This window comes from Pseudomonas iridis (assembly GCF_017980685.1).
GTDB classification, from domain to species: domain Bacteria; phylum Pseudomonadota; class Gammaproteobacteria; order Pseudomonadales; family Pseudomonadaceae; genus Aquipseudomonas; species Aquipseudomonas iridis.
Genome location: NZ_JACXXO010000002.1, coordinates 341,841 through 457,183, shown reverse-complemented (window position 1 = coordinate 457,183; position 115,343 = coordinate 341,841). Strand labels below are relative to the sequence as shown.

Annotated in this window: 86 protein-coding genes, 3 pseudogenes and 1 riboswitch (2 of these 90 cut by a window edge); of the genes and pseudogenes, 26 read left to right on the top strand and 63 right to left on the bottom strand. The window is 59.4% G+C overall.

Translation table 11 applies throughout. The features are described from left to right. The 11 genes from IEQ42_RS06940 to IEQ42_RS06890 all read right to left on the bottom strand — a co-directional run. Positions 1-850: the 5' portion of an adenylosuccinate synthase gene (locus tag IEQ42_RS06940; RefSeq protein WP_210703011.1), read on the bottom strand. The gene continues 440 nt to the left of window position 1, outside the view; the window shows 850 of its 1,290 coding nt (coding positions 1-850); the start codon lies at positions 848-850; its stop codon lies beyond the left edge, outside the window. A gap of 54 nt (positions 851-904) precedes the next feature. Then, positions 905-2,092 carry an ATP phosphoribosyltransferase regulatory subunit gene (locus IEQ42_RS06935; protein ID WP_150594042.1) on the bottom strand — a complete coding sequence of 396 codons (1,188 nt, stop codon included), beginning with the start codon at positions 2,090-2,092 and terminating at the stop codon, positions 905-907. Positions 2,093-2,404: 312 nt separating this feature from the next. Then, on the bottom strand, positions 2,405-3,274 hold the full coding sequence (hflC, locus tag IEQ42_RS06930; protein WP_210703010.1) for a protease modulator HflC: 870 nt from the start codon (positions 3,272-3,274) through the stop codon (positions 2,405-2,407). Next, the gene (gene hflK, locus IEQ42_RS06925; RefSeq protein ID WP_210703009.1) at positions 3,274-4,443 is read right to left on the bottom strand and encodes an FtsH protease activity modulator HflK; all 1,170 of its coding nucleotides are present in this window, start codon (positions 4,441-4,443) and stop codon (positions 3,274-3,276) included. The genes hflC and hflK overlap by 1 nt, the downstream gene beginning before the upstream one ends. Positions 4,444-4,539: 96 nt before the next feature. Next, on the bottom strand, positions 4,540-5,841 hold the full coding sequence (gene hflX / locus IEQ42_RS06920) for a ribosome rescue GTPase HflX (RefSeq protein ID WP_042557387.1): 1,302 nt from the start codon (positions 5,839-5,841) through the stop codon (positions 4,540-4,542). A gap of 12 nt (positions 5,842-5,853) precedes the next feature. Continuing rightward, a complete protein-coding gene (gene hfq / locus IEQ42_RS06915) occupies positions 5,854-6,114 on the bottom strand; it encodes an RNA chaperone Hfq (RefSeq protein WP_007902656.1) in 261 nt (86 codons plus the stop codon). A gap of 94 nt (positions 6,115-6,208) precedes the next feature. Continuing rightward, a complete protein-coding gene (miaA, locus tag IEQ42_RS06910; protein WP_210703008.1) occupies positions 6,209-7,180 on the bottom strand; it encodes a tRNA (adenosine(37)-N6)-dimethylallyltransferase MiaA in 972 nt (323 codons plus the stop codon). Continuing rightward, positions 7,180-9,090, bottom strand: a complete 1,911-nt coding sequence (gene mutL, locus IEQ42_RS06905; RefSeq protein ID WP_210703007.1) for a DNA mismatch repair endonuclease MutL — start codon at positions 9,088-9,090, stop codon at positions 7,180-7,182. The genes miaA and mutL overlap by 1 nt, the downstream gene beginning before the upstream one ends. Next, positions 9,087-10,517, bottom strand: a complete 1,431-nt coding sequence (locus tag IEQ42_RS06900; RefSeq protein WP_274611318.1) for an N-acetylmuramoyl-L-alanine amidase — start codon at positions 10,515-10,517, stop codon at positions 9,087-9,089. The genes mutL and IEQ42_RS06900 overlap by 4 nt, the downstream gene beginning before the upstream one ends. Further along, entirely contained in the window at positions 10,518-10,988 is a 471-nt protein-coding gene (gene tsaE / locus IEQ42_RS06895) for a tRNA (adenosine(37)-N6)-threonylcarbamoyltransferase complex ATPase subunit type 1 TsaE (protein WP_042557383.1), read from the bottom strand. Continuing rightward, positions 10,976-12,475 carry an NAD(P)H-hydrate dehydratase gene (locus IEQ42_RS06890; protein ID WP_210703006.1) on the bottom strand — a complete coding sequence of 500 codons (1,500 nt, stop codon included), beginning with the start codon at positions 12,473-12,475 and terminating at the stop codon, positions 10,976-10,978. Before IEQ42_RS06890 ends, tsaE begins: the two co-directional genes overlap by 13 nt. A gap of 63 nt (positions 12,476-12,538) precedes the next feature. Between IEQ42_RS06890 and queG the strand changes: the two genes are divergently transcribed. Further along, positions 12,539-13,600 (top strand): tRNA epoxyqueuosine(34) reductase QueG, encoded by a 1,062-nt coding sequence (gene queG / locus IEQ42_RS06885; protein WP_210703005.1) that lies wholly within the window; start codon positions 12,539-12,541, stop codon positions 13,598-13,600. A gap of 64 nt (positions 13,601-13,664) precedes the next feature. On the opposite strand, the gene IEQ42_RS06880 is transcribed toward queG, so the two are convergent. The 6 genes from IEQ42_RS06880 to orn form a co-directional block, all read right to left on the bottom strand. Beyond that, positions 13,665-18,494: an RHS repeat domain-containing protein gene (locus IEQ42_RS06880; RefSeq protein WP_228731950.1), complete on the bottom strand. Its 4,830-nt coding sequence runs from the start codon at positions 18,492-18,494 to the stop codon at positions 13,665-13,667. Positions 18,495-18,592: 98 nt separating this feature from the next. Then, positions 18,593-19,534 (bottom strand): hypothetical protein, encoded by a 942-nt coding sequence (locus tag IEQ42_RS06875; protein ID WP_210703004.1) that lies wholly within the window; start codon positions 19,532-19,534, stop codon positions 18,593-18,595. A gap of 358 nt (positions 19,535-19,892) precedes the next feature. Beyond that, entirely contained in the window at positions 19,893-22,286 is a 2,394-nt protein-coding gene (locus tag IEQ42_RS06870) for a leucine-rich repeat domain-containing protein (protein ID WP_210703003.1), read from the bottom strand. Positions 22,287-22,475: 189 nt separating this feature from the next. Beyond that, a complete protein-coding gene (locus tag IEQ42_RS06865) occupies positions 22,476-23,498 on the bottom strand; it encodes a hypothetical protein (RefSeq protein WP_210703002.1) in 1,023 nt (340 codons plus the stop codon). A 184-nt stretch (positions 23,499-23,682) separates the two neighbouring features. Next, positions 23,683-24,294, bottom strand: coding sequence for a trimeric intracellular cation channel family protein (locus IEQ42_RS06860; RefSeq protein ID WP_042557376.1), 612 nt, complete (start codon positions 24,292-24,294; stop codon positions 23,683-23,685). 82 nt (positions 24,295-24,376) lie between these two features. Beyond that, a complete protein-coding gene (gene orn / locus IEQ42_RS06855; protein WP_042557375.1) occupies positions 24,377-24,919 on the bottom strand; it encodes an oligoribonuclease in 543 nt (180 codons plus the stop codon). Positions 24,920-25,026: 107 nt separating this feature from the next. On the opposite strand from orn, the gene rsgA reads away from it, so the two are divergent. The 4 genes and pseudogenes from rsgA to IEQ42_RS06835 all read left to right on the top strand — a co-directional run bounded on the left by rsgA (position 25,027) and on the right by IEQ42_RS06835 (position 27,859). Then, a complete protein-coding gene (rsgA, locus tag IEQ42_RS06850) occupies positions 25,027-26,058 on the top strand; it encodes a small ribosomal subunit biogenesis GTPase RsgA (RefSeq protein WP_042557374.1) in 1,032 nt (343 codons plus the stop codon). 211 nt (positions 26,059-26,269) lie between these two features. After that, complete coding sequence (locus tag IEQ42_RS06845) at positions 26,270-26,413, top strand: hypothetical protein (protein WP_210703001.1); 144 nt, start codon at positions 26,270-26,272, stop codon at positions 26,411-26,413. Between the two features lie 2 nt (positions 26,414-26,415). Further along, a pseudogene (locus tag IEQ42_RS06840) lies at positions 26,416-27,374 on the top strand (caspase family protein). After that, complete coding sequence (locus tag IEQ42_RS06835) at positions 27,374-27,859, top strand: toll/interleukin-1 receptor domain-containing protein (protein ID WP_210703000.1); 486 nt, start codon at positions 27,374-27,376, stop codon at positions 27,857-27,859. The pseudogene IEQ42_RS06840 and the gene IEQ42_RS06835 overlap by 1 nt, the downstream one beginning before the upstream one ends. Before the next feature lie 261 nt (positions 27,860-28,120). Here IEQ42_RS06835 and motB read toward each other — a convergent pair whose 3' ends face one another. Beyond that, complete coding sequence (motB, locus tag IEQ42_RS06830; RefSeq protein WP_210702999.1) at positions 28,121-29,188, bottom strand: flagellar motor protein MotB; 1,068 nt, start codon at positions 29,186-29,188, stop codon at positions 28,121-28,123. A 3-nt stretch (positions 29,189-29,191) separates the two neighbouring features. Further along, positions 29,192-30,043, bottom strand: coding sequence for a flagellar motor stator protein MotA (gene motA / locus IEQ42_RS06825; protein ID WP_042557368.1), 852 nt, complete (start codon positions 30,041-30,043; stop codon positions 29,192-29,194). A 166-nt stretch (positions 30,044-30,209) separates the two neighbouring features. On the opposite strand from motA, the gene IEQ42_RS06820 reads away from it, so the two are divergent. The 4 genes from IEQ42_RS06820 to IEQ42_RS06805 all read left to right on the top strand — a co-directional run bounded on the left by IEQ42_RS06820 (position 30,210) and on the right by IEQ42_RS06805 (position 35,400). After that, positions 30,210-31,748, top strand: coding sequence for an HDOD domain-containing protein (locus IEQ42_RS06820; RefSeq protein ID WP_210702998.1), 1,539 nt, complete (start codon positions 30,210-30,212; stop codon positions 31,746-31,748). 42 nt (positions 31,749-31,790) lie between these two features. Then, positions 31,791-32,606 (top strand): rhodanese-like domain-containing protein, encoded by an 816-nt coding sequence (gene rhdA, locus IEQ42_RS06815; protein WP_210702997.1) that lies wholly within the window; start codon positions 31,791-31,793, stop codon positions 32,604-32,606. 18 nt (positions 32,607-32,624) lie between these two features. After that, a complete protein-coding gene (gene asd, locus IEQ42_RS06810; RefSeq protein ID WP_210702996.1) occupies positions 32,625-33,485 on the top strand; it encodes an archaetidylserine decarboxylase in 861 nt (286 codons plus the stop codon). Positions 33,486-33,648: 163 nt separating this feature from the next. Beyond that, positions 33,649-35,400, top strand: a complete 1,752-nt coding sequence (locus IEQ42_RS06805) for a molecular chaperone (protein WP_210702995.1) — start codon at positions 33,649-33,651, stop codon at positions 35,398-35,400. Positions 35,401-35,529: 129 nt separating this feature from the next. Here IEQ42_RS06805 and serB read toward each other — a convergent pair whose 3' ends face one another. Next, positions 35,530-36,744 carry a phosphoserine phosphatase SerB gene (gene serB, locus IEQ42_RS06800; RefSeq protein WP_150594019.1) on the bottom strand — a complete coding sequence of 405 codons (1,215 nt, stop codon included), beginning with the start codon at positions 36,742-36,744 and terminating at the stop codon, positions 35,530-35,532. 134 nt (positions 36,745-36,878) lie between these two features. Between serB and IEQ42_RS06795 the strand changes: the two genes are divergently transcribed. Next, complete coding sequence (locus IEQ42_RS06795; protein WP_210702994.1) at positions 36,879-38,390, top strand: AhpA/YtjB family protein; 1,512 nt, start codon at positions 36,879-36,881, stop codon at positions 38,388-38,390. Between the two features lie 354 nt (positions 38,391-38,744). On the opposite strand, the gene IEQ42_RS06790 is transcribed toward IEQ42_RS06795, so the two are convergent. From IEQ42_RS06790 to IEQ42_RS06750, 9 genes are all read right to left on the bottom strand, one after another. Next, positions 38,745-39,458, bottom strand: a complete 714-nt coding sequence (locus tag IEQ42_RS06790) for a PqiC family protein (RefSeq protein ID WP_210702993.1) — start codon at positions 39,456-39,458, stop codon at positions 38,745-38,747. A gap of 176 nt (positions 39,459-39,634) precedes the next feature. Further along, complete coding sequence (gene parC / locus IEQ42_RS06785) at positions 39,635-41,899, bottom strand: DNA topoisomerase IV subunit A (protein WP_210702992.1); 2,265 nt, start codon at positions 41,897-41,899, stop codon at positions 39,635-39,637. 7 nt (positions 41,900-41,906) lie between these two features. After that, the gene (locus IEQ42_RS06780) at positions 41,907-42,431 is read right to left on the bottom strand and encodes a retropepsin-like aspartic protease family protein (RefSeq protein WP_210702991.1); all 525 of its coding nucleotides are present in this window, start codon (positions 42,429-42,431) and stop codon (positions 41,907-41,909) included. Continuing rightward, positions 42,428-43,417 carry an esterase-like activity of phytase family protein gene (locus IEQ42_RS06775; protein ID WP_210702990.1) on the bottom strand — a complete coding sequence of 330 codons (990 nt, stop codon included), beginning with the start codon at positions 43,415-43,417 and terminating at the stop codon, positions 42,428-42,430. Before IEQ42_RS06775 ends, IEQ42_RS06780 begins: the two co-directional genes overlap by 4 nt. After that, positions 43,417-45,321, bottom strand: coding sequence for a DNA topoisomerase IV subunit B (gene parE / locus IEQ42_RS06770; protein WP_150602659.1), 1,905 nt, complete (start codon positions 45,319-45,321; stop codon positions 43,417-43,419). Before parE ends, IEQ42_RS06775 begins: the two co-directional genes overlap by 1 nt. 41 nt (positions 45,322-45,362) lie before the next feature. Further along, the gene (locus tag IEQ42_RS06765; RefSeq protein WP_210702989.1) at positions 45,363-45,971 is read right to left on the bottom strand and encodes a YqiA/YcfP family alpha/beta fold hydrolase; all 609 of its coding nucleotides are present in this window, start codon (positions 45,969-45,971) and stop codon (positions 45,363-45,365) included. Between the two features lie 288 nt (positions 45,972-46,259). Continuing rightward, entirely contained in the window at positions 46,260-47,075 is an 816-nt protein-coding gene (cpdA, locus tag IEQ42_RS06760; protein WP_210702988.1) for a 3',5'-cyclic-AMP phosphodiesterase, read from the bottom strand. Between the two features lie 98 nt (positions 47,076-47,173). Continuing rightward, a complete protein-coding gene (locus tag IEQ42_RS06755; protein ID WP_042557354.1) occupies positions 47,174-47,626 on the bottom strand; it encodes a DUF1249 domain-containing protein in 453 nt (150 codons plus the stop codon). Continuing rightward, on the bottom strand, positions 47,617-48,234 hold the full coding sequence (locus IEQ42_RS06750; protein WP_115145950.1) for an NUDIX domain-containing protein: 618 nt from the start codon (positions 48,232-48,234) through the stop codon (positions 47,617-47,619). Before IEQ42_RS06750 ends, IEQ42_RS06755 begins: the two co-directional genes overlap by 10 nt. A gap of 228 nt (positions 48,235-48,462) precedes the next feature. Between IEQ42_RS06750 and IEQ42_RS06745 the strand changes: the two genes are divergently transcribed. Next, the gene (locus tag IEQ42_RS06745; protein ID WP_210702987.1) at positions 48,463-49,209 is read left to right on the top strand and encodes an RsiV family protein; all 747 of its coding nucleotides are present in this window, start codon (positions 48,463-48,465) and stop codon (positions 49,207-49,209) included. Here IEQ42_RS06745 and cytX read toward each other — a convergent pair. Beyond that, positions 49,178-50,470, bottom strand: coding sequence for a putative hydroxymethylpyrimidine transporter CytX (gene cytX, locus IEQ42_RS06740; RefSeq protein ID WP_210702986.1), 1,293 nt, complete (start codon positions 50,468-50,470; stop codon positions 49,178-49,180). The two genes, IEQ42_RS06745 and cytX, sit on opposite strands and share 32 nt — an antisense overlap. A 139-nt stretch (positions 50,471-50,609) precedes the next feature. Continuing rightward, complete coding sequence (thiC, locus tag IEQ42_RS06735) at positions 50,610-52,499, bottom strand: phosphomethylpyrimidine synthase ThiC (protein ID WP_042557350.1); 1,890 nt, start codon at positions 52,497-52,499, stop codon at positions 50,610-50,612. Between the two features lie 146 nt (positions 52,500-52,645). After that, positions 52,646-52,751, bottom strand: a riboswitch (TPP riboswitch). Positions 52,752-52,947: 196 nt separating this feature from the next. Here thiC and IEQ42_RS06730 point away from each other — a divergent pair. Continuing rightward, on the top strand, positions 52,948-54,381 hold the full coding sequence (locus IEQ42_RS06730) for a TolC family outer membrane protein (protein WP_210702985.1): 1,434 nt from the start codon (positions 52,948-52,950) through the stop codon (positions 54,379-54,381). An 84-nt stretch (positions 54,382-54,465) separates the two neighbouring features. Here the strand turns inward: IEQ42_RS06730 and waaA are convergent, their stop codons facing one another. Together waaA and IEQ42_RS06720 are read right to left on the bottom strand one after the other, a co-directional pair. Further along, positions 54,466-55,740 (bottom strand): lipid IV(A) 3-deoxy-D-manno-octulosonic acid transferase, encoded by a 1,275-nt coding sequence (gene waaA / locus IEQ42_RS06725; protein WP_210702984.1) that lies wholly within the window; start codon positions 55,738-55,740, stop codon positions 54,466-54,468. Between the two features lie 11 nt (positions 55,741-55,751). Then, on the bottom strand, positions 55,752-56,654 hold the full coding sequence (locus IEQ42_RS06720) for a LysR family transcriptional regulator (protein ID WP_210702983.1): 903 nt from the start codon (positions 56,652-56,654) through the stop codon (positions 55,752-55,754). A 102-nt stretch (positions 56,655-56,756) separates the two neighbouring features. On the opposite strand from IEQ42_RS06720, the gene IEQ42_RS06715 reads away from it, so the two are divergent. The 4 genes from IEQ42_RS06715 to IEQ42_RS06700 all read left to right on the top strand — a co-directional run bounded on the left by IEQ42_RS06715 (position 56,757) and on the right by IEQ42_RS06700 (position 60,243). After that, entirely contained in the window at positions 56,757-57,089 is a 333-nt protein-coding gene (locus IEQ42_RS06715; protein ID WP_210702982.1) for a DMT family transporter, read from the top strand. Positions 57,090-57,264: 175 nt separating this feature from the next. Further along, a complete protein-coding gene (locus tag IEQ42_RS06710) occupies positions 57,265-58,440 on the top strand; it encodes an NAD(P)/FAD-dependent oxidoreductase (protein WP_042557344.1) in 1,176 nt (391 codons plus the stop codon). After that, entirely contained in the window at positions 58,437-59,249 is an 813-nt protein-coding gene (locus IEQ42_RS06705; RefSeq protein ID WP_210702981.1) for an aldo/keto reductase, read from the top strand. Before IEQ42_RS06710 ends, IEQ42_RS06705 begins: the two co-directional genes overlap by 4 nt. A gap of 31 nt (positions 59,250-59,280) precedes the next feature. After that, positions 59,281-60,243 carry a metal ABC transporter ATPase gene (locus IEQ42_RS06700; protein ID WP_150687570.1) on the top strand — a complete coding sequence of 321 codons (963 nt, stop codon included), beginning with the start codon at positions 59,281-59,283 and terminating at the stop codon, positions 60,241-60,243. 7 nt (positions 60,244-60,250) lie between these two features. Here the strand turns inward: IEQ42_RS06700 and IEQ42_RS06695 are convergent, their stop codons facing one another. The 5 genes from IEQ42_RS06695 to msbA form a co-directional block, all read right to left on the bottom strand. Then, positions 60,251-61,051: a hypothetical protein gene (locus tag IEQ42_RS06695; RefSeq protein WP_210702980.1), complete on the bottom strand. Its 801-nt coding sequence runs from the start codon at positions 61,049-61,051 to the stop codon at positions 60,251-60,253. A 49-nt stretch (positions 61,052-61,100) separates the two neighbouring features. Next, on the bottom strand, positions 61,101-61,787 hold the full coding sequence (locus IEQ42_RS06690; RefSeq protein ID WP_210702979.1) for a hypothetical protein: 687 nt from the start codon (positions 61,785-61,787) through the stop codon (positions 61,101-61,103). Then, positions 61,788-62,762: a glycosyltransferase family protein gene (locus IEQ42_RS06685; RefSeq protein ID WP_210702978.1), complete on the bottom strand. Its 975-nt coding sequence runs from the start codon at positions 62,760-62,762 to the stop codon at positions 61,788-61,790. A gap of 130 nt (positions 62,763-62,892) precedes the next feature. After that, the gene (gene hldE / locus IEQ42_RS06680; RefSeq protein WP_210702977.1) at positions 62,893-64,314 is read right to left on the bottom strand and encodes a bifunctional D-glycero-beta-D-manno-heptose-7-phosphate kinase/D-glycero-beta-D-manno-heptose 1-phosphate adenylyltransferase HldE; all 1,422 of its coding nucleotides are present in this window, start codon (positions 64,312-64,314) and stop codon (positions 62,893-62,895) included. A 241-nt stretch (positions 64,315-64,555) separates the two neighbouring features. After that, the gene (msbA, locus tag IEQ42_RS06675) at positions 64,556-66,358 is read right to left on the bottom strand and encodes a lipid A export permease/ATP-binding protein MsbA (protein ID WP_210702976.1); all 1,803 of its coding nucleotides are present in this window, start codon (positions 66,356-66,358) and stop codon (positions 64,556-64,558) included. Between the two features lie 154 nt (positions 66,359-66,512). Here msbA and IEQ42_RS06670 point away from each other — a divergent pair, with 154 nt between their 5' ends. Then, positions 66,513-68,378: a bifunctional O-antigen ligase/aminoglycoside phosphotransferase family protein gene (locus IEQ42_RS06670; protein WP_210702975.1), complete on the top strand. Its 1,866-nt coding sequence runs from the start codon at positions 66,513-66,515 to the stop codon at positions 68,376-68,378. 58 nt (positions 68,379-68,436) lie between these two features. On the opposite strand, the gene IEQ42_RS06665 is transcribed toward IEQ42_RS06670, so the two are convergent. The 16 genes from IEQ42_RS06665 to IEQ42_RS06590 form a co-directional block, all read right to left on the bottom strand. After that, positions 68,437-69,321 carry a glycosyltransferase gene (locus IEQ42_RS06665; protein WP_210702974.1) on the bottom strand — a complete coding sequence of 295 codons (885 nt, stop codon included), beginning with the start codon at positions 69,319-69,321 and terminating at the stop codon, positions 68,437-68,439. After that, complete coding sequence (locus tag IEQ42_RS06660; RefSeq protein WP_210702973.1) at positions 69,318-70,457, bottom strand: glycosyltransferase; 1,140 nt, start codon at positions 70,455-70,457, stop codon at positions 69,318-69,320. The genes IEQ42_RS06665 and IEQ42_RS06660 overlap by 4 nt, the downstream gene beginning before the upstream one ends. Then, positions 70,399-71,337, bottom strand: a complete 939-nt coding sequence (locus tag IEQ42_RS06655) for a DUF6625 family protein (protein WP_210702972.1) — start codon at positions 71,335-71,337, stop codon at positions 70,399-70,401. The genes IEQ42_RS06660 and IEQ42_RS06655 overlap by 59 nt, the downstream gene beginning before the upstream one ends. 59 nt (positions 71,338-71,396) lie before the next feature. Then, a complete protein-coding gene (locus tag IEQ42_RS06650; RefSeq protein WP_210703098.1) occupies positions 71,397-72,821 on the bottom strand; it encodes a PIG-L family deacetylase in 1,425 nt (474 codons plus the stop codon). Positions 72,822-72,829: 8 nt separating this feature from the next. Continuing rightward, positions 72,830-73,726 carry a GNAT family N-acetyltransferase gene (locus tag IEQ42_RS06645; RefSeq protein ID WP_210702971.1) on the bottom strand — a complete coding sequence of 299 codons (897 nt, stop codon included), beginning with the start codon at positions 73,724-73,726 and terminating at the stop codon, positions 72,830-72,832. Further along, positions 73,726-74,856, bottom strand: a complete 1,131-nt coding sequence (locus tag IEQ42_RS06640) for a glycosyltransferase (RefSeq protein ID WP_210702970.1) — start codon at positions 74,854-74,856, stop codon at positions 73,726-73,728. Before IEQ42_RS06640 ends, IEQ42_RS06645 begins: the two co-directional genes overlap by 1 nt. Then, entirely contained in the window at positions 74,840-76,597 is a 1,758-nt protein-coding gene (locus IEQ42_RS06635; RefSeq protein ID WP_210702969.1) for a carbamoyltransferase family protein, read from the bottom strand. The genes IEQ42_RS06640 and IEQ42_RS06635 overlap by 17 nt, the downstream gene beginning before the upstream one ends. A gap of 346 nt (positions 76,598-76,943) precedes the next feature. Continuing rightward, positions 76,944-78,395, bottom strand: coding sequence for a lipopolysaccharide kinase InaA family protein (locus IEQ42_RS06630; protein WP_210702968.1), 1,452 nt, complete (start codon positions 78,393-78,395; stop codon positions 76,944-76,946). Then, a complete protein-coding gene (locus IEQ42_RS06625) occupies positions 78,395-79,147 on the bottom strand; it encodes a lipopolysaccharide kinase InaA family protein (protein ID WP_210702967.1) in 753 nt (250 codons plus the stop codon). Before IEQ42_RS06625 ends, IEQ42_RS06630 begins: the two co-directional genes overlap by 1 nt. Further along, entirely contained in the window at positions 79,144-79,878 is a 735-nt protein-coding gene (locus tag IEQ42_RS06620) for a lipopolysaccharide kinase InaA family protein (RefSeq protein ID WP_210702966.1), read from the bottom strand. The genes IEQ42_RS06625 and IEQ42_RS06620 overlap by 4 nt, the downstream gene beginning before the upstream one ends. Beyond that, positions 79,878-80,684 (bottom strand): lipopolysaccharide core heptose(I) kinase RfaP, encoded by an 807-nt coding sequence (gene rfaP, locus IEQ42_RS06615; protein WP_210702965.1) that lies wholly within the window; start codon positions 80,682-80,684, stop codon positions 79,878-79,880. The genes IEQ42_RS06620 and rfaP overlap by 1 nt, the downstream gene beginning before the upstream one ends. Next, a complete protein-coding gene (locus IEQ42_RS06610) occupies positions 80,685-81,806 on the bottom strand; it encodes a glycosyltransferase family 4 protein (protein ID WP_210702964.1) in 1,122 nt (373 codons plus the stop codon). Further along, on the bottom strand, positions 81,806-82,867 hold the full coding sequence (gene waaC / locus IEQ42_RS06605) for a lipopolysaccharide heptosyltransferase I (protein WP_210624116.1): 1,062 nt from the start codon (positions 82,865-82,867) through the stop codon (positions 81,806-81,808). Before waaC ends, IEQ42_RS06610 begins: the two co-directional genes overlap by 1 nt. A gap of 1 nt (position 82,868) precedes the next feature. Then, positions 82,869-83,903, bottom strand: a complete 1,035-nt coding sequence (gene waaF / locus IEQ42_RS06600) for a lipopolysaccharide heptosyltransferase II (protein ID WP_210702963.1) — start codon at positions 83,901-83,903, stop codon at positions 82,869-82,871. Positions 83,904-84,500: 597 nt separating this feature from the next. Continuing rightward, positions 84,501-87,440 (bottom strand): bifunctional [glutamate--ammonia ligase]-adenylyl-L-tyrosine phosphorylase/[glutamate--ammonia-ligase] adenylyltransferase, encoded by a 2,940-nt coding sequence (gene glnE / locus IEQ42_RS06595; protein ID WP_210702962.1) that lies wholly within the window; start codon positions 87,438-87,440, stop codon positions 84,501-84,503. Next, positions 87,437-87,634 carry a hypothetical protein gene (locus IEQ42_RS06590; protein WP_210702961.1) on the bottom strand — a complete coding sequence of 66 codons (198 nt, stop codon included), beginning with the start codon at positions 87,632-87,634 and terminating at the stop codon, positions 87,437-87,439. The genes glnE and IEQ42_RS06590 overlap by 4 nt, the downstream gene beginning before the upstream one ends. A gap of 190 nt (positions 87,635-87,824) precedes the next feature. Here IEQ42_RS06590 and aceE point away from each other — a divergent pair, with 190 nt between their 5' ends. From aceE to msrA, 5 genes are all read left to right on the top strand, one after another. Next, positions 87,825-90,470 carry a pyruvate dehydrogenase (acetyl-transferring), homodimeric type gene (gene aceE / locus IEQ42_RS06585; RefSeq protein ID WP_210702960.1) on the top strand — a complete coding sequence of 882 codons (2,646 nt, stop codon included), beginning with the start codon at positions 87,825-87,827 and terminating at the stop codon, positions 90,468-90,470. A gap of 11 nt (positions 90,471-90,481) precedes the next feature. Further along, positions 90,482-92,443 (top strand): dihydrolipoyllysine-residue acetyltransferase, encoded by a 1,962-nt coding sequence (gene aceF / locus IEQ42_RS06580; protein ID WP_210702959.1) that lies wholly within the window; start codon positions 90,482-90,484, stop codon positions 92,441-92,443. Positions 92,444-92,717: 274 nt separating this feature from the next. Continuing rightward, entirely contained in the window at positions 92,718-94,112 is a 1,395-nt protein-coding gene (locus IEQ42_RS06575; protein WP_210702958.1) for an alkaline phosphatase D family protein, read from the top strand. A gap of 254 nt (positions 94,113-94,366) precedes the next feature. Further along, entirely contained in the window at positions 94,367-97,063 is a 2,697-nt protein-coding gene (locus IEQ42_RS06570) for a putative bifunctional diguanylate cyclase/phosphodiesterase (RefSeq protein WP_210702957.1), read from the top strand. 182 nt (positions 97,064-97,245) lie between these two features. Next, positions 97,246-97,911: a peptide-methionine (S)-S-oxide reductase MsrA gene (gene msrA, locus IEQ42_RS06565; protein ID WP_210702956.1), complete on the top strand. Its 666-nt coding sequence runs from the start codon at positions 97,246-97,248 to the stop codon at positions 97,909-97,911. Between the two features lie 127 nt (positions 97,912-98,038). On the opposite strand, the gene IEQ42_RS06560 is transcribed toward msrA, so the two are convergent. The 5 genes from IEQ42_RS06560 to putP form a co-directional block, all read right to left on the bottom strand. Further along, positions 98,039-98,878 carry a 23S rRNA (adenine(2030)-N(6))-methyltransferase RlmJ gene (locus tag IEQ42_RS06560; protein WP_150593982.1) on the bottom strand — a complete coding sequence of 280 codons (840 nt, stop codon included), beginning with the start codon at positions 98,876-98,878 and terminating at the stop codon, positions 98,039-98,041. 284 nt (positions 98,879-99,162) lie between these two features. After that, positions 99,163-99,480 carry a hypothetical protein gene (locus IEQ42_RS06555; RefSeq protein ID WP_210702955.1) on the bottom strand — a complete coding sequence of 106 codons (318 nt, stop codon included), beginning with the start codon at positions 99,478-99,480 and terminating at the stop codon, positions 99,163-99,165. Positions 99,481-99,812: 332 nt separating this feature from the next. Then, positions 99,813-100,520, bottom strand: a complete 708-nt coding sequence (locus tag IEQ42_RS06550; RefSeq protein WP_210702954.1) for a DUF4123 domain-containing protein — start codon at positions 100,518-100,520, stop codon at positions 99,813-99,815. Further along, positions 100,510-102,525 carry a type VI secretion system Vgr family protein gene (locus IEQ42_RS06545; RefSeq protein WP_210702953.1) on the bottom strand — a complete coding sequence of 672 codons (2,016 nt, stop codon included), beginning with the start codon at positions 102,523-102,525 and terminating at the stop codon, positions 100,510-100,512. The genes IEQ42_RS06550 and IEQ42_RS06545 overlap by 11 nt, the downstream gene beginning before the upstream one ends. A 352-nt stretch (positions 102,526-102,877) precedes the next feature. Then, a complete protein-coding gene (gene putP / locus IEQ42_RS06540) occupies positions 102,878-104,362 on the bottom strand; it encodes a sodium/proline symporter PutP (protein WP_210702952.1) in 1,485 nt (494 codons plus the stop codon). A gap of 456 nt (positions 104,363-104,818) precedes the next feature. On the opposite strand from putP, the gene putA reads away from it, so the two are divergent. Next, positions 104,819-108,772 (top strand): trifunctional transcriptional regulator/proline dehydrogenase/L-glutamate gamma-semialdehyde dehydrogenase, encoded by a 3,954-nt coding sequence (gene putA, locus IEQ42_RS06535; RefSeq protein ID WP_210702951.1) that lies wholly within the window; start codon positions 104,819-104,821, stop codon positions 108,770-108,772. 257 nt (positions 108,773-109,029) lie between these two features. Then, positions 109,030-110,832 carry an acyl-CoA dehydrogenase gene (locus IEQ42_RS06530; RefSeq protein ID WP_210702950.1) on the top strand — a complete coding sequence of 601 codons (1,803 nt, stop codon included), beginning with the start codon at positions 109,030-109,032 and terminating at the stop codon, positions 110,830-110,832. A gap of 141 nt (positions 110,833-110,973) precedes the next feature. Here IEQ42_RS06530 and IEQ42_RS27660 read toward each other — a convergent pair whose 3' ends face one another. The 4 genes and pseudogenes from IEQ42_RS27660 to IEQ42_RS06515 form a co-directional block, all read right to left on the bottom strand. After that, positions 110,974-111,705 carry a methyl-accepting chemotaxis protein gene (locus IEQ42_RS27660; RefSeq protein ID WP_414704677.1) on the bottom strand — a complete coding sequence of 244 codons (732 nt, stop codon included), beginning with the start codon at positions 111,703-111,705 and terminating at the stop codon, positions 110,974-110,976. 132 nt (positions 111,706-111,837) lie between these two features. Beyond that, a pseudogene (locus IEQ42_RS27655) lies at positions 111,838-112,866 on the bottom strand (HAMP domain-containing protein); the annotation flags it as partial. 144 nt (positions 112,867-113,010) lie between these two features. Then, positions 113,011-113,313: a cell division protein ZapA gene (locus tag IEQ42_RS06520; RefSeq protein ID WP_210702948.1), complete on the bottom strand. Its 303-nt coding sequence runs from the start codon at positions 113,311-113,313 to the stop codon at positions 113,011-113,013. Further along, a complete protein-coding gene (locus tag IEQ42_RS06515) occupies positions 113,310-113,540 on the bottom strand; it encodes a hypothetical protein (RefSeq protein ID WP_042557307.1) in 231 nt (76 codons plus the stop codon). Before IEQ42_RS06515 ends, IEQ42_RS06520 begins: the two co-directional genes overlap by 4 nt. A gap of 276 nt (positions 113,541-113,816) precedes the next feature. On the opposite strand from IEQ42_RS06515, the pseudogene IEQ42_RS27650 reads away from it, so the two are divergent. Both IEQ42_RS27650 and IEQ42_RS27645 read left to right on the top strand, forming a co-directional pair. Further along, a pseudogene (locus tag IEQ42_RS27650) lies at positions 113,817-114,539 on the top strand (MCP four helix bundle domain-containing protein); the annotation flags it as partial. Between the two features lie 30 nt (positions 114,540-114,569). Next, positions 114,570-115,343, top strand: the 5' portion of a protein-coding gene (locus IEQ42_RS27645; protein WP_371042268.1) for a methyl-accepting chemotaxis protein. It continues 99 nt past the right edge of the window; 774 of the gene's 873 nt are visible here — the first part of the coding sequence; it begins with the start codon at positions 114,570-114,572; its stop codon lies beyond the right edge, outside the window.

Here is a 115,343-nt window from a genome sequence, read left to right as displayed (position 1 = left end):
ACAGCTCAGTCGGGAACGGGCCCGAACCTACGCGAGTGGTGTAAGCCTTGGTGATGCCCAGGATGTAGTCCAGGAACATCGGGCCAACGCCCGAACCGGTCGCCACGCCACCCGCGGTGGTGTTGGAGCTGGTCACGTACGGATAGGTACCGTGGTCGATGTCGAGCAACGAACCCTGGGCGCCTTCGAACATGATGTCTTTGCCGGCGCGACGCAGGTCGTGCAGCTCGGCCGTCACGTCTAGCATCAGCGGCTTGAGCAGTTCTGCGTATTCCTTGCACTCGGCCAGGGTTTTTTCGAACTCGATGGCAGGCTCTTTGTAGTAACCAACCAGCATGAAGTTGTGGTAATCCACCAATTCACGCAGCTTGTCTTCAAAGCGCGGCATGTTGAGCAGGTCGCCAACACGCAGGCCACGACGGGCAACCTTGTCTTCATAAGCCGGGCCAATGCCGCGACCGGTAGTACCGATCTTCAGCTCGCCACGAGCCTTTTCACGAGCCTGGTCCAGCGCTACGTGGAAGGACAGGATCAGCGGGCAGGACGGACTGATACGCAGGCGCTCGCGCACCGGTACGCCTTTCTCTTCCAGCTTGGTGATCTCGCGCAGCAGGGCGTCAGGTGCAACCACTACGCCGTTGCCGATCAGGCACTGCACGCCTTCGCGCAGCACGCCCGACGGAATCAGGTGCAAGACAGTTTTTTCGCCGTCGATCACCAAGGTGTGACCAGCGTTGTGGCCACCCTGGTAGCGCACTACGGCGGCAGCATGTTCGGTCAGCAGATCAACGATCTTGCCTTTGCCCTCATCACCCCATTGGGTGCCCAGGACTACGACATTCTTACCCATAACACTTGTCCTCATTCGCGCAAACTTGGTGCCGGCGATGGCCGGCAGGAAAACTCAAGAAGCCAGTGGCGATACTTGCCAAAGCCCGTTCTGCTGAATCAATTGCCGGTCGCAGTCCGCATCACGGGCGGCGGCCAAAGGTTGCCCAGGCAATGCCTGAACGACACGCTGACCCTCACTGCGCAACTGACAAACCTGCTGCCAGAGTGCTGCATCCGTACTGTCAGGCATCCAGATACCGCCAGACGGTAACTCGATCTCAGCACGCCCCAGGGTCACCAGGGTTTTCAAATCGGTGGAAAAGCCAGTCGCCGGACGGGCGCGACCGAAGTCGGCGCCGATGTCGTCGTAACGGCCGCCCTGAGCGATGGACTGGCCAACGCCCGGTACGAACACCGCGAACACCACACCGGTGTGGTAGTGATAACCGCGCAACTCGCCCAGATCAAAGTACAGCGGCAGCTCCGGGAAGCGAGCCGACAGGCGCTCGGCTATCGCCAGCAAATCTTCCAGTGCTTCCAGCACCGGCGCCGGCGCATTGGCCAGACGCTCGCGGGCAGCGCTCAACACTTCACGGCCGCCGCACAAGTCAACCAGCGCACGGAGCATGCCGGACAGGTCGGCCGGCAAGCCTTCGGTCAAGGTAATGACCTCGTCGATGGCCTTGCGTTGCAACGCGTCGAACAACTGCTGTTCGACTTCGCCGGACAAACCGGCGGCGCGCGCCAGACCACGGTAGATACCAACGTGACCGAGGTCCATGTGCACGTCCGGCACATCGGCCAGTTGCAGCATGGCCAGCATCAGGCTGATTACCTCAACGTCGCTGCTCGGACTGGCATCGCCGTACAACTCGGCACCCAACTGGATCGGACTGCGCGACGACGACAATGCACGCGGCTGGGCGTGCAATACGCTGCCGGCGTAGCACAGACGGCTCGGACCCTCGCGACGCAGGGTGTGCGCATCGATGCGCGCCACTTGCGGCGTGATGTCGGCACGGAAACCCATCTGCCGCCCCGACTGCGGGTCGATGACCTTGAAGGTACGCAGATCGAGGTCCGAGCCTGCACCGGTCAGCAGGGATTCCAGGTACTCGATATGGGGAGTCACGACAAACTCGTAACCCCAGCTCTGGAACAGATCCAACACCTGACGACGCGCGACTTCAATGCGCGCCGCTTCTGGTGGCAGTACTTCTTCGATGCCATCTGGCAGCAGCCAGCGGTCTACCGTTGCCATTACGCCATTCCCCTTTGATCCGGGCGGCCAGCACTAGGCGAGCCTTGAGTGAAGCAGAAAATGACCGGTCCGTTCAAAACGCACGCGCATGAACGACGCAGCGAAAGGCCTTTAACCGGCTTCGCCCATCACTTTCCTCGAAAAACTGTCGAGCCATTCAACCCGATGTTCTGCAGTAAAAACAGCAATCAAACGTGCAGACGCAAAAAAGCCGGGAATTTCCCGGCTGCCGCATCATACACACGTTTTCCCAAAGGATCACCCCGCCCGAGGTTTTAGCCGCCGGGCGGAATGATTCAGGTCAACGCCGTATCAAGGCTTGGACTTTTCCAGGTAGCGGAAAAAGTCACTGCTTGGGTCGAGGACCAAGACGTCGGATTTGTTCGCGAAGCTTTCACGGTAGGCGCGCAGGCTACGGTAGAAACCGTAGAACTCCTGATCCTGACCGTAGGCCTTGGAGTAGATCGCAGCGGCCTCGGCATCACCATCACCGCGAATCTCTTGAGATTCACGATAGGCTTCAGCCAGCAGTACGCGGCGTTGACGATCGGCGTCGGCACGGATGCCTTCAGCCAACTCGTTACCCTTGGCGCGGTGCTCGCGAGCTTCACGCTCACGCTCGGTGCTCATACGCTCGAACACACTGCGGTTCACTTCTTTCGGCAGATCGATGGCCTTGACCCGGACATCGACGACTTCGATACCCAGCTCTTTCTCTGCCATCTTGTTCAGCGACGCGGTGATGTCAGCCATCAGCGCATCACGCTCGCCCGACACGACTTCGTGCAGGGTGCGCTTACCGAACTGGTCACGCAGACCGGATTCCAGTCGACGGGAAAGACGCTCGTCGGCAATCTGCTTGAGGCCGGAAGTCGCGGTGTAGAAGCGCTCGGCATCTTTCACGCGCCACTTGGCGTAGGCATCGACCATCACGGCTTTCTTTTCCAGAGTCAGGAAGCGCTGCGTCGGCGCATCCAGCGTCAGCAGGCGGGCGTCGAACTTGCGCACCTGGTTGACGTAAGGCACTTTCACATGCAGACCCGGCTGGACATCGGCCTGAACCACACGACCGAACTGCAGCATCACCGCACGCTCGGTCTGAGCCACGATGTAGAAGCAGTTCCAGCCCACCAGTACGACAACGACGCCAACGATCAGGGCGATCAGCGATTTATTGCTCATCAGCGGGTCTCCCTTGTGCGCGTCTGCGGCACGTCAGTGACATGCGGCGTGGCGTCCGTGTTGCTGCTGGCGGCGGCCGCACCGGTTACCGGTGCGTTGCCCGAACTGTTCTGGATCATTTTGTCCAACGGCAGGTAAAGCAGATTGCTCTGGCCGTCCTTGTTGCCGGTCACGAGTACCTTGCTGGTGTTACTGAAGACTTCCTGCATGGTGTCTAGGTACAGACGCTGACGGGTGACTTCAGGCGCCTTGCGATACTCGGCGACCAGTTTGGTGAAGCGATCCGCCTCACCCTTGGCGCGCGAGACCGTTTCGTCGCGGTAACCATTGGCATCCTCGAGGATACGCTGGGCCTGACCACGAGCTTCCGGCACCACGCCGTTGGCGTAGGTTTCTGCCTGGTTACGCGAACGCTGCTCGTCTTCACGGGCGCGGATCACGTCGTCAAAGGCTTCCTGTACTTCACGCGGTGCAGCAGCGCTCTGTACGTTGACCTGAGTAACGGTGATACCGGTGCGATAGGTATCGAGGAAACGCTGGAGACGTTCCTTGATTTCGCTGGCCATCAGTTCACGACCTTCGGTCAGCACCTGATCCATCGCGGTGGAACCCACCACATGACGCAGCGCACTTTCGGTCGCGTGCTGCAGGCTGATTTCCGGCTGGTCGACGTTCAGTACGAAGTCCTGCAGGTTGCTGATCTTGTACTGCACGGTCAGCGGCACTTCGACGATGTTCTCGTCTTCGGTCAGCATCTGGCCCTGCTTGGAGTAGGCACGCTCACGCGTGACGTTCTCCATGTACTTTTTATCGATCGGCGGGAAGTAGATATTCAGACCCGGGCCGACGGTTTCGTAGTATTTGCCGAAGCGCAGCACTACGGCTTGCTCCTGCTCGTCCACCACGTAAACCGCGCTGTACAGCCAGACAGCCGCCAGCACAACGAGGGCGATACCGATCAGACCGCCGAAACCACCGCCGCTCTTGCTCGAACCACCGCCGTCATCACCACGTTTCTTGCCACCACCGAACAATCCGTTCAGGCTTTCCTGCAGCTTTCGGAAGGCCTCGTCGAGATCTGGTGGCCCCTTGCGGTCGCCGTTATTGCGGCGCTTGCCACCCCAAGGATCCTGATTATTCGAGTTGCCACCCGGCTCATTCCAAGCCATAGCGCTCTCCATCTGATAAAGCAAAGACGCACCCACGGCGCGCCGACCAATGCTACAGAATGCCTGACGTTGCGGCACAACCGCTTTGTCAGGCTTTTATTGCAAAGTGTGTTGCTCGATGAATTCCATCGGCTGCAATCCTTCGCGGCTTACCAGTCGATTCAACTCGACCCGGGGCAAACGAACGGCCAGCAGGCTGATGCCTTCTTCGTCGTGCTCTTCTTTTTGCACCGCACCGAGTTCGAAAAACTGCGCACGCAGTCGAGCGAATTGTTGCGGCAAGCGCAATGTACCCACGAACAAATCACCGCCCAGCAACTCGGAAATGGCTTGTTCAAGTAATTCCAGACCACTGCCATCACGCGCCGACAACCAGACCCGTTGCGGTTTGCCATCGGCATCGCGCTGGATTTGCGGCTCAACGCCTTCAAGCAAATCGAGTTTGTTATAGACCTCGAGGATCGGCAAGTCCTGGGCGCCAATCTCGCCCAACACCACCATCACCTGCTCGATCTGCAACATGCGATCCGGTTCGGCCGCGTCGATAACGTGCAACAGCAGGTCAGAGTTGCTCGACTCTTCGAGCGTAGACCGAAAAGCCTCGACCAGCTTGTGTGGCAAGTGACGAATGAAGCCTACCGTGTCGGCCAGGACAATCGGCCCCAGGTCGTCCAGTTCCAGACGGCGCAAGGTCGGGTCCAGCGTGGCGAACAATTGATCAGCCGCGTACACGTCGGATTTCGTCACGTTGTTGAAGAGCGTGGATTTACCGGCGTTGGTATAGCCCACCAGAGACACGGTCGGAATATCCGCACGCGAACGGCCGCGCCGCGACTGCTCGCGCTGGCTGCGCACTTTTTCCAGGCGGCCCTTGATCTGTCGCAGGCGAACCCGCAACAGACGACGGTCGGTTTCAAGCTGGGTTTCACCCGGACCGCGCATGCCGATCCCGCCACCCTGACGCTCAAGGTGAGTCCAGCCACGAACCAGCCGCGTGCTCATGTGGTCAAGCTGGGCCAGTTCGACCTGAAGCTTGCCTTCATGGGTACGGGCGCGCTGAGCGAAAATATCGAGAATCAGACCGGTACGGTCGATCACGCGACACTCGAAAACACGTTCGAGGTTACGTTCCTGACTGGGCGTGAGGATGTGATTGAAAATCACCAGATCGGCCTTCTCGGCATGGACCAGGTCGCGCAGTTCCTCGACCTTGCCGCTGCCGATCAGGAATTTGGCAGTTGGCCGATGACGCGGTACGTTAAAAAACGCAACGGTCTCGGCGCCTGCCGAATTAGCCAGTTCCTGAAACTCCTGCGGATCTTCGCGCGCCTCAGGGTCCTGTCCATCCAAGTGAACGAGGATTACTCGCTCACCACCACCGTGGCGCTCAAAGAACAAAGGAGACTCCTATCAGGCGTTACCTGGCTCAGCGTCACCTGCTTCGGATTCGGTTGCGCTAGGCAGACGAATTGGACGAACCGGCACGACTGTCGAGATAGCGTGTTTGTAAACCATTTGGCTGACGGTGTTTTTCAGCAGAATCACGAACTGGTCGAACGACTCGATCGTGCCTTGCAGTTTGATACCGTTGACCAGGTAGATGGAAACCCCAACTTTCTCTTTACGTAAAGTATTCAGGTAAGGGTCTTGTAGCGAATGCCCTTTTGACATGTGCCGCACTCCTTTAAGGATTCAATAATAAAAATAGGTAATTCAGATGGCTTTGGCCGTCACACCCCCAAGGATAGACGGCAATTGCAAGGACTCAGCTCAATATGGAGATGGTCCCTAAGTATTTCAAGGCGCGTGGCAGATTGTCGCAATCAAGACTGTCCAGCCAATGTAAATCTTCCCAGCTGCGTAGCCAGGTGAACTGGCGCTTGGCCAATTGGCGCGTGGCGATGATGCCGCGCTCCTGCATGTCAGCCAATGTCAGTTTGCCATCCAGGTAGTCCCAGACTTGGCGGTAGCCTACCGCACGTATAGACGGCAACCCCGAATGCAGGTCACTTCTTTTACGCAGGGCTACGACCTCGTCGATGAATCCCTGTTCCAACATAATTGTGAATCTTTGTTTAATGCGCTCGTGCAGCACCTGACGATTCGCCGGGGCAATGGCCAAGTTCGCGACAGTATAGGGCAATTGTTGCAGTCCCGAAGCGGCTGCTTCAGTACTTTGCGCAGATTGTTGCTCACGCAGCGCAGTCATGCTCTGACCACTGACCCGATAGACTTCCAGCGCGCGACTCAAGCGTTGTGGATCGTTCGGATGAATCCGCGCAGCGGACACCGGATCAATCACCGCCAATTGATCGTGCAGGGCCTGCCAGCCAAGGCGTGCAGCCTCTTCTTCGATCTGCGCGCGCACCTCGGGATCAGCTGCTGGCATATCCGCAAGACCTTCGACCAAAGCCTTGTAATAGAGCATCGTGCCGCCCACCAGCAGCGGAATTTTTCCGCGCGCGGTGATTTCGGCCATGGCTTGCAAGGCGTCGCGACGAAAATCCGCAGCCGAATAGGCTTCAACCGGATCGAGAATATCGATCAGACGGTGAGGATATTCGGCGAGAAGCTCTTTTGAGGGCTTGGCGGTGCCGATGTCCATGCCGCGATAGACCAGCGCCGAATCGACACTGATCAGCTCGCACGGCAACACTTTGGTCAGCTCGATGGCCAGATCGGTCTTGCCCGCAGCGGTCGGGCCCATCAGGAAAATCGCTGGAGGAAGCTGGCTCATCAACGACCGCGCAAAAACAGTTTGTCCAGATCGTCCAGGCCCAATTGGGTCCAGGTCGGTCGGCCATGGTTGCATTGACCACTGCGCTCGGTGTTTTCCATGTCACGCAGCAGACCGTTCATTTCCGGCAGGGCCAGACGCCGGTTGGCGCGGATTGCGCCGTGGCAGGCCATGGTGCCGAGCAGTTCGTTCAGGTGTGCCTGAATCCGGTCGCTGGTGCCGTACTCCATCAGGTCCGACAGCACGTCGCCAACCAAACGGTTGGCTTCAGCTTGCTTGAGCAGTGCTGGAATCTGGCGAATCGCCAATGTTTCAGGGCCCAGACGCTGCAATTCAAAGCCCAGTCGCTGGAACCACGCGGCATGTTCCTCGGCGCAATCGGCCTCACGCTGACTGACCGCCAGCGATTCCGGCACCAGCAACGGCTGGCCGCTGAGGCCTTCGCTGGCCATGGCGATCTTCAGGCGCTCATACATGATCCGCTCGTGGGCAGCATGCATGTCGACCAGCACCAGGCCTTGGGCGTTCTCGGACAGAATGTAGATGCCTTTCAACTGCGCCAATGCGTAGCCGAGCGGCGGAATGTCTTCCTGACCAGCCGGCAATGCGTTGGCATTGGCTTCTGGCAAGGGCGCAAAAAACTCGCGATAGGCGGCCTGAGCCTCAGCGACCGGGGGCACAGCGGATTGCGGACGCGGCGTGTATTGATACTGATAAGCGCCGCCAGCGCTGGTGCCCGACGACGTGTTGAACGCCGGTTGTGCCTGCGGTTGCTCCAGCAGCGCATTGGCCGCCAGACGCATTTCGCCCTGCGGCCCGAACTCACCGGCATCAAGCCCTGTCGGGCGGACCACGGCAGTGCTGACCGAACCGGCTAGCTGATCTTCCGGACGCACATCGCCCAGCGCCCGGTGCAGCGTGCCGTAAAGGAAATCATGCACCATGCGCCCGTCACGGAAGCGCACTTCGTGTTTGGTCGGGTGAACGTTAACGTCCACAGCAGCCGGATCAACCTCGAAAAACAGCGCAAACGTCGGGTGGCGACCGTTGAACAGAACATCGCGATAAGCCTGGCGCACCGCGTGCGCCACCAGTTTGTCGCGCACCGCGCGGCCGTTTACAAAGAAATACTGCAAGTCCGCCTGACTGCGGTTGAAGGTCGGCAAACCGACCCAGCCCCACAGGTGCAAGCCATTGCGTTCGATCTCGATCGGCAGCGCCTGTTCAAGAAAACCCGAGCCGCAGATCGCCGCCACACGCCGGGCACGGGCCGCATCATCGTGGGCCTCGTGCAGGCTGAGGATGGTCTTGCCGTTGTGGCGCAGATGGAAAGCCACGTCGAAACGCGCCAGTGCCAGCCGCTTGATCACCTCTTGCAGGTGATCGAATTCGGTTTTTTCGGTCTTGAGGAATTTGCGTCGTGCCGGCGTATTGAAGAACAAGTCGCGCACTTCCACCGAAGTGCCCACCGGATGCGCGGCCGGCTGAACGCGAGGCGCCATGTCTCGACCTTCGGTCTCGACCTGCCAGGCCTGATCGGCATCACGGGTGCGCGAAGTCAGGGTCAGGCGCGCCACGGAGCTGATCGAGGCCAGGGCTTCACCGCGGAAGCCCAGGCTCATCACCTGCTCCAGATCTTCCAGATTGCGAATCTTGCTGGTGGCGTGCCGGGCCAGCGCCAGTGGCAGGTCATCGGCAGAAATGCCGCTGCCATCGTCGCGCACCCGCAGCAGCTTGACGCCGCCCTGCTCGACATCGACATCAATGCGCTTGGCACCGGAGTCGAGGCTGTTTTCCAGCAACTCCTTGATCACCGACGCCGGGCGCTCGACCACCTCGCCGGCAGCGATCTGGTTCGCCAGCCGTGGGCTGAGCAGCTCGATGCGGGCCATGTTCAGGACCTGAGTCATTCTTTGGACGCCAGTTCGGTGCCAGGAATGGTCAGGTGCTGGCCTGCTTTCAGGTCATCGCTTTTCAGGTTGTTGGCGCTGCGCAGCGCCGCCGGCGAGACCTGATAACGCACGGCGATCATCGCCAGGGTTTCGCCCGGATTGACTCGATGATCACGCGGGCCCTGGGCAATCTTGCCGGAATCACGCAGCCAGGCAATGTAGCTACCCGGTGGAGGATTCTGCTGGAAGAACTGGCGCACGCCGCTGCTGATCGAACGCGCCAGCGCTTGCTGGTGGCTCGACGCCGAGAGCTTGTTCGCTTCTTTGGCGTTGGAGATAAACCCGGTTTCGACCAGGATCGACGGAATGTCCGGCGACTTCAGCACCATGAACCCGGCTTGCTCCACGCGCTGTTTGTGCAGCGGCGTAACCCGGCCGATGTTGGTCAGGACTTTCTGCCCGACGTTGAGGCTGGAGGTCAACGACGCCGTCATCGACAGGTCAAGCAGCACGCCCGCGAGCATGCGGTCCTTGTCGTCGAGGCTGACGTTGCCCGCACCGCCGATCAGGTCGGAACGGTTTTCACTGTCGGCCAGCCAGCGAGCGGTCTCGGATGTCGCACCGCGATCAGACAGGGCAAACACCGAAGCACCGAAGGCCGCCGCGGATGGCGCGGCATCGGCGTGGATCGAGACGAACAGGTCGGCGCCCTTCTTGCGGGCAATTTCGGTACGCCCGCGCAACGGAATGAAGTAGTCACCGGTACGGGTCAGTTCGGCGCGGAAGCCTTTAATGCCATTGATCTGACGCTGCAATTCACGGGCGATCTGCAACACCACGTCTTTCTCACGCTGCCCGCGCGAGCCGGACGCACCCGGGTCCTCGCCACCGTGGCCGGCGTCAATCACCACAATAATGTCGCGCTTGCCGGCCGGGGCTGGCGAGAGCTTGATGGTCGGTTCGGCCGGGGTGACCGGCACGGCCGGCACCGTCGCCACCCGCGGCGCAGGTGCAGGCGGCGGAGCGGCATCGGCCGGGTTGTCGAACAGATCGACCACCAGACGGTTGCCGTATTGCGCGTTCGGCGCCAGCGAGAAGCTCTTCGGGGTGACGGCTTTTTTCAGGTCGATGACCACCCGCAGGTCGGACGGCGTGCGCTGGGCCGAGCGAATCGCGGTGATCGGCGTGTTCGCGGTCTGCACATTCAATGGCGCTCCGAGGGAGGCGCCATTGACGTCGATCACCAGTCTATCCGGTGAAGTCAGGGTGAAAACGCTGTGCTGCACCGGACCGCTCAGGTCGAAGACCAGTCGCGTGTTATCCGGCGCCCGCCACAGGCGCACGCTGTTGACCTTTGAATCAGCCACAGCGGTGACGGTTACTGCCATCAACATCAGTCCTGCGGCAGCCACCAACGCGCGAAAGCGCATACCTAACCCCATCATCTAATTGGTTTCCAATGCCAAAGCGGCACACCAGGCCTCGCCACGCGAGCCCTGGGACAAAATATTCAGCGAACGCCCGCTGTCTTGCGGGCTAATGGTAATGGTCAGGTCAGGCTTTGGCAAAAAGCCTGCACCTTTATCGGGCCACTCGATCAGGCAGAGGGCGTCGTCGTCGAAGTAGTCGCGGATCCCGAGAAACTCCAGTTCCTCCGGATCAACCAGGCGATACAGGTCGAAATGGAAGGCGCGGATGTCACCGATTTCGTAGGGCTCGACCAATGTGAAGGTCGGACTTTTTACCGCTCCGACATGGCCCAGCCCGCGAATGATCCCCCGCGACAGCGTGGTTTTGCCCATGCCGAGGTTGCCAACAAGAAAAATCAGGCCGTGGCCCTGGGTCACGCGGGCGATCCGTGTGCCAAAGTCGCTCATGGCCTGTTCATCGGCCAGGTACAGGGTTACTTCAGACACGGTGCATGCTCCTCCAACAACTGACGAATGGCTGGAATCAGATCACTGGCCGCCAGCCCACGGCCGAATTTTCCTTGGTGCATCCCGGCATTGGCGTGCAGCCAGACCGCTAGGCACGCGGCATCGAAGCCATCCATGCCTTGTGCCAGCAGCGCGCCGGTCAAACCGGCCAGCACATCGCCGAGCCCGGCGGTGGCCATGGCCGGATGGCCCTGATGACACAACGCCAGACGCCCATCGGGATGGGCGATGAGGCTACCGGCGCCTTTGAGCACCACAACCGCTGTATATTTTTTGCTCAACGCCAACGCAGCAGCAGGACGATCGGCCTGCACCTGCGCGGTGCTGATCCCCAGCAACCGAGCAGCCTCACCCGGATGCGGCGTGATCACGCAATCCCTGGGCAAGCTGACAAACCCTTCGGCCAGCAGGTTCAATGCATCGGCGTCCCACACCTGTGGCAATGGCGCATTGGCCGCCGCCGACACCAGCGCCCGCCCCCAGCCAGCCTGCCCCAGCCCCGGCCCGACCACCAGCACGGAAACCTTTTCCAGCAGGCCCATCAATTGATTGGCCGAGGAAACACCCAGAGCCATGGCTTCCGGAATGCGGGTCAATGCCGCTGGCACATGTTCCGGGCGAGTCGCCAGCGAAACCATGCCGGCACCGCTGCGCAAAGCACTTTCGGTGCTGAGCAGGATCGCCCCGCCAAAACCGTGATCGCCGCCGATCAGCAGCACATGCCCGAAGCGGCCTTTGTGGGAACCGGGTAGACGTGGCGCCAGCCTTGGAAGATTAGCCGCGTGCAGGCGCCGGGCATTGACGGGAATGTCACCACAGGTTTCGGCCGTCGCCTGCAAATCATTAAACACCAGCTCGCCGATATGGTCCGCCGCATCACCGGTGAACAGGCCGACTTTCAAGGCGATGAAGGTGACGGTGAGGTCGGCGCAAACGGCAGTACCCAGCGCATGCCCGGTGTCGGCGGACAGTCCGGAAGGAATATCGACTGCCGTTACCGGCAGGCCGCTGGCGTTGATCGCCGCGATGGCCGTGCGATAAGGCTCGCGTACGTCACCGGTCAGGCCGGTGCCGAGCAAGGCATCGACAATGACCCCGCGCAATTCTTTTTGACCGGCCCAGCCCAGCACACTGACGCCCTCGGCGAGCGCTTCGGCATGCGCCTGCGCGGCATCACCTTGCAGGCGCTGCGCATCGCCGACCGCCAGCACGCGCACCCGCCAACCCGCCCGATGCGCCATTGCGGCGAGCAAATAGCCGTCGCCCGCATTGTTGCCGTGGCCGGCAAGCACAGTCATTTCATCGGCTGCCGGCCATTGCCGCACCAGTGCCCGCCAGGCCGCATGCGCGGCGCGCTGCATCAATTCGAAGCCCGGCGTGCCCGCGGCAATCAGCCGTGCGTCGATCTCGCGCACCTGTGCGGCGCCATACAGCGCGTCGGGTAATTCATCTTTCGTGTGCGGCATGCGTCTTCGGGCTCCGATGTCTGGCAGAATTATACGCACCTCAGCTCCGGTTTCTCTCGCCTCATGTCCGCCATCACCACAGACCTGCCCGCCCTGGCCCAATCGATCAAGGATTGGGGCCGGGAGTTGGGCTTTCAGCAAGTCGGCATCAGCGGCCTCGATCTGGCCGAGCATGAGCAGCACCTGCAGCGCTGGCTCGAGGCCGGCTACCACGGCGAAATGGATTACATGGGGGCCCACGGCAGCAAGCGTTCGCATCCCGAAGAGCTGGTGCCTGGCACTTTGCGCGTGGTTTCCCTGCGCATGGACTACTTGCCGGGCGACACCGAAATGGCCAAACGACTGGCCGAACCGGAAAAAGCTTACGTGTCGCGTTATGCCTTGGGCCGCGATTACCACAAATTGATCCGTAAACGTGTTCAACAATTGGCCGACAGGATTCAAGCCGAGATCGGTCCGTTCGGTTTCCGCGCCTTCGTCGACAGCGCACCGGTACTGGAAAAAGCAATCGCCGAACAGGCTGGGCTGGGCTGGATCGGCAAAAACACGCTGGTGTTGAATCGCAAGGCGGGCAGCTATTTCTTCTTGAGCGAACTGTTTGTTGATCTGCCGCTGCCAGTGGATGAGCCGCACAGTACCGAACACTGCGGGCGCTGCACTGCATGCCTCGATATCTGCCCGACCAATGCTTTCGTCGGCCCGTATGTGCTGGATGCGCGACGCTGCATTTCGTATCTGACCATAGAACTGAAAACCGCCATCCCCGAAGAGCTGCGTCCACTGATCGGCAACCGGGTGTTCGGCTGTGACGATTGCCAGATAGTCTGCCCGTGGAACCGCTTCGCGCGACCCTCGACGGAAAGCGATTTCAAGCCACGGCACAACTTGGACAACGCCGGGCTGGCCGAGCTGTTTTTGTGGGATGAAGAGAAGTTCTTGAGCAGCACCGAGGGCTCGCCATTGCGCCGAGCCGGGTATGAGCGCTGGTTGCGCAATCTGGCAGTGGGGTTAGGCAATGCGCCCTCAACGATTGCGGTGCTGGAAGCGTTGAAGGCGCGACGGGATTATCCCTCGGCGTTGGTCAGGGAACACGTCGAATGGGCGTTGAAGCAACATTCGTCATAAAGGGTATTCCCCCGCATTCGAACGCCGCGCAAACCCAATCGGTTTACTCGTCTGAGACCAGCCATTACCTGGCGACATGCGCCGATCCCCAAGCGGGCTCGTGCGCCCCTAACTGCATAATGCGAACCTGTTTTTTCTGGCCATTCACCAGATAAAACAACCGATGCTCTTGGCTTAAACGCGTATGCACATGGGAAAATCCTTCGTGCAAGCTGTTTGGATAGAAGAATTTGTAATTGGGATAAGGGTCCTGCTTGCTTCCAGGATAAGCTCGGGCAGCTTCACTGGGGCTGATATTGCCTTCAACTGCCGTTTTGAATTCAGCATATTTAGCCCTGGAACCCGCACCAATTTTACCCGGCGGCAGGTAGTCGTGATTCTGGAATTCCTCAATCAATGTCCAGTTTGCTGGCGGCTCGGGCGGCGCGGCACTAGCCCCGGCCTTACCTGATTTGCCACCGTGCTTTCTGCCGCCAAAGGTCGCATATTCCTTTTCCACGATTCTGACCGGCGGTTCGTCGGCCAATTTCACGAGATAGGGACGAGGCCTCAGGCTTTGCGCTATAGCCTGTCGGACAGCAAGGGCCCCTGCGGCAGCAGACGCAATGCCGAGCCCCAGACTTACCCAGCCAAGTATCGCCCCGACCTGGGACTGTGGCGCCAGTTCATTGGCCAACTCACCGCCTATGGCAGCCGCTCCGGAGGCGATGCCCAACCCCATGGCCAGCACGGCCAGTGGCGAGGCTGCACCCAACGTAACGATACTGGCGACTATCCCGATAAAACCCAGCGCAATCCCTGCAATTGACTGCCAGGAGATATGGCCCGTGGGGTCAACTCGATTGACCGGATCGCCCAGGCAATAGGCGTAGGCATTCAATCCCCCCGCGCCAAACGGGCTCATGCTGTCAGGTCCGGTAAAACGCATCAGGGTCGGGCTGTAGGCGCGGTAGCCGTTGCCCAGCAAATACAGACCTGTAACGGTATCCAGTTGCTCGCCATTGAAGGCCGCCAGACTGAACTGCCCGACGTCAGCCGGGCGATGCCCGTAGGGACAATAAGCGCTGTCGTCCCATTGCTCGCCATGCAACCGGGTCAACACACTTTGCTGTTGATCCGTGCCGAAGATCCGGCTACCCGCATCCGCACCGAGTTGCTGCTGGCCCAATACAAACCCGCCATCACGCACCACACTGAGCGCGTCATTACCGCAAATTTCGCTACTCACGCTAGCGTTGTGATAGTAGCGCTGCACATCCAGCTTCCGCGGTTGCGACAACTCAACGATTCGATCAAAACCGTCGTAGTGATGGCCACGCACCACCTCCCCTCGCTCATTGGTCAACCGGATAAGACGTCCAAACGCGTCATACGCCAGGGTGCGCGCGTGGTCGTCCTTGATCATTCGGCCGTCGGCGTCGTACTCCAGCGTAACCGGCGCCGGATAATCGGCATGTGAATGGGTTACCCCAACGAGCTGCGCCGGATCGATTTTGCTGTAACTGAAGGTCGTTACGTTAACGCCTTGGGGAAAAGTGGTTTCCAGCGTGAGGATGTTGTCCAGCGCGTCGAAGGTAAAGGTTTGCCGGATGATGTCTTTGCCGTAAGGATCTCGGGGTCGCTGGCTGCCGTCGCAGTTGTACTGAGTGAGGCGGCCGCGCACGTCGTAAGCGAATCGCTCATCGCGCAGCACGAAAGCGCCGCGCTTCAGGACTTTCTGCGACAGCTTGCCAACCACCGTGTAGGTGGAGGTCAGCGTCTGGGTGACCAAACCATTGGCCTCAAAGCTTCGGGTGGCCTCGCGCCCGAGGTCATCGTAGGTCAGGCGCGTCGTCAGGAGCTTCCTGGAGGAGGTATCGCGAGTTTCAATGCGTTCCAGCAAAGCGGTTTTCTTGTCATAGAAAAAATCAGCCTGCACCGCCCCCTGCTTGAACGAGACTCTGCGCCCCCACGTGTCGTACTCGGTCTTGTGCTTTACACCCAGCACGTCCACGTACGTCAGGGGACGACCGGCGAAAGTATAGGTATGGGAGACGGTCTGGCGCAGATCGCCGAATTGCGTGGTTTGCGATTTGAGACGCCCGGAGGGAAAGTACTCAAAATGACTCTCGCGGCCCTGTTCGATACAACTTTGCGGTTTCCCGTTGAGGACATCGTAGGTGAATCGAGTGATCAATCCGTCGTCTTCGGCCTCGATCAGCTCGTCACCCTCAATGAGCGATCCGCGAGCGATGACAGCCTTGCGTTCAGTCAATAATCCACCCAAGGCTGGCTCATGAACGAACTCGGTCCGCTGGCCTGAGGCGTCGGTGTGCGATTTGGGCAGACTGCGGCCGGCCTCGTAACTGGCGAACGACTTGCGCCCTCCCACGGACATCTCTGTCACACGGTTCAAACCATCGAACGCCTGCTGCCCCAACAGCACGCCCGCCACTTTGATGTCCACCGGCAACTCATCGGTGCTGTGGGCTGCAAACGTGGTTTCAACTGCATGTCCGTCTGGCAAAACAGTGCGCACCAAGCGGTCGAACACGTCGTATTCGAAAGAAGTCTTGTTGCCGGCCGGATCGGTCTGGCTGAGGGTTCGGCCCAACCCGTCATAGGTATAAACGGTTTTACCCAGGCTTTGCTCTTTCAGATCGAATACCTCGACGCTGTCTGGCTTGCCGAAAGCATTGACGACAGTGATCGTTTTGCCCATGCCCTGCTGCCAGCTCTTCTGCTTGCGGCTGACGGGATCAAATTCACTGTGTTCGATTCGCCCGTCGCCATGGCGGGTCTCTTTGGTCTGGCCCCAATCGTCGTAGAAAAAATCCGATTTGACCTCGCGCGCAACGCCATCCCACCAGTCGCTGTGCTCCACCGTCACGGGTCGTCCAGTGTTGTCATGGACGCAGGTATAAACAGTGCGCATAGGGCAGTCGCCCTGCGGGTCCGGGTTATCGCAGTCCTTTTCCTGAATTTTGACGATGCGCCCCAGTGCGTCGTAAGTGGCCTCTTGCATGCCCCCGGACGAGTCATGGGTGATCAGTGTCGCCGGCTCGCGGCCCTCGGCAGTCTCATAGCGCCACTGGGTAAAGGAGGCGTAAGCCGTGCCGGGCGCCAGTGTCTTGCGTATCCGCCGGCCAAGCTTGTCGTATTCATACTCGATGACTGCGTCGTCGGCATCGCGCTCGGACACCGTCAACCCACTCAGGGTCGAAAGCTTTTGTTCGCTGGAACTGGTGGTGCCGTCAAACCCGTGAACGGTTTTCTTCAACGACAGTGTGGTCTCCTCAAGCTCATACGAATATTCGATGCGGGTCGTTGTGGCATTGCGCGTAACACTCTGCTGTTGCAAAACGCCGTGCAGAATCGGGTCCTTGGGCGAGCTCAAATAGGTAAGGTCAACCTTTGAACGCAGAATCTCGACACCGTCAACCAACTCCAGAAAACTCTCCTGAACGGGCAGGACACTGGCCAGCGTCGAGCCTTCGAGGGCGGGGTGCAACGCATAGCGATAGCGGGTAATGGTCGAGGCGCCACCGCCTGCCGCTGGTACCACGGTTTTCTGCTTGAGGAAACGGATAAACCCCAGAGGGTCTTTTGGGCAACCTTCTGAATCGCTGGCCGGGTAGTACTCGAACTGCGTACTCACGCCGCTGGCGTCCACCTGACTGAGCAGATTGCCGGCGGCATCGAACTCGGTGGTGGTGGTTTCCGTGCGTTTCTGCCCGGTTACGCTGTTCGCGAAACCTCGGGTCTGAGACTTGGGCATGCGAAATTGCGCCGGCTGCTCAGTGAAAGGCTTGCCGACTTCACAGTGATAATCGGTAGTAACCGAAGCTACCGACTCACCACATGTGGTCACTTCAGAGACCAACAGATGAAACTTGTTGTAGGTGCGCCTGGTGTGGGTATGAGTCTTCACCCCCACAATCAAACTTTCCACGCAACTGTACTGATAGCTCTTGGGTGCACGGTACAGAGGGTCACCGTCATCGGCCGGATCGGACGGCACGCCATGCCCCAGATAATTCCAGTCCGAATACGTGTAGGTCTTGCTAACCTTCGGCTGCCCTTGCTTGACGAAAACTTCATGGGCAATCACGTAGGGCAGGCTTTGCGTCGCTCCTGAGGCAGGAAGCAGGTGTCCGACCCTTTTGTAGCGAATGTTTTCCACGGCACCGAGTGGTGATTCCACGCGTTTCAGGTACCTGATGCCATCAATCTCTTCGTACTGCAGATCCCAACCTCTGCCAACCGGTAAACCGATTGCAGTGACGTGGTCGTTCTTGAACGTCATCGTGAATTCAGCGCTAGATGGCGTGTCGGGATGCTGGGTCAGCGTCAGCCGGCCAGCGGTACGGCTGACTTTAAGCAATGTTCTTTTTGCATCGCTGATTTCCACGAGCATGGGTTGCTCGTTGAACGTCGCGTATTTCAAGGAAATGCTCGTTCCGTTCGCGGCGATGACCCTCGTGGGCACGGCAATATGGGTGGCGCCGTAAACCTCAAGCTCTTCGCGCCGGCCATCCTTGTAACGAACTTCATAACGCCCGACAGCGACTTTCAGTACCTTGGCGCTCTCAAGTTTCATTTCCTTGAACTGCAGAGCATCGCCTGTTTCAACGGCCTTATAGCGCTCACCATTGTTGAGCGTCATGACTTTGCTACGCAAATCATAACGACTGGTGGGCAACGACCATCCCGTGCCATAACCGGCGTTGTGAGTGTTGAGTGGGTTGAAGCTCAAGGCAAGATTGAATGAAGGGCCATTGAGGTCTCCGGAACGAATAACCCCAAGTGTCAGGGCGCAGGTATAAATGCCTGTGCGGGGATCAACACCACCGGCAACAAAACCTCCAAAATTGAATGCATTCGAATGCACTGAATCCTGAGTTTTAGTACTCATGAATAACATCCTGTAAGTTGCAGAAACGAATAGACACGCAAGAGTTCCGACTACTGCACCGAAAACACCATGAGTAGCGAAACTCTTGAAACCCTGCTTCAACCAAGCGAGTACGAGCGGTTCGCAATATCAGGATTGATCCGAACATTGTGCGCGGTACCGTATTCATCCAACACCAGCAACTCCAGCGTTTCCTTATTCTCTGGCTTGCGAGGATGCTCTTCCGTTACATGACTGAGGATCGATATTATTCCGGGATCCTGCTCCATGGTGCGAAGGCCGGTTGACGTGCGCGTCACCACCTGCGCGCCATAAATCGGCGCTATATAACCGGTATAACTTCTCGGGCCGACCGAAACGTTTATGGCATTGCCAGAGGAAAAGAACTCGACCGCATAGTCCGCGTCATATTTCACTTGCAGGCTGGACCAATCGAGCAGATTGATTTGTCGACCTTCGGCATATAAAGCGAGACTATATTGTTCAAACTTTTCAAAAAGACTGGGCGTATCCCTAACCCTGTTTTTCTTGAGAGTGAAACTGGTGCGTGGATAACGTTTAGGCGCAATCGCTTCAAGCGTCACACTGCTGTCGTAACCATTGCGCCCATTGCTCCGATACTTCTTTCCATCCAGGGTCAGTTCAGCGGCAATCTGGAGTGCGCCCGGACGGCTGCAAGTGACCCAAAACTCGAAAACCTGAACACTGTCTGCAGGCGCGGAAATCCGATTGCTGGTGGCAGGCACCAATGGCGTCACGCGCGCGGCGCCACCCGCCATGTCGTGTGCATAGCGGTTTTCCTGCAAATCGACATGCCAATCGCCGCCCAACGGCGCAGAGGTGTCATAGCTGATCAGCTTGAGCGTCTCCAGCGCCGGATGGCCATGCAGCGAGACTTCTTCGGCCTGCGAGTTTTCTCCCGTCACCAGCACCAGCACACGAACTTGCATACGGCCATTGGCATACAGTGTCTTATGGCGAACGGCAGAAGAGTAAAACTTCACTTCAAGGCGCTGGATACTCAGATTTTCTTCAAACATATAAATTTCTTCCTGAAAGGCAAATTGAAAACATGCTCTTGGGCGATAAAGCTGGAGTATTGACACACACACGCCAGACAAAAAGAAGTCACGCTTTATATCCGCATGTAATGTCGCAAAAAGAAACACCCGACAGTGCAAACCAGGAGACTTACATTCGCTTGATATCGCACACCTGCAATCAAGCAACCACGACCATTCAGAAAACGATCAAACTTTGCAATAAAAAAACTTTGCCACACATTAAAAAGCCCACCTTCATACCATTGTTCGAGAACGAGGCAGAGAGTGGGCCAGACTGATATTGGCTACAACTGGAATAAAGCGTTACTGCATTAACAACTACCAGACAATGTCGTCAGTCGCTCGACGATTCAATCCCGGTATCAGGAGAGTCGAAAAAATCAAAAACTTCATTCGCCACAGGCTCTCGCACCCTGATTACAACCTGTCTGTCCATACTGGCGTCCTGAACATATTGACCTATACCCATCAACGCGACGTCGCCGAGTGGATTGTCAATCAGGTTGATATCCAGATTTTGTGTATCGGGAAGTTCGAAAAACTCCTCTCTGATATTAACGATATTATTGTCGTGCAAATCAAGCACCCTCAAGCTTGCCAGTTGTTCTATCCCAGAAGGAATCTGCGTCAGCCCGGTATCACTCAGGTACAACTCGCCCAATTGGTGCATAAATCCCACATGTGGCGCGACACCCAACGGATTTTCGTCAAGCCTCAACAGAGTCAGTGTCTCGATTCTTGATAGCCCCTCGGCATCGAAGTCCGACAGTTGCAGTGAGCAATCCTGCAAGACCAGATGGCGCAGGTCGCGCATCTGAAAAATGCCTGGAGCGAACGTCTCCATCCGCACCCTTTGGAGGATCAGGTAGCGCAGATTGGGAAAGCTGTCGAGCAATTTGCCGAGCTTGACGCTCGGGTTGCGTGCCTCCAGCACCAACTCTGTCACATGCTCGAATCTTGCGGATGTGTGCGGCAACTCACCGGCGAAGTCGATGAACGAAGAAAAACTTTCGCCTTGAGCGTCATGGGGTGTTATCAATTTTTTCTGCCAGAGAGCTTGCAGATTTTTACTGAAGCCCTGTCGCAACTGTAGTTGATGGGCAAGTGCCGCAGGGCTCCATACCTTCCCCTCAGTGTGATGTGAAGGGACGATCGCGCTCCAGGCGCTTAACTCCTGCCGCAACGCTGCGAACTCTTTTTCCAACCGGATCAAAACCCCGGACGGATCGCTGCGCAGATGCTCATTGATAAATCGCGCTACATCCTCGTCAGAGAGCTCCGGATACAGATCACGGACGCGTTTTTCAACAGACCTGCTCGGCACGGGATTTTCATCGGCTCCGCCCCGCAGATACCCCGCCTGCCGATATTGCGCAGCTGCAGCTTCGATGGCCGATGGCAACGGTTCCAGTCCGAGCACTTCGCTCACGGTCTGCCGCGATGGTAACGGCTGGGCACGGACCCATCGCTGCAATGTCGGGCCAGCGCCTCCAGGCATGCCCAGCGCCTTGCGCTGCGCGGGCAGCAGCAACAAGCAGACCGCCGAATACAGATCATGCAACGCCTGGGTTGATTGGCCGTCGGCGCGTTGCACCAAATACCCTGCGTCCTGTCGAATCAGCACGTGACGAACCGGCGACCGGCCGTCACCGATCGCGCTCAAGACCTCCCCGTCCAGCACGCCCTGACGCATCTCGATTCGAATCTGTCGCGGCCAATCTGCGAGACTGCCGATCATATAAAGCGCCAAGCGGTCACTGTCCAAATTGGACACCGCATTCAAGTAAAGCCCTTCGCCAGCCCTGGCCAGACGAACCTCTCGCAGGGCCACCAACGTCTCTGCCGCCACTCGCGGTGGCAGGCGCGGCTGATTGTGCATATGCAGACGCTCGGCGGCAGTCGTATTGCGCCATATCGCCTGGGCCACAGTTTTAGGCAAATCAGGAAAAATTCGTCGCATCTGCAAGGTATTTTCATCACAGTCGACTTCGAATGCCCGCTCATGCGCCTTAAAGACTGCGGCGCGATCCTCTTTTGGCCAGCGCGCCATTTTCTGATCGAGGCTGAATCGCCTGAGGGTGTCCTGGAGCAGTGCGGGGGGATGAATATCAGCGTCGGTATGGCGCGCCAGCGTTCCCTCCAGGCCACTCACTGCAAGGATGCGTGCAAGCGTGATGTCGGAGAATTCGTCGATGGCATAACCCATACGGTGAAACAGGTCCGCCATATGCTCATGCGCGGAGTTGCTGCTCTCGACCGGATACCAGAGTTTGCCCTCGCTATCCGGTTTGAGTAGCGGACCGGTAGGCTCGCGCTCTCGGGTGACGGTAGCGCGGAACAGACCACTGTCGGCGTCCTTGACCACTTGCACATAATGCTCTTCATCTACAGCGACATATTGGCGTTGCTTGAGCACCCGAATGCCTTGCTCATTGGCCTCGCCCATATTTCTCGAAACGGGTATCCAGTAGTTCGACAAGGCGCTGATCGCGACACTCCCACCCGGGTGACTGATCGGGATGGCGGGCGGCATCAGGCTCGGGATAACGCTGATGACTTCCACCGATTCTGCCGTGTGCGGTCGGGGGGAAGGCTGCAGTGGATCCGGTGGACGGGACACCGAAGACGACGGGAGATTACCCCCTACCGGCCGATGAAAGCCGTCAGTGTTGATATCGGGGATTTTGTTTGGCGCAGGTTTGATTTTTTTTGGTGGTTTGCCAGCCATGAGTTCTCATCCTTGAGATGTGTGGTTGCGCAGACTCCGCATGGTTACGGAGACCGCGCATGACATAAAGACAATCACGCAGTATTGCGAATATTGACGATTGACCCGACCAGCTTACCGGCCTGTTCAATATGAAGCGGTATATATCTTTACCACAGTGTCAGGGATACAAATTTTGAACGGCCAACCTTACCCGCGCTCCAGACCAAAAGTGCGCGCGACAAAGTCCGTGCGAATCGCCAGTTTATGTTCCGTACCGTGTTGATCAATGGCGCGAAACTGGAATACATCGCCTTTTTTGTAGGCACGGTCCAAACTCGAATATTCAGACAGTGCCTGCACCACCGTGAGTTCTCCATCACGATCATTGACCCTCACGGAATAAAACTTCTTATCTCGCTTAATTGCATCAGCGGAAAACGTGAACACAATAGGATCACCGTTGAATGGCAATCCGATGCTCAAGCTGCGCTCTCTTGGACGAGCCAGAACACCTGTGAGAAAATTAGTCACGTAGGCATTGAGCTTATTGGCCGTGGCGAACATAGGATCGGTATCGGCGGGGACATCGGCAATCCAGTCGACAAGCTTGATCTGCTGTCCTTGTGGATACAACCCGAGGTAGTAGTTCCAGATTCGATTGCCCGGCTCTTCATTGCCGCGACGCGTCGCCTGCCAGCGGAACTGGTCAATGGCGTAAGCCAATGGTTGTTGTGCTTCCAGGGTTACGCTGCTGTCGTGGACACTGGCCAGCGTCGTCCCGTTGGTACGAATCGTCTGCCCGGCCAGGGTAAGCCGTGCGGCAATCTGGGTCGTGCCGGCAACGGAGCAGGAGACCCAGAAAGTACGGACTTGCGGATGGAGTATGTCCTCGTCTGTCTCGTCGTCGGGAATCGAGGTGGTCATGGCCGAAGATTGCGCTTCAAGGGTATAGGGCCCTTGCTCGATACTGGCGGACCAGCCATCCCGTAACCTCCTGCCCGTACCATAATGAATAAGTTCGATGCTATTCATTACGTCAGCCGGTACATGCACCGTATTCCCGTTGATATCAGCGGCGGCAACAAGCACTTGCACTTTAACTTGCATGCGACCATTACCGAACAGCGACTTGCTTCGCGTGACCTCACCGGCATCAAATTTGACTTTGAAACTGATGATAGAGTCGGCGACTCCCAGATGGCTTTGTGTTACTTCCATGTTTTCACTCATAATGCAAATCCTTTGACGTTGTATTTACTTGGCAGATAGACCTTGAGCAAGCTATCGACCAAATAAATAACACGACCGTCAAAACAACAGCAAAGCGAAAAATGTAAGAAGCCTATATACACTTGTAAGCCATTAACAAAACGCTGACCATCGAATCAGCACAAGTTACTGACTGCGAGGACTATCAATGCTCGTCGTTATAGACAAATTTTGGCATTTCCCAATGAAAACGAATTGCCAACAGACGTAACAGGAATCCGCCGAATAAAGTTATCAGGATCGCCTGCTCGCTCGGAAGATTCAGAAACAGGCAGAACATGTAACACCATGCCGCCGCAAAAGAGACGCTGGCGTAAAGTTCGCGCCGGAAGATCAGCGGGATGTCGTTACAGAAGATATCGCGCAGGATGCCGCCGAATACCCCGGTGATCACGCCGCTGACCGAAGCCACCAACATGCCGTGGCCCATTTCCAGCGCGGTCATGCAGCCGATCAGGGTGAAGGCCACCAGGCCGACAGCATCGAGCACCAGAAACAGCGAGCGCAGGTGGCGCATCCAGCGTGCGGTAAACACCGTGAACATTGCGGCGAGCGAGGTCAGCACCAGATATTCCGGATGTTTGACCCACGTCAGCGGGTAATGCCCGAGCAGCACATCACGCACCGAACCACCGCCCAACGCCGTGACACAGGCGATCAGCACCACACCAAACCAGTCCATGCCACGACGACCGGCAGACAGTGCGCCGGTCATGGCTTCAGCGGTGATGGCGACGAGGTAGAGCATTAGCAACATGGTGGCGATCCTTGCAGGAAGGCGCGCAGTCTACTCACTTCGCCATGGCACCAAAAGAGGGCAGCAGCGCAGTCCTCCGATGTCAGAACTTGATGAAATGCTCGCGGTAGTGCTGCAGCTCGGCGATCGACTCGCGGATGTCGTCGAGCGCCAGGTGCGTGCCGCCCTTCTTGAAGCTGTCGCGTACGTCCGGCGCCCAGCGGGCCGCCAGTTCCTTGAGCGTCGAGACGTCGAGGTTGCGATAGTGGAAGTAGCTTTCCAGCGCCTTCATATGGGTATAAAGGAAGCGACGATCCTGGCAGATGCTGTTGCCGCAAATCGGCGACTTGCCCTTCGGCACCCACTTTTCGAGGAAGGCGATGGTTTCGGCTTCGGCTTCGGCCATGCTGACGCGGCTTTCACGTACGCGCTGGGTCAGGCCGGAGTTGCCGTGGGTGCGGGTGTTCCACTCGTCCATGCGCGAGAGGACTTCGTCGCTGTGGTGGATGGCGATGACCGGGCCTTCGGCCAGGGTGTTGAGGTCGCTGTCAGTGACGATAGTGGCCATTTCGATGATGACGTCGTTTTCCGGATCCAGACCGGTCATTTCCAGGTCGATCCAGATCAAGTTCTGCGGGTTCTGCATATTCGGGCTCCTAGGCAATGCTGCGCAGTTTAGCTTAGGCCGGTGGCCGGGCGTGCTAAACTCGCGGCCGTTTTACCTAATCGCTGCATTCTTCAGACGGAACACCCATGGCCAAACGCCAACTCAATCGACGTCAAAACTGGCGCATCGAAAAAATTCAGGGCGAGCGCGCCGCACGCGCCGCCAAACGCGAGTCCTCGGCTGTCGAGGCCCTTGAAGGTGGCGACCTGGGCCCGGAACAGACCGGTCTGGTGATCGCGCACTTCGGTGTGCAGGTCGAAGTCGAGGCCAAGGACGGCGAACTCGCCGGCCAGGTGTTCCGTTGCCACCTGCGCGCCAACCTGCCGGCGCTGGTGACCGGCGACACCGTCGTCTGGCGTGCCGGCAACCAGGGCATCGGTGTGATCGTCGCGCAATTGCCGCGCACCACCGAGTTGTGCCGCCCGGACAGCCGTGGCCAGCTCAAACCGGTCGCCGCCAACGTTGACATGATCGTCATCGTTTTCGCCCCGCTGCCCGAGCCGCATGCCAACCTGATCGACCGTTACCTGGTCGCGGCCGAACACGCCGGCATCCGTCCGCTGTTGCTGCTGAACAAATTCGACCTGATCGACGAGCAGAACGCTCCGGCGCTGAACGCGCTGTTGGCGGTTTATCGCACGCTCGGTTATCCGGTGCTGGAAGTTTCGGCGCACCACGGCAACGGCATGGAACAACTGCAACAGCAGCTCGATGGGCGCATCAGCGTCTTCGTCGGCCAGTCCGGCGTCGGCAAGTCGTCGCTGGTCAACAGCCTGCTGCCGGAGGTTGAAACCCGCGTCGGGCCGCTGTCCGAACTCTCCGGCCAGGGCACGCACACGACGACCACCGCGCGTCTGTTCCACTTCCCCGGCGGTGGTGAACTGATCGACTCCCCGGGCATCCGCGAATTCGGCCTCGGCCACGTCAGCCGCGCCGACGTTGAAGCCGGCTTCATCGAGTTCAACGATTTGCTCGGGACCTGCCGCTTCCGCGATTGCAAACATGATCGCGAACCGGGTTGCGCACTGCTCAAGGCATTGGAAGATGGCCGCGTGCAGCAGCAACGGATGAACAGCTATCGCTCGATCATCGCCAGTCTGCCTGAAAGCGGCTATTAAACAGCCAAGCCGGCAGCGCCTGTCTCAGGTGCTGCCGGTTGTCGGACCCGCCCTTACAATCCCCCTGTTTTTTAAACATCAGAATTTTCTGTAAGGCCTGCACACGCCTGTTTGCAGGACATTTCTCTTTTGCCGCGCACATCTTGTAGGCATCTCCCAGATGCCTACATTCAGTTCCTCGTCCGCACTTTCGCGACCTCCGAGGAACCCCATGCAAACCTACCATTTGTTCATCAGTCACTCGTGGAACTACTCCCATGCCCACGACAACCTGGTACGCAACGCCGCACAGGCCGAGTGCGCGTGGAACACCAACAGCATTGTCAGCGCGATTCGTCTGCATACGGCGGTGTAATCATGCGCAAGGGACTGTTTATCGGGATCAACGACTACAAACATATTCCGCGCTTGAGCGGGTGCAGCAATGACGCCATGGCCATGGCGTCCGTACTGAAAACCGACGCAAATGGCGACCCCAACTTCAAGAACGTGGTGCTGACATCCGCCGAGGATCACTTGAGCAGGGAGAAACTCGAAGACCAGATTCGCGAACTGTTTTCCGGCGACTGTAACGTCGCGCTGCTGTACTTCGCCGGGCATGGCGGCTTCGACAATGACAATGATGAAGGCATGCTGTTGCCGCAGAACTACCGAAACGCCAAGGACGGCATCCGCATCAGCGACATCCTCAACTGGGCAACCAAAGCCACGAGGATCAAGAACAAGGTGATCATCCTCGACTGCTGCCAAAGCGGCGCGGCCGGCGAGGCGCGCGCGTTGCGCAGTGAAAGCAGCGTGGTCGGCGAAGGCATGACCATCCTGACCGCGTGCAAAAAGGAAGAGTCGGCCATGGAAGGCGCGCAACACGGTGTGTTCACCGGCTGCTGTTGCAGGCGCTGCATGGCGGCGCAGCCAACATCCTCGGCAAGATCACTCCCGGCAGCCTCTATTCCTTCGTCGACAATGCGCTCGACGCCTGGGAACAGCGCCCGGTGTTCAAGACCAACGTGTCGCAATTCATTTCCCTGCGTGAAGTCTCGCCGCTGATCCCCAAGGAAATCCTGCGCAAACTCCCCGAATGGTTTACCGAAGCCGAGTCGGTTTTCCCGCTCGATCCCAGCTACGAACCCACCGAAGCCACTTTCAATCCGGACCACGGCGAAGTCTTCGCCCAACTGCAAAAGTGCAACCGCCACAGCCTGATCGAACCGATGGACGCCGAGCATATGTATTACGCGGCCATCCACTCGACCGGCTGCCGCCTCACCGCCCTTGGCGCCTATTACCGCGAACTCGCCCTCAAAGGACACTTCTGATGCCAGTCTTCATCAGCTACCGCCACATGGATCGCGCCTACGCGATGGCCATCAACAACCGCCTGATCAGGGCCAACATCAAGACTTACCTTGACGTGCTGGACCTGGAATCGCAGACCACCGATGACATCACCGGGGTCATTACGCGCAACATCACCGAATGCACGCACTTGCTCGCGGTGGTTTCGGAAAAAACCGCGTTGTCGTGGTGGGTGCCGTTTGAAATCGGCGAAGCGACCATCAGCAACCGGCGGATCTGTTCCTTCAGGACCGGGCCAGCGGAGTTGCCGCTGTATCTGGACAAATGGCCGAAGCTGAACACGGAAAGTGATCTGGATTTCTTTATTGATGCGTATCGTGAGGAGGTGTCGAACAAGCGGTCGATGTCACTGGAGTCGATAAGTGAATCCGTGAAGGGCAGCTACAAACGCGATGCCGACATGTTCCACGAACAATTGAAGAACCGGATTCGGCGCGGGTTCTGAAACATCGTCACCCTTGATGCCCCTCACCCTAACCCTCTCCCGGAGGGAGAGGGGACTGACCGAGGTGGATGTTCGAGTTACGCCGACGTGAAAAACCGAGTCGAACTCAGGTTTTGAACCGTATGGAGATCGGCTCCCTTTCCCCCTCGCCCCCTGGGGGGAGAGGGCTGGGGTGAGGGGGAAAGATCCAACGAACACAGCGAAGCACAAGCCGACCACAGACACAAAAAAGCCGCGATCATCTCGCGGCTTTTTTGTGAATCACTGCTTCGGCGCAGGGGCCGGTGCAGTGGCTGGTGGCGCGGTCGGCGCACTCCCCGGCTCAGCCGGTTTGGGCGCGGCGTCGTCGAACAGGTTCAGCCGTTCGCGCAGCTCGTGCGCGGGCACCGGTTGCTGATCCGCTGGCAAGGCGTTCGGGTCGACCGGGGTTTCCGGCGCGGCATCGTTCTGACCTTGTTCGCCCGGCTTCGCAGCGTCGGGGCCTTGCGCACCTTCGATGGCCGCCTGAGCCTTTTTGGTCAGCACCACGATGTCGATGCGACGATTGATCGGGTTGAACGGTTTTTCCTTGTCGAACAACGCCGACGAGGCGTAACCGACCACCCGCGCCACTTGCGTGTCCGGATAACTGCCCGCGATCAGCGCACGCCGTGCAGCGTTGGCTCGGTTGGCTGAAAGCTCCCAGTTGCCGTAGTCGCCGCTGCCGATATACGGCTTGGCGTCGGTGTGGCCGCTGATGCTGATCTTGTTCGGCACCGCTTTGATGGTGTCGGCCATGGCCAGCAGGATGTCTTCGAAATAAGGTTTCAGGCGCGCGGAACCCGAGTCGAACATCGGCCGGTTCTCGGCGTCCATGATCTGGATGCGCAAGCCGTTCGGCGTGATCTCGAAAAGGATCTGGTCCTTGAATTTTTGCAGTTGCGGGTTCTCGTCGACCTTGTTCTGCAACTCTTGCAGCAACAGTTCCAGGCGTTCCTTCTCGACCATTTCGGCCATGCCTTCGACTTGTTCGGTGTCGACGGTGACCTTGTCCGGTTGCGGCTGGGACTTCACCTCGGGGTTGAGGGTGTTTTCCGGCGCCAGCGTCGGCGTACCGCCCAGATCGATGATGTACGGCGTGCCGCTTTCGGAGAAGCCGACCGGATCCTTGAAGTAACCGGCGATGGCGATCTTCTGCTCCGGGGTTGCGGTAGACAGCAGCCACAACACCAGGAAGAACGCCATCATCGCCGTGGCGAAGTCGGCGAAGGCGATTTTCCACGCCCCGCCGTGATGCCCGCCGGCTATGCGCTTGACGCGCTTGATGATAATCGGCTGATTATTTTCCATGACTTAGCGACCGCGAACCGCTTGTTCGAGCTCGGCAAAGCTTGGACGGTGGGCCGGGTACAGAACCTTGCGACCGAACTCGACCGCCAGCGATGGCGGCATGCCGGAAGCCGAAGCCACCAGCGAGGCCTTGATGGCTTCGTAAACGTTCAGTTCTTCCTTGGCATCGTGGGCCAGGGAATGCGCCAACGGACCAAAGAAACCGTACGCCGCCAGAATACCGAAGAAGGTACCCACCAGTGCCGCACCGACGTGCAGGCCGATGGATTTCTGATCGCCGTCACCCAGGGAGGCCATGGTCACCACGATACCGAGTACCGCCGCAACGATACCGAAACCCGGCATGGCGTCGGCAATGCCGTTCACCGCGTGAGATGGGTGTTCAAGGTCTTCCTTCAGGCTGTACAACTCCATGTCGAACAGGCCTTCCAGCTCGTGCGGAGCCATGTTGCCGGAGGACATGATGCGCAGGTAGTCGCAGATAAACGCGGTCATGCGTTCATCTTTAAGCACCGCCGGGTACTTGGCGAAGATCGGGCTCGCGGCGGCATCTTCGATGTCGCCCTCGATGGCCATCATGCCTTCGCGGCGGCTCTTGTTGAGGATCTCGTAGATCAGCCCCAGCACTTCCAGATAGAACGTGTGGGTGAAACGCGAACTGAACATGCTCAGGGATTTTTTGAGCACGTGCATCGTCATATAGCTGGGGTTGGCCTGGAGGAAAGCGCCCAGTGCCGCACCGCCGATGATCAACACCTCGAAAGGCTGGATCAGGGCCGCGATCTTGCCGTGGGAAAGCACGTATCCGCCGAGCACGCTCGCGAATACGACGATGATGCCGATAATTTTAGCCATAGGTAGAAAGTACTTATTTAAGTCGGGTTCAAGGTCATATTCGGAAGTTAAAAAATCTCTTCTTCTACTTATCGGCAAAACTGCGCCAGACTATAGCCAGTTCAGGCGAAAAGCCAATTTAGCCCATGCCGGGCGCGTCTACAGTCAGTGAAGATCTTGTCCAGACATGGCTAATGAAACGAACGTCCCACACGCAAAACCGACCACCCTCGACGGCTGGGTCAAGCTGCTCGACAGCGTCCTGCTGCCCGTACCGCAGGAGGCGCACGACAAGGTCTGCCGCGCGATCCGCGACAATCGCAGCTCGCTTCGTGACATTGCCGACCTGATGCAGGACAGCCCGGCGCTGGCCTTGAGCATCATCCGTGAGGCCAATCGTCACACCCACGGCAACATGGCCACGCCGGCAGAAAATCTGGAAGTGGCGATCAATCGACTCGGCCTCACCCGCACCGAAGAATTGCTCTCGCGCCTGCCCGCCGTACCGCAGATGCAGATCCCCAAGGCCCTGCGCCAACTGCAAATGATCAGCCAGCACGCCACGCAACAGGCCAACGGTTTTTTTGCCAGTCGCCTGGCGCGGCTGTGGCAGGACATTCATTGGGGCAGTCTGCTGTTCCTTTCGCCGCTGTGGCCGCTGGCGCTGACTCATCCGCAATTGCTTGAAGAGTGGGAGCTGCGCGTTATCCACAAGGGCGAATCGGCGCGCACTGTCGAGAAGCAATTGTTTGGTGTGCGTCTGCTGAAAATCGCTGAAGCGTTGGTCGCTGCCTGGCATCTGCCGATCTGGGTGCAACAGGGCTATAAATTGTTGCTCAGCGAGCAACGCGAACTGGTCAAAGTGCTGCGCATCGCCCGCGACAGCGAGCATCCGCTGCGCCAGCAAAACCGTCTGGACGATGATCCGACTCTGCGCCGCTGGCTCAATCAGCCGGCCAATACCGTGTTGCTGGCCAACGGCCTGGCGCTGTCGGCGCAGCAGGCGTGGGACAGCCCGCACAGCGAGCGCTGGCAGTACCTGGCCAGCCTTTATCTGCAGATTTCGATGGACGAGGTGCAACAACAGCTGCACCAGCAAGCCGCCAACAGTGCGCGCCAGCATGCGATGCCTGACCTGTGGCACCCGGCGGTTTCGTTGCTGTGGCCGTGGGGCACGCGTCGCTTGCCCGCTGGCATGCTGCCTGCTGCGGCGCCCAGTTCCGATGATTTGACTCAGTGGCGCCGGCAATGCGCCGAACTGTTGGCCGAGCCGAGTCGTTTCACCAATGCCATGAGCCTGACCGTCGCCGCGCGCGATGCGCTGGTGGCCAGCGGCATGCGGCGGGTGATGATCCTGATGGCTGATCGCACGCAGTCCAACCTGCGCGTGCACCAAACCATTGGCCTGCCGAAAGAAGCTGGCGCGCTGAATTTTGTCGTCAGCCAGAGCAAAGTCCTGCAACGGTTGCTCGCGCAGCAGGCACAGGTGCGGATCAATCCAGAGAACAACGCGCAATTCTCCGCGCTGTTGCCGCCGGGCCTGCGCACGCTGTTTCGTGGCGAGCATCTGTTCCTGCGTTCACTGGTCAATAACGGCCGGGTAATCATGATTGTCGTCGCCGATCAGGGCGGCGGGCCGTTCGCCGACATCACCGTGCAAGCTTTTGGAAAAACCGCGCAGTGCATCGAAAAAGCGCTGCACAGCTTTAGCAGCCGTGGCCGATGAGGCTGCGCTACAATCCCCCCCTTTGTGCTCTGGAGACCTCACATGTCTGACTTCTCTGGCTTGCCGCTCGTTATCGAACCGAGCGACCTGCTCCCTCGTCTCGATGCCAGCGAACTCATCCTGGTGGACCTGACCAGTCCCGCCCGCTATGCCGAAGGTCATCTGCCCGGCGCACGCTTTGTCGATCCGAAACGCACCCAGCTCGGCCACCCGCCGGCGCCGGGGCTGCTGCCGGGGAAAGCCGATCTGGAAGCGCTGTTCGGTGAGCTGGGCCACCGCAAGGACGCGGTCTACGTGGTCTATGACGACGAGGGCGGTGGCTGGGCCGGGCGCTTCATCTGGATGCTCGACGTGATCGGACACGACAAGTACCACTATATTGATGGCGGACTGCCGGCTTGGCTGGCGGAAGGTTCGCCAATGTCGATCCAGGTGCCACCCGCCGTCGGTGGCCCGGTCGCACTGACCCTGCATGACGAACCGACCGCCACTCGCGAATACCTGCAAAGCCGCCTCGGCGCTGCCGATCTGGCGATCTGGGATGCACGCGGGCCGCTGGAGTATTCCGGCGAGAAGGTTTTGGCTGCCAAGGCAGGCCATATTCCCGGCGCGGTCAATTTCGAGTGGACTGCCGGCATGGACAAGGCGCGGCAGTTGCGCATTCGCACTGACATGCCGCAGATCCTCGAAGACCTGGGGATCACCAAGGACAAAGAAATCATTACCCACTGCCAGACCCATCACCGGTCGGGCTTCACCTATCTGGTGGCCAAGTCCCTCGGTTATCCGCGGGTCAAAGGCTACGCCGGTTCCTGGGGCGAATGGGGCAACCACCCTGACACGCCAGTCGAGATTTAAGGTTTTTAAGGACAACTAATGAAAGAGCGTCTGTTTATCCTCAGCCAATACCTGCTGCCTCATCACCTGCTGTCGCGCCTGGCCGGCTGCATTGCCGAGTGCCGCGTGCGCTGGTTCAAAAATGCTTTCACCACCTGGTTCGCCAAGCGCTATCAAGTCGATATGTCGCAGGCGCTGGTTGAAGACGTGACCGCTTACGAGCACTTCAACGCCTTCTTCACCCGTGCCCTGAAAGACGGCGCGCGGCCGCTGGATGAAACCCCGGGCGCGGTCCTCAGCCCGGCCGACGGTGCGGTCAGCCAACTCGGCCCGATCGAACACGGTCGCGTGTTCCAGGCCAAGGGCCACAGCTTCAGCGTGCTGGAACTGCTCGGCGGTGACGCGGCCAATGCCGCGCCGTTCATGGGCGGCGACTTCGCCACCATTTACCTGTCGCCGAAGGACTACCACCGCGTGCACATGCCGCTGGCCGGCACCCTGCGCGAAATGGTTTATATCCCCGGCCGGATCTTCTCGGTCAACCAGACCACCGCCGAAAACGTCCCGGAGCTGTTCGCCCGCAACGAGCGTGTGGCGTGCATTTTCGACACCGAGCGCGGGCCGATGGCCGTTGTGCTCGTGGGCGCGATGATCGTTGCTTCGATCGAAACCGTCTGGGCCGGTCTGGTCACGCCGCCGAAGCGCGAGCTGAAAACCTTCCGCTACGACGAAGCCGCCCGTGCGCCGATTCATCTGGAAAAAGGCGCAGAACTGGGTCGATTCAAGCTTGGTTCTACCGCGATCGTGCTGTTCGGCCCTGATCAAGTGAAGTGGACTGAAGCACTGGTTGCCGGTTCGCCAGTACAGATGGGCCAGGGTCTGGCACTGCCGAAAGCCTGATCCGACGAAACACGCCGATCCCCTGTAGGAGCTGCCGAAGGCTCGGGCCGCGTTCGGACGATCTTTTGATTTTGTTTTTACAAGCAAGATCAAAAGATCGCAGCCTTCAGCAGCTCCTACAGTTTGAAGGCCAGCACCTTCATTTGCTGCTATGGTTTTTGGCATGAGCCAGACCATTTCCCCCCAGCTACGCGCCACTACCCCGACGCAAACGCGCCTGTCGTTTTGCGAAGCCACTACGCGTGATCTCAAGCGCTGGATCGCTGGCCTGCCCAAGGCCAACATCGGCGAAACGGCCCGTCAGTTGTACCAAGGCCTCGGCGAACTCAACCAATTGCTGACCCCCAGCGACAATCGCCTGCAACTGCTGGAGCTGCTGCGGCCCGAGGTGTATTTCGTCTGCCAGCATCTGGAGCGGCACTTTCTGCATCAGGCGATCATGCTCGACGAGCGTTCACGCAAGGTCAGCAACCTGTGTCAGGCACTGCAAAGTCATCTGGCCATGGGCTACAAGCAGATCGTCCTGCGCATCGCGCCGAAATACAGCAAGGACCGTGCGGCATTGGTCAGCCTGGCCCTGCAACGGGCGACCCATTCACTCAAAGGACAACTGGTGCGCGCGACGCAGTTATACAGTTCGCCGCCGGAGCATCTGTGGTTCGAGCTGCATCAGCTGTATCGCACCGCGTGTGCGTTGCAGCTGCAACAACGGCGCGTACACGATGATCTCGCCAGCCTGACAACCGAACTGAGCGTCGAACAGACTTACATTGCCACTTTGCTATTGGGCAGTGCCCGCTGCAATCAACTGCGCCAGAACCAGATCGCGCGGCTCGCGGAAGTCCTGGAGTCGTGGAGCGCGCTGCTCAAGCTCCACCCCGGCAGCCCCGACGATGGCTTGTTTGCGGTCAGCGCAGAAATCGACGCCGGTCCGCGCTATCGCAATATGTTCCGCAGCGAGCAAAAGGCCGGACTGCTCGGCTTTGATCCTCAGCTATTGGTGAATGCCATCGAAGCGCAACTGCTGCGCCAGGACACCTCGACGCCGTTGCCCGTCCCGGCGGGGCTCAGTTTCGACACCCTGCAACATTTGCACGCGACCTGGGGTCAGTCGGCCGAGCGCAGTTTTCAGCGCACCGCGGGTCAGGGCAGCCTGACCGTCTGCGTCGGCATGAGCGCCCTGCACTTCTTCCTGGGTGGCGAGCGTACGTTCAGCGATCTGCTGAAACATCCTGGCACCCGTGCAGCAAACTTCAGCAGCGTCGTCGCCAAGGGTGAAAAGGACAGTTGGAGCCAAGCGTTCGACGCCGCGCCGCAGAGCAAGGCTGACGCGTTTTTACCCTACGAAGAAATCCAGTACGACCGTCTGCTCGAGGACGAGAACAGCACCGACAGCAAGACGCACTACCCGACTTATGCGTTGCCGGTGATCAATCACAGCCCCGGCGGGTATTGCCTGGGCTGGCCGCAAGAAGCGCCCGCCGAATTACAGGCCGGGGAAATGCTCGGGATTCAGGACAGCGTGAGTCTTGGCTGGAGTATTGCGGTGATTCGCTGGATTCGTCAGGTGCGCGGCAGCGGTACGCAGATGGGCATCGAACTGGTGGCGCCGCATGCCGAACCGTGCGGCCTGCAACTGGTGCGCTCGCGGGACGATCACAGCCAATACTTACGTGGATTGCTGTTGCCGCAGATCAGCGCGATCGATCTGCCTGCAACGTTGCTGGCACCACGCTTGCCGTTTCAGGAAGGCAGCAAAGTGCTGATCAACACCCATGGCGAGGAACACTGCGCCGGGCTGGACCGACGGGTGGCGAGTACGCACAGCTTCAATCAGTTTGCTTATCGCTCGCTGGAGCCTGCGCAAAATGGCGGGAGCGAGGAGGATTTTGATTCATTGTGGAAGTCGCTTTAGGTATTCGACGATAAATCGGCGGTGCAGCCTTCGCGAGCAGGCTCGCTCCCACAGGAAATTTGTGAACGACACAGATCCAATGTGGGAGCGAGCCTGCTCGCGAAGGGGCCCGCTCAGGTTATCGAGAACTCACAGCTGTCCGTCGCGATCGCGCAAGCCCAGCAGGTACAGGACACCGTCCAGCCCAAGCGTGGAGATCGCCTGTTTCGCCGACTGTTTGACCAGCGGCTTGGCGCGGAACGCCACACCCAACCCGGCAATTGCCAGCATCGGCAGATCATTCGCGCCGTCGCCGACCGCAATGGTCTGCTCCAGACGCAGACCTTCCTTATGCGCCAACTCTTTCAGCAGATCAGCCTTGCGCTGCGCATCGACAATCGGCTCGATCGCCACGCCGGTGCACTTGCCGTCGACCACTTCCAGTTCGTTGGCGAACACGTAATCAATGCCGAGTTTGGCCTGCAGTTGCTTGGCAAAGTAGGTGAAGCCGCCAGACAGGATGGCGGTCTTGTAGCCCAGACGCTTGAGTTCGGCGAACAGGGTTTCGGCACCTTCGGTCAGGCGCAGCGAAGCACCGATCGAATCGAGCACACTGACGTCGAGGCCTTTGAGCAAAGCCAGACGCTCCTTGAAACTGGCACGGAAATCCAGTTCGCCAGCCATCGCGCGCTCGGTGATCTGCGAAACCTGTTCGCCAACGCCGGCCGCCTTGGCCAGTTCGTCGATGACTTCGGCTTCGATCAGCGTCGAGTCCATGTCGAATACCGCCAGACGGCGGTTGCGACGGAACAGCGAATCTTCCTGGAAAGCGATGTCGACGTTCAATTCGTGCGCGACACTGAGAAACTCGGCACGCAACGCCTGCGGATCGGCCGCTTCGCCACGCACGGAGAACTCGATGCAGCCCTTTCCCTTGTCAGCCGGGGTGTCCAGCGGCATGCGACCCGACAGACGGTCAATGTGATCGATGTTCAGGCCGTATTTGGCCGTGATCGAACTGACAGCCTGCAATTGGCCGGCCGTCACTTTGCGGGTCAACAGGGTGACGATGTGGCGTTTCTTGCCCTGATTGCCCACCCATTGCTGGTAATCCTCTTCGGATACCGGAGTGAAGCGCACCTGCTGGTCGAGCTCGTAGCCCTTGAACAGGATGTCCTTGAGCACGGATTTGCCTTGCTCGGAGTCGGGAATTTCAACCAGGATGCCGAACGACAGGGTGTCGTGGATCACCGCCTGACCGATGTCGAGAATGTTCACGCCACCTTGGGCCAGAACACCCGTAATGGCCGCCGTCAGACCAGGACGGTCGACTCCCGTGATGTTAATCAGGACGATTTCGCGCAACGCGCACCCCCGCAACTGGAAAAAAACCGCATTCTACCCACTTTCAGTGACCATCGGGCACAGCGAGCGCTTTGCCGGTCTAGGGCCTGTCGCTATACTGCGCGTCAACTTCACGGACAAAAGAGCCGAGCTCAGTGAACCGGCCTACGCCAGTCAAAACCGATAACTTCTTCCTGCTGATCTTCCGTGCACTGCGCCACCGCCGTGTACCGATTGCATTGCGCATTGCCAGCCATAACGTGATCCTGGTCGCTCTGGCCCTGGTGATCTATGCCGGCGTGATGGGTTTGCAATTCAAGCAGGCCATGCACGAGCAGGCCGATGCGCTGGGCGAAAGCCTGACCACGCAGACCGCCACCTCCGCCACGGAGCTGTTGGTGTCCAACGACATCCTCAGCCTTAACGTGCTGCTCAATAACCTGACCAAGAACAAACTGGTGGCCCACGCGGCTATCTATAGCGTGGATAACCGCATCCTCGCCGAATCCGGCCAGCGCCCCAAGCACAGCCTGTTAGGCGAAGCCGAGGGCATGTACGAGAGCAAGATCACTTTCCAGGACGTGACGGCAGGGCAACTGCGCATCAGCCTGGATATGGATCAGTTCCAGCAGCCAATGACCATCAGCTTGCAGAGCATGGGCATTCTCAGTGCAATTCTGTTGGCGCTGTCGCTGGCCTTGAGCCTGCGCATGGGTCGTTATCTGTCCACACCGTTGCTGCAATTACGCGTCTGGCTACGCCGGATCGACGAGCACACTCCGGGCATAGAGCGCCAGGATGAAATTGGCGATCTGGCGCGGCAACTGCACGCCAATTACGCGCCGGAACCTGCGCCCGAGCCAGAGCCGGAACCTGAATTCGAGGACGAGGAAGACGAGCCGGAGTTCGAAGTACGCAACCTGCGCGACCCGAGCTTTGACGAAACCCGCCCGTTGGCCGCGCAGAAACCTGCTCCGCGCCATGTGGTCAGCACCGTCGAAGACGATGATGACGATGACGCGTTCGCCGACCTGCGCGACGAGTCTTTGACTGCCGTCGCGCAACCGGCCGTGCGCAAAGCAACGCCGAACGTACCGCAACACACGGCAGTGCTGGCGGTGCAATTGGGCTCGCAAGAGCAACTGCGCCGTTTGCCTCGGGCACGTCTGGAAGAATTGCAGGCGCGCTACCGCGACTGTCTGGATCAAGCCGCTTCGTTGTACCAGGGCGAAATCGAAACCCTGAACGACGGCAGCACGCTGATGCTGTTCCACACCGAAGACAGCGGCGACGACTACCTGACCAACGCGATTTGCTGCGGCGAGTTGCTGCGCGCACTGGGTCATCAGTTGCAAATCGAAGTCGCCGACAGCGGCATCACGCTGCAATTGCAGCTGGGCCTGACCCTTGGCGATGAGTTGTTCGGTTTGAGTCAGATCGATCTGCTGCTGACTGATTCGGCGCAGGATGCCCTGGCCCTGTCGCAACACAGCCGCAACCTGCTGCTGGTCGAGCGCAAGATCAGTGATGACGCGCTGATCCGTCAGCGTGCGCGGATCCGGCCGATAGCCAGCCCTGAGGGCGCTTGCTGTGTCGAGCGGTTGATGGAGCCTTATCCATCGATGCTGGAGCGGCAACTGGCGCGGATGCATGAGCGTCGCGCTTAAGCCCTGGCCCTGATACGCAAAAGCCCGTAGACGAGTGATTGTCTGCGGGCTTTTTGTTGCCCTATAAAAGCCCCTCACCCTAACCCTCTCCCAGAGGGAGAGGGGACTGATTGGGGGATGCTCGACATAACCACCGACCTGAACGTACCGCACCGAATCCACTATCGACCCTGACTTCGCTTGTCAGATCAATAATCGGCGGGGTCTTTCAGGTCGACGCATGGCGAAAGACACCTCGGTCAGTCCCCTCTCCCTCCGGGAGAGGGTTAGGGTGAGGGGCTTTTGATCTTCTACAGAACCCCAGACACAACAAAGCCCGCACAAGGGCGGGCTTTGTCTTGACTCGATCCAGCCTTAGAAGCGAAACACTTCCATGTCTGTACGAATCGGCGATGCCATCGGGATCTTCGGCTGCTTCTCGGCTTCGTCCGCCCGCGCTGCCGGTTTCTGCGCCGCTTTACGCGGTACGTCTGCCACAGGAGGCTGATTGGCCAATGGCTTGAGCGCTACCGACAGTTGCTCGGCCAGACGTTGCAACAGAATGCCTTGCGCCTTTACCTGCGACGCCGTGCTGCCCGCATGCAACTCTTGCAGATGAACGATGCGGTTATCGCGCACCTTGCCGCGACGGTCGATCAAGCGCCATTGCGCATCGAGAATCGCCGGTTGTTTCGCACCGGAGTCCAGACGCGTGATGGTCAGCAACACCTGCACGTCCGGGGTGAACCCGCCAGTGGCCGGTGCCAGCACGACACGCTGGCTGTCCAGATGACCGGCAACCTGACGCATCAGCAACTGATCAATATCCGACGAAAGGCTGCCAGCCCAACGACCGTCGGTCGCTGCTTGCAGACTGCCATCCGGTTGACGTTGCAGCAGGGTTTCACGTTGCAGGTAATCAGCTACGACTACCGGGCCCAACAAAACCGCCATGCCCGAGCTTTGCGCAGGCTGAACCGGACTTCCGCTGTCCAGTTGATAGAGCGACACCGGCTGGTGAACGCTGCAACCCGCCAGGCCAAGAACGCCGGCGAGTAACAAAATAATTGGAAGGCGCAGCGCAGTCATCATCCCGTCCAGGTGGCCGCCACAAAGCTGACCACAGTGAAAATACTCAATAAATATGAAGAACGCTCGGCCACGCCGGCGCTTGAAAGGCCATATCATCCGTGAATATGCGTTCCGACTCCAGCGCCAAAGCGTCGATCTACGCGTTAAATCGTAGATCGAGCTCTCTAGGACGCCTAATTGAGGTTTTCGACGAGCAGCGCATCCACTCGCTGGAAGCCACGCGGAAGCTTGTTACCGCGACGCCCACGCTCACCTTTGTAGTGTTCGAGATCATCGGCCTTCAGCGACAACGTGCGTTTCCCGGCCTGCAACACCAAGGTGGAGCCTTCCGGAATGACGGCGATGTCCGTTACATATTCTTCGCGACTGGCGACACGTTCACCGGGAATACCGATGATCTTGTTGCCTTTGCCCTTACCTAATTGTGGCAGATCGCTGATTTTGAAGATCAGCAGGCGACCCTCGGTCGTGACCGAGGCCAGCCAGTTGTTCTCACGATCAGCCACCGGACGCGGCGCGATGACCTTGGCGTTGTTCGGCAGGCTCAACAGGGCTTTACCGGCCTTGTTCTTGGCTTGCAGGTCTTCACCTTTGACCACGAAACCATACCCGGCGTCGGAGGCGATCACGTACAGCGCATCGTCTTCGGGCATCAGCACGCATTCAAACGTCGCACCCGGTGGCGGTGTCAGACGACCGGTCAACGGCTCGCCCTGGCCGCGAGCCGACGGCAAGGTGTGTGCCGCGACCGAATAGCTGCGGCCGGTGGAGTCAATCACCACGGCAGACTGGTTGGAACGCCCCGCCGCCGAGATCTTGAAGCCGTCGCCAGCCTTGTACGACAGGCCGGTGGCGTCGATATCGTGACCCTTGGCAGAACGGATCCAGCCTTTTTCCGAGAGCACGACGGTGACTTTCTCGTTTGGCAGCAGATCGTGTTCGGTCAACGCTTTGGCTTCGGCGCGCTCGACGATTGGCGAGCGGCGGTCGTCGCCATAGGTCTCTGCATCCTTGATCAGCTCGGTGCGCACCAGTTTCTTCAGCTTGGCTTCGCTGCCCAGCAGGGCTTGCAGCTTGGCTTGTTCCTTGAGCAGTTCGTCCTGCTCATCGCGCAGCTTCATCTCTTCCAGTCGCGCCAATTGACGCAGACGCGTGTCGAGAATGTAGTCAGCCTGGATTTCGCTGAGGGCGAAACGCTCGATCAGCTTGGCTTTCGGGTGTTCCTCGGTACGGATGATGTGGATCACTTCATCCAGGTTGAGGTAGGCAATCAACAAACCGTCCAACAGGTGCAGACGACGCTCGACCTTGTCGAGGCGGAATTGCAGGCGGCGACGCACGGTCTGCACGCGAAATTCCAGCCATTCGACCAGCAATGCGCGCAGGTTTTTCAGCTGCGGCTTGCCATCCAGACCGATGATGTTGACGTTGACCCGGTAGGTCGACTCCAGCTCGGTGCTGGCAAACAGATGCTGCATCAGCGCGTCGTGATCGACGCGGCTGTTGACCGGAATGATCACGATGCGGCACGGGTTTTCGTGGTCGGATTCGTCACGCAGGTCAGCAATCTGCGGCGCTTTCGACGGTTTGGCCTGCATCAGCCCGGCGATCTGCTCCAGCACTTTGGCCCCGGAGACTTGATGCGGCAGCGCGGTGACGATGATGTCGCCGTCCTCGACGTGGTACACGGCGCGCATGCGCACCGAGCCCTTGCCGGTTTCGTACATTTTCAGCAGGTCGGCGCGCGGCGTGATGATTTCCGCTTCGGTCGGATAATCCGGGCCCTGAATGTGTTCGCAGAGCTGTTCGACCGTGGCTTTTGGCTCATCGAGCAAGCGCACGCACGCGGTCGCGACTTCGCGCAGGTTGTGCGGCGGTACGTCGGTGGCCATGCCCACGGCGATACCGGTGGTGCCGTTGAGCAGAATGTTTGGCAGGCGCGCCGGCAACACCAGCGGCTCCTGCAGGGTGCCGTCGAAGTTCGGGCCCCAGTCCGCGGTGCCCTGGCCCAGTTCGCTGAGCAGCACTTCGGAATATCGCGACAGACGTGCTTCGGTGTAACGCATGGCCGCGAAGGACTTGGGATCATCCGGCGCACCCCAGTTGCCCTGACCGTCGACCAGCGTGTAGCGATAGCTGAACGGCTGGGCCATCAGCACCATCGCTTCGTAGCACGCCGAGTCACCGTGCGGGTGGAACTTGCCGAGCACGTCGCCGACGGTACGCGCCGATTTCTTGTGCTTGGAATCGGCGTCCAGCCCCAACTCGCTCATCGCGTAGATGATCCGCCGCTGCACCGGTTTCAGGCCGTCGCCGATATGCGGCAGGGCACGGTCCATGATCACGTACATGGAGTAGTTGAGGTAGGCACTTTCGGTGAAGTCAGCCAGCGAGCGGCGTTCAACACCGTCCAGGCTAAGATCAAGGGGATTGCTCATGCAGGCCTCATCGGTTCGTTGTCTGGCGCAGCAGCATGGTGCCACCGCGCTGAGTAAATTCAAGTTTGTTCAGGGCGCTCATGCCGAGCAGCACCTGATCACCATGCAACCCCGGCGCCACCAGTGCGCGGACATCCCGCAACACGATGTCGCCCAGTTGCAGGCGAGCGATTTTTGTACGATAGCCATGGCTCAGGCCATTGGCCGTGCTCAGGGTCACACCGAAACCTTCTTCCAGCTTCAAACGCCTGGCCAGATCCGCCGGGATCGCGACATCGGTCGCGCCGGTGTCGAGCATGAACTCCACCGGTTCGCCGTTGATCTGACCGCTGGCGACAAAATGCCCTTGGGCATTGCTCGCCAGTTTCACTTCGATAAATCCTGCGCCCTGCTCCGAACTCACGACGACGTTCGGATTCTGCTGGCGTTGTTCCCACTGGCCAAAAAACCGCGTGGCCAGAAACAGCGCTGCGCACCAGGCCAGAATCATCAGCACCCGACCGGCGCGCTTGCCCGGCGGTTGCTGGCTCATGGCTTGGCGCTCCAGCCACCTTGCGGCGCTGCGAAGCGCCAGACAATCGGGCGGTTCTCGCCATCGGCACGCGGGCCGAAATTATTGTCGACGCCAATCCACGCACCGTCGGCATCGACGATCAACGCTTCTTCCAGCCCATAGTCCTGTGAATAGCGGCGATTTTCCTGCAACAGTTCGGCGGCGTACGACCAGCAGCGCTCGACCTTGGCCGTCAGCGGGTCGCGACGGCAAATCTCAAAGGCGTTGCGCTCGAGGGTGAACAGCTTGCCGTTGAAAAATGACAGGTCGGAAAAATCCCGGTCGACCGCTTTGGCTTTGGGAAACTGCGCCGGCTGCATTTCCTTGCCGCCTTCGCTCAGCAGCACACAGCGACCGTCGCAGTCCCACACCGTCTGCTGGCGCTTGATCAACAGCAAGCCACGGCTTTGGCGCTCGGCAGCCAACCACATCTGATCCCCCGCCGGATTGATCGCCAGACCTTCGAATATCGCGTTGAATTTCTGCAACATGCCCTTTGCTCGCGCTTCGCGAACCACAATCGGCGAGATCTTCAGCCAGTTCGCCGGGCCGCTGACAGGCAGTTGCAACACCGCCGCATGCCCCTCGCTGACGATGTAGCGATTGCCGGCGCTGTCGCAGCTGATGCCTTCGAAATCCAGATCGCCGCCGCGCACGAACGACGCCGCCCAGTTGCGCGAACGCAAACCCCAGGGCAGCCCGGTCTCGGGTAATTCAGGCACGTCGATGTGCACGGTTTCGGCCTGCCAGGTGGCTTGCCGCGTATCGAGGCGATAGATCTGATCATCGTCGCGATCGGACACCGTCCACAACTCGTTGCCACACTGCGCCAGCCCCGACAGGTTGCCGCCGCGCATGCCGTCTACCGGATGCTCGGACAGCACGCGCAACTCCGGCACCGGCTCGGCAAGCGCCGAAACAGAGGTCAGGAGTAACGCACACGCCAGGGCAAAGCCAACCCGCATCAACCAAGAACCTCAGCCAGGTTGCCTTTGGATTCCAGCCAGGATTTGCGATCACCGGCGCGTTTTTTCGCCAGTAGCATGTCCATCATTTCCGAGGTCGCGTCGAAGTCTTCCAGGGTCAACTGCACCAGACGCCGAGTGTTCGGGTCCATGGTGGTTTCACGCAGTTGCGGCGGGTTCATTTCACCCAGACCTTTGAATCGGGTGACCTGTGGCTTGCCGCGTTTTTTCTCGGCGACCAGACGGTCGAGAATGCCGTCACGCTCAGCCTCGTCGAGGGCGTAGTAGATCTCTTTGCCCAGGTCGATGCGGTACAGCGGCGGCATCGCGACGTAGACGTGACCGGCGTCCACCAGCGGGCGGAAATGCTGGACGAACAACGCGCAGAGCAAGGTTGCGATGTGCAGACCGTCGGAGTCGGCGTCGGCGAGGATGCAGATCTTGCCGTAGCGCAGCTGGGCGATGTCGGCCGAGCCTGGATCGACACCGATGGCCACGGCGATGTTGTGCACTTCCTGACTGGCGAGCACTTCGCTGCCGTCGACTTCCCAGGTGTTGAGGATCTTGCCGCGCAACGGCAGAATCGCCTGAAATTCCTTGTCCCGCGCTTGCTTGGCGGAACCGCCGGCGGAATCACCTTCGACCAGAAACAGTTCGGAACGCATCGGGTCCTGCCCGGCGCAGTCGGCCAGTTTGCCCGGCAGTGCCGGCCCCTGGGTGACGCGTTTGCGCTCGACTTTCTTGCTCGCTTTCAGACGACGGCCGGCGTTGTTGATCGCCAGTTCGGCCAGCGCCAGGCCGGTTTCCGGGTTGGCGTTGAGCCACAGGCTGAACGCGTCCTTGACCACACCGGAAACAAACGCCGCCGCTTCACGGGACGACAGACGCTCTTTGGTCTGGCCGGAGAATTGCGGCTCTTGCATCTTCATCGACAGAACGAAGGCAATGCGCTCCCAGACGTCTTCCGGCGCCAGCTTCACCCCGCGCGGCAGCAGACTGCGGAATTCGCAGAATTCGCGCATCGCATCGAGCAGGCCCTGACGCAGGCCGTTGACGTGGGTACCGCCCTGCGCCGTCGGGATCAGGTTGACATAGCTTTCCTGCACCGCGTCGCCACCTTCCGGCAGCCACAGCAATGCCCAATCGACCGCTTCTTTATTACCGGCGAAAGCGCCGCAGAACGGTTCGTCCGGCAGGCGTTCGAACTCACTGACAGCGTCGACCAGATAGGAGCGCAGGCCGTCTTCGTAATGCCACTCGATTTTCTCGCCGGTGCCTTTGTCTTCAAAGCTGACCAGCAGGCCCGGGCACAACACGGCCTTGGCCTTGAGCACGTGCTTGAGGCGGCTGATGGAGAATTTCGGTGAATCGAAATACTTGGGGTCCGGCGCGAAATACACGCTGGTACCGGTGTTGCGCTTGCCAACGGTGCCGACGACTTCAAGTTCGGTGGCCTTGTAGCCATCGGCGAACGTCATCTGGTACTCGTTGCCATCACGCTTCACGCGCACCCGGACTTCGGTCGACAAGGCGTTGACCACGGAAATACCCACCCCGTGCAGACCGCCGGAGAACTGGTAGTTCTTGTTGGAAAACTTGCCGCCCGCGTGGAGCTTGGTGAGGATCAGCTCAACACCCGACACACCTTCTTCAGGGTGGATGTCGACCGGCATGCCGCGGCCATCGTCGCTGACTTCCAGCGAGTGGTCGGCGTGCAGGATGACCTGCACCGATTTGGCGTGGCCGGCCAAGGCTTCGTCGACGCTGTTGTCGATGACTTCCTGGGCGAGGTGGTTCGGCCGACTGGTGTCGGTGTACATGCCGGGGCGTTTACGCACCGGGTCGAGGCCCGAGAGGACTTCGATGGCGTCGGCGTTATAAGAGCTAGCGCTGGGAGTGGCCATAGGGTCTCGTCGTCAGTCATTCATGAAATAGGGGCAAGACTTCACAGTGCGGTGAAATCGATTGCCTGATACAAATCGGCGCCAATGCCGGCAAAACTCAGCAACGCCGGCAATTGCCCGGCGAAACCCTGGAAACTGTGGTCGCCGCCGGCCTGGATGCGCAAGGCACAGGCGCGGTAATACTGCTGGGCGAGGCGATAATCCAATGTTTCATCGCCGGTCTGCAACCAGACCTGAAAACGCTGCGCATCCTGGGGCGCCGGCACTTCCAGTTCGGCCAGGGCCGCAACGTGGTCGTGGGTCAATTCCCAGGTTTCATCGGTGTACAGGTTTTTCTGCGTGCCCAGATAGCCGTCGAACATCCGGTGCGGGCTGACCGCCGGGTTGACCAGCAGGGCTTTCAGGCCATGGCGCTCGGCCAGGTGAGTCGCATAGTAGCCGCCGAGTGAGCTTCCCACCAGCAACGGCTGGCCTAGCTCGGCAATCGCCTGTTCCAGCTGACCGATGGCTTCACGTGGATGGTGATGCAGGGCCGGGACACGCAATTGCTCGCTCAAACCCAGCCGCCCCATCACCGCCACCAGCTGACAGGCCTTTTTCGAGGCCGGAGCGCTGTTGAAACCGTGGATATAGAGGATCGAACCGGACATTTGAGCTCCCTGGGTGTCGGTTTGGGTTTGCGGAGTTTACAGGGAGAGAAGAGCGGATTGGGGGTGGTTTCGAGAAATTGGTCATTCAGCAGGGGCGACCCTCACCCTAGCCCTCTCCCAGGGGTAGAGGGGACTGATTGGGGGTATTGGCGAAATACGTCGACTTGAAAGATCTTCACCGAATCCATAATCAACCGGGTCTTTCAAGTCGACGCAAAGCGCCAGACACCGCGGTCGGCTCCCTCTCCCTCGGGGAGAGGGCTGGGGTGAGGGGCTTTTGATTCGCTCTCAGTACCCGTTGGAGCCGTAGTCGACGGTGAAGTCGAAGCCAGTCACGCGCTCAACCCCGGTTTCCAGCCGTCCATCCGGCAACAACCGCAACCAGCGATACCCCGGTGCCTGCTCACCGACCTTGAAGTCTTCACTCCCCGGCTCGAACTGAATGCAGGTCGAAGGTGACGCCATCAAACGCACGCCATTACGCTCGCGATCAATTTCCTGATGCACATGCCCCCACAGCACCGCCCGCGCCTGCGGAAAACGATCCAGCACCTCGAAAAACGCCTCTGGATTGCGCAAACCAATCGGCTCCATCCACGCACAACCGATCGACACCGGATGATGGTGAAAACACACCAGATGATGACGCTCCGGCGCTTCGCTCAACGAGCGGGCCAGTAGCTGCAACTGATCGTCCTGCAAATACCCCGGCACCGAACCCGGTACCGCCGAATCGAGCATCGTCACACGCCAGTTGCCGAGATCGACCACCGATTCGAGCAACGCGCTTTGCACGGCAGCCTCAGCCATGATCATCGGTTCGTCGTGGTTGCCGGGAATCCAGCGCGCCGGCGCATCGATCTGCGCGGTCATTTCACGAAATTGCTGATAGGACTCCAGCGTGCCGTCCTGAGAAATATCCCCGGTGGCCAGCATCAGATCGATCCGTGGCTGCTGCCCCAGGACCAACTCGATGACCTTTTGCAGGCTCTGGCGGGTGTTCATGCCCAGCAGCGAGCCATCCGCTTCGGCGAACAGATGGCTGTCGGACAACTGCACCAGCAACGCCGGATCGGCGGTGGTCAATGTGGATACGCTCGGCAAGGCGTTCTCCCAAGGCAAAAGCACGGAATCGTTAAGTGCCGCAATTATGCTGGGGGATCACTGAAAGAGGAAACCGAGGAACCGGACGCAGTTCACAACTAGCGTACGACTTCGTACTCGTGCCCCAGCGCCAGACAATGACTCAGCCATTCCCCCAGGAACAGATTGAGCTGAGCTTTTTCATCGGGCTGATGCATCGCGGCGTTCGGGTAAGGATAGATGCCGCGAAAGCGTCGTGCATGTTCGGCGCTGATCACTTCAGCCATACGCGCGTCGTGATAGACCTGAACTTCCAGTTGCGGCACCGGCAGCCACGGCAGGCTGTGCTCCTGGCGCACCTGCAACGTGGTGGTATATGGACAGGTTTGCAGCACTTCGAGGGCCAGTACGCCGAGCATCTGCTCGCCCTGAGTCACGGCGATGCGCCGCGCCTCGGGCTCGTTGCGCATGTCCGGCACCAGTCGCATCAGGCGCGCGTAGTTGGCCTCGCAGGCAGCCTGTAGCCCCACGAGGTCGACTCGATAACGATCGCGCAACTTGTTTACAACCATAACCCCCTCACTTCGGCGCGGTTGAGCGCCAGCCACTGCAAAGCGATGATGCTCGCCGCGTTGGCAATGCGTCCGTCACGGACGGCCTGCAAGGCATCTTCAAAGGCCCAGACCGTGACGCGGATATCTTCTGCCTCTTCCTCCAGCCCATGCAGGCCGCCAACGCCATCGGTGCTGCAACGCCCCAGATACAGATGCACGAACTCGTTGCTGCCGCCCGGTGACGGGAAATATTTGGTCATCGGCCAAAGGGCCTTGATGTCCAGCCCAGCTTCCTCCTGCGCCTCGCGGTGAGCAACTTCTTCCGGCTGTTCATCCTTGTCGATCAGACCAGCGACCAGTTCTACCAGCCACGGATTGTCAGCCTTGCCCATCGCGCCGACGCGAAACTGCTCGATCAGCACCACTTCGTCGCGCTGCGGATCGTACGGCAGCACGCACACGGCATCATGACGCACGAACACTTCACGATTGATCTCGCGGCTCATGCCCCCGGCGAACAGCTCATGGCGCAGGTGCACACGGTCGAGCTTGTAGAAGCCCTGATAGCAGCTCTCGCGGCGCACGATGTCGACGGCGGTCGGAATGGCGTTGGCAAAATCAGTCATGAGCATCCTCGTTTACTGCGAATCCATTACGAGGTTGCTTATCGTTACCGGCAACCTCGACTTCGCGCCATCCTAACGCGCCCGTACCGTTTGATGCAGCCCCTTTACCGTCATCGGGATGGACGGTGGCGGCGAAACCCACTCTAATTAGCTTAGTGGCGAACTGACTGCTTCGTTGAGAGTCGAAGCGGTAACTTTTTGCCTTCCCCTGCTTTCGAAAGGACGCCCATGTCGCTTTTCAAAATTGCCTCCGTGGCCGCCATTGCCCTGACCCTGGGCGCGTGCGCGAGCCTGTTCCAGCCCAACTATCGCACGCCGCTGGAAACCACCCGAGATGCGTCGGAACAGCTGAAACCGGGATGTTCCACCCCTGATTGCCCGCTGGTGAACATCGACACCCTGCGTTTCCCGGCAGAGCCCGCGCTGGACCCGATCATCGAAAAACGCCTGCTGCAAATGACCCGCACCGAGCCGGGCGCGCCTGTCGCGCCGACGCTGGCGGCCTACCGCGAGCAGTTCCTCGCCAACGCCGGCCCGCGCAACAGCAGCTATCTGCAAGCGAAAGTACGTGAGCAGCATGACGGCTTGGTGATCATCGAATTGTCGAGCTACCTGGACACCGGTGGCGCGCATGGCACACCGGGTCGCGGTTTCATCAACTATTCGCGCCAGCAGCACAAAGTGCTGAACCTGTCCGACATGCTGATGCCGGGGCAGGAAGAGGCGTTCTGGAAGGCTGCGCAAGTGGCGCACAACAGCTGGCTGATCAGCACCAAGCTCGATCAGGAGCCCGAGTTCGTCAAGAGCTGGCCATTCGTGAAAACCCCGCACGTGGCGTTGACCTACGGCGGGGTGATCCTCAAGTACGAAACAAGCACCATCGCGCCTTACGCGCTGGGCCACGTCGAACTGAAGATCCCTTATCCACGTCTGAACGGCATTCTCAAGCCTGAGCTGTTTCCCGGCCGTAACTGAAGGCGCGACCGAGCACAAATTGCAGCAGCCCTGCCAGCACCAGCGCCGGCAGGGTGGCGCCGATGTCCGGATACAGATTCGCCAGCAAGTGATAGGTGCTGACACCCCCCAGCCACGCCAACAACGCCGGCCAGCGCAACGCGGCTGATGCGACCTGCCCCCGGCGCTTGCGCAGGATGAAGTGATCCACCAGCACCACGCCGAACAACGGCGCAAACACCGAGCCGATCAGCAGCAGGAAATTCTGGTATTGCGCCAATGGCGCCAGCAGTGCAATCAGCGTGCAGATGACGCCGATGGCGAGCGCCAGATGCTCGACTTTCAGGCGCAACAGAATCCCGCTGGACACCGCTGCCGAATGAATGTCGGCGAAGGCGTTTTCCGATTCGTCGAGCAGGATCAGCAGCAGCGGAATACCCAACCCGGCACCGGCCAGTGCCAGCAGCAACGCATTGACTTCACCGCTCGGCGCGAACGCCAGGGTGTAGGCCACGCCAAGGCTCATCAGCCAGAAGTTACCGATGAAGAAACCGACAGCCGTGCCGCCGAAAACGTTCTTCGCACGCTTGCCGAAACGCGAGTAGTCGGCAATCAGCGGCAGCCACGACAGCGGCATGGCAATGGCGATGTCGAAGCCCACGGCGAATGGCATCGAACCGTCACCGGCACGCGCCCAGAGCGCCGTCAGATCCGCCTTGGCGAACAGGTTCCAGGTCAGCCAGAGGCACGCAGCCAACAGCAGCCAGATCCCCCATTTGCGCAGGATCTGCCGGACAAACGTCAGCGGCCCGCTGACGGCAAGCAGGGTTGCCAGAGCGCCGAAGAACAGCGTCCACAACACCGGGTTGGACCACAGCGAATCTTCGCTGAATGCGCGGGTGCCGAGCAGGCTGGCCGCATCACGCATGACGATGATTTCGAACGAGCCCCAACCGATCAGTTGCAGCAGATTGAGCAGCGCCGGCAGGCTCGCACCTTTGCTGCCGAGGCTGAGTTTGAGTGCAGCCATCGAAGACAGACCGGTGTCGCTGCCGATCACGCCGACGGCCGCCAGCAGCAAAACGCCGACCAGCGTGCCGAGGAAAATGGCCAGCAGCGAACCGGACAAGCCCAGACCCGGCGCAAGCAATGCGCCGGTCTGCAGCACCATCAGGCCGATGCCGAGGGAGAACCACAGGGAAAACAGATCGCGACCGCCGAATACACGTTTGTCGGCGGGCACGGCGAGGTCGGGGGAATAAGTGCTGGGTTGAATGCTCAAGGGTGTTATCTCAGAGGGACATTTGTTGTTGTGTTGACCGCATTCGCGAGCAGGCTCGCTCCCACATGAGAATGCATTCCAATGTGGGAGCGAGCCTGCTCGCGAAGGGGCCCTTGCAGGCCCACTCTTTCAGGTCAGATCAAACCTTCTTGTACAGCTGACTGCCTTCCTTCTTGAACCGCTCAGCCTGTTCCGCCAGGCCTTGGGCGACGTCCACGTCGACCGCTTCGATCCGCTGGTTGGCCGCGTATTCGCGGACTTCCTGAGTGATCTTCATCGAGCAGAATTTCGGCCCGCACATCGAGCAGAAATGCGCGACCTTGGCCGAGTCTTTCGGCAAGGTTTCATCGTGGTACGAACGCGCGGTATCCGGATCGAGGCCGAGGTTGAACTGGTCTTCCCAACGGAATTCGAACCGCGCCTTGCTCAAGGCGTTGTCGCGGATCTGTGCGCCCGGGTGCCCCTTGGCCAAGTCCGCTGCGTGCGCGGCGATCTTGTAGGTGATGATCCCGGTCTTCACGTCATCCTTGTTCGGCAGACCCAAGTGCTCCTTCGGCGTCACGTAGCAAAGCATGGCGCAACCGAACCAGCCGATCATCGCCGCACCGATACCGGAGGTGATGTGGTCGTAGCCCGGCGCGATGTCAGTGGTCAACGGGCCAAGGGTGTAGAACGGCGCCTCGTCGCAGCATTCCAGCTGCTTGTCCATGTTCTCTTTGATCAACTGCATCGGCACGTGACCCGGGCCTTCGATCATGCACTGCACGTCGTGCTTCCAGGCGATTTTGGTCAGCTCGCCGAGGGTTTCCAGCTCGCCGAATTGCGCTTCGTCGTTGGCGTCGGCAATCGACCCCGGACGCAGGCCGTCGCCCAGCGAGAAGCTGACGTCGTAGGCCTTCATGATTTCGCAGATTTCGTCGAAATGGGTGTAGAGGAAGTTCTCTTTGTGGTGCGCCAGGCACCACTTGGCCATGATCGAACCGCCACGAGAAACGATGCCCGTCACACGCTTGGCGGTCAGCGGCACATAGCGCAACAGCACGCCGGCGTGGATGGTGAAGTAGTCGACGCCCTGCTCGGCTTGCTCGATCAGCGTGTCGCGGAACAACTCCCAGGTCAGGTCTTCAGCGGCGCCACCGACTTTTTCCAACGCCTGATAGATCGGCACGGTACCGATCGGCACCGGCGAGTTGCGGATGATCCACTCGCGGGTTTCGTGAATGTGCTTGCCGGTGGACAGGTCCATCACCGTGTCCGAACCCCAGCGAATGCCCCAGGTCAGTTTCGCCACTTCTTCTTCAATGGACGAACCCAAAGCACTGTTGCCGATGTTGCCGTTGATCTTCACCAGGAAGTTACGGCCGATGATCATCGGTTCCAGTTCGGTGTGGTTGATGTTGGCCGGAATGATCGCGCGACCACGGGCAATTTCTTCTCGGACGAATTCAGGGGTGATGACTTTCGGCACGCTGGCACCGAAGCTGTGCCCGGCGTGTTGCTGGTCCAGCAGCCCGGCGGCGCGAGCCACTTCGAGCTTCATGTTTTCGCGGATGGCGACGTATTCCATCTCGGCGGTAATGATGCCTTTGCGCGCGTAGTGCATCTGGCTGACGTTGGCCCCGGCCTTGGCGCGGCGCGGGTTGTTCACGTGGGCAAAGCGCAGTTTGGTCAGCTCGGCATCGGCCAGGCGTTCCTGGCCAAAATTGGAACTCAAGCCAGGCAGGCGCTCGGTATCGCCACGGGATTCGATCCACGCCGAACGCACATCGCCCAGGCCTTTGCGCACATCGATGATGACGTTGGGATCGGTGTACGGGCCCGAGGTGTCGTACACGACGACCGGCGCGTTGATCTCGCCGCCGAAGTCGGTCGGGGTCACGTCGAGACTGATTTCGCGCATCGGCACGAGGATGTCCGGGCGCGAACCCTGAACGTAGACTTTTTGCGAACGGGTGAACGGCTTGACCGATTGCTCGTCGACCTTGGCCGAGTCACTCAGGTTGATCGCGTTTTTTGGTTTTGTAGTCATCACGGGCTCTCCAGACATCATCCAGGCAGTGGATTGTCGGAGCAGAACCTGAAAGGCACGGACGCACCAGGACTGGTGCTGTGCATCGTCGTCGAGCGTTCGATTGTCGAACAATTTCCCGGACGAAGCACAAGAGGACTCGCCGGGTGACGAGAAATCTTGTTCCCTACGCAGGCGCTAACCTGATCAGGTTCAACGGGATCCGAAATTATTCGATCTCAGCCTCATAGCAAGGCACCCCGACAAGAACCCGGCCAGTCTAGACACAACCGGCAAAGAACGCCAACACCGCGGCAAACACCATGATGAATGGCGCAATTAACGGATTGTTGCCGAACGCAGGCGCAACTACACTCGCTCTGCCTCGTCGAGCCTTGACGCTACAGGGGCCGCGCCTTACCTTTGGCGCCCGGATTACTTCCATAATATTCATGCTAGGGATCGCCTCATGCTGCGCAAACTTTCACTGGCTCTTGCCGTGTCTTGTGCGTCCAACGCAATGGCCTGGGCAGCAGAAGCGCCCTTGTCGACCAAAACCGATCTGGTCAGCGTCTATCAGGAAGCGGTCGACAACAACGCCGACCTGGCCGCTGCCCGCGCCCAGTACGGTGCACAGAAAGAAGTGGTACCGCAGGCTCGCGCCGGATTGCTGCCGAATCTGTCCGGTGGCGCCGAAGTCGCTGACGTGCGCACTTCGCTCGACCAGCCTTCAGCCATCGCCAACCGCAGCGCTCACTCGTATCAGGCGACCCTGGCTCAGCCGCTGTTCCGCGCCGATCGCTGGTTCCAGTACCAGGCTGCCAAAGACGTCAACGAACAAGCCGCGCTGCAACTGTCGGCCACCGAGCAGAACCTGATCCTGCAATCGGCCGAAAGCTACTTCAACGTGCTGCGCAGCCAGGACAACCTGGCCTCGACCAAGGCTGAAGAAGCCGCGTTAAAGCGCCAGCTCGACCAGTCCAACGAACGCTTCGACGTCGGCCTGTCGGACAAGACCGACGTGCTGCAATCGCAAGCCAGCTACGACACCGCCCGTGCCAACCGGATCGTCGCGCAACGTCAGGTCGATGATGCGTTCGAAGCGCTGATCACCCTGACCAACCGCCAGTACAACTCGATTCAGGGCATTGTCCATACGCTGCCGATCCTGCCGCCGGCACCGAATGACGCCAAGTCGTGGGTCGACACCGCCGCCCGACAGAACCTCAATCTGCTCGCCAGCAACTACGCTGTCAGCTCCGCCGAGCAGACCCTGAAACAGCGCAAGGCCGGCCACTTGCCGACCCTCGATGCGGTGGCCAAATACGAAAAAGGTGACAACGACGCCCTCGGTTTCGCCAACCCGAACTCATTCGGCGCGCCGTACGGTGGCAATGTTGAACAAAGCACGCTGGGTTTGCAGTTGAACATCCCGATCTACAGCGGCGGCCTGACCAGCTCCCAGGTGCGTGAGTCCTACTCACGCCTCGATCAAACCGAGCAGCAGCGCGAAGCCCTGCGCCGGCAAGTCGTCGAAAACACTCGCAACCTGCACCGCGCGGTGAACACCGACGTCGAGCAGGTACAGGCGCGCCGTCAGTCGATCATCTCCAACCAGAGCGCGGTGGAAGCCACGGAAATCGGTTATCAGGTGGGCACGCGCAACATCGTCGACGTGCTCGATGCGCAGCGCCAGTTGTATACCTCGGTGCGCAACTACAACAACACGCGTTATGACTACATCCTCGACAACCTGCGCTTGAAACAGGCCGCGGGGACATTGAACCCGGGGGATCTGGAGGATCTGCGCCGTTACCTGAAGGCCGATTACAACCCGGACAAGGATTTCCTGCCGCCGGATCTGGCCAAGGCTGCGGAAGAGCAACTCAAGGCCCGCCCTTAAACGCAAAAGATCGCAGCCTTCGGCAGTTCCTACATTGGAATGCATTCCCCTGTAGAAGCTGCCGAAGGCTGCGATCTTTTTGCTTTATTTGATCAGTCGGCCCAAGCCATCCAGCAATCGCTGCAACGCGCCCTGATTGCGGCGCATCACCGCCAGCCCCGCATCAGCCATACGCTGTGCATCCCGTGGCAGTTCGAACAGGCGCTGGACTTCCACTGCCAGCCCTTCGGCATCATCCACTTCAGCCAACGCCCCGGCCTCGCGCAACTGCGCGGCGATGTCGAGGAAGTTGAACAGGTGCGGGCCGCTGATCACCGGTTTCGCCAGTGCGGCGGGCTCCAGCAAATTGTGCCCGCCATTCGGCACCAGACTGCCGCCGACAAAGGCGCTGTCGGCCAAGGCGTAAAGAAACAGCAGCTCACCCATGGTGTCGCCGAGCAGCACCGAAGTTTGCGCATCGACATTGGCGGCGGTCGAACGACGCAGTGTGGCAAAACCTTCGCGCTGACACAGTTCGAACACCGAGTTGAAGCGCTCCGGGTGACGCGGTACCAGAATCAGCAACGCATCCGGATGATTGGCCAACAAACGCCGATGGGCGTTCAACACCACTTCATCCTCGCCTTCATGGGTGCTGGCAGCGATCCACACCGGTCGCTCCAGCGCCTGCCACTGGCCACGCAATTGGGCGGCGCGTTGCAGCAGTTGCGGGTCGATGGTCAGGTCGAATTTGATCGAACCAGTGACTTCGACGGTCTCCGGACGCGCACCCAGATCGCGGAAGCGCTGAGCTTCGGCCTCGGTCTGCACGGCAAAAAAACTCATTTCGGCGAGCATCGGCGCGGTCAGTTTGCTGAAGCGGCCATAACCCTTGGCCGACCGTTCAGACAATCGCCCGTTGGCGAGCGCCACCGGGATGCCGCGTTTGGCGCACTGATGAATATGGTTGGGCCACAGTTCGGTTTCCATGATCACGGCCAGTTTCGGCTGTGCGCGATCAAGAAAGCGCGCCGCTGCACATGGCAAGTCATAGGGCAGGTAGCAATGCTGGATGCGCGGCTCGGTGGCGAACAGTGCCTGAATCCGCTCCGAGCCGGTCGGGGTCATGCAGGTCACTGTTATCGGCAGCTGTGGATAACGTTGCAGCAACGCGCGGATCATCGGCGCGGCGGCGATGCTTTCGCCCACCGACACCGCGTGTACCCAGATGCCGCCGGGTTGCAGCGCCGGCATCGCGCAAGAGAAACGTTCGCCAATGCGCTTGGCATACGCCGGCGCCTTGCGCGCCCGCAGCCACAGCCGAATCGCCACCAATGGCAGCCCCAGGTAAAACAGCGCGGTGTAAAGAGTTCTATTCATGGCGGCGGAGTTTATCGACTTTTTCCATCGATCGCGCGCAAGTGCACGGCAAAACGCTCGGCCAGCCAACGCGCAGCCGGGCCGAGCGGCTCGTCACGCCGCCAGACCAGCTCCACCACCAGCGCTGGCGGCGTCCATTCGCTGTCGAGTTCGACCATCAAGCCCTGATAGGCCGAGTACTGCACCACGTGCCTGGGCAGCCACGCCCAGCCTAGATCGCGCACGAGCCATTCGGCCATCACGTAAAAACTGTCGGCACGCCACACCTGTGGGCTGGCCGGCTCGTTGCCGGGGTAGACACTGGTTTGCGTCGACATCAACAGCTGCCGGTGTTGCGCCAGTTGCTGGCAGGTGACGTAGGGCTGCGTCGCCAACGGATGATTGATCCCGCAGACCGTAACCATTTCCACGCTTCCCAGCACTCGTCGCTCCAGCGCCTCGGGGATTTCATCGTGATAGAACAGCAGCCCGAGATCAGCGCGGCGCTCGACGAGTTTGCGCGCGACTTCGCCTTGAGCCGCGCTGGTGAGTTGTACTTCCAGGCTGGGAAATTGATCGGCCAGCGCGCCGAAACTTTCCACCAGCGCCTGATAGGGCATCGCCTCATCCTGCGCCACGCGCAGTTGCGCTTCCTGGCCGCGCATCATCGCCATGGCCCGGCCATTCAGACGCTCACACTGGCGCAAGACTTCTCGCGCCTCCTCTAGCAGCGCCTCCCCCGCTTCGGTGAGCCTCGGCTGGCGACCGCTGCTACGCTCAAACAGACTCACGCCCAGATCGTCCTCGAGCATAGCGATGGCACTACTGATCGCCGACTGCGCCTTGCGCTGCTGCCGGGCCACGGCGGAGAACGAACGCTGTTCGGCGACCGTGATAAACACGCGTAACTGATCCAGATTCCACTGCATACTCATCGCGCAACCCATCTCCCAAACAGATAGGTAATGACTTTACCGCATCTGAACAATCTCTAAAATGCCGACCTCAGAAAGTAACGCTACACATGAGGATTACACATGAACGCCTACGCCTACCTTGCCATCGCCATCTGCGCCGAAGTCATGGCCACCGTTTCGATGAAAGCGGTCAAAGGCTTCAGCACGCCGCTGCCGCTGCTGGTAGTGATCGTGGGTTACGCCATCGCGTTCTGGATGCTGATCCTGGTAGTGCGCACAGTCCCGGTGGGTGTCGCTTACGCGGTGTGGGCCGGGATGGGCATTGTGATGGTCAGTATCGCGGCGCTGTTCATCTATGGGCAGAAACTGGATGTGCCGGCGATGTTGGGGATGGGGTTGATTGTTCTGGGCGTTGTGGTGATTCAACTGTTCTCGAAAACTGCCGGCCATTAAAAACCAATCACAGTACCTGTGGGAGCGAGCCTGCTCGCGAAGAGGGCGTACACCGCTTTCGCGAGCAGGCTCGCTCCCATATCTGATTTTGCATCCAGCCTGTTGATCATCGACAAATCCGCCTCTTTCCCGAGTCTGTATACTGCGCTCTCGTCTTGAACACTGAGGTCGCTGCATGCCATCCGTTATTTCCACCGACGTTCTGATTGTCGGCGCTGGTGTCGCCGGCCTCTGGCTGAATGCGCGCCTGCGCCGTCAGGGGTTTTCGACCGTACTGGTGGAAAGTGCCAGCCTCGGTGGCGGGCAGAGTGTGAAATCCCAAGGCATCATCCACGGCGGCGCCAAGTACGCGCTGCACGGCGCGTTGACCGGCGCTTCGGAAGCCATCGCCGACATGCCGCGACGCTGGCGTGAAGCGCTGGCCGGCAACGGCGAGCTGGATCTGAGCGGCGTGCGCCTGCTCTCCGAAGCCCATTACCTGTGGTCGCCGGGCACCCTCGCCGGCAACCTCACCAGTTTCTTCGCCAGTAAAGCCGTGCGCGGCCGCGTCGATCAGGTCAAGGGCGATCAACTGCCGCCAGCCCTGCAAGACAAGCGTTTCAAGGGCAAGGTCTATCGTCTGGCCGAACTGGTGGTCGATGTGCCGAGCCTGATCCAGCGTCTGGCCGATCTGGCCGGTGACGGTCTGCTCGCCGGGCAGACCATCGAGCCGTTGCTGGAAGCAGGCGTGCTGGTAGGCCTGAAGGTCGACGGTCGCGAGATCCGCGCCCAGCGCATCGTGCTCAGTGCTGGCGAAGGCACCGCGCATTTGCTCGAACACCTGGGCCTCAGCAAACCGGCCATGCAGCGCCGGCCGCTGCACATGATCCTCGCCAAAGGCCCAGGCCTGAAACCGCTGTACGCCCACTGCCTGGGTGGCGGTACCAAGCCGCGCATTACCGTCACCACGCATCCGGCGGCTGATGGCCAGTGGGTCTGGTACATGGGTGGCGACATTGCCGAAAGTGAAGGCGTGAACCGCGAACCCGCCGAACAGATAGCTACCGCGCAAAAAGAAATCGCCCAGTTGTTGCCGTGGATCGACCTCAGCACCGCGCAATGGGCGACGTTGCGCGTCGACCGTGCCGAGCCGCTGCAAACCGGCCTGACGCGCCCGGACAACGCGTTCCTCGCCGAAGAGGGTCGCTTGCTGGTCGGCTGGCCGACCAAACTGGCGCTGGCGCCGGACTTTGCCGACCGAGTGATGGCCTCATTGCAGCGTGACGGTATCCAGCCGCAACCCGGCGAACCGTTGCCGTCGCTGCCAAAACCACCGATGGGCGTTCCGGCCTGGGAGCAACTGTTGCCATGAGCATTGCCACCCTGCATGACTTTCACCGCCCACTGGGCAGTACCGGCCTGACGGTCTCACCGCTGGGCCTGGGCACGGTCAAACTTGGCCGCGATCAAGGTGTGAAATACCCCAACGGCTTCCAGATTCCCGATGACGACGAAGCTCGGATGCTGCTCAGGCAGGCACGCGAGTTGGGCATCAACCTGATCGACACTGCCCCGGCCTACGGTCGCAGCGAAGAGCGTCTTGGTCCGCTGTTGCGCGGCCAGCGTCAGGATTGGGTGATCGTCAGCAAAGTCGGCGAAGAGTTTGCCGACAGCCTCTCGCGACACGATTTCAGCGCCGCGCATACGCGCTTGTCGGTCGAACGCAGCCTGAAACGTCTGGAAACGGACGTTATCGATCTGGTGCTGGTGCACTCCGATGGCAACGACCTGGCCATCCTTGAGCACGAAGAGGTTTATGCCACACTCGCCGCGCTCAAGGCCGAGGGCAAGATTCGCGGCTTCGGTTTTTCCGGCAAGACCGTCGAAGGTGGCCTCAAAGCATTGGAGCAAGGCGACTGCGCGATGGTCACCTACAATCTGAACGAACAAAACGAGAAGGCTGTCATTGACTATGCTGCTGCGCACGGCAAAGCCATTCTGGTTAAGAAGGCCCTGGCCAGCGGTCACGTTTGCCTGAGCCCGGGCGTGGATCCGGTGCGCGCTAGCTTCGAGTTGCTTTTCGCGCAACCTGGCGTCGCCAGTGCTATCGTCGGGACGATCAACCCGCTGCACCTCGCCCACAACGTTGCGACCGTAGCCCAAGTCCTTCGTAGTCACTGACGCCGCCCCGCGGCCTTAAGCAGGAGCCGATATGCCGCGCACGCTCATCAGAAAGAACCCGAGCAACTTCAAGACTCTGCCACTGTTCGTCGAAGCTACGCCCGAAGGCCTGACGTATCAGAGCGTCGGGATGCCATTGAATTTCACGCAGACCTTGCAGCGACGCAAACCGGTCAGCGTGGCGGACGCCGAGCGCTTCTCGCTGGAACTGGCGAATCTGGGCGTCTCGGTGCGCCTGACCCTGCATTGGCAAAATCGCGACTACTGGGTGCTGGTGCGCCAGCGCCGGCAGGATCGCGGCGATGTGGTACTGAAGCTGATATCCGGTTACGTACCGGCTCACGAACTGAATATTCCGCTGCACACAGCCATTCAAGAGATTGCCGAAGAGTGTTTGCTTGAAACCCCCGAAGGCTGGCTCGGCGGGCGTTTCAACGACACTTGGCTGCCGGCGCCCTACTCGTCCGCCCTGCACTATCGCGAGGCTTTGCCGTTTCGGTTGACGCCACTGTCCGGTTCAGCGCGGCCCATTCGTAGCGCCAATCTGCAATTGCTGGAGCGGCCGCGCGCTTATGTGCATTTGCCGACAGCGTCGCTGCAATTGATCTACGACTTGCGCCTGGACGTGCCCAAGGAAGCCAAATCCCTGAGCCTGTTCCACGTCGATGAGCGTCTGGAAGGCGATCAGCTGGTGGCGCGGCTCGACCGCAAGCGACCCGATCTGTACTTGATGCCACTCAAGGACGGCGCGCCAGTGGCCGAGCTGTACACCCTCAAGCGCGACAAACTGCTACCGGCCAGCACGCGCGGACTTTATCTGGCCGAGAGCTTTGCGAATCAAGAAGGCTGGGTGGTGCGCGAAGAGCGGATTCGCTGGAAAGACTGGCTCGTGCAACAGGGCCTGCAACCGGCAAAGCCCCCTCGTGCAGGCCTCAAGCAGCTAAGTCTCAAGGCGTTGCGCCTTGTTGGCCTGGGCAAGAAGCGCGCGCGCTGACTGCCGGTTAGCGCCGGCGATCCAGCCACGTACGCAACGTGGCGAAGAAGTGGAAGTAGCGATTCTCGCGTTTGCCCATACCGCGCTTGGGCGAAAACGACTCCTCGGCAAAGGCGCCGGTAATACGCACTCGCGAAGCCTGGGTCTTCAGTGTGCAAACCTTGGCGCCGGCCTGCTGCAACGCGAATTTGAGCAAACGTTCGGAATGCAGCTTCCTCCCCGTCACCTTGCAGAACTCGAAGATGCGCTCGATCCGCTTGCCATACGCGACGTAAGTATCGCGACCGCAAATGGCAAAGCGGTCGTTCAATCCACCCCACCATTGCCAGTCGGGAATGTAGACATTGTGCCGCCGCGCTTCTGGATGATTGAACACATAAGCAGGTAGCGGGTTGTGGAAGAAATTGTCCGGCCGCACGAACACCACAAAATCGGGATTGAAGGATTCAATCATGCTGGTGACGGTGTGCAGTGAGTTGAGCTGATAGGTCAGGTTGCGCAACGATGCAAAATCATCCGCCCAGGTGTCGCCCTGTGCTTTGACTTGCTCGAAATCCCAACGCTCCAGCACGCCTTCGGTCGAGGTCAGCGACCCGGTCATCGACTCGAATGGCTGGTAATTGTCCGCCGCCAGCTCGCCTTTCTCGCCTGAACGGGAGTTCTGCACTTCATCGATTTTGTACAGGTGATAAAAGCACTTCACGTCGCTGCCCGCAGGTAACTGCGCCAGTACGTTCTGCTCGATGGAAGGAAAACAAATCGGCGAGTTTCTCGGGATACCGAAAAAAGCCACGGCAATTTTCAACACTCAACAGCACCTTTTCGAAAGTTGTACGGGTAGGCCGGCACGGACTCGCTTATTTGCGGCGAAACAACTTCTGCCACCAGCGGCGGGGTTGCAGCGGCACGACGATGACGTCCGATTTCTGCAGCCAGTCGCGCTCGTAATCCCACGCATGCCCACCCCACAGTTTTCCAGCTTCGTTGGAAAACCCCAGGGTCATGAGCTGATAGGTGTACCCGGCGTGACCGCGCAACCAGTCGAACAGCACGAGCGTGTTGAAACCGGTGGAGGGGCCAACGTAGCGCTTGCCGCCCGGCCGGTCGACCGGATAGTTCCAGAGCGGTGGCAGCGGAATGCGATCCCAGTACATGGCCACCCGAGTCAGCGGACTCATCGGTGCAGCACAGCCGACCAGCATGGTGAAACAGCGCTCACCCGCCTGATCAAACAGCCGCTGCACGTCCGGCCCCAAGGGCAGGCCAAAAAAGTACGCGTCCTGCGCGTTATAGCCATGCACGACGACGTTCACGCTTCGCGAGTCGAGCACAGACGCCTTGATACAGGTATTGAAGCTGACGACGACGTCATCGACGCCAATGTTCAACGCCTGAAAATCCGCCGCCGTAATGGCCGGATTGTTGGCAATCAATACGACCCGAGGCGCACGGCTCAGGCATGCCAGCAATGGCGCGGGCAGCGCCTGCAGAACAGACTGGTCACCGCCAGGCAGCGCATCCAGCGCCATGTGTTCGTCCTTCATTCAGGTCGGCACCTTCATCCCGTGGCGTAGCTTGACCCAGAACTGCGTGAACGCCGAAGGCGGCTGCCATGGGCGCATCTCGCGCTGGATTTCCGTTGCCAGGGCCTGGCCAACGCGGGCGAAAGAATAGCGACTTTGCGCAAACTCCTGCCCCTTCATGGCGATACGCTGCGCCAGCTCCGGGTCGTCCTGCAGCAGTTTGATCTTCGCAACGGCCTCGTCTGCACTGCGGTAAAACACGGTGTTGTGCATGTCTTCGAAGCCGAGCAACTGGTCTTCTTCACCCTGGCTCCAGGCCAGCAGCACGCAGCCACAAGCCATGGCTTCAAAATTCTTGATCATGAACTCGTTCATGCCGATGTCGGCACTGACGAAGATCTTGATGCGATTGAGTGTTTCGAGGTATTCCGAACCCGATTTCGTGCGAGTCACCAGCATGCCGGTACGTTGCGCGAGCGACTCAAGCATTGCCTTGCGCTCGGCGTACTCGGTGCTTTTCAGGCTGCCCAGAAAACCGATGGGAATATCCCGCTCGGCGCCGGTATTGCGCAGCATCTGCTCGTCGTAACCCTTGGAGACGAAGACGGTGTCGATGCCTTCAGCGAGCATTTTGCGGGCAACTACGGCGCCGGACACCAGCGCGCGGCAGCTCGGCAGACGACTGTAGAGACGCGAATACACGCCACGGTATTTACTCGCGGGCATGTAGTTCTGGTAGGCATCGTGCTCGAGGAACACCAGCCCGGGAATGCACTTGAGCACGCGCAATTGCGGTACCAGGCGCTTGACCCGGGAGAAGATCACCACGCGATCGAAAGTCTGATAATCGACCGAAGCCAGAAACGGCCCCAGGTTCATCTGTTGCTGCTTGCTCAGACGGTAGATGACACATTCATCACAGTTCTGCTGCACGATGTCGTAAAGCCGGTCGAGAATGACCCGCTGTTCGTGCATCACCAGGAGCATGACTTTCATAAGTTAATTGACCACGTGACGTAGGCAGGCAAGCGCATCGGATTCAAACCTGCCAGCTTCAACGGAAACGGTAAAATCCCCAAGGCAAAATCCGCGCACACGCAGTACACAACGATAAAAATTCATCTGCTCAACGACTGCGAATTTTTTCGACAATCGCGGTTGTCGAGCTATTTTCAACCAGCCCCAGCACTTTCACGGTGCCGCCATAAGCTGTCACGATGTCGGCGCCGACCACTTGGTCGATCCCGTAATCGCCGCCCTTGACCAACACATCCGGCTTGACCTCACGCAGCAGGTTTTCCGGGGTGCCTTCAGGAAAACTGATGACCCAGTCCACCGCGCCCAACCCTGCCAGAACTGCCATGCGGCGGTCGACACTGTTGATCGGGCGACCCGGCCCCTTCAAGCGACTGACCGAAGCATCGTCATTGACCGCGACAATCAGACGATCGCCCTGGGCGCGCGCCTGTTCCAGATAGGTCACGTGGCCGGCGTGCAGAATGTCGAAGCAGCCGTTGGTGAACACAATCTTTTCGTTATGCGCACGGGCATCGGCCACCGCGAGAACCAACTGCTCCAGGCCCAGGACACCGCGCTCGGAGCCTTCTTCACGCTGAATGGCGCGACGCAGTTCCGGAGCACTGATGGCCGCCGTACCGAGTTTGCCGACCACAATGCCTGCGGCCAGATTGGCCAGCGCCACGGCATGGGGCAGCTCTTCGCCGGCGGCGATTGCAGCAGCCAGCGTCGAGATCACCGTGTCACCGGCACCGGTGACGTCGAACACTTCTCGCGCACGGGCCGGCAGGTGCAGCGCCGGATGATCAGGACGCAGCAGGGTCATGCCGTGTTCGCCACGGGTCACCAGCAGCGCACCGAGTTCAAGGTCGTGCATCAGCGCAGCGCCCTTGCTCACCAGCTCATGCTCATCGGCGCAACCGCCGACGATGGCTTCGAATTCACTGAGGTTGGGGGTGATCAGGCTGGCGCCACGGTAGATCGAGAAATCCTTGCCCTTCGGGTCGGCCAGCACCGGGATATTCCTGGCACGGGCAGCCTGAATCAGCGCCTGATGATTTTTCAGTGCGCCTTTGCCGTAGTCGGACAACACCAGCACCTTGATGCCTTCCAGCAGATCATCGACCTGCGAGGCGAGAGCCAGGGCATCGGTGGCAAACGGTTCTTCAAAGTCAATTCGCAGCAATTGCTGGTGCCGGCTCATGACCCGCAGCTTGACGATGGTTGGCTGGTGCGCAATGCGCTGGAACAAGGCACGTACACCCGCGCCCTTGAGACTGTTGCTCAGGCTGTCGGCAGCCTCGTCGTCACCGGTCACGCCGACCAGTGACGCCGGCGCACCCAGCGCGGCAATGTTCAAGGCAACGTTCGCGGCACCGCCCGGACGATCTTCGATTTGCTCGACTTTAACGACCGGCACCGGCGCCTCAGGGGAAATCCGTGAGGTTCCGCCATGCCAGTAACGGTCGAGCATGACATCGCCGACCACCAAGACAGGGGCTTGATCGAATCGCGGCATGGACAACTTCATGGAGCAACCCACATACAAAATGAACAGGGGCGCGATATTAACACAGGGTTGTGCTGGCTAGCGCGGAGCTGGCAACAGGATGAGCCCACGCGTTTTTTTGCACATTTCTGACAGGGAAAGGCGCGAAAGCGACCACTGGAGAGTGTTGGGCAAGCATGAATTGCCTGCTGGCGACGGTGGAGCCGCGCATGACATTAATGTCGAGTGCGTCACAACCATCGCGAGCAGGCTCGCACCTGAGTCAGGCGATGCCTTCGAGCGGAGCATCAAGGCCCATGGCATTGAGGCGCGAGTAGTAGCCGTTCTGCGCCAACAGCTCATCGTGGGTGCCGCGCTCGACGATCCGGCCCTGATCCATGACAAGAATCAGGTCGGCCTTCTCGATGGTCGACAGACGATGCGCGATCACCAGGGTGGTACGCCCCTTCATCACTTGATCCAGTGCCGCCTGAATATGGCGCTCGGATTCGGTGTCGAGGGCCGAGGTGGCCTCGTCGAGAATCAGCAGTGGTGCATTCTTGAGCAAGGCGCGGGCAATCGCCAGACGCTGACGCTGACCACCAGACAGCAACACGCCGTTCTCGCCTACCTGGGTATCCAGGCCTTCAGGCAACTGCTCAATGAAATCCATAGCGTAGGCATCACGTGCGGCTTTTTCGATATCTTCACGCGGTGCGCCGGCCAGGTCGCCATATGCGATGTTGTTGGCCACGGTGTCGCTGAACAGTGTGACGTGCTGGGTCACCTGAGAGATGTGGCGACGCAGGTTGAGCAGTTTGTACTTCTCGACTTCCACACCGTCGATCAGGATTTCGCCCGTGTCGTGGTGGTAGAAGCGTGGAATCAGGTTGGCCAGCGTCGACTTGCCGCTGCCCGAGCGCCCAACCAGTGCCACCATCTGCCCCGGTTCGGCCGAGAAACTGATGTCATCGAGCACTTGGCGATCGGTGCCGGGGTAGGTGAAGCTCAGGTTACGCACATCGAGACGACCAGTAACGGCATCGCGCTCAACCGTACCGGTATCGACTTCCGGCGCCACATCCAGTTGCTCGAAGATACTTTCGGCGCCGGCGACACCTTTCTGGATGGTCGAGCTGACTTCAGACAACTGACGGATCGGTTTCGGTAACAGGCCGGCCAATGTGATGTAGGCCACCATGTCGCCCGCCGAGGCATCACCACGCAGATACAGTACGAGGAACATCAGCACCGCCATGGCGCTGTAAATCACCAGTTGTAGTAACGGCGTATAGATCGCCCCGGTGCGGGTCATTCGCAGTTGCTTGTCAGTATTGCCCTGACTGGCATTGAAGAAACGCTTCTCTTCGTAAGCTTCGCCGCCGAAGCTGCGCACCACGCGATAACCCTGGATGGTTTCCGACGCCACGTGGGTCACATCGCCCATCGCTGCCTGGATTTTCTTGCTCTGCTTGCGGAATTTTTTGCTTGCGGTACTCACCATAACCGCGATCAACGGCAGAATTGCGACCATCACCAGCGTCAGCTTCCAGTTCATGAACAGCAACGAGGCGAACAGAAAGATCACCGTCATGCCTTCACGGATTACGACCTTGATCGCATCTGTCGCCGCCCCCGTGACCATCGTCACATTGAAGGTGATACGCGAAATCAGATGACCAGAGTTATGCTTGTCGAAGTAGCGGTTCGGCAACACCAACAAGTTATTGAACAGCTGCACGCGCAAATCATGAACCAGGCCGAGAGAAACCTTGGCCAGGAAGTAGTTGCCCAGATAAGATCCCAGCCCCTGCCACGCGGCGATCAGAATGATCAGCAGTGGCACGGCCTGCAACAGTTGCAAGTCACGCAGGTAAGGCACGGATGGGAACAGCACCGCCTCAGGGTTGGATAAACCATCAACAAAGTATTTGAGGATGTAACCGAGCATCGGCTGGGTCGACGCGAAAATCAGAAAACCGACGATGCTTATCAGAAACAGACTGATATACGGCCGGACATAGCCGAGCAGGCGGAAGTAGATTTTCAAGCTCGAGGGGCTTGCGGCAGGACTGGAATCGGTCATATCACGCGAGAGTCGATAAAAAGGACGCTGACTTTAGCACAGCTTGTTCGGGGTTCTGGCAATCGGCTAAAGGCTGTTATTGTTAGCCGGCTTTTTCAGCACCAAATAGCCATCATCGAAATGGCCGATCAACTTCAGGATTGAATCTCACAGCATGCAACTTCGCGGCTTAAGCAGTACTTCTTCCAGTCGAGTCTTCGATTTCATCAGCCTGTGGATTCTTCCGGTCGGCTATTTTCTCCTTTTGTGCGCGCTGTTCTTTTTGCCGGACCGCAGCTTGCTTCACAAGCTGTTTTACGGGCTGTTCAGCATTCCTACGCTGATTGCTTTGTGCCTGCGCCCACGCGAACTGAAAGAATTGCTGCGCGAACCGATCTTCATCGCGTTTCTGGTGTTCGCGGCCTGGGCGTTACTTAGCCTGGCCTGGGGGCCGAGTGGCGAGTCACTCGGCAGCCTGTTCAAGCCGCCCTTGCACATCTTGATGCTCTTCGCTGGCAGCTACCTGCTAGTTCGCTACCGAAATGACATTCTGGCCCCGCTGCTGTTGACCGCCGCGCTGGTCGCATTGGTCGCCACAGCCTGCTTTCTTGTTCAGTTCATCAGCCACTACGAGCCCGGCCAGCGCCTGATCGGCGGTGGCGCGTTCGACAACCCGCTGCTCAGCTCGCACCTGTTCGGCTTTTTCTGCGCCTATTGGCTCAGCCTGAGCATGACTTGCAAGCAGAGCCGATTGCTGTGGTTGAGCGTGCCAGCGATGCTGGTCATGTTTGCAGCGGTCATTGGCACTGGCTCAAGAACCCCTCTGATGGCGCTGACCATGGCGGCAATATGGCTGGGTTTCATCTGCTGGAACCGCCGCTCGCTGATACTCCTGAGCGCACTGGCCCTCAGCGGCGTAGCAGTAATCACGCTGTTCTCGAAAATGCTTCTCGACCGCGGCGATTCGTACCGCTTTGAAATCTGGCAGTTGGTCCTGGAAAAAATCGCCGATCATCCATGGATCGGCCATGGTTATAACGCCAGCTTGGCGATTGATCCGGGGGTGGGTTACAACTTTCGGGAGCCGCACAGCTTTGTATTAGGTGTGATCTATTACGTGGGTATTCTTGGCCTTCTGCCGTGGTTGTTTTTCCACGCCTGGGGGCTGATGAGCAGTTGGCGCCAGCGCGTGCAGCCATTGCTGATCATCGCCTCCACCTGGCTGATGTTTGGCATCGGTGCCGGTTTGACCGAAGGCGGCGGAATAATCTCCCGCCCCAAGGAACACTGGTTCCTGCTATGGATTCCGCTGGCACTGATCGCGGCATTGAGTATCAATCAGCGCGCACGGCGCCTGCTCGCAACGCCGGTGCAAAAGCTGGCGGTGACTGATCTTCAGCGACTGAGCAGCGATGCCCAAGTGATCGAAGAAGACGGCCTCGGCCCCAAGGTGCTGCGTTTGGCCGACGGTAGCTTTCTTAAACTGTTCCGCCGTCGCCGCTGGTACACGTCGGGCAACTTTAACCCTTACTCCGAGCGTTTTGCGGTCAACAGCGAACAGCTGCGCACGATGGGTATTCCTACGCCCAAGGTGCTGGATTTGTATCGCCTTGAGGACGGCAGCAGCGCAGTGCACTATGCGCCGCTGTCGGGGCACACGATGCGACAGGTTCTGCAAAGCATTACTGCGCCGGCAGTCCGTGGGGCGCTGGTCGAGCGCTTCGGTGAATTCATGGGCCAGTTGCATGCGCAAGGCGTGTATTTCCGCTCGCTACACCTGGGCAACGTCCTGGTCATGGAGGACGGCGAGTTCGGACTGATTGACCTGGCAGACCTGCGGATCTATCCCTCGACGCTCAGTATTTCGTTGCGCCAACGCAATCTGCGGCACATGCAACGCTACACCGTCGACAAGCGCTGGCTGTTCGAGGAACACCTCGACGCGTTGCTACAGGGATACGCTGTGACGTCGTCCACCTCCGCTGTGGATAATCTGCGCAGACAGGTGCTGGCCAGCGCGAGACCGACCCAGGCTCATTGATGAGCGTAGCCCGCCGCTCATGGCTTCCTGCTGAGCTCGCTCAGCAGGATCAACAACCTCAGTCTTTCTCCAGCGGCGAAAAGTACAGACGAGCCAATCCCCGCCAGGTCTTTTTGTTCCATGCCTTGAATGGAATCTGCGCCAGCAGTTCCCGCGCCAGTTGACGGTCGCGGTTTGCAACCTTGAGGAACATGGAGCTAAGGAATTTGTAGCGCACGTGGTCGTACAGCGGATGATCACTGAACAACGCGTAAGTGCGCAGAATATTATCGATCATGAAGCGGTGGTTCTTGTACGAATTGGTAGCGTGCTTGCGATAACGTGCCATCAGCACGCTCAAGCCATCAATAAAGTAACCGGCATGGGCCACCTTCAGTTCGATCGCCAGATCCTCAAGACGAATCGTCGGATCAAACCCGCCAACCTTATCCAGCGCTTCACGGCGGATCATCAGGGTCGGCGCCGGCGGGTAAGGCTTGCGCTCCAGCAACATGTCTTCGAAATCCAGACGACGGAACGGCACATCGCGGCGCTGGCGCTTTTCCGGATACAGATTGCCGTCGGCGTCGATCAGCTCGATGTTGCCGGCGCAGATACCGACCTCCGGCTTGCCTTCCAGGTAAGCGACCTGCGTGGCGATACGCTCCGGGAGCATGATGTCGTCAGAGCCGAACGGTACGATCAGGCTGCCCTTGGAACGCGCGATCGCACCGTTTAGCGTGTTGGTCAGACCCTGATTCTGCTGCACACGAAAATCGAACCCGTGCTGCGCCTGCAAGGCGTTGATACGCTCGACGCTGTCATCTTTCGACCCATCGTCGACGACCAGCAGCTCAATGTTTCTGTAGCTCTGATTAATGACACTGAGGATGCTTTCTTCGATGTAAGGGCCGTGGTTATACGACGCAATAATGACCGTGACGATAGGTTGTGTGTCGCTCATTGCTGTTCCAGGCCAGAGTCAATCAGGTTCAAGTATTCCTGACGGAACACTTGGATGTCGTGTTGTTCCTGCAGATAGCGATACGCCTGAGCGCCCTTGGCCTTGAGTTCCTCGTCCGACAGCGCCAGATAAGTGTCCAGTGCTACGACCAAGCCAGAAACATCTGCTGGCGTGACAGCCAAACCACCAGCGCCTTCGATCAATGGCAACATCGCCGGCACGTTCGAAGCAATCACTGGCAAGTGTCCGCTCATGCCTTCCAGCAGCGCCAGACCCAGCCCCTCAGCCAGTGAAGGCATGGTCCAGATATCAAACGCACGCACGTATTGAAGAGCGTTTTCCTTGAAACCCAACAGATGCGCACGACCGCTCAGACCCAGTTGTTCGATCTCGGCCGCCAGCGGCGCCTGTAAACGGCCGGCACCAATGATCGCCAACTGCGTGTCGGGATATTTGTCCTTCAGCGCAGCGAACGCCCGCAACAGATAGGTGTGCCCCTTGACCGAGACCAGGCGCCCCAGAGCGCCGATCAGGCGCACATTCGGCTCGATACCCAGCAGCTCGCGCGCGCGCTCGCGGCTGTGCTGCAAGCCTTCGGCCTGCTCGATATCGATAGCGTTGGTAATGGCCCAGGTGTTGGCATCGGTAAAACCGCAGTTGCAGTCCAGCAGATACTGTTTGACTGCCGGCGATACACCGACAAAGCGCCAGTGCCGGTCGATCAGACGTTGAGTCTGACGCCGTCGGTAAAAGCGGTCGTACTCACCGAAGCCGTGAGAGATGCCAATGCACAACGGCACTTTCAGCCAGCGATTGAGCGTCAACATCATGTTCACCGGTTTGAAGCGGTTGCAAATGACCACGTCGAACTTTTCCCGCCGGCAGAATTTGTACAACTGCCACATCGCCCGCAGGCGCAGCCCTTTGAGGGACTTGTCGGAAAACTCGAAATACACCGAGCGGTCGGCCCGACTGACAGCCTCTCCTGGCCCCGGTTTTCCGCGCAGAAACGCTGCGGTCACCTCATAGCGATCAGCCGGCAAGGCTTTGACGATCTGCTCCGCGAGGTCGGCGAAATCATGGGCTTTGACGTTGTAGTCTGGCTGCAGCTGCAGAACCTTTGACCGTTGACTCATAAATCTCCCCGTGGAAACCCGTTGCATCGATGATCCAGGCCGGATCGGCGGCAATTCGCCTGATCTCAGCCTGATCGGGTTGAGGCAACCGTGACCACTCGTTGCGCTTCCAGCAGACGAAATGGAAATACGGAAACCGGCGATCGCCATCGCGATCGTTACTCAAATTGCCATCGCGCCAAAACCAGCGACGCGGAAAATCATCGGTGCCGTCGTGCCACTTGATGCAGCCACCGGGCGTACTGAATGCCTCGGTGAACTCGCTGCGGCGACGCCACGGATTGAGCTTGCCCACCAGAGTAAAAAGAGGTTCGGGAAAATTCTTGCGCCAGAGAAAGATGCGACTGAATGCGCCCTCGTCCAGCGCGTGGTGCTCCTGATCAGTGAAACGCGACTGCCAATCCTTGATCTGCATGAACAGCTCACGCTTGCGTGCCGTGTTGCGCATCAGACACAAATGCCCCGCCACCCGACGCTCATGAGTCGAGAACAGGTCATAACCGGCCAGTCGATCCGAGGTGAAGTAACTTCGCAGGTCACCGTACACAAGGTCAATATCGCCGAATGCCCAGAAGTCGTAGCCGTGCAATCGATCAGCATGGATGTGACCCAGAGCAGGCTTGATGTCGCATAACTTGTAGGCCGCCCGGGGGGCAAACTCGATCCCCAGACGCTTCGACACCAACTCACAATAATCACCGAACGTCATGGCCTCGACCGTAACGTTGGGCGGCAGATCCGGTGGGGTGCCGCAATCGCTGAACAGCAACCAGTCGATGTCGGCATTGCGCCGACAACTCTCCAGGAAAAACGGCATCCAGAATGGCCATTGGCCAAAATATGGAATCAGAAACAAAATCCGCGGACATGGATTAATCAAAGCAAATCACCAGAATTATCAATTCATGCGCCAATGTTAAGCAGCGAAAGTCTTCAATTTTACTGCTCAGATGTGTCCTGACGCTTCAAAACCCAAAACAATTCCTGTCGTCTTACGGCTTTCCTGAAAAATTCGTTTTCTCCAAAAACTGACGGCTCTCGGCGGGCCAGCAGCCGCTGGAACAATCGCCGAAGCCGCCGTTTGTAAGGTGCTGGGGGTTGTAGATCGTGCATCATGCCCAGCGCCATGGCCTTGTCGCGCTGTTGTTCTATCGACAGCGGCAGACTCCACGGCTGCATGGGCTCGGACGCTTCAAACGCCGGCGGCAATGCAATGCCTTGACCTGTATTGCCCATCGGCCAGCGGTCGTTGTCGTGCAAGTGATTGGCGTAGCCAAGCAAAGTCGGTTGCCATTCAAGCGCGCGCAAGACTTCCAACACTGCTTGCTGGGCGCAGACATGGTCCGGATGCGGATCGAGCGTAGGGTGCGGCAACACGATCACATCCGGCCGCGCACGCGTCAGCACTTCCCGCAGGTCAGCCAACAGATTGTTCCAGGTCGGCGCACCATCGGCATCGCCGGGCAAGGTGAATGGGTTCAGTCGGCGGAACAGCCGGGTGTCAGTCATATCAGCTTCACGCGAGGCCACAGGTTGACTCGGTGCAGCCTGCATCGCTGCCAATTGCAGGCAAAAATAACCAAGCTGCACGCAGTTTTCATGCGGCACGCCGGCCCAGCGGGGTACGGTGAGGCTGTCCCAGGCACGCAATCGGCCCTTGAGCCGCGCCGCCTCAATCTGGTTCAAACCCATTTGTTGATAGTGCTCGGCTTCGATCTCGCCCGCGGTCAGAGTGACGATCCACGTCTCGTCGGCCTGGCTGTACAAACCATATGCCGCGAGTTCGGCATCATCAGCGTGCGGTGCGATGACCATAACCCGCTGGCGACGATAATCAGGTTGTTCCAGCGCCCATAACACAGGCTCGCCTAACACCCGGCAAAAGCGCCCGCGCAGACACAATTGACCTTGGGACAAGGTTTGCGCCTGACCGCTGAGGTTCAGGTAACGCAGACCGTTGACCCCACGCTCGAAGGTTTGCGCGTCAGGATTGGTACCGCCGGCCAATTCGACACGCGGATCGAGGAAGCGCCCCAGCCAAGTACTTTTCACTCGGACAGCGAGGATCAGCGTGGCATCGTCCTCCAGTATCACGGCGTCATCGAGGCGCAATTGCTCGCCGCTCAAGTGCACCTTCGGCTGCGGCGTATACGGCGGAAAACTGTATTGGTAATCGTCTTTTGGCGAATAGAACAGATGATCGGCAAACCACGCTTCGTGGGCAATCCAGCCAACGACCGCCAGCACCAGCGGCAACCACCAGGCCACCACAATGCCCAAGACAATCAACGCAACCAGCGCAATCAACAGACCGGTGCGTTTATTGCGCCGGTGGCGCTTGAGCAGTTGCTGCTTACGGCTCAGGGGCTGACTCATACGGTGAACACTGGCACGGGATTGCACCAGCGATCCTTGTATTCACGGTCGGCGCGACCGAAGGAGAAACGCAGCGGCTTGCTCTGCGCGCGGGCATGCTCCCAAGCGCTTTGCGTGTTGAGAAAACTCAGGACACTGCCGGGGCTGAATTCGCGGGTTTCTGGATCGACCCCGCCATTGATGTACTCGACGCTGATCCACGCTGCAGCTTCAACGCGGTACACCAGTTGAACGGCAATCGGCGCATCGTTGAGGAAAATCACTGAACCGATCAACAGTTCGCGCAACAACTCGAGGACCTCGGCCATACGCGCAGCGCCTGTTGCCGGAAAGCCCCAGCGACGCTCAAACAGATCGCAATAAATCGCCGCCAGTTCGCGGCTGGAAAAATCGCTGACCGGCCGCACTACACCGCCCGCCTCTTCCAACAGACGTAATTCGCGACGCTGGTTGTAGCGAAATTTTTTCGACAGTTCTTCCGGGGTGCGGGCCATGGCCAGTTGCTCGGTCTGCAACTTCAGACCGCTGAAGCGGTGTTCGTTGAGTACCGACAGGTAACGGGCGCGATGGCGCAGAGGCGCCAGAGCATCCGCAGCACCCGGCAGGATCAGTTCTGCGTTGCCGAGGTCGAACAGGCCTTTTTTACCATTGCGCTTTAGCACGTCCTTGGATAACGCCAGATCACGTCCCCAGGTAGGGATCGCGGCCTTGACTTCGCCCTGTTGTTCCCAGGCCAGGTAACGCACCGGGATGCCGGCCAGATTCGCCAGACGCTCGACCACCAGTGGATGGGTCGCAACACTACCGCCAAATCGCTGCCAGGCCTGTGCATACGTTGAGGCGTCAACATGCGACCAGCCACGTTCACGCCAGCCTTGAAATCGGTTGAGCATCAGCCCCTCGGTGCCAGATCGGAAACTTGTGGCAAGTGCCAGAAGACGTCGCGCACCGCCCGGTCGCAGAAACGCTCACGCAAGCGCTCGAGCATCATTTCAGCGCACTGTCGACGTTGATGATCGTCCATCGCCGCCAGATACTGCAGCCCCTGGGCCAGACGTTCGGCATCACCAAGCGGGAACAGAATACCCACGCCTTCGACTACCTCCTCACACCCGCCGCATGCCGTTGCGAGCAACGGTACGCCTGCGGCCATGGCCTCCAGCAGCACCATGCCAAACGGCTCACGATCGGAACTCAAGGCAAATACATCGAAAGCGCGAAAGTAATTGCGCGCGTCCGGCACCTGACCGAGAAACAGCACCCGTTCACCAATGCCCAACTGACGGGCAAGCTCTTTGAGATCCTGCTCCAGACGCCCCATACCGAGGATCACCAGTTGGCTATTGGCCGGCAAACCGGGCAATGCCGCAGCGAAACCGTGTAGCAACGTGGCTTGATCCTTGTCCGGGTGCAGACGGCCGACGTTACCGACGATCCACGCATCCTCTGCTAAACCAAGGGCCTGGCGCGCTTCGCGAGCAGAAACCTGACGGGCCTGCAGTGCAATCACATCGATACGGTTGTACAGGGTCTGAATGCGCTCGGCCGGCCATTTTGGCAGGCACTGGCGTATGTCATCGCGCACAGCATCGGACACACCCACCAGGCTCAGACGCTTGCGGAAAAAATGCGCAAACCATTTGCGCGTGGCGCGTTTGTAATCTCCAAACGCGTGATGCACGCCAATCACCGGCAGCGAAGTGCCGAGCAAAGCGATGTAAATCGGCTTGAAGCGATGGGCGATGCAAAAACTGAAATTGCGCGAAGCGGCGATCTTTCGCAGATCACCCACGGCACCCAGCTTGAGGCCACGAATGGCCTTGGAACTGTATTCCATGAACAACACTTCATCGGAGGCGCAGGCCGCAGCCACCTCGCTATCGGCGACCCCGGTCAGAAAAACCGTAGTTACCCGATAGCCGGTGCCTACAAACAGGCTGGCATATTGCCGCGCGCAGTCCAGGAACGGCCCGTCATAGCCGTGACAGAACTGCAACACATGGCGTTCAGCCGAGCGTGTCATATGCGTTTGCGCCCTCTTTGACCACCAGGATGTCTTCCATGATCAGATACTGTAGATCAGAGCCGAAAAACATGTTCAGCGCGTCAGTCGGCGAGCAGATCATCGGTTCGCCACGACGGTTGAGCGAAGTGTTCAGCGACACGCCGTTGCCAGTCAGGTTTTCCAGCGCTTTCATCATGTCATAGTAGCGCGGATTGTATTCGCGCTTGAGCACCTGGGCGCGAGACGTGCCATCTTCGTGGACAACTTCCGGCACACGGGTTTTCCACTCTTCAGACACTTCGAAGGTGAACGTCATGAACGGCGCCGGGTGATCGATCTTGATCATCTGTGGGGCGACGGTGTCGAGCATCGACGGGCAGAAAGGCCTCCAGCGCTCGCGGAACTTGATCTGGTGATTGATGCGATCAGCCACACCGGCCACGCTTGGGCAGCCAATGATCGAACGACCGCCCAATGCGCGCGGACCGAACTCCATGCGACCCTGGAACCAGGCCACCGGATTGCCCTCGACCATGATTTTGGCGATCTGCTCCGGCATGTTGTCGAGTTTGCGCCAGACAGGCTTGCTCTCGTGCCGGGCACACGCGGCGATCACGTCTTCGTTGCTGTACGACGGGCCGAGGTAGACGTGTTCCATCTTCTCGACCGGAACACCGCGAGCGTGTGACACATAGGCTGCTGCGCCAACCGCGGTGCCGGCATCGCCGGACGCCGGCTGCACGAACAGTTCCTTGATGTCATCGCGGGCGATGATTTTCTGGTTCAGCTTGACGTTCAACGCACAGCCGCCGGCGAAAGCCAGTTTGCCGGTTTCCTTGAGCACGTCGCCCAGGTAGTGGTCGATCATCTGCAACGCCAGTTTTTCGAACAGCGCTTGCATGCTCGCGGCGTAGTGGATGTACGGTTCGTCAGCGATATCGCCTTCGCGTTTCGGGCCCAGCCATTCGATCAGCTTCGGCGAGAAATAGAAGCCCTTGCCCTTCTCTTTGTAGCGACGCAGGCCGATGACGTTGGCGTAGTCGGTGTTGATCACCAGTTCGCCATTTTCGAACGACGCCAGACGCGAGAAATCGTATTTGCTGGCATCACCGTAGGGTGCCATGCCCATGACCTTGAACTCACCGTCGAGCATCTCGAAACCGAGGAACTCGGTGATTGCACCGTACAGGCCGCCGAGGGAGTCCGGGTCGAAGAATTCCTTGATCTTGTGGATCTTGCCGTTTTCGCCGTAACCGAAGAAGGTCGTGGCGTACTCACCCTTGCCGTCGATACCGAGAATCGCGGTTTTCTCTTTGAAACCGGAGCAGTGGTAAGCGCTGGAGGCGTGGGCCAAATGGTGCTCAACCGGTTCGATCTTGATCTTTTTCGGATCAAAACCCAGTTGTTCGAGGCACCAGACAATCTTGTTGCGATAGCGCTTGTAGCGACGGTTACCCATCAGGATTGCATCAAGCGCGCGGTCCGGGGCGTACCAGTAGCGCTTGGCATAGTGCCAGCGGGCCTTGCCGAACAGGCTGATCGGTGCGAAAGGGATTGCGACCACGTCGACGTCGGACGGCTTGATGCCGGCCTGTTCAAGACAGAACTTTGCCGACTCGTAGGGCATGCGGTTCTTTGCATGCTTATCGCGTACGAAGCGCTCTTCTTCAGCCGCCGCCACCAGCTTGCCGTCGATGTACAAGGCTGCTGAAGGATCGTGGCTAAGGGCGCCGGACAGGCCAAGAATCGTCAATGCCACAGGGGTCTAGCCTCTTTAGTCTGCGTGCAGGCGCGATGCGCCTTGTAAATTGATGTGTCCTCGCATAGGGCGACAGACAGCTAAAGGGCGGGATTATAGCGTAAACGTGACGGGAATTACCCTGTGCGAATTGCCCCGGGGTGAATGGTTTGCATATTCCTCGTCCGCTGACTCAATAACCGCCCACGCGTCGAAATTTTCGATACGATCGTGCTGCGTTCTACTGATTTTCGTCCCAGGCTACTGATAGCAATCTCTGAAAATCAGCACCGAGGCCGTTGTGGGCACAGCTCATGGCTTGCGAAAAAACTGCAAGACACTTCAAAGCCCTTATCTCTCACCCGTCTCAGACACCACTCGAAATATCTTTTGGCAATCGCTGATCGATCACTTGATATAACGCACTACTCTCGGGCCAGTTACGCATGAATCGCGCCCGGTCCCGCGCATAGGCTGGGACAAAGCTGCCCGGCGAGCCATGCTGACACATCGAGTCAAGATCGATCAGCGCCCAGCGGTCGTTGTGCCAGAACAGGTTGTGGCCCTTGAAATCGCCATGGCTGATGCGCTCGGCAATCAATCGGGCGAATAACCGATCCAGCGCCTGCAACTCCGATTCCGGCGCTTCGCCACTTTCAACGTACGGCGCAAAGCGCTCGATGATGTCGGGCCCCGGCAGGAACTCGGTGACCAGATAGGCACGGCTGCGCAACCACAGAAAGCGCTTTTCCAGCACCGCCAGAGGCTTGGGCGTGGCAATCCCGAGAAACGCCAGGCGATTGCCTTCACGCCACGAATGCCAGGCACGACTCGGACGCCAGAACCGCTTGAGCCAATGCGCGAAGCCTTTGATGTTGTAGCGCTTGATCACCAATTGGCGCGCCCCCACTTCGACCTTGCCGACGCTTGCCGCGCCGCCGGTCTTGTAGAGATGGCCGCGCTCGAGCAGCGCATCCGCCTGTTCAAGCACCGGAACCATGGCCGCTTCTTCCTCGCGACGAATCGCCTGCAGGCCAAACGCACCACGGCGGACGCTGAACAGGGTGCACTCGCGGCCGACCTTGATCAGGTAATCTTTCAGGCGCCAGCGGCGCACCTTGTCGATCTGCTTCTGCAAGGCTTCCAGCGGCAAAGCGTGCTCGCTGTTGCTCAGCAGGTAATACACCAGCAGCTCTTCGGTGAACGGCTCCAACGCCTTGGGCAACTGGGCGAAAAACACGCCGAGATTTTCCAGGACTTTTTCCCGCGACAACGGCTGACCGGCGGTTTCCACGCAAATGCCGGCACCGTCGATCAAGTACAACTGACCGCCGTGGCGCAGCAGATTGTCCAGGTGCAGGTCTTCCTGCCAAAGCCCTTTGCCGTGCAGCTGGCCAATGGCGGCAAGCGCCTCGGCCAGCACCGCGGTTTGTTCATCCGCCAGCGGCGGCAGCGCCTCGACTTGCGCCCAGGCATCGCCAAGACTTTGCGCGCCTTCCAGGAAGTCGAACAGCAGCCAGCCACCCTCACCGTTTTTCAGGCCATCGGCCAGCAGCAGCGGTGTCGTCAGACCTTGTGCGGCCAACAGGCGCACGCCTTCCAGTTCACGCTGAAAATGGCGAGCAGCCTTGCTGCCGACCAGCAATTTGGCCAATACCGGACGACCACGCCAAACGCCGGCACCGACGTAACGCTGCCCCGGCAACACGCGCAGCAGGCTCAGCAACTGCAAATCCGCAGCACCGGCCGCATCGGCCAGGTTGACTGTCAGCGGCAATTGCGGGGTACGCCCGACAGCGGTCAGCTCGGACAATTGCATCAGCGAGTCTCCTTGTGACTGCGGCGCGCAGTCAGCCGTGCGAGCCAGCTGTCGAGCAGCGAACTGTCCACCGGCTGATCGAGATAGGCCGACAGCAACTCGCGCAGTTGCGCCTCGTTCCACTGCGGTGCGCGGCGCTGCAGCGGCTCCAGATCCTTGATCCGGTCACGCATGCCGAACAACAGCGGCCGGGTTTTCTCCAGGTCGATCAATTGCGCCTGATACCCGTCGCCGCAGACCTGAAGAAAAATGTGCTTGGGATAGAAACAGCCATGCACCTGACGCACGCCGTGCAACTGCCGCGCCAGCAACCCGCAGGCCTTGAGGATGGCCGACTGTTGCCCAGCGCTGAACTGCGACCAGCGCGCAAGCAGCGACTCCAGGTCGCTCCAGCCATCCAGCGCACGCGTCAGCAGAATCGCGCGGACTTCGCCAGCGACTTTGCGCTCACCGAAAAACGCCGCTTGCAGCGCCGGAATACCGAGCTTGCGGTAGCGGCTGATATTACGAAATTCGCGGGCAAAGCTTGGTTCGCCGAACGGCGCATGCAAGGTGCGGGTCAGGTAATTGCTCTGGCGCTTGAGGTAGAAACCCTGACCTTCGAGTTCGAGACGGAACACGCTGCTCCAACCGCCGCGGGCAGTATTGGGCTCGTCCACCGCTTCAAGCTGCTTGGCCCACAGGGCGTCAAAAGTGCCCAGGCCGTGGCGCTCAAGCAGCGCACGGTCTTCATTGGAGAGAAAGTCAGTCATTCGCGTCCCTCGAAAAATCTCACCACGTGCCGAATCCGTTTCTTGTCGGCCGCATTCAGCCGATCGCACTGGCGATATTGCATATAGAAACGCAGGCGCTGGGTATTGGACAGGTGATATTTGGCGAATTTGTCGAGACAGGCCAGATCCTTGGTGATCCGATATTTGAGCCAGAAGCCGCGCCAGAACTCGCCATTGGGGCAATCAATGAGAAATATACGCGCCTGGTCATCGATCAGCAGATTGCGCCATTTCAAATCGTTATGGGTAAAACGGTGATCGTGCATGGTCCGGGTATAACCGGCCAATTGCTGGCTGATACCGTCGACCCAGGCGCGATCCCTCAACTTGGGGTCCTTGCGATCGGCGAGTGCGGCGAGGTCCTCGGTATTGGGCAATTCAAGGGTGATCATTGCGCCACGGTCGTATGCTGCACCACGTCGCTCCAGCCCCCACGCCACCACTTCAGCGGTAGGAATGCCCCATTTGGCGAAGCGCTTGAGGTTCTGCCATTCCATCTTCACTCGCGGCTTGCCGAGGTAACGGCGCAGGCCTTTGCCGGCGCCGACGTAGCGTTTGACGTAATAATTGACGCCGTTGCGCTGCACGCGAATGACCTCGGACAACGGGTCGCGGGTCAGCCGCTCACCCTGAAGGGCGAACACCGCGTCGAGGCTGCCGAAGTCTTCGGCAAGATCGCTGTACGGCGGTTCAAGAGTCCAGCCCGCCATCAGAGCGCATCCCCGTAACGCTGTTTACGTGCGTAGAGTTTGTTGGCCTTGCCTTCCAGCCAGCTCAGTAGCGGCGCTTCTTCAGCCAGAATCTGCCGTAGCGGCTGCTGGAAATAGCCCTTGAGGAATCGCAGCTTGTCGCGACGGGTGAGGCCGATGTCCAGCGCGGAAAAGTACAGCGCGGCCAAGTCCTTGTTGCGCCAGCGCCGGGTGATCGTTGCGCGGGTCTGGGCACGGTGCAGGTCGATCACCGAGAGCTTGAAATCATCCGCCGTCACCGGTTTGTCGGTGTGCAGCAGGAAGTGGCAGATGTAGCAGTCGCGGTGATTGACGCCCGCGCGGTGCATCATGCCGGTCATGCGCGCCACTTCGGCAATCAGCGCGTGCTTGAGTTTCGGCTGCGGTGGCTGCTTGAGCCAGTCGATGCTGAAGTCTTCGAGGCTGATGGTCGGTGCCAGTTCTTCGGTAACGATGAACGAATGCTGGTCGGCCGGGTTGCTGCCCTTTTCGCCATACGCCACGGCAGTCATGGTTGGCACGCCGACTTCCTGCAAGCGCTGGATGGCTTTCCACTCCTGACCCGCGCCGAGTACCGGCAGCTTGGCGGTCAGCAGGTTCTTGAAGATCTCACCCCAGCCGATGCCCCGATGGATCTTCACAAAAAATCCATGGCCGTCGACTTCGGTGCGCAGCGTCCGGCGCGCTTCGAGCTCGCGGTACACCTCGCCCTGCAAGCCCTCGACTTCGGCGAACGGGTCGCGTCCGGCCCAGAGGCTCTTGAACGGTTCAGCCAGCATCAACTTCATTTAAGCGTGCTCCGCCAGAATCACATCCGCCGCGTGTTGCGGCATGCTGTAAAGGTCGGCCGTTTCGGCGAACGCCAGACCATTGCGGCTCCAGGCCGCGCGTGCAGCGTCGTCGCTCAACATATCGGTCAGGTATCGCGTCAGTTGCGCCTGATCGAACGGTTCGTCCAGCACTAGCCCGGCATCCGCCTCGGCAATGTAGTGGGCGTAACCGCACACCGCGCTGACCAGCACAGGCAGGCCTGCGACCAGCGCTTCGAGCAGCACTGTACCGGTATTTTCGTTGTACGCCGGGTGGATCAACAGATCGGCGCCGAGCAGGAACCGTGGAATATCGCTGCGGCCCTTGAGGAACGTCACGTTGTCGCCCAGGCCCAAAGTGGCGCTCTGCATCTGGAACAATTTGGGGTCATCCTGGCCGATTACAAACAGCCGGGTGCGTTTCTTCAATTCGGCGGGCAATGCGGCCAGGGCTTTAAGACTGCGATCGACGCCTTTGGTCTTGAATCCGGAGCCGATCTGCACCAGTAGCAGGTCGTCGTCCTTGAGCTTGAATTCGGCACGGAAACCGGCGCGAATCTCATCGGCATCCGCCGGACGCCGACGATCCTGAGCAATGCCCGGCGGCAGCAAATGGAAACGCTCGAGTGGCGTGTCGTAGTGCTTGATGAACAGCGGCTGCTGCACTTCGGAAATCATCAGCACTTCGGTTTTCGCCTCTTTGGCGAACACCGCGCGCTCGTACTCGGCGAAGTGGCGATAGCGGCCCCAGCGACGGTACAGCGAATTGCGCAGGTTCTGCGCCTTGTCTTCGAAGCAACCGTCGGCGGCGTAATACACATCCAGACCGGGCATTTTGTTGAAACCGATCAGGCGATCAACCGGGCGCTTGGCCAGATCCGCTTCCATCCACGCACTGAGTTTTTCGTTGCGACGGTGATTGAAGAACGCTTTGACCGGCGCCACCAGCACTTCGAAACCGGGCGGCACGTCGCCTTCCCAGATCAGCGTGTAGACGCGAATCTGGTGGCCGCGCTTCTGGCATTCGAGGGCGATGCGCATGAAATCGCGTTGCAAGCCACCGAACGGGAAATATTTGTACAGGACGAATGCCAATTGCATCAGCGCAGCTCCTCAGCCATTAACAACGTGCTCAGTCGGCTGGCGACACGCTCGGGGTTCAGACGCGTGAAGCACAGAGGCTGTTCACGCTTCAGGTCAAACTGACGGGCATCCTGCTCGGTCGGTTGATAAGTGCATTTTTTCTGCAGGCACGGCGCGCACGGAAAATCGCTGGCCATGTGAATCTGCAACTTGCCGTAGGCGCCGGTCAGGCCCGGGTTGGTCGGGCCGAACAGCGAGATGGTCGGCACGTCCAGCGCCGCCGCCAAGTGGCCGAGACCGGTGTCCACCGCCACACAGGCTTGTGCGCCGGCAAGGACTTTGCCGACCCCGGCCAGATTCAGCTTCGGCAGGACTTCGGCGTGTTTGAAACCGGCGGCGATGCGCTCGGCGCGAGCCTTTTCCAGCGGGTTGCCCCATGGCAGTTTCACGCCAACGCCGAGATAACCGACACGCTCGGTCAGCTCCCGCCAGTAAGCTTCCGGCCAATGTTTGGTGTCCCACGTCGTGCCGTGGAGAAATACCACGAAGGCGTTCTTGCGCGGCAGCTCGACCAGACGCTCGACGTTGAGACCATAATCGCCCAGGCCTTTGGGCAGGTCATAACCGAGAGCGATGGCAAACAACTGACGCACGCGCTCAACGGCATGTTGACCACGGGCCACGGCCAGCTTGCGATCATAGAATCGCGCAGCCATCGGCTCACGGGCCGAGCCTTTGTCGAGACCGGCCACCGGTGCTTTGACGTAACGGGTCAGCCAGGCGCTTTTCAACAAGCCCTGCGCGTCGATCACCAAATCGTATTGGTTCGCGCGCACGCTCTGCTTGAAGCGTTTCCACTCGCCGCTGGTGATGGTTTTCCAAAGACTTTTGCGCCAGCGACGGATCGCCACCGGAATCACTTTGTCAACGGCCGGGTGCCAGGTCGGAATCTCGGCGAAGCCTTCTTCCACCACCCAGTCGAACTTGATTCCGGGGATGGCCCGGGCCGCGTCGGTCAGCGCCGGCAACGCATGGATCACGTCGCCCAGCGATGAAGTCTTGATCAGCAATACCCGCAACTTAATGAACCTCGACCACAGAGCCGTGCAATTTCTGCAAGGCATCGTTGACCGCGTCCGGCATCAGCTGGCGCAGGCAGTTGTAATGGCCGAAACGGCAGGTCCGGTCGAAGCACGGGCTGCAATCGAGGCCCAAACGGACGATTTCGACGTGTTCGGCCAGCGGCGGGGTAAAGCCTGGGGAGGTCGAACCATAAACCGCCACCAACGGGCGGTTCAGCGCGGCGGCGACGTGCATCAGGCCGGAGTCATTGGAGACTACCGAGTCGGCGCAGGACAGCAGGTCGATGGCTTCGGCCAGCGAGGTGCCACCGCTGAGATTCACCGCCTCTTCACGCAAGCCGGGAATCAACCGCGCGCGGATGTCTTCGCCGACCGAGTGATCGTTTTTCGAACCGAACAGCCACACCTGCCAGCCTTCACGAATCCGCGCTTCGGCGACTTTGGCGTAATGCTCGGATGGCCAGCGCTTGGATTCGCCGAACTCGGCGCCTGGGCACAGAGCCAACACCGGGCGGTCGAGACTCAAGCCAAACTTGGCCAGCGCCGCTTCGCGGGTGACCGGGTCGATTTGCAAGCTTGGGCGTGGATACGGTTTCGGCAGTTCGAAGTTCGGTTCATAGGCCAGGGCCATGAAACGCTCGATCATCAGCGGATAGCGCTCTTTATCAAGCGTGCGCACGTCGTTGAGCAGGCCATAACGGAACTCGCCGCGCCAGCCGGTGCGTTTCGGGATGCCGGCAAAGAATGGCACCAGCGCCGATTTCAGCGAGTTTGGCAGCAGGATCGCCTGGTCGTACTGGCCGCGCAGGGACTTGCCGATCCGTCGACGGGTCGCCAATTCAAGCGCGCCGTGGCCGAGCGGAAAGCTCAAGGCTTTGCGCACTTCGGGCATGCGCTCAAGGATCGGACGGCTCCACTCGGGGGCCAGCACGTCGATTTCGCATTGCGGGTGGCGTTGCTTGAGACACTGAAACAGTGTCTGCGCCATCACCATGTCACCGACCCAACTGGGCCCAACGATCAGAATATTCATGTGGTTTCCAAAAACGAACCGGGGAGGCCAATGCCTCCCCGCCTCGATAATTCTACAAACACTGTAGATCTACTGTGGGAGCGAGCTTGCTCGCGATGGGGTCGTCACATTCAACATTATTGTCGTCTGATACTCCGCTATCGCTGGCAAGCCAGCTCCCACAGGGTTTTGCATCCGTTCCAACATCCGCGATTCACCGCAGATCACTGTGGGAGCGAGCCTGCTCGCGAAAGGGCCGGCACATCCAGCATCAATGTCGCCTGACACTCCGCTATCGCTGGCAAGCCTGCTCCCACAGGGTTTTGCATCCGTTCCAACATCCGCGATTCACCGCAGATCACTGTGGGAGCGAGCTTGCTCGCGATGGGGTCGTTACATTCAACATTATTGTCGTCTGATACTCCGCTATCGCTGGCAAGCCAGCTCCCACAGGGTTTTGCATCCGTTCCAACATCCGCGACTCACCGCAGATCACTGTGGGAGCGAGCCTGCTCGCGAAAGGGCTGGCACATTCCAACATTGATGTTGACTGACATTCCGCATTCGCGAGCAGGCTCGCTCCCAGCATTTGAATCTTATTGCCTTCATTAGCCCGGATCAGCTTAGCCCCAGCTCACGCCATATTCGCAAAACCTGTCGCCGTTCCTCAGCAAACTGGTCACCTGCAATCACCCCGGCGTCCTTCTGCAAGGCCTGCCGGTGGGCGGCGGAGCGGTAGGCTTTATAGGCCTCACGCAACAGACTGGCATCTTCGGCAGGCATCAGCCCTTCGTGTTCCAGCTCTTCCAGAATGCGAATGTTATCGGTCCAGCGCAGCAATGGCGGGTGGCTTTGCGACCACGCCAGAGCCGCGTATTGCACCATAAATTCAATATCGACGATACCTCCGGCGTCCTGCTTGAGGTCGAACGGCGCCGTGGCCTCGAAGGCGTTCGCCGCGGTGCCGGCTGCGGTGCTCTTGCTGCCGAGGTTATCGCGCATCTTCGCGCGCATCTCGCTGACTTCCTGCTGCAGCTTGGCCAGGTCCCGGGTTTTCCCCAGTACTTGGGCGCGAACCTTCTCGAAGGCCTGCCCGACATCCTGGCTGCCGACCAGCACCCGCGCCCGCACCAGCGCCTGATGCTCCCACGTCCAGGCTTCGTTTTCCTGATAGCGGGCGAACGCACCCAGCGAACTCACCAGCAACCCCGACGCACCGGACGGCCGCAGACGCATATCCACTTCATAGAGCTGGCCGGAGTTGGTCTGCGCCGTCAGCAAGTGGATGATCCGCTGCCCCAGCCGCGTGAAGAATTGCGCGCCATCAATCGGTTTCGGGCCATCGGTTTCTGCCTGTGGATCGCCGTCGTGGATGAACACCAGATCGAGGTCCGAACCATGCCCCAGTTCCAGGCCGCCGACTTTGCCGTAACCGACAATGATGAACCCGGGATCGCACAACGTACCGTCGGTACGCAACGGCGTGCCGTACTTGGCCACGGTCTGGCGCCAGGCCAGCGCCAGCACTTGCGCAAGAATTGCCTCGGCCAGCCAGGTCAGATAGTCGCTGACCTTCATCAGCGGCAAACTGCCGGCGATTTCCGACGCGGCGACGCGCAAGCGGTGCGCCAGTTTGAAATGGCGCAGGGCTTCCATCTGTTGTTCGAGGTCGTCTTCGGGAATCCGCGTCAGACGCTCGCGCAATTCAGCGGCAAGTTCCGGCGCCAATGGCGGTTTGAACAAGCGCCCTTCGTTGAGCAATTCGTCGAGCAACAGCGGAAAGCGAGTGATCTGTTCGGCAATCCACGGACTTGCCGCACACAACGTCAACAAGCGACGCAGTGCACCGGGGTTTTCCGTCAGCAACACCAGGTACGCCGAACGCCGCGCCACTGCTTCAACCAGCGGCAGCACACGCTCCAGCACCAGATCCGGGTTGTCATGCTCAACCGCTTGGGCGATCAGGCGCGGGATGAATAAATCCAGACGTTCGCGCCCCAGACGCTGCATCGCCCGCAGTTGCGGACTGCCGCGCAGCCCGGCCAAGGCCTTCAGTACTTTCGGTGCATCGCTGAAACCGCCCTCCTCCAACTGACGGCAGGCAGCCTCTTCGTCCTGCGCCTCTTCCCACAACGGCAGCCATTCACCGCCAACCACCACTTCGCTTTCGGCGCCCTCTTCCTCATCAGGGTCAGCGATCACCTGCGCGAAGTGCCAGGCCACCCGGCCGCGCCAGAACATCAGTTTTTCGTGGAAGGCTTCCCAGTCGGCAAACCCGAGCATGAAGGCGATACGCGCCTGATCCTGAGCGCCATCCGGCAGCATCTGGGTCTGGCGGTCGGCAATCGCCTGGATCGCGTGCTCGGTGTAACGCAGAAACTCATACCCCTCGCGCAACTCGCTGATCACCGCGGGTGGCAGATAACCCTGCCCTTCCAGCGTGCTCAACACCTTTAATAGAGGACGCTGTTGCAGACTCAGATCGCGCCCGCCGTGGATCAGTTGAAAAGCCTGGGCGATGAACTCGACCTCGCGGATCCCACCCGAACCGAGCTTGATGTTGTCGGCCATGCCCTTGCGCCGGACTTCCTGCTGAATCAGCTGCTTCATGGTGCGCAGCGCTTCGATTGCCGAGAAGTCCAGATAACGCCGGTAAACAAACGGCCGCAGCATGTCGAGCAACTGCGCACCCGCCACTTGATCACCGGCCACCACACGCGCCTTGATCATGGCGTAGCGTTCCCAGTCGCGACCCTGATCCTGGTAATACTGCTCCAGCGCATTGAAGCTCAGCACCAGCGCGCCCGATGAACCATATGGACGCAGACGCATGTCGACACGGAACACGAAGCCGTCGACGGTCATCGGGTCCAGCGCCTTGATCAGGCGCTGGCCCAGTCGGATGAAGAATTCCTGATTATCCAGCGCGCGCTTCACGCCAACGGTTTCGCCGCCCTCGGGGTAGGCGAAGATCAGGTCGATGTCCGAGGACAGGTTCAACTCAACAGCGCCGAGCTTGCCCATGCCAAGAATGACCATCTGCTGTGGCAAACCGCTGCGACGCCCGGTCGGCGTGCCGAACTGCTGACAATGGCGGCTGTACAACCATTGATAGGCTTGATCGATGGAGGCATCGGCCATGTCCGACAGATCACGGCAGGTTTGCACGAGATCGGCCTGACGGGTCAGATCACGCCAGATGATCCGTACCTGATGGCGTGCGCGCTGACGACGCAGGACGTGACCGAGTTCATCTTCGGTCTGCGCGGCCGCCACTGCAGCGGCTATTTGCGCGCACAATTCGCCGGGGGCAAACGGCCGATCGAGCTCACCGGACTGCACCAGCGTCAGTAACATCAAAGGGTCACGAACGCTCTGTTCTATGACGAACTCGCTGGCGCCAGTGACGCGGGCAAATTGCGCCCAGCGTTCGGATGTCCAGTTCGAGAAGCCATGATCGTCTTCAAGCGCGGCGACGGCCGTACGGAACGACTGCTCGGATCGAGTGACCAACGGCAGGAGAATGGCGGGCAGTTCGGCAAGCACGGGCAGGGTCATGGTCTATCCTTGATCGGCGTGTAAATGGCCGCTTGTAGTGAACGGTGAAAACCCGCTACCTGAAGGACTGTCGAACAAAAGTTAGAAATAGCTGTAATTTCTTTTTCTTTGGCAGCCAGCATCAAACTTTCACCTTTTTCGGATGGCAATCGACCAACCTTAACGATTATTCTCACAACGTAGTCGGAGGCCACAAGCCTTTCATCTGTAGTTTTACTACTCGTCTATACATTCGAAAGGCTGAAATGCCGGAAGATTTGTAGTAAAACTACACGCCGCCGGAACAACCTGTCGGCAATCCAAGAATTTTAAATCGTCTGCCCACAAGGCCAGTCGCAAACTCAGGCAACCGATTCTGGAAGCCTTTCCGCCCTGGAGCAAGCCATGCAAGACCTCGATCCCGTCGAAACCCAGGAATGGCTGGACGCCCTGGAATCGGTTCTCGACAAAGAAGGCGAAGACCGTGCTCACTATCTGATGACCCGTATGGGCGAACTCGCGACCCGCAGCGGCTCGCAGCTCCCTTACGCCATCACCACGCCTTACCGCAACACCATCCCCGTTACCCACGAAGCACGCATGCCTGGCGACCTGTTCATGGAACGCCGCATTCGCTCGTTGGTACGCTGGAACGCGATGGCCATGGTAATGCGTACGAACCTGAAAGATTCTGACCTGGGTGGTCACATCTCCAGCTTCGCTTCCAGTGCGACCCTGTATGACATCGGCTTCAACTACTTCTTCCAGGCCCCGACCGACGAACACGGCGGCGACCTGATCTACTTCCAGGGCCACACCTCGCCAGGCGTTTACGCCCGTGCATTCATGGAAGGCCGCATCACCGAAGACCAGATGAACAACTTCCGCCAGGAAGTAGACGGTCAGGGCCTGTCGTCCTACCCGCACCCTTGGCTGATGCCTGACTTCTGGCAGTTCCCGACTGTATCGATGGGTCTGGGTCCGATCCAGGCGATCTACCAGGCACGTTTCATGAAGTACCTGGAAGCTCGTGGCTTCATCCCGGAAGGCAAGCAAAAAGTCTGGTGCTTCCTGGGCGACGGCGAGTGCGACGAACCGGAATCCCTGGGCGCCATCTCGCTGGCTGGCCGCGAGAAGCTCGACAACCTGATCTTCGTCATCAACTGCAACCTGCAGCGCCTCGACGGCCCGGTTCGCGGTAACGGCAAGATCATCCAGGAACTCGAAGGCGTGTTCCGCGGTGCTCAGTGGAACGTGACCAAAGTCATCTGGGGCCGTTTCTGGGACCCACTGCTGGCCAAAGACGTCGACGGCATCCTGCAACGTCGTATGGATGAAGTCATCGACGGCGAGTACCAGAACTACAAAGCCAAAGACGGCGCGTTCGTGCGTGAACACTTCTTCAACACGCCAGAACTCAAGGCGATGGTTGCCGATCTGTCCGACGACGAGATCTGGAAACTCAACCGTGGCGGCCACGACCCGTACAAGGTCTACGCGGCGTACCACGAAGCGGTCAACCACAAAGAACAGCCAACCGTCATCCTGGCCAAGACCATCAAGGGTTATGGCACCGGTGCCGGCGAAGCGAAAAACACTGCGCACAACACCAAGAAAGTCGATGTCGACAGCCTGAAGTTGTTCCGCGATCGCTTCGACATCCCGGTCAAGGACGAAGAGCTGGAGAACCTGCCGTTCTTCAAGCCAGAGCCAAACAGCGCCGAAGCCCGCTACCTGAGCGAGCGCCGCACTGCACTGGGCGGTTTCGTGCCTCAGCGCCGCGCCAAGTCCTTCGACATTCCTACACCGCCACTCGATACCCTCAAGGCTATCCTCGACGGCTCGGGCGACCGTGAAATCTCCACCACCATGGCTTTCGTGCGGATCCTCGCGCAACTGGTCAAGGACAAGGAAATCGGCTCGCGTATCGTGCCGATCATCCCGGACGAAGCCCGTACCTTCGGTATGGAAGGCATGTTCCGTCAGTTGGGCATCTACTCGTCCGTCGGCCAGCTCTACGAGCCAGTCGATAAAGACCAGGTGATGTTCTACAAGGAAGACAAAAAGGGCCAGATCCTCGAAGAAGGCATCAACGAAGCGGGCGCCATGAGCTCCTTCATCGCTGCCGGTACTTCGTACTCCAGCCACAACCAGCCAATGCTGCCGTTCTACATTTTCTACTCGATGTTCGGCTTCCAGCGTATTGGCGACCTGGCCTGGGCAGCAGGCGACAGCCGTACCCGTGGCTTCCTGATCGGCGGCACCGCGGGCCGGACCACCCTGAACGGTGAAGGCCTGCAACACGAAGACGGTCACAGCCACATCCTGGCTGCCACCATCCCGAACTGCCGCACCTTTGATCCAACCTACGGCTACGAGCTGGCGGTGATCATTCAGGACGGCATGAAGAAGATGACCGAAGAGCAGCAGGACGTTTTCTACTACATCACCGTGATGAACGAGTCCTACCAGCAACCCGCCATGCCGGCCGGTGCAGAGGAAGGCATCATCAAGGGCATGTACCTGCTCGAAGAAGACACCCGCGAAGCAGCACACCACGTACAGCTGATGGGCTCCGGCACCATCCTGCGCGAAGTGCGTGAAGCGGCGAAGATCCTGCGTGAACAGTTCAACGTCGGCGCCGACGTGTGGAGCGTCACCAGCTTCAACGAACTGCGTCGCGACGGCCTGGCCGTAGAGCGCAGCAACCGTCTCAAGCCTGGCCAGAAGCCTCAGAAGAGCTACGTTGAAGAGTGCCTGAGCGGCCGTAAAGGTCCGGTCATTGCCTCTACCGACTACATGAAGCTGTTCGCCGAGCAGATCCGTCAGTGGGTACCGTCCAAGGAATTCAAAGTCCTGGGCACCGACGGTTTCGGCCGCAGCGACAGCCGCAAGAAACTGCGTCATTTCTTCGAAGTCGACCGTCATTTCGTGGTGTTGGCAGCCCTGGAAGCACTGGCTGACCGTGGTGATATCGAACCCAAGGTTGTGGCTGAAGCCATCACCAAGTTCGGCATCGACCCGGAAAAACGCAACCCACTGGACTGCTGAGGAGACATTTTGTGAGCGAACTCATTCGCGTACCTGACATCGGCAGCGGTGAAGGTGAAGTAATTGAACTGTTTGTGAAGGTCGGCGACCGTATCGAAGCCGACCAGAGCATCCTGACCCTGGAATCGGACAAGGCCAGCATGGAAGTGCCGGCCCCGAAAGCCGGCGTCATCAAGAGCCTGAAAGTGAAGCTGGGCGACCGTCTGAAAGAAGGCGACGAACTGCTGGAGCTGGAAGTCGAGGGCGCCGCTGAAGCGGCCCCTGCGCCTGCCGCGGCGCCTGCTGTAAAAGCTGAAGCCAAACCGGCTGCCGCTCCTGATGCTGCCGCGCCAGCCGCTGCCCCTGCTGCCGCTTCGGTTCAGCAAGTGCACGTGCCGGACATCGGTTCGTCGGGCAAGGCGCAGATCATCGAGATCCAGGTCAAGGTCGGCGACACCGTCGAAGCTGATCAATCGCTGATCACCCTTGAATCCGACAAGGCGAGCATGGAAATCCCGTCGCCTGCCGCTGGCGTGGTCAAGGCCATCAGCGTCAAGCTCAACGACGAAGTGGGTACTGGCGACCTGATTCTGGATCTGGAAGTGGCGGGTGCTGCGGCCCCTGCTGCTGCCGCTCCGGCTCAGGCTGCTGCGCCTGCCGCTGCTGCGCCTGCCCCGGCAGCCGCGCCAGCTGCACCGGTGGCCGACAGCGTTCAGGACATCCACGTTCCGGACATCGGTTCGGCCGGCAAGGCCAAGATCATCGAAGTGTTGGTCAAGGCTGGCGACACCGTCGAAGCTGATCAATCGCTGATCACTCTGGAATCCGACAAGGCGAGCATGGAAATCCCGTCGCCTGCCGCTGGCGTGGTCGAAAGCGTTTCCATCAAGCTGGATGACGAAGTCGGCACCGGCGACCTGATTCTGAAGCTGAAAGTCAAAGGCGCGGCCCCTTCTGCTGCCCCGGCTCCAGCTGCCGCTGCAAGTGCTCCGGCACCTGCCGCTGCTGCCCCGGCTGCCGCTGCACCTGCACCTGCTGCTACCGCACCAGCCGCCGCCCCGGCCAAGCCGGGCGCGAAAGTTCACGCCGGCCCTGCCGTGCGTCAACTGGCCCGCGAATTCGGCGTTGAACTGAACGCAGTCGGCGCCAGCGGTCCGCACGGTCGTATTCTGAAAGAAGACGTGCAGGTTTACGTCAAAGCGATGATGCAGAAGGCCAAGGAAGCACCGGCCGCTGCTGCTGGCGCTACCGGTGGTGCGGGCATCCCGCCGATTCCGGTCGTCGACTTCAGCCGTTTCGGCGAAATCGAAGAAGTGCCGATGACTCGCCTGATGCAAATCGGCGCGTCGAGCCTGCACCGCAGCTGGCTGAACATCCCGCACGTGACTCAGTTCGATTCGGCTGATATCACTGAGCTGGAAGCGTTCCGCGTCGCACAGAAAGCCGTTGCAGAGAAGGCCGGCGTCAAGCTGACCATCCTGCCGCTGCTGCTCAAGTCCTGCGCGCACATGCTCAAGGAGCTGCCGGACTTCAACAGTTCGCTGGCACCAAGCGGCAAGGCGATCATCCGCAAGAAGTACGTGAACATCGGCTTCGCCGTCGACACCCCGGATGGCCTGCTGGTACCGGTCATCAAGAACGTCGACCAGAAGAGTCTGTTGCAACTGGCAGCCGAAGCCGCTGCGCTGGCCGCCAAAGCCCGCGACAAGAAGCTTACCGCTGACGACATGCAAGGCGCCTGCTTCACCATTTCCAGCCTCGGCCACATTGGCGGCACCGGCTTCACGCCGATCGTCAACGCGCCGGAAGTGGCGATCCTCGGTGTTTCCAAGGCAACCATCCAGCCCGTCTGGGACGGCAAAGCCTTCCAGCCGAAACTGATGCTGCCGCTGTCGCTGTCCTACGATCACCGTGTGATCAACGGCGCCGCTGCCGCACGCTTCACCCAGCGTCTGGGCAGCCTGCTGGCGGACATCCGCACCATCCTGCTGTAATCCAGGCAGCCCTCCGGCGACGGAGGGCCGCTTGTGCACCACGTTTTCGAGCGCCACACGCTCGTACCTCAACCCCGCCAATTGGCGGGGCTTTTTTTGCCTGAAATAAACCAGGCTTCGTGTTTTTCCTACAAGTTGCGCTGACATCGGCCACGACTCCAGTCAACTTTACGCCGACTTATTCATCCAACTAACAACTAACCTTGGCACAGCAAGTTCATTAAACAAACTTGACACTAAAACTTGTTCAGCAATTCATTCGAATGGATTCGAGATGCTAAAACCAACTATCGGTCCGATTATCGGCCATGTAACAACTAATCATGCGCGCATATTTATCCGCGGCGACCGCCAGGACAACGCTACCGTGTTTGCCGGGATACGTTATCGCATCGCCGACACACAACAATGGTCTAACGGTATTTTCGCCAAATTGAGCGATCTGCGAGATATGTCGGAAGTGTTCGCACTCAACAACTTGAGCAGCGATACGGAATACGAATTTCAAGCAGGCTGGTTCAGCCCGATGAATCCGGTTCATACCCAGGACTCGGTGGCAGAACTGCCCCTGCAGTGGCCTCGGGAGATCTACCGTCTGCGCACCCGATCAACAGCAATGCACGCCAGGGCCTACATTGTCGGCTCCTGCCGCTACTTGCGCATGACCGCCGGCATTGCTGCCTTGCCCCAGTTGGGCGACCGGATCTTCGCGTCCATCAACCAATTGATCGAAGGCGCACAACCCCCGATCAGCGCCACGCTAATGACCGGCGATCAAATTTATGTCGACGACATGAACCTGCTGGCACCGGATCGCGAATACAAGGACATACTCAGCAAATACCGCGCGGCTTTCTCGCAACGCAATATAAAGCGATTAATGTCCAGCACTTCGACTTACATGATTCTCGACGACCATGAAATAGAAGATAACTGGCCGGCCAATGCGAGCAAGTCCGACGGCGCGTTATATCGCAATGCCATGGCGGCCTATGAGTTGTATCAAGCCAGTCACAGCCCGGTGCATCCGCTGACAACTAACGGCCAGATTAATCGCTCTTTACTTGAGCATTACTGGTATCAGTTCAGCGACGGTGATATCGAATGGTTCGTGACCGACAGCCGGACCCGACGCAACTTGTCGCCCGATGATCGACGCATCCTTGATGAGGCTCAAGAACATGCGCTGCTGGAGTGGCTGATCAACAGTCCGGCGCGGGTGAAGTTCGTAGTGACCAGCGTGATGTTCTACCCGGATCGCAAACGACTTGGCGACGATGCGTGGCAAGCCTTCCCGGAACAGCGCCTGCGCCTTCTGGAAACCATTCGCACCCGGCGGATCAAAAACGTGGTGTTCGTCTCGGGCGACGTGCACGGCTCGCTGACTGCGCGTCTGACCCACAGCGAAGATCCGGACTTTGAAGTTCACACCGTCGTTTCCTCGCCACTGTGCAACAGCAAATTGCTTCCGTACGCCAAAGCCTCGACTTTTATGCTCGATCAACCGCTGGTGCGTACAGCCACGGGGGACTACCGGCATGAACTGACCAGCACGGTGGTCAGTGAAGACAACTTTGCCCACGTGGTGGTCGAAGCCGATCAGATTCTGGTCAATTACCATGACCGCGATGGCAAGCAGCTACAGTCGATTGCCATAAAACTGCGTTAGGCCTTGAAAGATCGCAGCCTTGGGCAGCGCCTGCAAAGGTCAAATGTCCCTGGAGCAGCTGTCGCAAGCTGCGATCAATCGTTCTTTTCCGACAGACACTGGAGAAATGCCCCGCGCGGCCGACACATTCTTATAGCACTTGGCCTTCATCACTCTTGTCAGTCAGTGCCGCAATGATGCAACCTTGCCGCAGGCAACAGTAAAGAGGGCGAGAGCCCAGCGCGTTCAGCATATTTCCAAGCGAGTTTCCCTCCATGAAGAGCCAACCCGATGCCGCCAGCCGTATGGTGGCCGAGGTAGTGACGCAATTGCCGGTGCCCTCGCGGCTCGGCATGCTGCGTTTCGAGCGCTTGAATGAAGCCAGCTGGGCAATGCTGTTTCTTGATCCCAATTGCGAACGTCAATTCGGTCAACCGGCCGTTGAGCTGTGTGCTCTGGTCGGCTCGCCTTACGCCAGCCTGATGGAGCCGGAAGCGCGCTACCAGTTGCACGACACGATCCAGCTGCAACTCAGTGCCAGCCCGCATTATCTGGTGCGTTACACGCTACACACCCCTGCCGGCGTGCTGTCCATCCTGGAACTCGGCGAAGCCTACAAGCAGCACAACCGGCACTTGCTGCGCGGCTATTTGCTGGCAGTCGACAACGTATTCGATGAAACGCCGCTGCTGCCTTCAGTTGATCTAGAAACCCAGAATTCGCGCCTGCAAATCGCCCTCGAACTCAACCAGCGCGCCCAGCAGGAACAACTGCAGCATCTGGAGCGGGTACGTGCCCAGCAGGATCTGATTCTGCTGCTCGCCCGCCAGCGCTACAGCACGCACAACTCGCTGCAAGAAGCCGCCGAACTGATCACCCGCTGCGCCTGCGATATCTATGAAATCGACTGCGCCAGCCTGTGGAATCTTGAAGGCCAGCAACTGCTGCCGATCTCGGCTTACCACCGCGCGACCCAGGAATACATTCTCCCGGACGCAATCGACATCAGCGGCTTCCCTGATTACATGGACGCCCTGCACAGCAGCCGCGCCATCGACGCCCACAATGCCATGCGTGACCCGCGCACCCGCGAGATGGCCGAAGCGCTTCGCCCGCGCGACGTCAACGCCATGCTCGACGCCAGCATCCGCGTCGACGGCCATGTGGTCGGCGTGCTGTGTCTGGAGCAGACCGGCGTCACCCGTGCCTGGCAGTCCGATGAAATCGCCTTTGCCGGTGAACTGGCCGACCAGTTCGCCCAAGTCATCAACAACCACAATCGGCGCACCGCCACCAGCGCCTTGCACCTGTTCCAGCGTGCGGTCGAGCAAAGCGCCAATGCCTTTTTGCTGGTCAATTGCGACGGCGTGGTCGAGTACGTCAACCCGAGCTTCACCGCAATCACCCAGTACACCACCGAGGAAGTCCACGGCCAGCGCCTGTCGGAACTGCCGGCCTTGGAAAACCTCAGCGAGCTGCTGTTCGACGCGCCCTCGGCGCTGGCCAAGAGCAACAGCTGGCAGGGCGAATTCAAGAGCCGCCGGAAAAACCTCGAACCGTACTGGGGGCAGTTGTCGATCTCCAAGGTTTACGGCGACAACCGTGAGCTGACCCATTACATCGGCATCTACGAAGACATCACCCAGACCAAACTGGCGCAGCAGCGCATCGAACGTCTGGCGTACACCGACAACCTGACCAACCTCGGCAACCGCCCGGCGTTCATCCGCAACCTCGACGAACGCTTCGCCCGCGATACCGATACTCCGATCAGCCTGCTGCTGGTCGACATCGACAACTTCAAGCGCATCAACGACAGCCTTGGCCACCAGACCGGCGACAAACTGCTGATCAGTCTGGCCCGGCGGTTGCGCAACAGCCTGAGCTCGAGCGGCAGCCTCGCCCGGTTCGCCAGTAACGAATTCGCAGTGCTGCTCGACGACACCGACCTTGAGGTCGGCCAGCAGATCGCCAGCCAGTTGCTGATGACCCTCGACAAACCGATGTTCGTCGACAACCAGTTGATCAGCGTCACCGGTTCCGTGGGCCTTGCCTGCGCGCCCCTGCACGGCCGCGACCCGCAAACCCTGATGCGTAACGCCGGTTTGGCCCTGCACAAGGCCAAAGCCAACGGTAAACATCAGGTGCAAGTCTTCACCGAAGCGCTGAACGCCGAGGCCAGCTACAAGCTGTTCGTCGAGAACAACCTGCGGCGCGCCCTGACCCAGAACGAGCTGGACGTGTTCTACCAGCCCAAGCTCTGCCTGCGCAGTGGTCGCTTGCTGGGAATGGAAGCGCTGTTGCGCTGGAATCATCCGGAGCGCGGCATGATTCGTCCGGATCAGTTCATCAGCGTCGCCGAAGAAACCGGCCTGATCATTCCGATCGGCAAATGGATCGCCCGTCAGGCCTGCCGCATGAGCAAAGCGTTGACCGCTGCCGGTCTGGGCAATCTGCAAGTGGCGATCAATCTGTCGCCCAAGCAGTTCTCCGATCCGGATCTGGTCGCGTCCATCGCCAACATCCTCAAGGAAGAAGCGCTGCCGGCCAATCTGCTGGAGCTGGAACTGACCGAAGGCCTGCTGCTGGAAGCCACCGAAGACACGCACTTGCAACTTGATCAACTCAAGCGCCTGGGCCTGACCCTGGCCATGGATGACTTCGGTACCGGCTATTCGTCGCTCAGCTACCTGAAAAAATTCCCGATCGACGTCATCAAGATCGATCGCAGCTTTATCCACGAAATCCCCGACAACCAGGACGACATGGAAATCACCTCTGCGGTGATCGCCATGGCCCACAACCTGAAACTCAAGGTCGTGGCCGAAGGCATCGAGACCGCCGAGCAACTGGCGTTCCTGCGTCGCCATCGTTGCGATGTGGGTCAAGGCTACCTGTTCGACCGGCCGATCCCCGGCGCCGAACTGATCCAGGCCCTCAAACGCTACCCGCGCGGCCCGCTCTGCCTCTGATCTCGCCGCTCCCTAATGTAGGAGCTGCCGCAGGCTGCGATCTTTTGATCCTGTTTTTTAAAGACAAGATCAAAAGATCGCAGCCTTCGGCAGCTCCTACATTGAATAGTGCGAAATCGGGCATCATTGGGCACACTGGCGGTCTACTTTTTTACATCCCATCCTGACTGAGAGGAACGATCATGGTTCTGCGCTCGGAAATTCTGGTGAACAAAAACGTGCTCCCGACTAAAGAACAAGCTCTGCCCGGCCGCGAAACCGCGATGACCCTGCCTGAAAAGCACTTCGTCTTCGAAGAAACCCCGCTGCTCGGCCCGTTTTTCCAGGACGTCGATTTCGCAATCTTCGGTCTGGGCTGCTTCTGGGGCGCCGAGCGTCGCTTCTGGCAGCGCGAAGGCGTGGTCAGCACGGTGGTTGGTTATGCCGGTGGCTTCACGCCGAACCCGACTTACGAAGAAGTCTGCTCGGGTCTGACCGACCATGCCGAAGTGGTGCTGGTGGTGTATGACAAGGCGCAAGTCAGCTACGAAGAACTGCTGGCGATGTTCTGGGAACTGCATAACCCGACTCAGGGCATGCGTCAGGGCAACGACATCGGCACGCAGTACCGCTCGGTGATCTACGCGACCTCGCCAGAGCAACTGGATGCCGCGCTGGCGAGCAAGGCGACCTATCAGGCTGAACTGTCGAAAGCGGGCCTGGGTGAAATCAGCACCGAGATCGAACAGGCACCGACCGTGTACTTTGCCGAAACTTATCACCAGCAATACCTGGCGAAAAACCCGGAAGGCTACTGCGGGATTGGCGGCACCGGTGTGTGCATGCCACCGAGTCTGGCCGGTAACTAAGCCTTAAAGCAAAAGATCGCAGACTTCGGCAGCTCCTACAGGGATCGAGATCGTCCACAAATGTGTGAGCGTTCACCGAACCCTGTAGGAGCTGCCGCAGGCTGCGATCTTTTGATCCTGCCGTTGATCAGCTCTCGGCAATCAACCAATCCATCTGCCAGCCGCCCTGGGTCTGGCCTAATTTTTTGGACAACCACGGCAGCAGCTCTCGCAACTCTTCCTCCAGCCCCCACGGCGGATTGGCAATCGCCATTCCCGAGCCGTTCAGGCTGTTCGGCGTATCCAATGGATGCACCAACAACTCCACGCGCAACAATTTCGGCGCACCAGTGCCGGCCAGATCCTGATAGAAACGGCGCAAGGCACGCTGATCCTTCACCGGGTACCAGATCGCCGCCACGGTTTGACGCATCCGGCCAATGGCCTCTTTCATCGACGCCGCACAACGCTGCATTTCATCGAGCTGCTCGAACGGCGGATCAATCAACATCACCGCGCGCTTCTCCTGCACCGGCAACATCGCCCGTGCAACATGCCAGCCCTCGCCCAGATGCACTTTCACCCGACGATCGCCGGCCATGTTGTCTTTGAGCAGCACGCCGTCTTCAGGGTGCTTTTCGTTGAGCATCACCCGATCCTGCGGCCGGGTCAGACGCCGCGCCAGCTCCGGCGAACCCGGGTAGTAGCGCAACTGGCCATCCGGGTTCATCTCGTGCAGCACTTTCATGTAATCGGCGGTCAGCGCCGGCAGATCCGGCTGATCCCACAAGCGCGCAATGCCTTCCAGGTACTCGCCGGTACGGTTGGCCTGATCGCCCTGCAAGTCATACAGACCAATGCCGGCGTGGCTGTCGAGATAGGCAAACGGCTGCTCCTTGCGCGACATCAGGGCGATGAGGCGGGTCAAGGTCAGGTGTTTGAACACATCGGCGTGATTGCCGGCATGGAAGGCGTGACGATAATTCATGATTGCTCCTGCGAAGGCCGCGAAGTTTACCTTTTACCGGGCGGCAAGTCAGGGGTTGGTAGCCGAGCGGGCAAAAGCCTTCCCCTCACCCTAGCCCTCTCCCGCTGGGAGAGGGGACTGACGGTGGCGATCTCGCGAGTTACATCGACTTGAAAGATCAACGTGATCTCAGGCTTGGCCAATCGTAGATCGCCGCAGGAGTCGCAAGTCGGCGTACATCACCCATACAACTCGGTCAGTTCCCTCTCCCTCTGGGAGAGGGTTAGGGTGAGGGGCTCTTGCTTTTATGGCATTGCGCGCAACCGCGCGCCGATGACATCCAGCACATCACAGCCGTCGCGCAGCGGAATCACGCAGAGCAGGGCGAAGTCGCTGAGGATGACGGAGTCGCATTCGACCGAGCCGCGCATGCACATGTTTTCCAGGACCTGGATCACGGCGCGCAGGCGATGGTTGGCGGCGTCCAGGAGGATGTCGAGGGGGACGTGGGTGTCGATGAACAGGGTGGGCATGTCGCTGCAATTGCCGGTCAGGGCCATGAAGCGGTTGTCAGGATGGGGGATGATTTTTTCGTAGGGTGGATCGGGTTTTAGTGTTGGCATCTTTTATTAACCTAGGTGGATAAATTGTAGCTACCACCATCCTTCCTACAGGTTTGGGTGGCAGCCGTACGCGAGAGTAGGAAACTGAAGATCCACCAACTCAGCTCACGCCGAAGCGTGTCCCGCGCACAGCCGCCGCGAACGATGTTACGGGCACAAATTAAGTGCCGCAATCAAACGACAGCGATGATGCACGGTGGATCTAGGGTTCCTACACCCTGTCACCACTCTCGCAGTGACAACGAAAAGCCTACCCCTGCAACCCACCGCCCACCAGTTCATGAAAACCGCCGCAACTCGAAGGAAACGTCCGAGGCCTTCGCCCGGAAATCTCACACCGACTCTGCCAGCAAAAACTCCAATAACGCCGATTGTGACGATTCTTCCGACACTGCAACCCGGAAAAACTGCCTGACCTTGCAGCGCAGAACAGCCTCGGAAAATGCCTCGTACAACGCAGGATGTTGCTCACTCAGCCACTGCACAGCATTGCTGACCTGAACCTCATCACCATTCAAGGCCAACACCGAATCAGGCACCGTCCACCAAGGAAACATCAGCCCCGAAACCTGTGCCCTGCCCCCGATATCAACAGGCTGACCATTGATGAGTCCGCGCGCGACCACCGGCAACAGCTGCGCCGATTCCACTTCTTCAGACTGCAGGATCGGCAACAGAAACCGCCCATCCCAAAAACGGAAAAACACAGCCTTCCCGTCCGGCATCAACACTTGCGTCAGGCTGCGAAAATGCTCGATCACCACTTCAAGGCTCGCCGAAGAAACCGCCAACCACCCCCAGTCGCGGGACTCGGTAGTCGCCACCCAATCCAGGAACTCACTGTCCGCCGCGACAATTCCCACGAAGGGCATCACCGCATCCCACTCGGCGTAGATCGTGTCCGCCCAAACCGGGCTCGGCGCCAACTGCATCGGCGGCTTGGCAGCGCTGGCATTACTGAAAATCGCGAACAACTGCTCCGACGGTTTCAGCGGCTCACGCGCTAGCCATGCGTGCGGATCAAGACATTCAGGCTGCACAGACACCCTCCTTGCAGCGCTCACACTCTTCGCAGAATGGCGCGTCACCTTTGAAACTCATGATCTGCGCGGCCGTCAGCATCGCTGCCGGGGCCGCTACCAAATTTTCCGGCAGCCCCGGCACACTCGGCGCCGCATTCATTGCTACCATCGGCGCGCCACCCACCACAATCGGCACGCTGCTGAAAATTCCGCCGGAGCCGATGTTGATCCACTGTCCACCGGCCTGAATCGTCGCGCTGGCGCCGCCGTCAATCACCACTTGCTGGCCGGCGCTGACGTGGAATTGCGCACTGGCGCTGGTCGCCTGATTGCCCACGCGGATATGCCGATCGCCAACGACGGTCAGATGATCGTCCTGCCTCACTTCAGTCTGGCGTTGGCCATGGGTGATGCGTTGTTCGTCAGCCTTCAACTCATGCCTGGCGATGCCGGTGACGACGATGCTGCGCTGGTTGTCGACCTGCACTTGTTGATCATTCAACACATGCTGGGTCCAGTTGCGCTGGGCGCGCAGGTAAATTTCCTCGGCGCCTTTTTTATCCTCGATGCGCAGTTCGTTGTAGCCACCGCCGCCGGGGCTGCTCTGGCTGCGGAAGATGCTGCGGGTCTTGTCCGCTGGCAGATCCAGTGGCACCGGGGTCGCTGCGTTTGGCAGACACCCCATCACCAGCGGTTTATCCGCGTCGGCATCGATGAAACCGACCAGCACTTCCATGCCGACCCTTGGAATCAACACGCTGCCGTAACGATCGTGAGCCCAGCCAGTGGCAACTCGCAGCCAGCAACTGGCGTGTTCGTTGAACTCGCCGTCGCGATCCCAGGCCAGTTGCACCTTGACCCGCCCGTATTCGTCGCAATGGATTTCGCTGTCCTGCGGCCCGGTGACGACGGCCGGTTGATAGCCGAGCATCCTTGGCTTTTCGGGCCCCAAGGCTGGACGAAAGAACACGTCCCACGGCGTCGCGAAAAAGGTATTACGGTAACCACGGAATTCTTCCCCATCGCTGGTCACCGATTCCTCCAGCACTTGCGGCTGCCGACCACGGTGTTCGATGGCGGTGAGCAGCCACAGATCATTCCAATCCTGACGCGGATGCCCGGTCAGTTGCAGGAAATGTCCACAAGCCAGTGCGGACTCATCGCTAATGCCTTCGGCCTGTCGGTAATCAGCGACATGTCGCTCAAGTGCGCGCTGGGCGAGGTGCTTGCCGGTTTCACGGTCGTTGAATTGACCGGGAAAGTGGTAATCCTCCAGCACGGGGTTCTGTTCGCCGTCGATACGACTCTGCAGTTGCAAGCGCGGCTTCTCGAAGTTGTAGTCGCGCCGGGTGACCACACTGGTACGAGTTTCTACGCGAACATTGAAGCGCTGAATCGCCGGCGCCCCGCCTGCCATGCCAGTGCCCGGCAAATAAAGGGTCGACTCGGCCAGTCGCGGGAACACCGTTTGATCGTCGCCGAACACCAACAGGTGGCCTTCGGGACTGTGCTGAAAATGGTAGTGAATGCCGACTTCGGCGCACAGGCGCTGGATAAACGCGAGATCACTCTCTGCGTATTGCACGCAATATTCGCGCACCGGGTATTCGCTGCCGAGGCGAAATTCGAAGGCGTCGCGCAGGATCGCGTGGTCCTTGAGCAGCTGCGCAACGATCTGCGGCACGCTCTGGTGCTGGAATATCCGCTGATTGATGCGGTGCCCGAGGTACGTCAGACGCGGGACAAGGCTCAGGTGATAACGCGTAAGACGTTTCCCGGAGTCGCCCTGTCCGACCTGATAGATCTGACCGTGAATACCGGAACCATCCGCAGCAAAGCTCAGAAACGCCTGACGGTGCAGCAGGCTTTCGAGGTCCAGGTCCGGCCGCTCACTGACCAGCTCCAGCTCGAAGCGAAAGGGTTGGCTGATGGCTTCCGTGCCCGTGAACTCAAGGACTTTGAGGTCGTGCGGGGCGCCTTCGAGGGTCAACGTGAAACGCGGTTGATTGGCAGGCGCGAACATCCGATGTCTCTCTGCAGAATGAAGGGCGGGCGATTCTGCATGAGAGGCAAGGGAGGCTGGGTGGGTGACGAAAAAATCAGATTTGCCCTACTTTGACCGTCTAAATGCCCTACTCAAATTGCCGCATCCAACTACAGACAGATCCCTCGAACCCTGCACCGAACCCTGTGGGAACTGGCTTGCCAGCGAAGGGGCCAGCACATTTAACAGATGCAGTGACTGACAAGCCGCCATCGCTGGCAAGCCAGCTCCCACAGGGTTCTCCAGTGTTCTATAGAAATCACAGGCACAAAAAAACGGCCCGCCTCCTTATGGGAGACGGGCCGTTTTAGTGAGCCTCAGCTCAGAACAATCACTTGTTCAGGTTGTAATCTTTTTCTGCCGCTTCGAAACGCTGCACCATGCCAGCCGTCGGCTTACCGAGCTTGCTGACGATGTAGATGACCAGGCTGGCGAGGATGAAGCCCGGGATGATTTCGTACAGACCCATCACGTCCAGCTGCTTCCAGGCGACCACGGTGATCGCGCCGACCAGAATACCGGCCAGTGCGCCGTCACGGGTCATGCCTTTCCAGATTACCGAGATCAACACAACCGGACCGAATGCTGCACCGAAACCGGCCCAGGCATAGCTGACCAGACCCAGAACCTGGTTTTTCGGGTTAGCGGCCAGTGCGATGGCAACCAGTGCAACCAGCAACACCATGGCGCGACCGACCCATACCAGCTCTTTCTGCGAAGCGGTCTTGCGAATGAACGCTTTGTAGAAGTCTTCGGTCAGGGCGCTCGAGCACACCAGCAACTGGCAGCTCAGGGTGCTCATGACAGCCGCGAGGATGGCCGACAGCAGAACCCCGGCAACCCATGGGTTGAACAGCAGCTTGGCCAGTTCGATGAACACACGCTCGCTGTTTTCGGTCACCGGACCCGCTACTTCCGGGTGCGCCGAGAAGTAAGCAATACCGAAGAAGCCCACGGCCACGGTACCGCCCAGGCACAGGATCATCCAGGCCATGGAGATGCGACGCGCCTTGGCAATTGATTTGACCGAATCCGCAGCCATGAAACGCGCAAGGATGTGCGGCTGGCCGAAGTAGCCCAGACCCCAGCCCAGCAGCGAGATGATGCCGATGAAGGTCGTGCCTTTGAGCATGTCGAAGTTGCTTGGATCTTGTGCTTCGATCGCCAGGAACGTGGTATCGACGCCACCAGTGGCCAGCAGCACGATAATCGGCGTCAGGATCAGCGCGAAGATCATCAGCGTGGCTTGTACGGTGTCAGTCCAGCTCACCGCGAGGAAACCACCGACGAAGGTGTAGGCAATCGTTGCCGCAGCACCGGCCCACAGCGCCGTCTCGTAGCTCATGCCGAAAGTGCTTTCGAACAGACGGGCGCCAGCGACGATGCCCGAAGCGCAGTAAATGGTGAAGAACACCAGAATCACAACGGCCGAGATAATCCGCAGCAGCCCGCTTTTGTCTTCGAAACGGCTGGCGAAGTAATCAGGCAGGGTCAGTGCGTCGCCGTTGTGCTCGGTCTGCACGCGCAGACGGCCGGCAACGAACAGCCAGTTCAGGTAGGCACCGACGATCAGGCCGATAGCGATCCAGCTTTCGGAAAGACCGGACATATAGATGGCGCCCGGCAGGCCCATCAACAACCAGCCGCTCATGTCGGAAGCACCGGCAGACAGTGCGGTCACGACGCTGCCCAGGCTACGGCCGCCCAGAATGTAGTCAGAAAGGTTGTTGGTGGAGCGATAGGCCATGAGACCGATCAGCACCATTACTGCGATGTAGATCACGAATGTGATCAGGGTTGGATTACTTACGCTCATTGAGTTACGCCCTGGCTTTGTTTTTATGTAGCGGCGGTGGTGAACCGCTCGCAAACGACGACGTTTGGCAGACGATCCGGATCCCGCGCATTTAGGACTGATGTTTCCCCAGGAAAGCCATCAGCCGGGTACATCGGGTATTCCGGTTGCACCTTGGGCGCGAATGCTATGCAACAAATCAAATAAGGTGCAACCAGTTTCGCGAGAATAAGTTGCACCTAGTCGGATTTATCGACGACGACCCCGTTTTTGCTCCCTTTTGTAACAGTTATGACGTTTTGCTAGAAGCAAAAGCACCAAACAGGAGCAGCACTTTCGTACCAGAAAATATTTCCTGACGAGCTGCCTGTATTTCCGACAAAAAAAGGGTTGCACCCGGTTGCACCTCATTCAGCGCACGGCTAATCTTGCCGCCAGCTGATGCCACGCAACTGTGGCAACCATGAGGATAAAAATATGGCTACCACCACCCTTGGGGTCAAACTCGATGACCCGACCCGCGAGCGCCTGAAGGCCGCCGCAACCTCGATTGATCGTACGCCGCACTGGCTGATCAAGCAGGCAATTTTCAATTACCTGGAAAAACTCGAGGGTGGTGCAACCCTGACCGAGCTGAACGGCTTGTCCGCCAAGGACGCCGACGACTCGGGCGAAGTCCACAACGATCACGCCCACCAGTGCTTCCTGGAGTTCGCAGAAAGCATTCTGCCGCAATCGGTGCTGCGCGCCTCCATCACTGCCGCTTACCGCCGCCCTGAGCCGGAAGTGGTACCGATGCTGATCGAGCAGGCTCGCCTGCCGGTCGCAATGGCCGAAGCCACCAACAAACTCGCGGCGTCCATCGCAGAAAAGCTGCGCAACCAGAAAAGTGCCGGCGGTCGTGCAGGCATTGTTCAAGGTCTGTTGCAGGAATTTTCCCTGTCGTCCCAGGAAGGCGTGGCGCTGATGTGCCTGGCCGAAGCGCTGCTGCGTATCCCGGACAAGGGCACTCGCGATGCGCTGATCCGCGACAAGATCAGCACCGGCAACTGGCACCCGCACTTGGGCAACAGCCCGTCGCTGTTCGTCAACGCCGCCACTTGGGGTCTGCTGCTGACCGGCAAACTGGTGTCGACGCATAACGAAGCCGGCCTGACTTCGTCGCTGAGCCGCATCATCGGCAAGAGCGGCGAGCCGATGATCCGCAAGGGCGTCGACATGGCCATGCGCCTGATGGGCGAGCAGTTCGTGACCGGCGAGACCATTGCCGAAGCACTGGCCAACGCGAGCAAGTTCGAAACCAAGGGCTTCCGCTACTCCTACGACATGCTTGGTGAAGCAGCGCTGACCGAACACGACGCGCAAAAGTACCTGGCGTCGTACGAACAAGCGATCCACTCGATCGGCAAAGCCTCTCACGGTCGTGGGATTTATGAAGGCCCGGGCATCTCGATCAAGCTGTCGGCACTGCACCCGCGTTACAGCCGTGCGCAGTACGAGCGCGTGATGGAAGAGCTGTACCCGCGCCTGCTGTCGCTGACCTTGCTGGCCAAGCAATACGACATCGGCCTGAACATCGACGCTGAAGAAGCTGACCGTCTCGAACTGTCGCTGGATCTGCTCGAGCGCCTGTGCTTCGAACCGCAATTGACTGGCTGGAACGGCATCGGTTTCGTCATCCAGGCTTACCAGAAGCGCTGCCCGTATGTGATCGACTACGTGATTGACCTGGCTCGCCGTAGCCGTCATCGCCTGATGATCCGCCTGGTGAAAGGCGCGTATTGGGACAGCGAAATCAAGCGCGCCCAGGTCGAAGGCCTGGAAGGCTACCCGGTCTACACCCGCAAGGTGTACACCGACGTTTCCTACATCGCTTGCGCACGCAAACTGCTGTCGGTGCCGGAAGTCATCTACCCGCAGTTCGCCACGCACAATGCCCACACCCTGTCGGCCATTTACCATATTGCCGGTCAGAACTATTACCCCGGCCAGTACGAATTCCAGTGCCTGCACGGCATGGGCGAACCGCTCTACGAGCAGGTTGTAGGCAAAGTTTCCGAAGGCAAACTGAACCGTCCGTGCCGCGTGTACGCACCGGTTGGCACTCACGAAACCCTGCTGGCGTACCTCGTGCGTCGTCTGCTGGAAAACGGTGCAAACACTTCGTTCGTCAACCGCATCGCCGACCAGTCGATTTCGATTCAGGAGCTGGTGGCCGATCCGGTTGCCCAGATCGAGCAGATGGCGACCGTGGAAGGTGGCTTCGGCCTGCCGCATCCGCGTATCCCGCTGCCGCGTGACCTTTATGGTGCCGAGCGCGCCAACTCCAGCGGCATCGACATGGCCAACGAACACCGTTTGGCGTCGTTGTCCTGCGCTTTGCTCGCCACCGCACACAACGACTGGAAAGCCGCGCCGATGCTCGGTTGCGCTTCCAGCACCGAAACGCCTGCGCCAGTGCTGAACCCTTCGGATCACCGTGATGTGGTCGGCCACGTGCAGGAAGCTACGGTTGAAGACGTCGACAACGCTATTCAATGCGCCCTGAACGCTGCGCCGATCTGGCAGGCCACCCCGCCCGCTGAACGTGCCGCGATTCTGGAGCGTGCCGCTGATTTGATGGAAGGCGAGATCCAGCCGCTGATGGGCCTGTTGGCTCGCGAAGCCGGCAAAACGTTTGCCAACGCCATCGCCGAAGTCCGCGAAGCTGTCGACTTCCTGCGTTATTACGCGGTGCAGGCACGCAACGACTTCAGCAATGACGCCCACCGCCCACTGGGCCCTGTGGTGTGTATCAGCCCGTGGAACTTCCCGTTGGCGATCTTCAGCGGTCAAGTCGCCGCCGCTCTGGCTGCCGGTAACCCGGTACTGGCCAAACCGGCCGAACAAACCCCGCTGGTGGCGGCTCAGGCTGTGCGCCTGATGCTCGAAGCCGGGATTCCGGAAGGCGTGCTGCAACTGCTGCCGGGTCGCGGCGAAACCGTCGGCGCTGGCCTGGTCGGTGATGATCGCGTCAAAGGCGTGATGTTCACAGGCTCCACCGAAGTCGCGCGTCTGCTGCAACGCAACATCGCTGGTCGCCTCGACAACCAGGGTCGTCCGATTCCGCTGATCGCCGAAACCGGTGGCCAGAACGCGATGATCGTCGACTCGTCTGCTCTGACTGAACAAGTCGTGATCGACGTAGTGTCCTCGGCGTTCGACAGCGCTGGTCAGCGTTGCTCGGCCCTGCGCGTACTGTGCTTGCAGGAAGATTCTGCTGATCGCGTCATCGAAATGCTTAAAGGTGCCATGGCTGAATCCCGCCTCGGTAACCCTGAACGTCTGTCCGTGGACATTGGCCCGGTGATCGACGCCGAAGCCAAGGCCAGCATCGACAAGCACATCCAGGGCATGCGCGACAAAGGTCGTAACGTGTATCAGGTGGCTATCGCTGACACCGAAGAAGTCAAACGCGGCACCTTCGTCATGCCGACCCTGATCGAACTGGAAAGCTTCGACGAGTTGCAACGCGAGATCTTCGGCCCGGTGCTGCACGTGGTTCGCTACAAGCGTAAAGAGATCGACCAGTTGATCGGCCAGATCAACGCTTCCGGTTATGGCCTGACCCTCGGCGTGCACACCCGTATCGACGAGACCATCGCCAAGGTGATCGACAACGTCAACGCCGGTAACGTCTACGTCAACCGCAACATCGTCGGTGCCGTGGTCGGCGTGCAGCCGTTCGGCGGCGAAGGCTTGTCGGGGACTGGCCCGAAAGCCGGTGGCCCGCTGTACCTGTATCGCTTGCTGTCGACGCGTCCGACCGATGCTATCGAACAATCCTTCGCTCGCGGTGATGCTGCCGTAGCCCCGGACGTTCGTCTGCGTGACGCCATGAGCAAGCCGTTGACCGCCCTGAAAGCCTGGGCTGACAGCAACAAGTTCGCTGACCTGAGCACCCTGTGTGTGCAGTACGCCGCGCAATCGCAAAGCGGCATTACCCGCGTGCTGGCCGGCCCGACCGGTGAGAAGAACAGCTACGCGATCCTGCCGCGTGAACACGTGTTGTGCCTGGCGGACGTTGAAGGCGATCTGCTGACCCAACTGGCCGCGGTACTGGCTGTAGGCGGTTCGGCGGTATGGCCAGAGTCCGACATCAGCAAGGCATTGTTCGCACGTCTGCCGAAGGAAATTCAGGCGCGGATCAAACTGGTAGCCGACTGGAACAAGGACGACGTGGTATTCGATGCCGTTCTGCACCACGGCCACTCCGACCAGTTGCGCGGCGTTTGCCAGCAGATTGCCAAACGTGCCGGCGCGATCGTTGGGGTTCAGGGCTTGTCCCAGGGCGAGACCAACATTGCGCTGGAGCGCCTGGTGATTGAGCGCGCATTGAGCGTTAACACCGCTGCGGCGGGTGGCAATGCGAGTTTGATGACCATCGGTTAGTACCGAAAAACGGGCACCTGCATAGGTGCCCGGCATGGCAACAATCCCTGTGGGAGCTGGCTTGCCAGCGATAGCGATGTGTCAGTCACCATTAATGTTGACTGATCTGCCGCCATCGCTGGCAAGCCAGCTCCCACAGTGTTTTGGGGTGTTTGTTAAGTCGGCGCGCGGCTCCAACATCACGCTTATCAATCTTCCTGTTCAGTGTTTATCAGCAAGCCTAGACTCGGCCCAACCCCAATTTCAGGTAGGCCGCCATGTCCGAGACGCTGCTCAGTTCCCGCAATCTGGCTTTCGAGCTGTATGAAGTCCTTGATGCCGAGGGCCTGACCCGGCGTGAGCGCTTTGCCGAGCACAACCGCGAGACCTTCGACGCCGCCATTGGCACAGCCCGCAACATTGCCGAGAAATACTTCGCGCCGCACAACCGCAAGGGGGACGAGAACGAGCCGCGCTACGAGAACGGTCAGGCGATTCTGATTCCCGAGGTGAAACCGGCGGTGGATGCTTTCCTCGAAGCCGGATTCCTCAACGCTGCGAGAAGTTTCGACGCCGGCGGCATGCAACTTCCTACACTGCTGTCGCAAGCCTGCTTCGCGCATTTCCAGTCGGCCAATGCTGCTTCGACTTCGTACCCGTTCCTGACCATGGGCGCGGCCAACCTGATCGAAAGCTTCGGTACGGATGAACAGAAGCAGCGCTTCCTGCAACCGATGATCGACGGCCGTTTCTTCGGCACCATGGCCCTGACCGAGCCGCACGCGGGCTCTTCGCTGTCGGATATTCGCACCCGCGCCGAGCCTGCGTCCGACGGCACCTATCGCCTCAAGGGCAACAAGATCTTTATTTCCGGTGGTGATCATCCACTTTCGGAAAACATCGTGCACATGGTGCTGGCCAAGCTGCCAGACGCGCCACCGGGGGTAAAAGGTATCTCGCTGTTCATCGTGCCGAAGTTTCTGGTCAACGATGACGGCACCCTGGGCCAACGCAACGATGTGCTGCTGGCCGGGCTATTCCACAAGATGGGCTGGCGTGGCACGACGTCTACCGCACTGAACTTCGGCGATAACGGTGAATGTGTCGGCTATCTAGTGGGCAAGCCGCATCACGGTTTGAGCTACATGTTCCAGATGATGAACGAGGCGCGGATCGGCGTCGGCATGGGCGCGGTGATGCTCGGTTACGCCGGTTACCTGTATTCGCTGGAGTACGCTCGCGAACGTCCGCAAGGCCGGGTGCCGGACAGCAAGGACCCAACCACTGCGCCCGTGGCGATCATTCAGCACGCCGACGTCAGACGCATGCTGCTGACGCAAAAGTCCTACGTCGAAGGTGCCTTTGACCTCGGGCTGTATGCGGCGCGGTTGTTCGATGACACCACAACACTGGAAACCGAAGCCGAGCGCAAGCACGCCCATGAACTGCTGGATTTACTGACACCCATCGTCAAATCCTGGCCGTCGGAGTTCTGCCTCAAGGCCAACGAACTGGCGATCCAGATTCTCGGCGGCCACGGTTACACCCGCGAATACCCGGTTGAGCAGTATTACCGCGATAACCGTTTGAATCCGATTCACGAAGGCACCCACGGCATTCAGTCGCTGGACTTGCTCGGGCGCAAACTGGCGCAGAACGGTGGAGCAGGCTTGAAACAACTGGTGCGGCTGATCGCCGACACCGCCGAACGCGCTGTTGCGTACGAATCGTTAACCGCACTGCGTGAGCCGTTGGAAAAACTGGTCGCGCGCCTGCAAGTGGTGACCATCGGTTTGCTGACCGATCTTGCTAAGGGCAAGGTCAACAGCAGCCTGGCGAATTCGGCGCTGTATCTGAAAGTGTTTGGCCACACGGTGATTGGCTGGCGCTGGCTGGAGCAGGCTATTCGCGCCGAGGAAGGCTTGATCAAGGGCAATGCGGCGGATGTCGACTTCTACAAGGGCAAGTTGCAGGCAGCGCGGTATTTCCTGACGTGGGAAGTGCCGGGCTGTCACCACGAGTTGGCGTTGCTGGAGGCGCGGGATGATACGTGTCTGGCAATGCAGGATGCCTGGTTCTGATCTGAATTATGCGTGCGGCTGATACCGTCTTCGCGGGCAAGCCCGCTCCCACAGGGTTCTGCGGTGTTCACGCACCATGTGAACACGCCGCAATACCTGTGGGAGCGGGCTTGCCCGCGATGGGGCGGAACTGACAGGACATCAGCTCAACCTGAACCCACCCATCTGCCGCGCCAGATCATCCGCCAGACGCTGCAACATCTGACAATCCTCGCGACACGCCCGAACCTCCCCCGCCGTCGCCCGGGCCAGATCGGAAATACCTTGTACGTTACGGTTGATCTCTTCAGTCACCGCTGACTGTTCTTCGGTCGCGGTCGCCACCTGATGGTTCATGTCGCTGATGCGCTCGACCTGCCCGGTGATCGCCGTCAGCGATGCACCGGTACGCTGGCTCGACTCGACCCCAGTGCCCGTCGCTGCTTGCCCGGTGCGCATCGATGACACGGCATTTTCCGCGCCCTGCTTGAGGCTGCCGATCATCAGTTGAATTTCGTCGGTGGACGCTTGGGTCCGTCTTGCCAACGTGCGGACCTCATCGGCTACCACAGCAAAACCACGCCCCATGTCACCCGCCCGGGCAGCCTCGATAGCCGCGTTAAGGGCGAGCAAATTGGTCTGTTCAGAGACGCCGCGAATCACCGCCAGCACCGAGTCAATTGACGCCACTTGCTGCGCCAGTTCACCCACCGCACCGGCCGCCAGGCCGATTTCATCGGACATGCTTTCAATGTGCCGAATCGAGCCGCCCACCACTTCCCGCGCTTGCATGGCTTCATCCCGCGCGTTTTGCGAAGCGAGTGCGGCGTTGCCCGCGTTTTGCGCGATTTCCTGCACGGTCAGGCCCATTTCGTGGACAGCTGTGGCGACCATGTCGGTCATTTCCTGCTGGCGACCGGAACGCTCGGCAGTGTTTTCCACCACTTTCGCCACCTGCCCCACCGCCGTGCGCAGGCGCTCGCTGGTGGTCAGGACTTCGCCAATCATTTCGCGCTGACTGTCGAGGAAGCGATTGAAGCCGCGCGCCAGGTCACCCAACTCGTCGGCACGGCTGGAATCTAACCGATGGGTCAAATCCCCCCCACCGCTACCAATTGCCACCAACGCGGCTGTTACCTGACGGATCGGCCGCACCAGCCCTTGCGCCAGCCACACCACCAGCAGCAGGCATACCAGCGCCACTGCCAGACCGATTGCGCCGCTCATCCACATCGCCTTGCGGGCTTCGGCGTAGATCTGCGATTGCGGCACTTCGGCCACCAGTGTCCAGCCGAGATCGCGTAACGGCAGGCTGAAAGCGAGGAAATCCTCGCTGTCGCGCTGAAATGAGCGATTCGTCGCCACTTTCTGGCCCATGACCGCTTGCGCCGCTTCGGCGCCGATCTGCTCGTTCAAGGTGCGTTTACCGCTGAACTGCGCTTCAGGATGAACCTGGATCAAACCGTCGGAACGCACGAGATAGACCTTGCCGCGCTCACCAAAGCTGAAATTATGGATCAGCTCCGACAGCTCTTTCATGCTCAACCCAAGACCCGCCACACCGACGACTTTGCCAGCCTGTTCGACCTTCAAATCGATGAACAGCGCCAGCTCTCCCGTCGCCACATCGTTGTCGATATTGAGGGTGCGCGGCTGATCGCTGTCGAGGAAGGAATAGAACCAGGCGTCGGCCGATTTGGCACGGCTGAGTGTGCGATCCAGGCCTTTTTCGCTGATGTAGTGATTGGATTCAGTGCCGATGATCAAAGCAGTAAATGCTTTGTGTTCGGCGCGGATGCCTTCCAGATACTGCGCGAAGCCTGCCGTTTTGCTGCTGTCTTCACCGGCGGCCAGCCAGTCGCGCACCATCGAATTGCTGGCGATGTCTTTCGCGGCGGTCAGCGGCTGTATGAGGATGCGTTCGATATCGTTGCGCGTCGCTTCAATGCTCGACGGCAGCGCTTGTTCGACCAGATAGCTCTGGGCGAGGCGGTTGACCACCAGGGTATAAATGCCAACCACGATCAGGATGCTGACCAGCAGGGCGGTGCCCATACTGAGAATCAGCTGCCATTGAATACTGCGTCGCCACAAATGCATGGAGCACCCCCAAAGAATAAGTGGCCGAAACAATGCAACAGCCGTGCCGATTGTATACAACTCAATCGACAATTTATTCTTTGGTTGTGCTCAACCCCATCAACCCTGATTGATGGTCTTGGCGATGGTGTCGACCGTGGCGCTGACTTGCTCTTGGTAACGGTCGAGTTCTTGCTGGTGCTGCTTCTTCATTTCGATCTGCTGCGAGCACAGATTCATCGCTGCCAGTATCAGCAAGCGGTCGCCGATCAACGTCGGGTATTTCCGTTTGGTGTCGTCCAGCGCGGCCTTGAGCATGAGCGCCGCGTCCAGCAGGGTCTGTTCTTCCCCGGCCGGTGCCTTGATCGAGTAGTCCTCCCCCATAATGGAGACGACTTTTACCCCTGCTGAGTTGTGGTTCATGCGCTGACAGGACCTGCGTTGACGCGATCAACCAGAGCCTGAATGCGTGCGGCGGTGGCGCCGTGTTTTTCTTCCTGTTCCATCAGGTTCAGTTGCAGGCTTTCGTTTTCATCCTTGGCCTGGGCCAGTTCCGTGGACAGGGTCTGGTTGGTTTGCGAAAGGGTCTGGTTCTGTTGCACCAGGTCGCTGACGAGCTGTTCCAACTGGCTGAGGGATGCTTCCAACATTTTGATCTTCCAAGCGTTTTTCAAAGGGCGCGTACGATAAAGAAAAGTCGTCGTGGACGCTAGGTTTAAACCGGCGCAAAGCCTTGATTTTCCTGACGGCCGACCGTTCTCGCGAGTTTAAAAGACTGTGATCTGCCGATCTGGTTCCTGCACTTCGTCGCTCAATGCGGGGTGCGACAAATACGCACACGAACTAAAGAGTTCATTTGCCTGACCGATAAGTCATGCAATAGCAGTCTCAGCCCGCATGGAAGCGGCCCTTTTTGGTACCCGCCCATGTCCCTCCGCAATATGAATATCGCCCCCCGGGCGTTCACTGGTTTCGCCCTGATCGGCGGCCTGATGTTGATTCTCGGTGTGTTCGCCCTGAACCAGATGAGCAAAATCCGCGCGGCAGGCGAAGACATCGCCACCGCGAGCGTACCTTCCATCAAGGCCCTCGACGAATTCACCCAACTGACCCTGCGTCTGCGCGTGCTGTCGTATCGCTTGCTGATCAACCGTGAACCGGACGTCCAGCAAAAAACTTTCGAGCTCTTCGAACTGCGCAACAAGCAGATCGCCGACGCGCAACGCGCCTATGAGCCGTTGATCGACGGCCCACAGGAACGCTCGGCTTACGACCAGTACGTGCAATTGCTCGCGCAGTACCGCCAGTTGGAAGACAGGATGAAAACCCTGTCGCGCAACAACCAGATCGATGAACTGCGGCAGATGCTCAATAGCGACTTGCTGAGCAATTCAGAAGCGGTGAATGCCGCGTTGGCGCGCTTGCTGGAAATCAACACCCAGCAAATCGCCGAAACTGATAAAGGTGCGTCTGACCAGTACGCCATGTCGTTCAACCTGGTGGTCACTCTGCTGATCATTGCCAGCGGCCTGACTTTGCTGTTCGCCTGGTTGCTGACCAACAGCATCACCAAGCCAATCTCCAAAGCACTGGAAGCGGCCGAGACCATCGCCGAAGGTAACCTGACGCAGCCGATCCACGTCGACGGTGAAGACGAAGCCGGGCGCTTGCTGGCGGCAATGGCCAAGATGCAATCGAAGCTGCGCGACACCTTGCAGCGGATTTCCGGTTCGGCCACGCAACTTGCCTCGGCCGCAGAAGAACTCAACAGCGTCACCGACGAAAGCGCCCGCGGCCTGACGCAGCAGAACAACGAAATCGAACAGGCGGCTACGGCGGTCAACGAGATGACCAGCGCGGTCGAAGAGGTCGCCCGCAACGCGGTAAGCACCTCGGAAGCCTCGAAGAACGCCACCACGTCAGCAGGCGACGGCCGTGATCTGGTGCAGGAAACCGTCAGCGCCATCGAACGCATGAGCGCCGACGTGCAGAGCACGGCGAGCCTGATCGGCGATCTGGCCAATGAATCCCGTGACATCGGCAAGGTGCTGGACGTGATTCGTGGTCTGGCTGATCAGACCAACCTGCTGGCGCTGAACGCCGCGATTGAAGCCGCGCGTGCTGGTGAGGCCGGTCGTGGTTTTGCGGTGGTGGCGGACGAAGTGCGTGCCTTGGCCCATCGCACACAGCAGTCGACCAGCGAAATCGAGCGCATGATCGGCAGCATTCAGAGCGGCACCGAACACGCCGTGGATTCGATGCGCAACAGTACTGAGCGTGCTGAGTCGACCCTGAACATCGCCCGTGGCGCCGGGATGTCGCTGGACACCATCAACACCGCCATCGTCGAGATCAACGAGCGCAACCTGGTGATCGCCAGCGCCGCTGAAGAACAGGCGCAGGTGGCGCGGGAAGTCGACCGTAATCTGGTGAACATCCGCGATCTGTCGGTG

Excerpts from the sequence above, each read along its gene's own strand:
- IEQ42_RS27660 (WP_414704677.1), bottom strand. The coding sequence starts at position 111,705 with ATGGTCGCCACAGCTGTCCACGAAATGGGCCTGACCGTGCAGGAAATC.
- IEQ42_RS06665 (WP_210702974.1), bottom strand. The coding sequence starts at position 69,321 with ATGAGCGACACACAACCTATCGTCACGGTCATTATTGCGTCGTATAAC.
- IEQ42_RS06750 (WP_115145950.1), bottom strand. The coding sequence starts at position 48,234 with ATGACTGATTTTGCCAACGCCATTCCGACCGCCGTCGACATCGTGCGC.
- hflK (WP_210703009.1), bottom strand. The coding sequence starts at position 4,443 with ATGGCTTGGAATGAGCCGGGTGGCAACTCGAATAATCAGGATCCTTGG.
- IEQ42_RS06935 (WP_150594042.1), bottom strand. The coding sequence starts at position 2,092 with ATGGCAACGGTAGACCGCTGGCTGCTGCCAGATGGCATCGAAGAAGTA.
- rhdA (WP_210702997.1), top strand. The coding sequence starts at position 31,791 with ATGTCTGACTTCTCTGGCTTGCCGCTCGTTATCGAACCGAGCGACCTG.
- IEQ42_RS06875 (WP_210703004.1), bottom strand. The coding sequence starts at position 19,534 with ATGTTTGAAGAAAATCTGAGTATCCAGCGCCTTGAAGTGAAGTTTTAC.
- glnE (WP_210702962.1), bottom strand. The coding sequence starts at position 87,440 with ATGACCCTGCCCGTGCTTGCCGAACTGCCCGCCATTCTCCTGCCGTTG.
- IEQ42_RS06620 (WP_210702966.1), bottom strand. The coding sequence starts at position 79,878 with ATGGCGGGCTGGACTCTTGAACCGCCGTACAGCGATCTTGCCGAAGAC.
- IEQ42_RS06790 (WP_210702993.1), bottom strand. The coding sequence starts at position 39,458 with ATGACTGCGCTGCGCCTTCCAATTATTTTGTTACTCGCCGGCGTTCTT.
- IEQ42_RS06780 (WP_210702991.1), bottom strand. The coding sequence starts at position 42,431 with ATGAGCCAGCAACCGCCGGGCAAGCGCGCCGGTCGGGTGCTGATGATT.
- IEQ42_RS06870 (WP_210703003.1), bottom strand. The coding sequence starts at position 22,286 with ATGGCTGGCAAACCACCAAAAAAAATCAAACCTGCGCCAAACAAAATC.
- miaA (WP_210703008.1), bottom strand. The coding sequence starts at position 7,180 with ATGAGCCAGCTTCCTCCAGCGATTTTCCTGATGGGCCCGACCGCTGCG.
- hfq (WP_007902656.1), bottom strand. The coding sequence starts at position 6,114 with ATGTCAAAAGGGCATTCGCTACAAGACCCTTACCTGAATACTTTACGT.
- IEQ42_RS06690 (WP_210702979.1), bottom strand. The coding sequence starts at position 61,787 with ATGAAGGACGAACACATGGCGCTGGATGCGCTGCCTGGCGGTGACCAG.
- IEQ42_RS06755 (WP_042557354.1), bottom strand. The coding sequence starts at position 47,626 with ATGGTTGTAAACAAGTTGCGCGATCGTTATCGAGTCGACCTCGTGGGG.
- IEQ42_RS06610 (WP_210702964.1), bottom strand. The coding sequence starts at position 81,806 with ATGCAATTGGCATTCGTCCTGTACAAATATTTCCCGTTCGGTGGCTTG.
- waaA (WP_210702984.1), bottom strand. The coding sequence starts at position 55,740 with ATGAATAGAACTCTTTACACCGCGCTGTTTTACCTGGGGCTGCCATTG.
- mutL (WP_210703007.1), bottom strand. The coding sequence starts at position 9,090 with ATGACTCAGGTCCTGAACATGGCCCGCATCGAGCTGCTCAGCCCACGG.
- IEQ42_RS06865 (WP_210703002.1), bottom strand. The coding sequence starts at position 23,498 with ATGAGTGAAAACATGGAAGTAACACAAAGCCATCTGGGAGTCGCCGAC.
- parC (WP_210702992.1), bottom strand. The coding sequence starts at position 41,899 with ATGAGCAATCCCCTTGATCTTAGCCTGGACGGTGTTGAACGCCGCTCG.
- hflC (WP_210703010.1), bottom strand. The coding sequence starts at position 3,274 with ATGAGCAATAAATCGCTGATCGCCCTGATCGTTGGCGTCGTTGTCGTA.
- IEQ42_RS06900 (WP_274611318.1), bottom strand. The coding sequence starts at position 10,517 with ATGATGGGGTTAGGTATGCGCTTTCGCGCGTTGGTGGCTGCCGCAGGA.
- IEQ42_RS06730 (WP_210702985.1), top strand. The coding sequence starts at position 52,948 with ATGCTGCGCAAACTTTCACTGGCTCTTGCCGTGTCTTGTGCGTCCAAC.
- IEQ42_RS06720 (WP_210702983.1), bottom strand. The coding sequence starts at position 56,654 with ATGAGTATGCAGTGGAATCTGGATCAGTTACGCGTGTTTATCACGGTC.
- IEQ42_RS06715 (WP_210702982.1), top strand. The coding sequence starts at position 56,757 with ATGAACGCCTACGCCTACCTTGCCATCGCCATCTGCGCCGAAGTCATG.
- IEQ42_RS06860 (WP_042557376.1), bottom strand. The coding sequence starts at position 24,294 with ATGTTGCTAATGCTCTACCTCGTCGCCATCACCGCTGAAGCCATGACC.
- msrA (WP_210702956.1), top strand. The coding sequence starts at position 97,246 with ATGGTTCTGCGCTCGGAAATTCTGGTGAACAAAAACGTGCTCCCGACT.
- waaF (WP_210702963.1), bottom strand. The coding sequence starts at position 83,903 with ATGAATATTCTGATCGTTGGGCCCAGTTGGGTCGGTGACATGGTGATG.
- motB (WP_210702999.1), bottom strand. The coding sequence starts at position 29,188 with ATGGAAAATAATCAGCCGATTATCATCAAGCGCGTCAAGCGCATAGCC.
- IEQ42_RS06845 (WP_210703001.1), top strand. The coding sequence starts at position 26,270 with ATGCAAACCTACCATTTGTTCATCAGTCACTCGTGGAACTACTCCCAT.
- IEQ42_RS06625 (WP_210702967.1), bottom strand. The coding sequence starts at position 79,147 with ATGACTGACTTTCTCTCCAATGAAGACCGTGCGCTGCTTGAGCGCCAC.
- IEQ42_RS06575 (WP_210702958.1), top strand. The coding sequence starts at position 92,718 with ATGCTAAAACCAACTATCGGTCCGATTATCGGCCATGTAACAACTAAT.
- IEQ42_RS06545 (WP_210702953.1), bottom strand. The coding sequence starts at position 102,525 with ATGTTCGCGCCTGCCAATCAACCGCGTTTCACGTTGACCCTCGAAGGC.
- IEQ42_RS06640 (WP_210702970.1), bottom strand. The coding sequence starts at position 74,856 with ATGACACGCTCGGCTGAACGCCATGTGTTGCAGTTCTGTCACGGCTAT.
- IEQ42_RS06775 (WP_210702990.1), bottom strand. The coding sequence starts at position 43,417 with ATGCGGGTTGGCTTTGCCCTGGCGTGTGCGTTACTCCTGACCTCTGTT.
- IEQ42_RS06685 (WP_210702978.1), bottom strand. The coding sequence starts at position 62,762 with ATGAAAGTCATGCTCCTGGTGATGCACGAACAGCGGGTCATTCTCGAC.
- IEQ42_RS06805 (WP_210702995.1), top strand. The coding sequence starts at position 33,649 with ATGAGCCAGACCATTTCCCCCCAGCTACGCGCCACTACCCCGACGCAA.
- IEQ42_RS06660 (WP_210702973.1), bottom strand. The coding sequence starts at position 70,457 with ATGAGTCAACGGTCAAAGGTTCTGCAGCTGCAGCCAGACTACAACGTC.
- aceE (WP_210702960.1), top strand. The coding sequence starts at position 87,825 with ATGCAAGACCTCGATCCCGTCGAAACCCAGGAATGGCTGGACGCCCTG.
- rfaP (WP_210702965.1), bottom strand. The coding sequence starts at position 80,684 with ATGAAGTTGATGCTGGCTGAACCGTTCAAGAGCCTCTGGGCCGGACGC.
- asd (WP_210702996.1), top strand. The coding sequence starts at position 32,625 with ATGAAAGAGCGTCTGTTTATCCTCAGCCAATACCTGCTGCCTCATCAC.
- parE (WP_150602659.1), bottom strand. The coding sequence starts at position 45,321 with ATGGCCACTCCCAGCGCTAGCTCTTATAACGCCGACGCCATCGAAGTC.
- IEQ42_RS06705 (WP_210702981.1), top strand. The coding sequence starts at position 58,437 with ATGAGCATTGCCACCCTGCATGACTTTCACCGCCCACTGGGCAGTACC.
- motA (WP_042557368.1), bottom strand. The coding sequence starts at position 30,043 with ATGGCTAAAATTATCGGCATCATCGTCGTATTCGCGAGCGTGCTCGGC.
- IEQ42_RS06765 (WP_210702989.1), bottom strand. The coding sequence starts at position 45,971 with ATGTCCGGTTCGATCCTCTATATCCACGGTTTCAACAGCGCTCCGGCC.
- IEQ42_RS06555 (WP_210702955.1), bottom strand. The coding sequence starts at position 99,480 with ATGCCAACACTAAAACCCGATCCACCCTACGAAAAAATCATCCCCCAT.
- rsgA (WP_042557374.1), top strand. The coding sequence starts at position 25,027 with ATGGCCAAACGCCAACTCAATCGACGTCAAAACTGGCGCATCGAAAAA.
- IEQ42_RS06530 (WP_210702950.1), top strand. The coding sequence starts at position 109,030 with ATGTCCGAGACGCTGCTCAGTTCCCGCAATCTGGCTTTCGAGCTGTAT.
- IEQ42_RS06670 (WP_210702975.1), top strand. The coding sequence starts at position 66,513 with ATGCAACTTCGCGGCTTAAGCAGTACTTCTTCCAGTCGAGTCTTCGAT.
- IEQ42_RS06710 (WP_042557344.1), top strand. The coding sequence starts at position 57,265 with ATGCCATCCGTTATTTCCACCGACGTTCTGATTGTCGGCGCTGGTGTC.
- IEQ42_RS06835 (WP_210703000.1), top strand. The coding sequence starts at position 27,374 with ATGCCAGTCTTCATCAGCTACCGCCACATGGATCGCGCCTACGCGATG.
- orn (WP_042557375.1), bottom strand. The coding sequence starts at position 24,919 with ATGCAGAACCCGCAGAACTTGATCTGGATCGACCTGGAAATGACCGGT.
- IEQ42_RS06560 (WP_150593982.1), bottom strand. The coding sequence starts at position 98,878 with ATGAATTATCGTCACGCCTTCCATGCCGGCAATCACGCCGATGTGTTC.
- putP (WP_210702952.1), bottom strand. The coding sequence starts at position 104,362 with ATGAGCGTAAGTAATCCAACCCTGATCACATTCGTGATCTACATCGCA.
- IEQ42_RS06820 (WP_210702998.1), top strand. The coding sequence starts at position 30,210 with ATGGCTAATGAAACGAACGTCCCACACGCAAAACCGACCACCCTCGAC.
- IEQ42_RS06515 (WP_042557307.1), bottom strand. The coding sequence starts at position 113,540 with ATGTTGGAAGCATCCCTCAGCCAGTTGGAACAGCTCGTCAGCGACCTG.
- IEQ42_RS06520 (WP_210702948.1), bottom strand. The coding sequence starts at position 113,313 with ATGAACCACAACTCAGCAGGGGTAAAAGTCGTCTCCATTATGGGGGAG.
- msbA (WP_210702976.1), bottom strand. The coding sequence starts at position 66,358 with ATGACCGATTCCAGTCCTGCCGCAAGCCCCTCGAGCTTGAAAATCTAC.
- IEQ42_RS06570 (WP_210702957.1), top strand. The coding sequence starts at position 94,367 with ATGAAGAGCCAACCCGATGCCGCCAGCCGTATGGTGGCCGAGGTAGTG.
- IEQ42_RS06890 (WP_210703006.1), bottom strand. The coding sequence starts at position 12,475 with ATGCCGCACACGAAAGATGAATTACCCGACGCGCTGTATGGCGCCGCA.
- thiC (WP_042557350.1), bottom strand. The coding sequence starts at position 52,499 with ATGACTACAAAACCAAAAAACGCGATCAACCTGAGTGACTCGGCCAAG.
- hldE (WP_210702977.1), bottom strand. The coding sequence starts at position 64,314 with ATGAAGTTGTCCATGCCGCGATTCGATCAAGCCCCTGTCTTGGTGGTC.
- IEQ42_RS06630 (WP_210702968.1), bottom strand. The coding sequence starts at position 78,395 with ATGCAATTGTCCGAGCTGACCGCTGTCGGGCGTACCCCGCAATTGCCG.
- IEQ42_RS06645 (WP_210702971.1), bottom strand. The coding sequence starts at position 73,726 with ATGCTCAACCGATTTCAAGGCTGGCGTGAACGTGGCTGGTCGCATGTT.
- IEQ42_RS06745 (WP_210702987.1), top strand. The coding sequence starts at position 48,463 with ATGTCGCTTTTCAAAATTGCCTCCGTGGCCGCCATTGCCCTGACCCTG.
- IEQ42_RS06880 (WP_228731950.1), bottom strand. The coding sequence starts at position 18,494 with ATGAGTACTAAAACTCAGGATTCAGTGCATTCGAATGCATTCAATTTT.
- queG (WP_210703005.1), top strand. The coding sequence starts at position 12,539 with ATGTCCGCCATCACCACAGACCTGCCCGCCCTGGCCCAATCGATCAAG.
- putA (WP_210702951.1), top strand. The coding sequence starts at position 104,819 with ATGGCTACCACCACCCTTGGGGTCAAACTCGATGACCCGACCCGCGAG.
- IEQ42_RS06700 (WP_150687570.1), top strand. The coding sequence starts at position 59,281 with ATGCCGCGCACGCTCATCAGAAAGAACCCGAGCAACTTCAAGACTCTG.